Annotated in this window: 103 protein-coding genes, 1 pseudogene and 1 riboswitch (2 of these 105 running past the window's edge); of the genes and pseudogenes, 44 read left to right on the forward strand and 60 right to left on the reverse strand. The window is 59.2% G+C overall.

All coding sequences use genetic code 11. From position 1 onward, the window contains the following. The 4 genes from RGV06_RS15870 to RGV06_RS15885 all read right to left on the reverse strand — a co-directional run. Positions 1 to 562, reverse strand: the 5' portion of a protein-coding gene (locus tag RGV06_RS15870) for a M16 family metallopeptidase (RefSeq protein ID WP_322150465.1). 785 nt of this gene lie to the left of the window's left edge; the window shows 562 of its 1,347 coding nt (coding positions 1-562); the start codon lies at positions 560 to 562; its stop codon lies beyond the left edge, outside the window. A gap of 213 nt (positions 563 to 775) precedes the next feature. Continuing rightward, positions 776 to 1,375 carry a 16S rRNA (guanine(966)-N(2))-methyltransferase RsmD gene (gene rsmD, locus RGV06_RS15875; protein ID WP_019828064.1) on the reverse strand — a complete coding sequence of 200 codons (600 nt, stop codon included), beginning with the start codon at positions 1,373 to 1,375 and terminating at the stop codon, positions 776 to 778. Beyond that, positions 1,375 to 2,865: a M16 family metallopeptidase gene (locus tag RGV06_RS15880; RefSeq protein ID WP_019828063.1), complete on the reverse strand. Its 1,491-nt coding sequence runs from the start codon at positions 2,863 to 2,865 to the stop codon at positions 1,375 to 1,377. The genes rsmD and RGV06_RS15880 overlap by 1 nt, the downstream gene beginning before the upstream one ends. Next, complete coding sequence (locus RGV06_RS15885) at positions 2,858 to 4,210, reverse strand: M16 family metallopeptidase (RefSeq protein WP_019828062.1); 1,353 nt, start codon at positions 4,208 to 4,210, stop codon at positions 2,858 to 2,860. The genes RGV06_RS15880 and RGV06_RS15885 overlap by 8 nt, the downstream gene beginning before the upstream one ends. 355 nt (positions 4,211 to 4,565) lie before the next feature. Here RGV06_RS15885 and ftsY point away from each other — a divergent pair, with 355 nt between their 5' ends. From ftsY to rpoH, 4 genes are all read left to right on the forward strand, one after another. Further along, positions 4,566 to 6,056 (forward strand): signal recognition particle-docking protein FtsY, encoded by a 1,491-nt coding sequence (gene ftsY, locus RGV06_RS15890; RefSeq protein ID WP_322150468.1) that lies wholly within the window; start codon positions 4,566 to 4,568, stop codon positions 6,054 to 6,056. After that, on the forward strand, positions 6,053 to 6,724 hold the full coding sequence (ftsE, locus tag RGV06_RS15895; RefSeq protein ID WP_019828060.1) for a cell division ATP-binding protein FtsE: 672 nt from the start codon (positions 6,053 to 6,055) through the stop codon (positions 6,722 to 6,724). Before ftsY ends, ftsE begins: the two co-directional genes overlap by 4 nt. After that, on the forward strand, positions 6,721 to 7,743 hold the full coding sequence (ftsX, locus tag RGV06_RS15900; protein ID WP_019828059.1) for a permease-like cell division protein FtsX: 1,023 nt from the start codon (positions 6,721 to 6,723) through the stop codon (positions 7,741 to 7,743). Before ftsE ends, ftsX begins: the two co-directional genes overlap by 4 nt. A 113-nt stretch (positions 7,744 to 7,856) precedes the next feature. After that, the gene (gene rpoH, locus RGV06_RS15905; protein ID WP_004419731.1) at positions 7,857 to 8,711 is read left to right on the forward strand and encodes an RNA polymerase sigma factor RpoH; all 855 of its coding nucleotides are present in this window, start codon (positions 7,857 to 7,859) and stop codon (positions 8,709 to 8,711) included. 111 nt (positions 8,712 to 8,822) lie between these two features. Here rpoH and mtgA read toward each other — a convergent pair whose 3' ends face one another. Then, the gene (mtgA, locus tag RGV06_RS15910; protein WP_048352493.1) at positions 8,823 to 9,578 is read right to left on the reverse strand and encodes a monofunctional biosynthetic peptidoglycan transglycosylase; all 756 of its coding nucleotides are present in this window, start codon (positions 9,576 to 9,578) and stop codon (positions 8,823 to 8,825) included. Positions 9,579 to 9,623: 45 nt separating this feature from the next. Here mtgA and RGV06_RS15915 point away from each other — a divergent pair, with 45 nt between their 5' ends. The 4 genes from RGV06_RS15915 to trmB all read left to right on the forward strand — a co-directional run bounded on the left by RGV06_RS15915 (position 9,624) and on the right by trmB (position 11,861). After that, complete coding sequence (locus RGV06_RS15915) at positions 9,624 to 9,995, forward strand: DUF423 domain-containing protein (RefSeq protein WP_019828056.1); 372 nt, start codon at positions 9,624 to 9,626, stop codon at positions 9,993 to 9,995. An 80-nt stretch (positions 9,996 to 10,075) separates the two neighbouring features. Next, positions 10,076 to 10,276 (forward strand): sulfur carrier protein ThiS, encoded by a 201-nt coding sequence (gene thiS, locus RGV06_RS15920; protein ID WP_019828055.1) that lies wholly within the window; start codon positions 10,076 to 10,078, stop codon positions 10,274 to 10,276. 58 nt (positions 10,277 to 10,334) lie between these two features. Then, complete coding sequence (locus tag RGV06_RS15925) at positions 10,335 to 11,129, forward strand: thiazole synthase (RefSeq protein WP_019828053.1); 795 nt, start codon at positions 10,335 to 10,337, stop codon at positions 11,127 to 11,129. A 9-nt stretch (positions 11,130 to 11,138) separates the two neighbouring features. Then, a complete protein-coding gene (gene trmB, locus RGV06_RS15930; protein WP_019828051.1) occupies positions 11,139 to 11,861 on the forward strand; it encodes a tRNA (guanosine(46)-N7)-methyltransferase TrmB in 723 nt (240 codons plus the stop codon). Positions 11,862 to 11,985: 124 nt separating this feature from the next. On the opposite strand, the gene RGV06_RS15935 is transcribed toward trmB, so the two are convergent. From RGV06_RS15935 to RGV06_RS15980, 10 genes are all read right to left on the reverse strand, one after another. Continuing rightward, positions 11,986 to 12,312 carry a DUF3392 domain-containing protein gene (locus RGV06_RS15935; protein ID WP_046810379.1) on the reverse strand — a complete coding sequence of 109 codons (327 nt, stop codon included), beginning with the start codon at positions 12,310 to 12,312 and terminating at the stop codon, positions 11,986 to 11,988. 9 nt (positions 12,313 to 12,321) lie between these two features. Then, a complete protein-coding gene (hemW, locus tag RGV06_RS15940; RefSeq protein ID WP_322150473.1) occupies positions 12,322 to 13,536 on the reverse strand; it encodes a radical SAM family heme chaperone HemW in 1,215 nt (404 codons plus the stop codon). Beyond that, positions 13,533 to 14,129, reverse strand: a complete 597-nt coding sequence (rdgB, locus tag RGV06_RS15945) for an RdgB/HAM1 family non-canonical purine NTP pyrophosphatase (protein WP_198821577.1) — start codon at positions 14,127 to 14,129, stop codon at positions 13,533 to 13,535. Before rdgB ends, hemW begins: the two co-directional genes overlap by 4 nt. Then, positions 14,126 to 14,563: a DUF4426 domain-containing protein gene (locus RGV06_RS15950; protein ID WP_019828046.1), complete on the reverse strand. Its 438-nt coding sequence runs from the start codon at positions 14,561 to 14,563 to the stop codon at positions 14,126 to 14,128. Before RGV06_RS15950 ends, rdgB begins: the two co-directional genes overlap by 4 nt. 25 nt (positions 14,564 to 14,588) lie before the next feature. Further along, positions 14,589 to 15,209, reverse strand: coding sequence for a methionine biosynthesis protein MetW (gene metW, locus RGV06_RS15955; RefSeq protein ID WP_322150475.1), 621 nt, complete (start codon positions 15,207 to 15,209; stop codon positions 14,589 to 14,591). Between the two features lie 7 nt (positions 15,210 to 15,216). Continuing rightward, on the reverse strand, positions 15,217 to 16,356 hold the full coding sequence (metX, locus tag RGV06_RS15960; protein WP_046810381.1) for a homoserine O-succinyltransferase MetX: 1,140 nt from the start codon (positions 16,354 to 16,356) through the stop codon (positions 15,217 to 15,219). 199 nt (positions 16,357 to 16,555) lie between these two features. Continuing rightward, a complete protein-coding gene (locus tag RGV06_RS15965) occupies positions 16,556 to 16,846 on the reverse strand; it encodes a DUF167 domain-containing protein (protein WP_019828043.1) in 291 nt (96 codons plus the stop codon). After that, on the reverse strand, positions 16,846 to 17,433 hold the full coding sequence (locus RGV06_RS15970) for a YggT family protein (protein ID WP_019828042.1): 588 nt from the start codon (positions 17,431 to 17,433) through the stop codon (positions 16,846 to 16,848). Before RGV06_RS15970 ends, RGV06_RS15965 begins: the two co-directional genes overlap by 1 nt. A gap of 10 nt (positions 17,434 to 17,443) precedes the next feature. Beyond that, positions 17,444 to 18,262, reverse strand: a complete 819-nt coding sequence (proC, locus tag RGV06_RS15975) for a pyrroline-5-carboxylate reductase (protein ID WP_019828041.1) — start codon at positions 18,260 to 18,262, stop codon at positions 17,444 to 17,446. 33 nt (positions 18,263 to 18,295) lie between these two features. Beyond that, complete coding sequence (locus RGV06_RS15980) at positions 18,296 to 18,982, reverse strand: YggS family pyridoxal phosphate-dependent enzyme (RefSeq protein WP_019828040.1); 687 nt, start codon at positions 18,980 to 18,982, stop codon at positions 18,296 to 18,298. Between the two features lie 57 nt (positions 18,983 to 19,039). Between RGV06_RS15980 and RGV06_RS15985 the strand changes: the two genes are divergently transcribed. After that, positions 19,040 to 20,032, forward strand: a complete 993-nt coding sequence (locus RGV06_RS15985; protein WP_322150478.1) for a type IV pilus twitching motility protein PilT — start codon at positions 19,040 to 19,042, stop codon at positions 20,030 to 20,032. A 110-nt stretch (positions 20,033 to 20,142) separates the two neighbouring features. Here the strand turns inward: RGV06_RS15985 and RGV06_RS15990 are convergent, their stop codons facing one another. Then, the gene (locus RGV06_RS15990; protein WP_046810383.1) at positions 20,143 to 20,790 is read right to left on the reverse strand and encodes a C40 family peptidase; all 648 of its coding nucleotides are present in this window, start codon (positions 20,788 to 20,790) and stop codon (positions 20,143 to 20,145) included. Between the two features lie 252 nt (positions 20,791 to 21,042). Here RGV06_RS15990 and RGV06_RS15995 point away from each other — a divergent pair, with 252 nt between their 5' ends. Next, entirely contained in the window at positions 21,043 to 21,459 is a 417-nt protein-coding gene (locus RGV06_RS15995; protein WP_019828036.1) for an NINE protein, read from the forward strand. Positions 21,460 to 21,551: 92 nt separating this feature from the next. Here the strand turns inward: RGV06_RS15995 and RGV06_RS16000 are convergent, their stop codons facing one another. From RGV06_RS16000 to gshB, 7 genes are all read right to left on the reverse strand, one after another. Continuing rightward, complete coding sequence (locus RGV06_RS16000) at positions 21,552 to 22,823, reverse strand: dihydroorotase (protein WP_019828035.1); 1,272 nt, start codon at positions 22,821 to 22,823, stop codon at positions 21,552 to 21,554. Then, positions 22,820 to 23,824 (reverse strand): aspartate carbamoyltransferase catalytic subunit, encoded by a 1,005-nt coding sequence (locus RGV06_RS16005; RefSeq protein WP_019828034.1) that lies wholly within the window; start codon positions 23,822 to 23,824, stop codon positions 22,820 to 22,822. The genes RGV06_RS16000 and RGV06_RS16005 overlap by 4 nt, the downstream gene beginning before the upstream one ends. A gap of 12 nt (positions 23,825 to 23,836) precedes the next feature. Next, positions 23,837 to 24,343, reverse strand: coding sequence for a bifunctional pyr operon transcriptional regulator/uracil phosphoribosyltransferase PyrR (gene pyrR, locus RGV06_RS16010; protein ID WP_019828032.1), 507 nt, complete (start codon positions 24,341 to 24,343; stop codon positions 23,837 to 23,839). An 84-nt stretch (positions 24,344 to 24,427) separates the two neighbouring features. After that, positions 24,428 to 24,868 (reverse strand): Holliday junction resolvase RuvX, encoded by a 441-nt coding sequence (ruvX, locus tag RGV06_RS16015; protein ID WP_019828031.1) that lies wholly within the window; start codon positions 24,866 to 24,868, stop codon positions 24,428 to 24,430. After that, positions 24,868 to 25,440: a YqgE/AlgH family protein gene (locus tag RGV06_RS16020; RefSeq protein WP_019828028.1), complete on the reverse strand. Its 573-nt coding sequence runs from the start codon at positions 25,438 to 25,440 to the stop codon at positions 24,868 to 24,870. The genes ruvX and RGV06_RS16020 overlap by 1 nt, the downstream gene beginning before the upstream one ends. Before the next feature lie 162 nt (positions 25,441 to 25,602). After that, positions 25,603 to 26,502: an energy transducer TonB gene (locus RGV06_RS16025; RefSeq protein WP_322150482.1), complete on the reverse strand. Its 900-nt coding sequence runs from the start codon at positions 26,500 to 26,502 to the stop codon at positions 25,603 to 25,605. Positions 26,503 to 26,578: 76 nt separating this feature from the next. Further along, positions 26,579 to 27,532, reverse strand: a complete 954-nt coding sequence (gene gshB, locus RGV06_RS16030; protein ID WP_046810386.1) for a glutathione synthase — start codon at positions 27,530 to 27,532, stop codon at positions 26,579 to 26,581. A gap of 247 nt (positions 27,533 to 27,779) precedes the next feature. Here gshB and pilG point away from each other — a divergent pair, with 247 nt between their 5' ends. The 7 genes from pilG to trhA all read left to right on the forward strand — a co-directional run bounded on the left by pilG (position 27,780) and on the right by trhA (position 38,680). Further along, a complete protein-coding gene (gene pilG, locus RGV06_RS16035; protein ID WP_019828024.1) occupies positions 27,780 to 28,187 on the forward strand; it encodes a twitching motility response regulator PilG in 408 nt (135 codons plus the stop codon). A 42-nt stretch (positions 28,188 to 28,229) separates the two neighbouring features. Further along, entirely contained in the window at positions 28,230 to 28,607 is a 378-nt protein-coding gene (gene pilH, locus RGV06_RS16040; RefSeq protein ID WP_019828023.1) for a twitching motility response regulator PilH, read from the forward strand. Positions 28,608 to 28,617: 10 nt separating this feature from the next. Beyond that, positions 28,618 to 29,157 carry a chemotaxis protein CheW gene (locus tag RGV06_RS16045; RefSeq protein ID WP_322150485.1) on the forward strand — a complete coding sequence of 180 codons (540 nt, stop codon included), beginning with the start codon at positions 28,618 to 28,620 and terminating at the stop codon, positions 29,155 to 29,157. A 41-nt stretch (positions 29,158 to 29,198) separates the two neighbouring features. Then, the gene (locus tag RGV06_RS16050) at positions 29,199 to 31,256 is read left to right on the forward strand and encodes a methyl-accepting chemotaxis protein (RefSeq protein WP_019828020.1); all 2,058 of its coding nucleotides are present in this window, start codon (positions 29,199 to 29,201) and stop codon (positions 31,254 to 31,256) included. Positions 31,257 to 31,283: 27 nt separating this feature from the next. Further along, positions 31,284 to 37,175 carry an Hpt domain-containing protein gene (locus RGV06_RS16055; protein ID WP_322150487.1) on the forward strand — a complete coding sequence of 1,964 codons (5,892 nt, stop codon included), beginning with the start codon at positions 31,284 to 31,286 and terminating at the stop codon, positions 37,173 to 37,175. Continuing rightward, complete coding sequence (locus RGV06_RS16060; RefSeq protein WP_046810389.1) at positions 37,168 to 37,614, forward strand: chemotaxis protein CheW; 447 nt, start codon at positions 37,168 to 37,170, stop codon at positions 37,612 to 37,614. The genes RGV06_RS16055 and RGV06_RS16060 overlap by 8 nt, the downstream gene beginning before the upstream one ends. 448 nt (positions 37,615 to 38,062) lie before the next feature. Then, positions 38,063 to 38,680: a PAQR family membrane homeostasis protein TrhA gene (gene trhA, locus RGV06_RS16065; protein WP_019828014.1), complete on the forward strand. Its 618-nt coding sequence runs from the start codon at positions 38,063 to 38,065 to the stop codon at positions 38,678 to 38,680. Between the two features lies 1 nt (position 38,681). Here trhA and RGV06_RS16070 read toward each other — a convergent pair whose 3' ends face one another. Beyond that, on the reverse strand, positions 38,682 to 39,539 hold the full coding sequence (locus RGV06_RS16070; RefSeq protein WP_037032665.1) for a formate/nitrite transporter family protein: 858 nt from the start codon (positions 39,537 to 39,539) through the stop codon (positions 38,682 to 38,684). Between the two features lie 169 nt (positions 39,540 to 39,708). Continuing rightward, the gene (locus tag RGV06_RS16075; RefSeq protein WP_019828012.1) at positions 39,709 to 40,110 is read right to left on the reverse strand and encodes an acyl-CoA thioesterase; all 402 of its coding nucleotides are present in this window, start codon (positions 40,108 to 40,110) and stop codon (positions 39,709 to 39,711) included. A 183-nt stretch (positions 40,111 to 40,293) separates the two neighbouring features. After that, positions 40,294 to 40,400, forward strand: a riboswitch (S-adenosyl-L-homocysteine riboswitch). 22 nt (positions 40,401 to 40,422) lie between these two features. Between RGV06_RS16075 and ahcY the strand changes: the two genes are divergently transcribed. From ahcY to RGV06_RS16090, 3 genes are all read left to right on the forward strand, one after another. Beyond that, entirely contained in the window at positions 40,423 to 41,832 is a 1,410-nt protein-coding gene (gene ahcY, locus RGV06_RS16080) for an adenosylhomocysteinase (RefSeq protein ID WP_322150491.1), read from the forward strand. 103 nt (positions 41,833 to 41,935) lie between these two features. After that, positions 41,936 to 42,781 (forward strand): methylenetetrahydrofolate reductase [NAD(P)H], encoded by an 846-nt coding sequence (gene metF / locus RGV06_RS16085; RefSeq protein ID WP_046809475.1) that lies wholly within the window; start codon positions 41,936 to 41,938, stop codon positions 42,779 to 42,781. A gap of 359 nt (positions 42,782 to 43,140) precedes the next feature. Beyond that, positions 43,141 to 44,997 carry a DEAD/DEAH box helicase gene (locus RGV06_RS16090; protein WP_322150493.1) on the forward strand — a complete coding sequence of 619 codons (1,857 nt, stop codon included), beginning with the start codon at positions 43,141 to 43,143 and terminating at the stop codon, positions 44,995 to 44,997. A 162-nt stretch (positions 44,998 to 45,159) separates the two neighbouring features. On the opposite strand, the gene RGV06_RS16095 is transcribed toward RGV06_RS16090, so the two are convergent. Next, entirely contained in the window at positions 45,160 to 45,735 is a 576-nt protein-coding gene (locus RGV06_RS16095) for a YceI family protein (RefSeq protein WP_019828007.1), read from the reverse strand. A gap of 32 nt (positions 45,736 to 45,767) precedes the next feature. After that, complete coding sequence (locus tag RGV06_RS16100) at positions 45,768 to 46,319, reverse strand: cytochrome b (RefSeq protein WP_019828006.1); 552 nt, start codon at positions 46,317 to 46,319, stop codon at positions 45,768 to 45,770. A gap of 273 nt (positions 46,320 to 46,592) precedes the next feature. Here RGV06_RS16100 and RGV06_RS16105 point away from each other — a divergent pair, with 273 nt between their 5' ends. Continuing rightward, complete coding sequence (locus RGV06_RS16105) at positions 46,593 to 47,999, forward strand: adenosylmethionine--8-amino-7-oxononanoate transaminase (protein ID WP_019828004.1); 1,407 nt, start codon at positions 46,593 to 46,595, stop codon at positions 47,997 to 47,999. Positions 48,000 to 48,078: 79 nt separating this feature from the next. Then, on the forward strand, positions 48,079 to 48,798 hold the full coding sequence (locus RGV06_RS16110) for a 16S rRNA (uracil(1498)-N(3))-methyltransferase (protein ID WP_048352501.1): 720 nt from the start codon (positions 48,079 to 48,081) through the stop codon (positions 48,796 to 48,798). 212 nt (positions 48,799 to 49,010) lie between these two features. Here RGV06_RS16110 and RGV06_RS16115 read toward each other — a convergent pair whose 3' ends face one another. The 3 genes from RGV06_RS16115 to RGV06_RS16125 are packed head-to-tail and all read right to left on the reverse strand — an operon-like array spanning position 49,011 to position 51,551. Further along, positions 49,011 to 49,913, reverse strand: coding sequence for a transporter substrate-binding domain-containing protein (locus tag RGV06_RS16115; protein ID WP_019828001.1), 903 nt, complete (start codon positions 49,911 to 49,913; stop codon positions 49,011 to 49,013). Positions 49,914 to 49,937: 24 nt separating this feature from the next. Next, the gene (locus tag RGV06_RS16120; RefSeq protein ID WP_322150497.1) at positions 49,938 to 50,288 is read right to left on the reverse strand and encodes a RidA family protein; all 351 of its coding nucleotides are present in this window, start codon (positions 50,286 to 50,288) and stop codon (positions 49,938 to 49,940) included. Between the two features lie 30 nt (positions 50,289 to 50,318). Further along, on the reverse strand, positions 50,319 to 51,551 hold the full coding sequence (locus RGV06_RS16125; RefSeq protein WP_019827997.1) for a D-amino acid dehydrogenase: 1,233 nt from the start codon (positions 51,549 to 51,551) through the stop codon (positions 50,319 to 50,321). Between the two features lie 109 nt (positions 51,552 to 51,660). On the opposite strand from RGV06_RS16125, the gene RGV06_RS16130 reads away from it, so the two are divergent. After that, positions 51,661 to 52,572 carry a LysR family transcriptional regulator gene (locus tag RGV06_RS16130; protein WP_046809472.1) on the forward strand — a complete coding sequence of 304 codons (912 nt, stop codon included), beginning with the start codon at positions 51,661 to 51,663 and terminating at the stop codon, positions 52,570 to 52,572. Positions 52,573 to 52,653: 81 nt separating this feature from the next. Here RGV06_RS16130 and RGV06_RS16135 read toward each other — a convergent pair whose 3' ends face one another. The 3 genes from RGV06_RS16135 to RGV06_RS16145 all read right to left on the reverse strand — a co-directional run bounded on the left by RGV06_RS16135 (position 52,654) and on the right by RGV06_RS16145 (position 56,551). Beyond that, positions 52,654 to 54,645 carry a pyrroloquinoline quinone-dependent dehydrogenase gene (locus RGV06_RS16135; RefSeq protein WP_019827995.1) on the reverse strand — a complete coding sequence of 664 codons (1,992 nt, stop codon included), beginning with the start codon at positions 54,643 to 54,645 and terminating at the stop codon, positions 52,654 to 52,656. Continuing rightward, entirely contained in the window at positions 54,642 to 55,016 is a 375-nt protein-coding gene (locus tag RGV06_RS16140) for a hypothetical protein (RefSeq protein WP_019827994.1), read from the reverse strand. Before RGV06_RS16140 ends, RGV06_RS16135 begins: the two co-directional genes overlap by 4 nt. A gap of 269 nt (positions 55,017 to 55,285) precedes the next feature. Next, positions 55,286 to 56,551: a cation:proton antiporter gene (locus RGV06_RS16145; RefSeq protein ID WP_019827993.1), complete on the reverse strand. Its 1,266-nt coding sequence runs from the start codon at positions 56,549 to 56,551 to the stop codon at positions 55,286 to 55,288. Positions 56,552 to 56,737: 186 nt separating this feature from the next. Here RGV06_RS16145 and RGV06_RS16150 point away from each other — a divergent pair, with 186 nt between their 5' ends. Beyond that, positions 56,738 to 57,571, forward strand: coding sequence for a DMT family transporter (locus RGV06_RS16150; RefSeq protein ID WP_322151896.1), 834 nt, complete (start codon positions 56,738 to 56,740; stop codon positions 57,569 to 57,571). Between the two features lie 13 nt (positions 57,572 to 57,584). Continuing rightward, entirely contained in the window at positions 57,585 to 57,971 is a 387-nt protein-coding gene (locus RGV06_RS16155) for an MAPEG family protein (protein WP_019827989.1), read from the forward strand. Between the two features lie 137 nt (positions 57,972 to 58,108). Here RGV06_RS16155 and RGV06_RS16160 read toward each other — a convergent pair whose 3' ends face one another. Further along, on the reverse strand, positions 58,109 to 59,251 hold the full coding sequence (locus RGV06_RS16160) for a murein transglycosylase A (protein ID WP_048352503.1): 1,143 nt from the start codon (positions 59,249 to 59,251) through the stop codon (positions 58,109 to 58,111). A 128-nt stretch (positions 59,252 to 59,379) separates the two neighbouring features. Between RGV06_RS16160 and RGV06_RS16165 the strand changes: the two genes are divergently transcribed. Then, the gene (locus RGV06_RS16165) at positions 59,380 to 59,829 is read left to right on the forward strand and encodes a c-type cytochrome (RefSeq protein WP_019827987.1); all 450 of its coding nucleotides are present in this window, start codon (positions 59,380 to 59,382) and stop codon (positions 59,827 to 59,829) included. A 62-nt stretch (positions 59,830 to 59,891) separates the two neighbouring features. On the opposite strand, the gene RGV06_RS16170 is transcribed toward RGV06_RS16165, so the two are convergent. From RGV06_RS16170 to RGV06_RS16185, 4 genes and pseudogenes are all read right to left on the reverse strand, one after another. Continuing rightward, positions 59,892 to 60,287 (reverse strand): DUF1090 domain-containing protein, encoded by a 396-nt coding sequence (locus RGV06_RS16170; protein ID WP_019827986.1) that lies wholly within the window; start codon positions 60,285 to 60,287, stop codon positions 59,892 to 59,894. 68 nt (positions 60,288 to 60,355) lie between these two features. Then, a pseudogene (ligB, locus tag RGV06_RS16175) lies at positions 60,356 to 62,027 on the reverse strand (NAD-dependent DNA ligase LigB). Positions 62,028 to 62,215: 188 nt separating this feature from the next. Next, a complete protein-coding gene (metK, locus tag RGV06_RS16180; protein ID WP_019827984.1) occupies positions 62,216 to 63,406 on the reverse strand; it encodes a methionine adenosyltransferase in 1,191 nt (396 codons plus the stop codon). 19 nt (positions 63,407 to 63,425) lie between these two features. Beyond that, positions 63,426 to 64,421, reverse strand: a complete 996-nt coding sequence (locus RGV06_RS16185; protein ID WP_046810130.1) for an ArsR/SmtB family transcription factor — start codon at positions 64,419 to 64,421, stop codon at positions 63,426 to 63,428. Between the two features lie 261 nt (positions 64,422 to 64,682). Between RGV06_RS16185 and tkt the strand changes: the two genes are divergently transcribed. The 5 genes from tkt (at position 64,683) to fba (ending at position 70,622) form a co-directional block, all read left to right on the forward strand. After that, entirely contained in the window at positions 64,683 to 66,680 is a 1,998-nt protein-coding gene (tkt, locus tag RGV06_RS16190; RefSeq protein ID WP_019827981.1) for a transketolase, read from the forward strand. A gap of 120 nt (positions 66,681 to 66,800) precedes the next feature. Further along, on the forward strand, positions 66,801 to 67,856 hold the full coding sequence (gene epd, locus RGV06_RS16195) for an erythrose-4-phosphate dehydrogenase (RefSeq protein WP_322150503.1): 1,056 nt from the start codon (positions 66,801 to 66,803) through the stop codon (positions 67,854 to 67,856). A 26-nt stretch (positions 67,857 to 67,882) separates the two neighbouring features. After that, positions 67,883 to 69,046, forward strand: a complete 1,164-nt coding sequence (locus tag RGV06_RS16200; protein WP_019827977.1) for a phosphoglycerate kinase — start codon at positions 67,883 to 67,885, stop codon at positions 69,044 to 69,046. 32 nt (positions 69,047 to 69,078) lie between these two features. Beyond that, entirely contained in the window at positions 69,079 to 69,297 is a 219-nt protein-coding gene (locus RGV06_RS16205; RefSeq protein ID WP_019827976.1) for a hypothetical protein, read from the forward strand. A gap of 260 nt (positions 69,298 to 69,557) precedes the next feature. Further along, positions 69,558 to 70,622, forward strand: a complete 1,065-nt coding sequence (fba, locus tag RGV06_RS16210; RefSeq protein ID WP_019827974.1) for a class II fructose-bisphosphate aldolase — start codon at positions 69,558 to 69,560, stop codon at positions 70,620 to 70,622. Positions 70,623 to 70,678: 56 nt separating this feature from the next. On the opposite strand, the gene RGV06_RS16215 is transcribed toward fba, so the two are convergent. Continuing rightward, positions 70,679 to 71,071, reverse strand: a complete 393-nt coding sequence (locus tag RGV06_RS16215; protein ID WP_082113446.1) for a hypothetical protein — start codon at positions 71,069 to 71,071, stop codon at positions 70,679 to 70,681. 188 nt (positions 71,072 to 71,259) lie between these two features. Between RGV06_RS16215 and RGV06_RS16220 the strand changes: the two genes are divergently transcribed. Together RGV06_RS16220 and RGV06_RS16225 are read left to right on the forward strand one after the other, a co-directional pair. After that, positions 71,260 to 71,766, forward strand: coding sequence for a YgjP-like metallopeptidase domain-containing protein (locus tag RGV06_RS16220; RefSeq protein ID WP_019827972.1), 507 nt, complete (start codon positions 71,260 to 71,262; stop codon positions 71,764 to 71,766). A gap of 47 nt (positions 71,767 to 71,813) precedes the next feature. Next, complete coding sequence (locus RGV06_RS16225; RefSeq protein WP_019827971.1) at positions 71,814 to 72,110, forward strand: winged helix-turn-helix domain-containing protein; 297 nt, start codon at positions 71,814 to 71,816, stop codon at positions 72,108 to 72,110. Here the strand turns inward: RGV06_RS16225 and RGV06_RS16230 are convergent. The 10 genes from RGV06_RS16230 to betI form a co-directional block, all read right to left on the reverse strand. Then, entirely contained in the window at positions 72,101 to 72,562 is a 462-nt protein-coding gene (locus RGV06_RS16230) for a GNAT family N-acetyltransferase (protein ID WP_019827970.1), read from the reverse strand. The two genes, RGV06_RS16225 and RGV06_RS16230, sit on opposite strands and share 10 nt — an antisense overlap. Before the next feature lie 64 nt (positions 72,563 to 72,626). Continuing rightward, positions 72,627 to 74,801, reverse strand: a complete 2,175-nt coding sequence (gene yccS, locus RGV06_RS16235; protein WP_019827967.1) for a YccS family putative transporter — start codon at positions 74,799 to 74,801, stop codon at positions 72,627 to 72,629. Positions 74,802 to 75,026: 225 nt separating this feature from the next. Continuing rightward, a complete protein-coding gene (locus RGV06_RS16240) occupies positions 75,027 to 76,205 on the reverse strand; it encodes an NAD(P)/FAD-dependent oxidoreductase (RefSeq protein WP_019822919.1) in 1,179 nt (392 codons plus the stop codon). A gap of 154 nt (positions 76,206 to 76,359) precedes the next feature. Then, entirely contained in the window at positions 76,360 to 77,697 is a 1,338-nt protein-coding gene (dbpA, locus tag RGV06_RS16245; protein ID WP_231984215.1) for an ATP-dependent RNA helicase DbpA, read from the reverse strand. 150 nt (positions 77,698 to 77,847) lie between these two features. Further along, on the reverse strand, positions 77,848 to 79,278 hold the full coding sequence (gene mdtD / locus RGV06_RS16250) for a multidrug transporter subunit MdtD (RefSeq protein WP_019822922.1): 1,431 nt from the start codon (positions 79,276 to 79,278) through the stop codon (positions 77,848 to 77,850). 125 nt (positions 79,279 to 79,403) lie between these two features. After that, positions 79,404 to 80,741, reverse strand: coding sequence for a TldD/PmbA family protein (locus RGV06_RS16255; RefSeq protein WP_322150509.1), 1,338 nt, complete (start codon positions 80,739 to 80,741; stop codon positions 79,404 to 79,406). Continuing rightward, entirely contained in the window at positions 80,741 to 82,183 is a 1,443-nt protein-coding gene (locus RGV06_RS16260; RefSeq protein WP_322150511.1) for a TldD/PmbA family protein, read from the reverse strand. Before RGV06_RS16260 ends, RGV06_RS16255 begins: the two co-directional genes overlap by 1 nt. Before the next feature lie 258 nt (positions 82,184 to 82,441). Beyond that, entirely contained in the window at positions 82,442 to 84,145 is a 1,704-nt protein-coding gene (gene betA, locus RGV06_RS16265; protein WP_019822927.1) for a choline dehydrogenase, read from the reverse strand. Positions 84,146 to 84,268: 123 nt separating this feature from the next. Next, positions 84,269 to 85,741 (reverse strand): betaine-aldehyde dehydrogenase, encoded by a 1,473-nt coding sequence (gene betB / locus RGV06_RS16270; protein WP_019822929.1) that lies wholly within the window; start codon positions 85,739 to 85,741, stop codon positions 84,269 to 84,271. 108 nt (positions 85,742 to 85,849) lie between these two features. Next, positions 85,850 to 86,443 (reverse strand): transcriptional regulator BetI, encoded by a 594-nt coding sequence (gene betI / locus RGV06_RS16275; protein WP_019822931.1) that lies wholly within the window; start codon positions 86,441 to 86,443, stop codon positions 85,850 to 85,852. Positions 86,444 to 86,916: 473 nt separating this feature from the next. Here betI and RGV06_RS16280 point away from each other — a divergent pair, with 473 nt between their 5' ends. Continuing rightward, positions 86,917 to 88,854, forward strand: coding sequence for a BCCT family transporter (locus RGV06_RS16280; RefSeq protein ID WP_322151898.1), 1,938 nt, complete (start codon positions 86,917 to 86,919; stop codon positions 88,852 to 88,854). Between the two features lie 113 nt (positions 88,855 to 88,967). Here the strand turns inward: RGV06_RS16280 and choV are convergent, their stop codons facing one another. The 3 genes from choV to RGV06_RS16295 form a co-directional block, all read right to left on the reverse strand. Beyond that, positions 88,968 to 90,146 (reverse strand): choline ABC transporter ATP-binding protein, encoded by a 1,179-nt coding sequence (choV, locus tag RGV06_RS16285; protein WP_019822934.1) that lies wholly within the window; start codon positions 90,144 to 90,146, stop codon positions 88,968 to 88,970. After that, positions 90,143 to 90,988: a choline ABC transporter permease subunit gene (gene choW, locus RGV06_RS16290; protein WP_019822936.1), complete on the reverse strand. Its 846-nt coding sequence runs from the start codon at positions 90,986 to 90,988 to the stop codon at positions 90,143 to 90,145. Before choW ends, choV begins: the two co-directional genes overlap by 4 nt. A gap of 69 nt (positions 90,989 to 91,057) precedes the next feature. Continuing rightward, positions 91,058 to 92,005 carry a choline ABC transporter substrate-binding protein gene (locus tag RGV06_RS16295; protein WP_019822937.1) on the reverse strand — a complete coding sequence of 316 codons (948 nt, stop codon included), beginning with the start codon at positions 92,003 to 92,005 and terminating at the stop codon, positions 91,058 to 91,060. A gap of 358 nt (positions 92,006 to 92,363) precedes the next feature. Between RGV06_RS16295 and RGV06_RS16300 the strand changes: the two genes are divergently transcribed. Both RGV06_RS16300 and RGV06_RS16305 read left to right on the forward strand, forming a co-directional pair. Then, entirely contained in the window at positions 92,364 to 93,740 is a 1,377-nt protein-coding gene (locus RGV06_RS16300) for an L-serine ammonia-lyase (RefSeq protein ID WP_019822938.1), read from the forward strand. A 335-nt stretch (positions 93,741 to 94,075) separates the two neighbouring features. Further along, on the forward strand, positions 94,076 to 95,179 hold the full coding sequence (locus RGV06_RS16305; protein WP_019822940.1) for a GlxA family transcriptional regulator: 1,104 nt from the start codon (positions 94,076 to 94,078) through the stop codon (positions 95,177 to 95,179). A 99-nt stretch (positions 95,180 to 95,278) separates the two neighbouring features. Here RGV06_RS16305 and RGV06_RS16310 read toward each other — a convergent pair whose 3' ends face one another. The 5 genes from RGV06_RS16310 to choX all read right to left on the reverse strand — a co-directional run bounded on the left by RGV06_RS16310 (position 95,279) and on the right by choX (position 99,135). After that, a complete protein-coding gene (locus RGV06_RS16310; protein ID WP_019822942.1) occupies positions 95,279 to 95,536 on the reverse strand; it encodes a hypothetical protein in 258 nt (85 codons plus the stop codon). A gap of 108 nt (positions 95,537 to 95,644) precedes the next feature. Then, positions 95,645 to 96,118, reverse strand: coding sequence for a thioesterase family protein (locus RGV06_RS16315; protein ID WP_322150518.1), 474 nt, complete (start codon positions 96,116 to 96,118; stop codon positions 95,645 to 95,647). An 11-nt stretch (positions 96,119 to 96,129) separates the two neighbouring features. Next, a complete protein-coding gene (locus RGV06_RS16320; protein ID WP_198821594.1) occupies positions 96,130 to 97,095 on the reverse strand; it encodes an L-carnitine dehydrogenase in 966 nt (321 codons plus the stop codon). A 153-nt stretch (positions 97,096 to 97,248) separates the two neighbouring features. Continuing rightward, positions 97,249 to 98,136: a 3-keto-5-aminohexanoate cleavage protein gene (locus RGV06_RS16325; RefSeq protein ID WP_322150520.1), complete on the reverse strand. Its 888-nt coding sequence runs from the start codon at positions 98,134 to 98,136 to the stop codon at positions 97,249 to 97,251. Between the two features lie 72 nt (positions 98,137 to 98,208). Then, positions 98,209 to 99,135 carry a choline ABC transporter substrate-binding protein gene (gene choX / locus RGV06_RS16330; protein WP_048352307.1) on the reverse strand — a complete coding sequence of 309 codons (927 nt, stop codon included), beginning with the start codon at positions 99,133 to 99,135 and terminating at the stop codon, positions 98,209 to 98,211. 164 nt (positions 99,136 to 99,299) lie between these two features. On the opposite strand from choX, the gene RGV06_RS16335 reads away from it, so the two are divergent. Next, positions 99,300 to 100,247, forward strand: coding sequence for a GlxA family transcriptional regulator (locus RGV06_RS16335; RefSeq protein WP_019822951.1), 948 nt, complete (start codon positions 99,300 to 99,302; stop codon positions 100,245 to 100,247). Here RGV06_RS16335 and RGV06_RS16340 read toward each other — a convergent pair. Next, positions 100,237 to 100,644: a DUF3010 family protein gene (locus RGV06_RS16340; protein ID WP_019822953.1), complete on the reverse strand. Its 408-nt coding sequence runs from the start codon at positions 100,642 to 100,644 to the stop codon at positions 100,237 to 100,239. The genes RGV06_RS16335 and RGV06_RS16340 overlap by 11 nt on opposite strands. 129 nt (positions 100,645 to 100,773) lie before the next feature. Continuing rightward, positions 100,774 to 101,175 (reverse strand): lysozyme inhibitor LprI family protein, encoded by a 402-nt coding sequence (locus RGV06_RS16345; RefSeq protein WP_019822955.1) that lies wholly within the window; start codon positions 101,173 to 101,175, stop codon positions 100,774 to 100,776. Between the two features lie 228 nt (positions 101,176 to 101,403). Between RGV06_RS16345 and RGV06_RS16350 the strand changes: the two genes are divergently transcribed. The 6 genes from RGV06_RS16350 to RGV06_RS16375 all read left to right on the forward strand — a co-directional run bounded on the left by RGV06_RS16350 (position 101,404) and on the right by RGV06_RS16375 (position 109,311). After that, a complete protein-coding gene (locus tag RGV06_RS16350) occupies positions 101,404 to 102,381 on the forward strand; it encodes a dipeptidase (RefSeq protein ID WP_019822956.1) in 978 nt (325 codons plus the stop codon). A 179-nt stretch (positions 102,382 to 102,560) separates the two neighbouring features. Beyond that, a complete protein-coding gene (locus tag RGV06_RS16355) occupies positions 102,561 to 103,091 on the forward strand; it encodes a 4-vinyl reductase (protein ID WP_019822957.1) in 531 nt (176 codons plus the stop codon). A gap of 15 nt (positions 103,092 to 103,106) precedes the next feature. Continuing rightward, entirely contained in the window at positions 103,107 to 105,167 is a 2,061-nt protein-coding gene (gene dgcA / locus RGV06_RS16360) for a dimethylglycine demethylation protein DgcA (protein WP_019822959.1), read from the forward strand. Between the two features lie 134 nt (positions 105,168 to 105,301). Beyond that, positions 105,302 to 107,245: a dimethylglycine demethylation protein DgcB gene (gene dgcB / locus RGV06_RS16365; protein WP_322150526.1), complete on the forward strand. Its 1,944-nt coding sequence runs from the start codon at positions 105,302 to 105,304 to the stop codon at positions 107,243 to 107,245. Beyond that, positions 107,242 to 108,483, forward strand: coding sequence for an electron transfer flavoprotein subunit alpha/FixB family protein (locus tag RGV06_RS16370; protein WP_322150528.1), 1,242 nt, complete (start codon positions 107,242 to 107,244; stop codon positions 108,481 to 108,483). Before dgcB ends, RGV06_RS16370 begins: the two co-directional genes overlap by 4 nt. Before the next feature lie 57 nt (positions 108,484 to 108,540). Then, a complete protein-coding gene (locus tag RGV06_RS16375) occupies positions 108,541 to 109,311 on the forward strand; it encodes an electron transfer flavoprotein subunit beta (protein WP_198821610.1) in 771 nt (256 codons plus the stop codon). A 634-nt stretch (positions 109,312 to 109,945) separates the two neighbouring features. Here RGV06_RS16375 and gbcA read toward each other — a convergent pair. Next, entirely contained in the window at positions 109,946 to 111,238 is a 1,293-nt protein-coding gene (gene gbcA, locus RGV06_RS16380; RefSeq protein WP_046809220.1) for a glycine-betaine demethylase subunit GbcA, read from the reverse strand. Positions 111,239 to 111,520: 282 nt separating this feature from the next. Between gbcA and gbcB the strand changes: the two genes are divergently transcribed. Next, positions 111,521 to 112,349 carry the 5' portion of a glycine-betaine demethylase subunit GbcB gene (gene gbcB / locus RGV06_RS16385; protein ID WP_019822968.1) on the forward strand. Its footprint extends 272 nt past the window's final position, so only the first 829 of its 1,101 coding nucleotides appear in the window; the start codon lies at positions 111,521 to 111,523; its stop codon lies beyond the right edge, outside the window.

Raw genomic sequence — 112,349 nt, forward strand, 5'->3', positions numbered from 1 at the left:
CGTGCATCCACCCGATTATCGGGCTGCCGGAACCACTGGAAGGAAATGCCAAGCGCAATGGCAACTCAAGCGCCCGTTGCTGCGGATCATTGTCGACGCTTTCGCTGCGCTCGTTTTTGATGATTTCGCGTTCCCCCTCCCACTGCGCGGCGGACAGATGTGCAGTGCTCATTTGGTCTGCCATGATTTCAAGCGCGACAGCCAGCGCGTGGGGCGCCAAGGTTTGATAGAAGACGGTGGCATCATGTTGAGTGACCGCATTATCGGTGGCACCCAGGCTTTGAAATATCTGGTCTGACTGCGCCGGGCAGAGTTTGCTGCTGCCTTTGAAGACCATGTGTTCAAGGGCGTGGGATAGCCCGGATTGGCCCGCGGGCTCATAGCTTGAGCCCACTCGATACCAGAGCTGAGAGTGAACCACAGCGCTGCGGTGGTCTTCGTGCACGATGACCTTGAGGCCGTTATCCAGTGTGAATCGATGGGTCGAGGGTTCGCTGCTGGCCAAAGCCATTAGCGGTTGCAGCATGAGACCGAGTGCTACCCCGGCAAGGGAGTGTTTCATGGGGGGTGTCCTGACGATTGATCGTCAGAGCAGCCTGGGCTTGTAAGGGCAGGAGAGGGCGTTACATAGGTATGGGGTGTTTGAAGGCGCGCTTAATGCGTCGCCCGGACGGTGTAGCTGCTACCGTAAACTGCGATAGTGCCAAAGGTGTTTTGCTCCTCAAAAAGAGCGATCCCTTGGGGCTCGATCGCAGCCTGCGGTAGCGGCTACAGGTTATTGTGCGGGTGCAGCCTCACGCTGCCACAGGGCGTAGTTCACGCCCCCGGCTTTTTGCTCGCGGTGCAGGCGCCAGTTGGCAGGCAGGCTCAGTTCCGATGGGCGTACTTCGCTTTCGGTGTAAACCCAGGCCTCATCAGCCAGCCAGCCGCGTTGCTCCAACAGGTCGCAGGCAGGCTTGAGCAGGTCCTTGTTGAACGGCGGGTCGAGGAACACCACGTCGAACGTGTCAGTTGCAGTCGCGTCCAGATAACGCAGGGCGTCGGTTTGCTGCACTTCGCCGACGGTGCAACGCAGGATGCCCATGTTCTCGCGAATGTTGGAAATCGCATCGCGGTTGCTGTCCAGTGCCACGCCTTTGGCTGCGCCGCGGGACATGGCTTCAAGGAACAACGCGCCGCTGCCGGCGAATACGTCGAGTACCTTGGCGCCGCCGATGTGCGGGGCCAACCAGTTGAACAGGGTTTCACGCACGCGATCCGGTGTCGGGCGCAGGCCCTCTACATGAGGAAAGTCGAGCTTGCGGCTGCGCCATTCCCCGCCAATGATGCGTAACTGACCCGCACCTGAGTGCGATGTGTTTTTTGGCTTTGCCATTAATGCTCCGGAACCCCAAGAGGTTGCTCTGAAGGTTTATCGGTAGGAGGTGGCAGTGGTTTTTGCGGCACGGTTGGGCCGGCGGTCACTACGACCATTTTGTCGGCGCTCAGGTGCTTGTTCATGGCGGCCTTGACCTGATCGGTGGTCAGGTCCTGGGATTTCTGCATGAAGGTTTCAAGATAGTCCAAAGGCAAATCATAGAAGCCCATTGCGCCAAGTTGGCCGACGATGGCTGAGTTGCTGGCAGTGGACAGCGGGAAGCTGCCAGCCAGTTCACGCTTGGCATCGTCGAGTTCTTTTTGCGTCGGACCATTTTTCAGGTAGTCGGCCAAAATGTCTTGCACCAATTTGAGCGTACCTTCGCTCAATTCGGCACGGGTTTGCAGGTTGATCATGAACGGGCCACGAGCTTGCATCGGGCTGAAACCGGAATACACGCCGTAGGTCAGGCCGCGTTTTTCACGTACTTCAGTCATCAGGCGCGTGCCGAAACCGCCACCACCCAGGATGCTGTTGCCCAAAGCCAGTGCGGCATAGTCGGGGTCGTCACGGTCAATGCCCAGCTGAGATACGAGCAAGTGGGTCTGCTTGGACGGGAACTCGATATGGGTTGCACCAGGTTTTGGCTCGCTTGGTTGAACTGTTTTTGCAACGGAAGGGCCTTTAGGCAGCGCGGCCGAAACCTGGGCTGCGATGGCTTCGGCTTCAGCGCGAGACAGGTCGCCAACGATCGCGATAACTGCGTTGCCAGCGGTGTAGGCTTTGTTGTGGAAGGCCTTGAGCTGGTCGATTGTAATCGATGTGATGCTCTGGGCGTTGCCATCACTGGCGTGTGCATACGGGTGATCGCCGTACAGGCGCTTGAACAGCTCATCGCTGGCCAGTTTGCCGGGATTTTGCTTCTGGAATTCAAAACTGGCGAGCAACTGGTTTTTGATCCGCGCCAGGGAGTCAGCCGGGAATGTAGGCTTGCCCACCACCTCGGCGAACAAATTGAGCGCTGGAGTGCGCTTGTCCACATCGCTCAGGCTGCGCAGGGAGGCAACGGCCATGTCGCGATAAGCGCCATTGCCGAAGTCGGCCCCCAGGCCTTCAAAACCTTGAGCGATGGCGCCGACATCTTTGCCGGCCACGCCTTCGTTGAGCATGGCGTTGGTTAGCAGGGCCAGGCCGGGGGTGTTGTCGTCCTGGCTGCTGCCGGCGGCGAACGTCAGGCGCAGGTCGAACATCGGCAGTTCCCGGGCTTCGACGAACAGCACTTTGGAGCCTTCGGCGGTTTTCCAGGTTTGCACGTTCAGTGCTCGGTGGCTGGGCGCCTTGCCGTCGAGTTCGGCCAATGACTGGAGCTTTTGCTCCGTCTTGGCCTTGTCCAGCGCCTGGCTGGCAACCGATTGATCGGGATTGGCGAAAAAGTAGCCGAGTGCGCCGACCAGTACGGCGGCGCTCAGACCGAGCAGTGCGTAGCGGGGACCTTTACGCTCACTCATGGGTTTTCTCCTCGGGCAGTACATGCGCAACGCTGAGGCGCTCGCGAGTGAAATAGGTGCGGGCCGCCTGCTGGATATCAGCCGGAGTGACCTTTTGCAGATCAGCCAACTCCGAGTCCATCAGCTTCCAGGACAAGCCGACGGTTTCAAGTTGGCCAATCGAGGTGGCCTGACTGGTGATCGAGTCGCGCTCGTAGACCAGGCCGGCAATCACCTGGGCACGCACGCGCTCAAGCTCTTCAGTAGTCGGCGGGGTCTTTTTCAGGTCGTCCAGCAAGCGCCACAAGCCCGCCTCGGCCTGGGCCATGGTGACTTTTTTCTGGCTGTTGGGCATTGCCGAAAGCATGAACAGGCTGTCGCCACGGGTGAAGGCGTTGTAGCTGGACGATGCGCCGGAGACCAGTTCTTCACCGCGCTCCAGTTGAGTCGGCATGCGTGCGCTGTAGCCACCGTCCAGCAGCGCTGAAATCAGGCGCAGCGCGTTGGCGGTGATCGGGTCTTTGGCTGTCGCAATGCTTGGTACGTTAAAACCCAGCATCAAGCTTGGCAGTTGGGTCTGTACGTGGATCTTGAGCAGGCGCTCCCCGGGGGTTGGCAGCTCCAGCGGGATCTTGGCCACAGGGATCTCGCGTTTTGGAACAGGGCCGAAGTAGCGCTGGGCCAGGGCTTTGACTTCATCCGGAGTCACGTCGCCGACCACCACCAAGGTGGCGTTGTTGGGCGCATACCACTCTTCATACCATGCACGCAGCTCGCCAACGCTCATACGCTCAAGGTCCACCATCCAGCCGATGGTCGGTGTGTGGTAACCGCTGGACGGGAAGGCCATGGCGCTGAACAGCTCATAGGCTTTGCTCATGGGCTGGTCGTCGGTGCGCAGGCGGCGCTCTTCCTTGATGACCTCGATCTCGCGCTTGAACTCTTCAGGCGGCAGGCGAAGGCTGGCCATACGATCGGCCTCAAGTTCAAAGGCCACGCCCAGGCGGTCACGGGCCAGTACCTGGTAATACGCGGTGTAGTCGTCACTGGTGAAGGCGTTTTCCTGGGCGCCTAGGTCGCGCAGGATCAACGAGGCTTCACCGGGGCCGACCTTATTACTGCCCTTGAACATCATGTGCTCAAGGGCATGGGACAGACCGGTCTTGCCGGGTGTCTCGTAACTGGAACCCACTTTGTACCAAACCTGGGAAACCACGACGGGCGCACGATGGTCTTCGCGCACGATGACTTTAAGGCCATTGTCCAGGCGGAATTCGTGGGTAGGTTGCGGTTCGGCCGCCAGGGCCGAAAGCGGAAGTAAAACTGTGCTGAGCAACAGGCCAGCAGCGCGGCGGGCTAGATTCATTCGTTTTTTAACCTGTTGGGCTACCTGCTCGGCCTTAGCGTCTGCAGGTGAGGAGGTGCTAGGATACTGATCCGTTTTACTGGCGGCCACGCCTATCAGGCCATTGACGATCAGACTAAGGTTGATCGGGCAGTATAGGAGCCCGCTTGGAAGTGTGGATGGATCCCGGTAAATTTCGCTTTTTTGCCGAGTTTCCGTTCCAGACCCGAGTTAATACGAAGTGTGTGAGGTGTGCTTTACCCTCTAAACAAAGTTGCGTGCGAACAAGCTGACGAAATTACAGTCTGTTTCACACCGAATATTATTTGCCGGGGCGCCACAGTGGCGCGTCGCTACGATGAGATAGCCGTCCTCCATGTTTGGTTCCAACGACGACAAGAAGAACCCAGCTGCGGCTGGCGAGAAAAAAGGCCTGTTCGGATGGCTGCGCAGAAAGCCGCAGGAACCCGTCGTGGAACAGCCCGCGCCTGCTCCTGAAATAACCCCTGAGCCGTTGATTGAGGCCGCTCCTGTGGTCGTCGAGGCAACGCCTGAAGTGGTTGTGGTGGCTGCAACTCCAGCGGTTGAACCGGCCCCTGCGCCGACGCCATGGCCGCCGCTGCCTGTTCCTGAAGAGCCGGTTGCACTGGTTGCAGACGTGCAGGCACCGCATGTCGTGCCGCCGATCCCGGAGCCTGAAGTCGTTGTTCCCGAGCCGGTGATTGCCCCTGAACCTGTGGTCGAAGAGCCCGAGGTGGTTGAACCCATCGTTGAGCCAGAGCCAGAACCGCAACCAGAGCCTGAGCCAAAACCAGAGCCAGTTGTTGAGCCGGTCATCGTGTCCGCTCCGGCGGTTGCTGTTTCTGCTCCGGTGACAACGCCGCAGCCTGTCATTGAAGCACCTGTTCCAGCGATAGCTGTTGCAGCTGAGCCAAAAACCGGCTTCTTCGCCCGCCTTAAACAAGGTTTGTCCAAGACCAGCGCCAGCATTGGCGAAGGCATGGCCAGCCTGTTTCTGGGTAAAAAAGCCATTGATGACGACTTGCTCGAAGAGATCGAAACCCGATTGCTGACCGCCGATGTGGGCGTTGAAGCAACGTCGGTGATTATCAAAAATCTGACGCAGAAGGTTGCCCGCAAGCAACTGACCGATGCCGACGCACTGTACAAGTCGTTGCAGGACGAGCTGGCGGCCATGCTCAAACCGGTTGAGCAACCGCTGAAAATCGAATCGCAAAACAAGCCTTTTGTGATTCTGGTAGTGGGCGTCAACGGCGCGGGTAAAACCACCACCATCGGCAAGCTGGCCAAAAAGCTTCAGCTTGAAGGCAAGAAAGTCATGCTGGCTGCTGGCGATACCTTTCGCGCCGCCGCCGTCGAGCAGTTGCAGGTGTGGGGCGAGCGCAACAGTATTCCGGTGATTGCCCAGCACACTGGTGCTGATTCGGCCTCGGTGATTTTTGACGCCGTGCAGGCAGCCAAGGCCCGAGGCATCGACGTATTGATCGCTGACACCGCCGGTCGCCTGCACACCAAAGACAACCTGATGGAAGAACTCAAGAAAGTTCGCCGGGTTATCGGCAAGCTCGACGCAGACGCCCCGCACGAAGTGCTGTTGGTGCTCGATGCCGGTACAGGGCAGAACGCTATCAGCCAGACCAAGCAGTTTGATCAGACCGTTGCGCTCACAGGCCTGGCGCTGACCAAGCTGGATGGCACGGCCAAGGGCGGGGTGATTTTCGCCTTGGCCAAGCAATTCAACATTCCGATTCGTTTTATCGGTGTGGGTGAAGGCATTGATGATTTACGTGATTTTGAGTCCGAACCCTTTGTCCAGGCTCTATTTGCGGAGCGGGAGCGTCCATGATTCGTTTCGAGCAGGTCGGTAAGCGCTATCCAAATGGACACGTGGGCCTGCACGAGCTGAGCTTTCGGGTCCGTCGAGGGGAATTCCTCTTTGTGACCGGCCACTCCGGCGCAGGTAAAAGCACGCTGCTGCGCCTGCTGCTGGCGATGGAACGTCCGACCACGGGCAAGTTGCTGCTGGCCGGGCAGGACCTGGGGCAGATCAGCAACGCGCAGATTCCTTTCTTGCGTCGCCAGATCGGCGTGGTGTTCCAGAACCATCAGCTGTTGTTTGATCGTACGGTGTTCAATAACGTCGCCTTGCCGTTGCAGATCCTCGGGTTGTCCAAGCCTGAAATCGCCAAGCGGGTCGACTCAGCGCTGGAGCGTGTTGCGCTGTCGGACAAGACCGACCTGTACCCGGGTGATTTGTCCACCGGCCAGCAACAACGCGTCGGCATTGCCCGCGCCATCGTTCATCGTCCGGCTTTGCTGCTGGCCGATGAGCCCACGGGTAACCTCGATCCGCGTCTGGCGGCGGAAATCATGGGTGTATTTGAAGACATCAACCGTTTGGGCACCAGCGTACTGATCGCCAGCCATGACCTGGCACTGATCGCACGTATGCGCCACCGCATGCTGACGTTGCAGCGCGGGCGATTGATTGGCGACGGGGAGGCCGCCGTATGAGTGCGACACGCAGCTCCAAAGTGTCAGAGCGCGTAGCGCCCAAGGCTGCCGACCCGCAGCCGCCGAAGAAAAAACACGATGATGACGATGGTCCGACCTTCGCCATGTTGTTTCACGCCTGGGTTGAGGCCCATCGCGCAAGTTTGCTCGATAGCCTCAAGCGTCTGGGCAAGCAGCCCATTGGCAGCTTTTTTACCTGTCTGGTGATGGCAGTTGCCCTGAGCTTGCCCATGGGCCTGTCGTTGTTGCTTAACAACGTCGAGCGTCTGGGGGGGTCGTGGCAGCGTGCGGCGCAAATCTCTCTGTACCTGCAGATGGATGCCAGCAGCGAACAGGGTGAAAAACTCAGCGATCAGATAAAAGGTATGGCTGGGGTGGCTGACGCAGAATTTATCAGTCGCGAAAAGGCCCTTGAAGAGTTCCAGCAGCAGTCAGGGCTGGGCGAAGCGCTTAAAGAACTGCCCGATAATCCGTTGCCGGGCGTGGTGCTGGTGACCCCGGCAGAGGTCGATAAGGCCACTCTTGAAGCCCTTCGCGAACGTCTTGCGCAGCTGCCGAAGGTGCAACAGGCGCAACTTGATCTAGTCTGGGTCGAGCGGTTGGCGGCCATCCTGAAATTGGGTGATCGTTTTGTGTTTGGCTTGACGGTATTGCTGGTGTCGGCTTTGCTGCTGGTTATCGGTAATACGATTCGTTTGCATATTGAGAACCGTCGCATCGAAATCGAGGTGATCAAGCTGGTCGGTGGTACTGACAGCTATGTGCGCAGGCCATTTCTTTACATGGGTGCGCTGTACGGTTTCGGTGCGGGAGTGCTGTCCTGGGGCGTTTTGGCATTCGGTTTGAACTGGCTTAACGACGCGGTGGTGGGATTGGCCGGCTTGTACGGCAGCAATTTTGCTTTGGCGGGTGTGCCGGTAGCCGATGGTCTGTCTCTATTGCTTGGCGCGGTGTTGTTAGGGTATATCGGTGCATGGATTGCAGTAGCGCGTCACTTACGTGAGCTTTCGCCCAAGTAGTGTCTTTACACCTGTTGACCTTTTCAGCTTTTTTTGGGAACTTTTTTCTAGGTTTCCGGTCAACTTTCGCAGTGCTGAACTGCACGAGTTATGTGAGACGGAGGTTTTTTCGTATGACCACTTCTTTGCAACCTGCGTATGCGTTGGTCCCTGGTGCGAACCTTGAGGCCTATGTAAACACGGTGAACAGCATTCCACTGCTGACACCGGAGCAGGAGCGTGAACTGGCCGAGAGTCTCTACTATGAGCAGGATTTGGGGGCGGCTCGGCAGATGGTGCTCGCCCACCTGCGTTTTGTTGTACACATTGCCCGTAGTTATTCGGGCTATGGCCTGGCTCAGGCTGACCTGATCCAGGAAGGTAACGTCGGCCTGATGAAGGCGGTCAAACGCTTTAACCCTGAAATGGGCGTGCGTCTGGTGTCGTTCGCCGTGCACTGGATCAAGGCAGAGATCCACGAGTTCATTTTGCGTAACTGGCGGATCGTGAAAGTCGCGACCACCAAGGCTCAGCGCAAACTGTTCTTCAACCTGCGCAGCCAGAAAAAACGTTTGGCCTGGCTGAACAACGACGAAGTTCATCGTGTGGCTGAAAGCCTCGGCGTAGAACCTCGTGAAGTGCGGGAGATGGAAAGCCGCCTGACCGGTCATGACATGGCCTTCGACCCGGCAGCTGAAGCTGACGACGACAGTGCATTCCAGTCGCCAGCCAACTACCTGGAAGACCACCGGTACGACCCGGCGCGCCAACTGGAAGATGCTGACTGGACTGATAACTCCACCAGCAACCTGCATGAAGCGCTGGAAGTGCTGGATGACCGCAGTCGTGACATTCTGTATCAGCGCTGGCTGGCTGAAGAGAAAGCCACGCTGCACGACCTGGCACAGAAGTACAACGTGTCAGCCGAGCGGATCCGTCAGCTTGAAAAAAGCGCGATGAACAAGCTCAAACTGTCGATTGCCGCTTAACCCGGCTCGACAAAAAAACGCCCCGGTTCGCAAGAGCCGGGGCGTTTTTGTGTGTGTTGCAGTTGCGTTCATTCTACGGCACAGCCCGCTCCCACAAACTCATGTGCAGCTTCAGTCAGCCCACGGCGCCTTGCGCGAGTTGTTCAGGGTGTCGAGGTAGCTGTCCCCGCCTAACTGTCGCATTTGCTGGCGAATCCAGCCTGCACGGCGGCTCACGTAGGTGCTGGGGTGGCTGGCGCTCCAGTTCAGCGGGCTGGGCAGCACTGCCGCCAGGTAGCTGGCCTGCTGGGCTGAAAGGTTCTTGGCACTCACGCCAAAGTGATGGCGGGCTGCCGCTTCTGCGCCGAACACGCCTTCATCCCACTCTGCACTGTTGAGGTACACCTCAAGAATCCGCTGCTTGGGCCAGAGTATTTCAATCAGCCCGGTAAACCAGGCTTCCAGCCCCTTGCGTAGCCAGCTGCGACCCGACCATAAAAACAGGTTCTTCGACACTTGCTGGCTCAGTGTGCTGGCGCCGCGCAATGTGCCGCCTTGCTCGTTGTGGACCAGGGCTGCCCGGATTGCACCGAAGTCGAAACCCCAGTGCTCGGGGAATTTTTGGTCCTCGCCCGCCATGACCGCAACTTTGAGGTCATTGGAGATTTCATCCCAGGGACGCCAGCTGCGCTGCAGGTCGATGGGCTCTGCATCGAACCACGACTCGACCTTGCGCTCCACCATCAGTGCAGTGCCGGGGGGTGGCACCCAGCGAAACACCAGCACCAGTAATGCGCTGCCCACTGCGAACCAGAGCAGGGCTTTAAGAAAGCGATGAACAAGAAAACGCAGCATAGATGGCTTGGCCGAACCCGTTGAGCGGGCCATTATACAGACCCTGCGCCATTCGATGATCCTGACTGGAGTGACCCCATGCTGCGCACGTTTTTGATGCTTGCCGCTTTCTTCGGCTTTACCGGTGTTGCGCTGGGCGCGTTTGCCGCCCACGGCCTGAAAGGTCGCTTGACAGAGCAGTATCTGGCTATTTTTCATACAGGCGTGACCTATCAACTGGTCCACACCCTGGCCCTTTTCGGCGTAGCACTGCTTGCCACCCACCTTCCCGGACGCCTGGTGACCTGGGCCGGTCTCTGTTTTGCCCTCGGGATCGTGCTGTTCTCCGGCAGCCTGTACCTGTTGACCATGACCGGCATCAGCAAGCTGGGGATCATTACGCCCTTCGGTGGACTGGCATTTTTGGCCGGTTGGCTGTGTTTGGGGCTGGCCGCCTGGCGCCTGAGCTGAGCCCACAAGATGAATGGCTTGGGTCGGCCTGACTGATCGGGCTAGAATGCTGGCCCCTTAAAATGAAGGCAGCGTCGCGCATGCTCATTCAGTTGAACGGTGAATCCTTTGAACTACCGGACGGTCAGACCGTTGCGGACCTGCTGGCACTTCAGGAGCTGACCGGCCGTCGCGTTGCTGTCGAGCTTAATCTGGACATTGTCCCGCGCAGCCAGCACGCCGAGACGGTACTCAAAGCAGGCGATCAGGTTGAAGTGGTGCACGCCATCGGTGGCGGCTAGTTTTCTCCCCCGCCCTTCACGCTCGCTCCACAGTGCACACAATTAAAGAGGATTCCCGATGAGCAACGTTCGTAGCGACAAGCCTTTTACCCTGGCAGGCCGTACTTATCAGTCGCGTCTGCTGGTGGGCACGGGCAAGTACCGTGACCTTGAAGAAACCCGCCTGGCCATCGAAGCCTCGGGTGCAGAGATCGTTACCGTTGCTGTGCGCCGTACCAACATCGGTCAGAACCCGGGCGAGCCGAACCTGCTCGACGTGCTGCCGCCGGACCGCTACACCATCCTGCCTAACACCGCCGGTTGCTATGACGCGGTAGAAGCTGTGCGCACCTGTCGCCTGGCCCGTGAGCTGCTCGACGGCCACAAGCTGGTCAAGCTCGAAGTGCTGGCTGATCAGAAGACCCTGTTCCCCAACGTCATCGAAACCCTCAAGGCCGCCGAGATTCTGGTCAAGGATGGTTTTGACGTCATGGTGTACACCAGTGATGACCCAATCATTGCCCGCGAGCTTGAAGCCATGGGCTGTATTGCCGTGATGCCGCTGGCTGGCCTGATCGGTACAGGTCTGGGGATCTGCAACCCCTACAACCTGCGCATCATTCTTGAGGAAGCAAAAATTCCGGTGCTGGTCGATGCGGGTGTGGGTACTGCCTCCGACGCGACCATTGCCATGGAAATGGGTTGTGAGGCGGTGCTGATGAACTCGGCCATCGCCAACGCCCAGCACCCTATCATCATGGCCGAAGCCATGAAGCACGCCATTGTGGCGGGCCGTCTGGCGTATCTGGCCGGGCGCATGCCGAAAAAACTCTATGCCAGCGCCTCTTCGCCGCTGGATGGTCTGATCAAGTAAGAGCCACTGATGACTGAATCACTAGACACCCCAATCCCGGAAGAAGGCGAAGATCGCCAACACCGTCGCATCAAGAGTTTTGTGATGCGCGCCGGGCGCATGACCGAAGGCCAGCAACGCGGCCTCGATCAAGGCACGCCGCTTTATGTACTGCCGCTGGCTGACGCGCCGGTCGATTTTGATCAGGTTTTCGGTCGCTCCGCGCCGCGTACTCTCGAAATCGGCTTTGGCATGGGTCACTCCCTGCTGGAAATGGCTGCTGCCTCGCCTGAGCAGGACTTCATCGGGGTAGAGGTTCACCGCCCGGGTGTCGGCGCGCTGCTTAATGGCGTACTGACGCAAGGCCTGACCAACCTGCGGGTTTACGATTGCGATGCAATCGAAGTGCTGACCCGTTGCGTGGCTGACAACAGCCTTGACCGTCTGCTGCTGTTCTTCCCGGACCCTTGGCACAAGAGCCGTCACCACAAGCGCCGGATCGTGCAGGCGTCCTTCGCTGAACTGGTGCGCTCCAAGCTCAAGGTCGGTGGCGTGCTGCACATGGCTACCGATTGGGAACCGTATGCGGAATATATGCTGGAAGTGATGAACGTCGCGCCGGGCTACCGCAACCTGGCCGAGGACGGTCTGTGTGTGCCGCGTCCAGCAGAGCGGCCGGTGACCAAGTTCGAACGCCGCGGCGAACGTCTGGGTCATGGCGTGTGGGACTTGAAGTTCGAAAAGCTGGCGTAGTCGCTGCCGAAGGCTGCGAAGGGTTGCGTAGCAACCCGTTTCTTTGAAGATCCACGAGGTAAGTGCGACGGCTTCGCCGCCGATCGCAGCCTCGTGCCTCGGCAGCGACTACAGTCAGGTACGTCTACCCCCGCCGATCCGCCACAACCCCGATCAACACCAGCACTACCAACAACACCGGCGCCAGACTGTAGTTATTAAATTGACTCAGACCGCGCTCGACCCACGGTGTAGCGTAGATCAAGGCAGCGCCGCTGCCGATCAGGCAAAGCAAGGCCATCAGCGGTACGCGCAAGGCGCCCGCGATACTGCCCAGACGCTGTTCGACCCAGCCCTTGAAGTCGGCGCCAAACAGCACCAGCACGCAGCCGATCAGGGCCAGAGCGATTTCTGAAAGGTGACTGCGGCTCCAGCGCGACACGGTGGCAAGCAGGTCAAGTACCAAGTCCATTCGAGTTCCTTAAGTCAAAAAGTGCTGCAGCAAGTCGTTGAGAAACAGCTGGCCTCGGGCGGTAGCCGCCAGTCGTGACGGTTCGACCTGCAATAAGCCACTTTGTTCTGCTTCTTTGCGTCCAATGTTCAGGCTGTCGAGGGGTAGTCCGGTGCGCTGAGGGTAGAGCGCCGAGTCAACGCCATCAGTCAGACGCAAGGCGTTCATTAGAAACTCGAAGGGTAGCTCTTCGGCTGTAAGGGTTTTCTCGCCTGCTTGAAAGTTTTTAGCTGGATTCAGGTAATCCTTCGGTAGACGGGTTTTCCAGGTACGCACGATACGGCCATCGGGATGGCTCAACTTGCCGTGGGCGCCGGCGCCGATGCCGATAAAGTCGCCGAAGCTCCAGTAGTTGAGGTTGTGCCGCGCCGGCCGACCGGGCTGGGCATAAGCCGAAACTTCGTACTGGGCGTAGCCGTGTTCGGCGAGCAGCGCCTGACCGGCTTCCTGGATATCCCACAAAGTGTCGTCTTCAGGCAGGACCGGAGGCTGGTTCCAGAACACCGTGTTGGGCTCCAGTGTCAGCTGATACCACGACAGGTGCGTCGGCTTGAGTGCGATAGCCTGGCGCAGATCGCTCAGGGCGTCCTCCAGCGACTGATCGGGCAAACCGTGCATCAAGTCCAGGTTGAAGTTATCAAAGCCCGCCTGGCGCGCCATCCCGGCTGCACGCACGGCCTCGTCACCGTTGTGGATGCGGCCCAGTGCCTGCAGTTTTTCCTGCTGGAAGCTCTGGATGCCAATCGACAGGCGATTGATCCCCAACTGGCGGTACGCCACGAACTTGTCCTGCTCGAATGTACCGGGGTTGGCTTCCAGGGTGATTTCAATGTCGCTGGCAAACGGGATGCGCGCTTCAACGCCTTTGAGCAGGCGCTCTAGCGATTGCGCGCTGAACAGGCTCGGTGTGCCGCCGCCAAAGAAAATCGAGCTCAGCTCTCGGCCATAAACGGCCTGCAAGTCCTGATCGAGATCGGCCAGCAGCGCGTCGACGTATTCGTCTTCGGGCAGCACGGGGCTGGCGGTGTGGGAGTTGAAGTCGCAATACGGGCATTTGCGCACGCACCACGGAATATGGATATACAGCGACAGGGGTGGCAATTGGCTCAGCGGTGCGCGTGGCGCCTGCTGGGTAAAGCCAGCCGCGCCCAGGTAGAGCGGCTGCGGAGGTGTGTCGTGGGTCATTTCAGGCCCAAACGCTGACGCAGAAGAACCATGGCCCGGGCACGATGGCTCAGCTGGTTTTTCTCGCTCGGGCTGAGTTCGGCGCTGGAGCAGTTGCGCTCCGGTACCCAGAACAGCGGGTCATAGCCAAAACCGTGTTCGCCGCTGGCGGCAGGCAGGATGCGCCCGTGCCACAAGCCTTCGCAGATAATCGGTAGCGGATCATCGGCATGACGCACCAGCGCCAGCACGCAGACAAACTGCGCGCCGCGCTCGGCTTCAGGCACGTCCTTGAGGGCTTCAAGCAGCTTGGCGTTATTCGCCGCGTCACCTTTGCCATCGGCATAACGCGCCGAGTAGATGCCCGGTGCACCGCCCAGAAAGTCCACCGCCAGCCCCGAATCGTCGGCCAGTGCCGGCAAACCCGAGATGCGCGCCGCATTGCGGGCTTTGAGAATCGCGTTTTCAACAAACGACAAACCGGTTTCATCCGGTTCGACGTTGCTGAACTCTCCAATCGAGCGCAACTGCACCGACTCGCCGAGCATGGCCTGAAGTTCTTTGAGTTTGCCGGCGTTGTGGCTAGCCAGTACCAGTTGCGTGAGGTTCATCATTCGATTGGAGCGACCATTTGAGAAAATTGGATGGTTTCAGAGGTTGCGCCGCCCGCCTTCACATCCACCTTGAAGGAGAAGGTTTGCGGGCCGGCCACCGGGAATTGGGCCAGATAGTTGATTTCGCCGTTCTTGCCCACCTGCCGGAACGTCAGCGGTGTCGGTTTACCATCGCCACTCTGGACCGTGCCCTGAACGTTGGCTGCAATGTTTTTGCCGCCCTTGTTCAGGGTTATGTTCAGTACCGCATTGGTTTTGCTGCGGGTGACTTGAACTTCATTGGCAATTTGCGGCGTCAGGAAAGTTGACGGGAACGCGTTGTAGTACACCGTTGTGTCGCCAAACGTCTGCTGACGCTGGGCAGATGCGCCATCACTGGCCAAAGCCTGCATGCCAAAACACATTGAAAGCAGTAGTAATCCAATACGACCCATTTTCACTCTCCTTGAACTTGCTGGTTTAAACCGCGACCTGATGATCCTGAAGGCCAAGGCTGCTGACACGATAAATGCCAATCTCGCCCAACAGGTTAGGCCATATCTTGCTTGCCCACCCGTGCCGGTGTTGCTGATCGACTGCGAGGCGGTTGATCACTTGGGCTTCACGACCACGGCACAGCGCTTCGAAGTCTTCGAAGGTACAGAAGTGGATGTTCGGCGTGTTGTACCAGGTATAGGGCAGAAAGTCGGAAACCGGCATCCGTCCCTTGCTGGCCAGGTACCAACGGCAGCGCCAGTGACCGAAGTTGGGGAAGGTAATGATGCACTGACGACCGACGCGCAGCATCTCGTCGAGAATCCGGTCGGGGTAATGCACGGCTTGAAGCGCCTGAGTCATAACCACGATGTCGAAACTGTTGCTGGCGAAGTTGCCCAGGCCTTTGTCGAGGTCTTGCTCGATAACGTTGATGCCCTTGGCGACGCACTCGGCGATGTTGTCCGGGTCGTTTTCCAGGCCGTAGCCGGTGACTTGCTTGTTGTCGCGCAGCCAGCTCAGCAGTTCACCATCACCACAACCGAGGTCGAGCACGCGGCTGCCGGCGGGGATCCAGTCTTGGATGATTTCCAGGTCGGCTCTCATGGCGTTCTCACAGTTCTATTCGGTTCATGTAATTGCTGAAGGCTTGCAGGTAGCGCGGGATCGGGATCAGGAAGGCGTCATGGCCCTGCGGAGCGTCGATTTCGAGGTAGCACACGTCTTTTTTCGCGGCCATCAGTGCATCCACCAGCTCCCGCGAACGGGCCGGCGAAAAGCGCCAGTCGGTGGTGAACGACATCACGCAAAAGCGCGCCTTGGCCCCGGCAAAGGTTTTAGCCAGGTCGTCATCGAAATTGGCCGCCGGGTCGAAGTAGTCCAGCGCCTTGGTCATCAGCAGGTAGGTATTGGCGTCGAAACGCCCGGAGAACTCTTCGCCCTGATAACGCAGGTAGCTCTCGACCTGGAACTCGACGCTGTGGAAGTCGTAGTTGAGGTTTTCGTTTTTCAGGCCTCGGCCAAATTTTTCACCCATCGAGTCATCGGACAGATAAGTGATGTGCCCTACCATGCGTGCCAGCATCAGGCCGCGCTTGGGGATCACGCCTTTTTCCTGGAACGAACCGCCGTGGAACTCAGGGTCAGTGAGGATGGCCTGACGGGCGACTTCGTTGAACGCAATATTTTGCGCAGACAACTTGGGTGCTGAGGCAATCGCCAGGCAATGGCGCAGGCGATCCGGGTAACTGATGCTCCACTGCAGTGCCTGCATGCCGCCCAGGCTGCCACCGATTACGGCAGCCCACTGGTAGATCCCCAGCCGTTCGGCCAGACGAGCCTGGCTGTGGACCCAGTCTTCGACGGTCAATACCGGGAACTCGGCGCCAAACGGGCGACCGGTCTCGGGGTTGATGCTGCTGGGGCCGGTAGAGCCGTTGCAACCGCCCAGATTGTTCAGGCTGACGACGAAGAACTTGTTGGTGTCGATAGGCTTGCCGGGACCGATGCAACTGTCCCACCAGCCGGGCTTGCGATCATCGGCGCTGTGATAGCCCGCCGCATGATGGTGCCCTGACAGCGCATGACAGATCAGTACCGCATTGCTGGCGGTGGCATTGAGCTGGCCGTAGGTTTCGTAAATCAGGTCGTAGGCAGGCAGCGAGCGGCCGCAGGCTAACGCCAGGGGCTCGTTGAAGTGCGCCGTTTGCGGCACAACCAGACCAACGGAATCGGGGGGAAAGGCAGCTGGCATCGACCCTGCTCTCATTTAAATGAGGCGTAAGTCTAATGAGCGGGGGACCCAGCAGCAAGCAATGGTCTGGGCTGATTTTATGACCTGACCCAAACCTGTAGTCGCTGCCGCAGGCTGCGAAGGGGATCGTGGGCGCCCCCTGGACAACGAGTTGCTACGCAACTCTTCGCAGCCTGCGGCAGCGACTACAGGTTTTGGTTCAGGGCCTGGCCAGCCCCGGCAGGTCCGGCAGTTTTTTCGGGCCGTGCAAGCGCACCCGTTTCTGACGGTTCAGTTCGCCGCTGATCAGGCTTACCTGGCTTTTGGAGATGCCAAACGCCTTGGCCAGAAAAGCCATCAGGTGGGCATTGGCCTTACCTTCAACCGGAGGGGCGGTGAGGCGGATTTTCAGACGGTCACCGTGCAGGCCGGCAAATTCATCGCTGCTGGCCTTGGGTTGCAGGTGACAGTCGAGAATCAAGTCCTCGCCGTCCCAACGGAAGTAGCTCATCAGATCAGGCCGAACAACACGACCGGCATCCCGACGTACATCGCCAACGGCGGGATCACGTAGCTCTGGATCAATTGAATCACCATAAATGCCAGGATCGGCGAAATATCCAGGCCGCCCATGCTCGGCAGAAAGCGGCGGAACGGTGCCAGGGCAGGCTCGGTGATCTGGTTGACCAGTTCAGCGCCCGGGCTGGTGCTGCCCGGCGCAACCCACGACAGGATCACGCTGATGATCATGGCGAAGAAGAACACCTTCAAAAACAGGGCCGTCACGCCAATGATGGCCCAGAGCAGCAAGCCCAGTATGTTGAACGACATGTAGCTGAGCGTCAGTACCACGGCGAAAATCACCATCTGCACGACGATAGCCAGCACCAGCGAGGACATGTCCAGGCCGAACAGGCTTGGAATCACCCGGCGCAGAGGCTTGAGCAGAGGCTGGGTGGCCTTGACCGTGAACTGGCACAGCGGGTTGTAGAAGTTGGCGCGCACCAGTTGCAGGATGAATCGCAGCAGTACGATCAGCAGGTAGAGGCTACCCAGGGTTTGAATTACGAAAATGGCTGCGCCATTTAGTCCTGACATCATGTGCTCCTTATTGACCCAGTTGTTCGGCCATTTCGGCCGAGCGGTGCGCGGCGGCACTCAATGCTTTTTCGACTGAGGCTGCGAAGCCGTCGGCCTGGAATGATTTGATTGCAGCTTCGGTGGTCCCGGCTGGCGAGGTGACGCGGCGGCGCAGCTCAGCGGCGTCGACGTCGCTGCCCACGGCCATGTGCGCGGCGCCCAGAGCAGTCTGCTCGGCAAGCTGCTTGGCGACTTCGCGGGGCAGGCCGAGCTTGACGCCAGCATCAGTCATCGCTTCGATCAGCAAGAAGAAATACGCCGGGCCGCTGCCGGACACTGCGGTCACAGCATCGATCTGTGCTTCGGTATCAACCCACAGCGCAATGCCCACAGCGCTCAACAGTTGCTCGGCCAGTTGGCGTTGCTCGGTGCTGACGTCGGTCGTGGCGTACAATCCGCTCACGCCTTTGCCCAGCAGCGCGGGGGTGTTGGGCATGCAGCGCACCAGCGGTTGACTGCCCAGCCAGTTGAGCATGCTGGCGCAGGTAATACCGGCGGCAATCGATACCAGCAACTGGTGCGGCAGAAGGTGCGGGCGCAAGGCCTGGCACACGGCTTTCATGGCCTGTGGCTTGACCGCGATCACAATCACATCGGCGTCTTGAATGGCTTGGTCGTTATCGGCAAACAGTTCGATACCGTGCTCGGCGGCTACTTTGGCCCGGGTCTCGGCACCGGGATCGCTGGCGCGGATCTGTGCTGCATCCAGACCCTTGGCCAGCAGGCCGCCGATCAGGCTGGAAGCCATGTTGCCGGCGCCGATAAAGGCAATACGCGTTTTGCTCATAACCGATCCTTTTAATAAATGAGAGAGGCCCTTTCAGGCCTGGCCGTAGTCGCGGGCACCAAACAATGCGGTGCCAATACGCACCCAGGTGGCGCCTTGGGCAATAGCTGACTCCAGGTCGTGGCTCATGCCCATCGAAAGCGTGTCGAGCCCCATGTTCAGGCTCTCTTGCAGCGTGCGGACCGTCGCAAAGGCGGCGTCCTGCTCGGCGCGGTCTTCAGTGGGTTCCGGAATCGCCATCAAGCCGCGCAGTTTCAAGCGTGGCAGCCCGCTGATAGCGGCCGCCAGCGCAGGCAAGTCTGCCGGGTTACAGCCCGACTTACTGGCCTCGCCACTGACATTGACTTGAATGCAGATATTGAGCGGCGGCAAGTCTGCCGGGCGTTGGTCAGACAAACGCTGGGCAATCTTGAGCCGGTCCACGGAATGCACCCACGCAAAATGCTCGGCGATGTCGCGCGTCTTGTTCGATTGAATGGGGCCGATGAAGTGCCAACACAAGGGCAGGTCGGCTAATTCAACCTGTTTGGCGCGGGCTTCCTGCAGGTAGTTTTCGCCAAAGTCGCGAACCCCTGCGGCATAGGCTTCACGCAGTGCGGCGGCAGGTTTGGTCTTGCTGACAGCGAGCAGGTGAATGCTCGTTACATCACGTTGCACAGCCAGGGCAGCTGCACGAATGCGTGCCTCAACCTGCGCAATGTTGCCTGCTATCGTGGACATTCGTTTAAGCCCGCCGTTGTGAAAGTCTGCGGCATTCTACTGGAATTGGGAGGGGGGATGGATATCGCCGACCTGTTGGCGTTCAGCGTCAATCACGGGGCTTCGGACTTGCACCTGTCAGCTGGCGTGGTGCCGATGCTGCGCATTGACGGTGACATGCAGCGCTGCGATTTTCCGGTGCTGGGGGCAGATCAGGTGCGAGGGCTTGTTCACGGCATCATGAGTGAAGCACAGCGCCGCGGGTTCGAGGCGCACCTCGAAGCCGATTTTGCGTACGCCTTGCCGGAGCTGGGCCGCTTTAGGGTCAATGCTTTCGAGCAGCAGCGTGGCCCCGGGGCGGTGTTTCGGCGCATCGGCCAAGAGGTGCCCAGCCTTGAATCGTTGGGTCTGGGTGACGTATTCAGTCAGCTCTGTCATGCCCCTCACGGGCTGGTCCTGGTCACGGGGGCGACGGGTTCGGGCAAAACCACCACCCTGGCGGCAATGATTGATCACCTCAACCGCACCTGCCAACGGCACATCCTCACCCTTGAAGACCCCATCGAATTTATCCACGAGCCGCGTCAATCCCTGATCAGCCAGCGTGAGGTGTATCGCCATACCCACAGTTTTGCAGCTGCCTTGCGTTCGGCCATGCGTGAAGACCCGGATGTGATCATGCTGGGCGAGATGCGTGACCTGGACACCATAAGGCTGGCGCTGACCGCGGCCGAAACCGGGCATCTGGTGTTAGCCACATTGCACACATCGTCGGCGGCCAAGACCGTCGACCGTATGGTGGATGTGTTTCCAGGCGACGAAAAGGCGATGGTGCGGGCCATGCTTTCAGAGTCACTGCAGGCCGTGGTTTCCCAGACGCTGGTGAAAAAAATAGGCGGGGGGCGTGTGGCGGCTCACGAAATCATGTTGGCGACGCCTGCGATTCGACATCTGATTCGGGAGAACAAGGTGGCGCAGATGGTTTCAGCAATCCAGACCGGCTCAGCGGTGGGCATGCAGACGCTGGAGATGGGTCTGAACCGGCTGAGAGAGCAGGGGCTGACGCAATAACGGGGTGGGGGTGTTGTTTCTGTGGGAGCGGGCTTGCTCGCGATCCAGGCGGCGCGGTTCAGCGGGTGAACCACATCGCTCCCATCGCGAGCAAGCCCGCTCCCACAGCTTTAGCGTTGCACAACCTGCAGCGGGGTTTTCTCTTTAGGTAATACGCGCTTGGCGACCACGTAGTGGCTCTGCCAGTAAGGCTTTTTCAGCGTGTCGATAGTCACCGACTTGCCGCGACGCGGGGCGTGGATAAACCGGTCGTTGCCCAGGTAAATGGCAACGTGGTTGACCTTGCGGCTCTTGATGTTGAAAAACAGCAGGTCGCCAGGCTTCAAGTCCTTGCGTTCGACCTTTTGACCATGACCGCTGGCCATTTCGCTGGAGGTGCGAGGCAAATCGACTGCCGCAACGTCATTAAAGGCGTATTTGACCAGGCCGCTGCAGTCAAACCCTTTGCTTGGGCTGCTGCCGCCCCAACGATAAGGGGTACCCAACACGTTTACAGCGCGGCTCAGGACCGTGCTGCTTTGCTTGTTGGCGGCTGCCAGGGAAGCGGTCGCAATTTTGCCTGGGGCTTTGCGGTGGGCTTTACTGGTTGCAGGACGTGCTACGGTCTTGCTGTTAGAGGCAACGTAAGTGGCGCCCGCAGATGATTTTGCGGTGTAGCCAGTGAAGCCTGAAGGAAGATGTTGCTCACGATTGGTGGCGTGGGCGGCCAGTGGCAATAATAGGCAAATGGTTAGCCATGTCTTGAATATAGGACGCATTCGGCAGGGCTCAATGGTTGTAAACGCGAAACTTTATAACAGCTTTTTTGTCCTTTCTCAGGCCATTTGTCAGTTGGACTATGGGGTCAAATTCCGCAAACGTGGTGGCAAATTGTCACATGAGAAGGGTACAGGTCAGGTCCTACAAGGCTTTGCGCCATTTCTTGTAAGACACTTTTACCTTTTGCACGACAGTAAAAAAGTCACAAAAAACTTCACAATATTTTTCTATCAGCAGCACAGAGGGCATTTATGAGCGGCTATCGAGACGATATACAGCGCGATACTCACAGCAAAGTGCTGGGCTACCTGCTGTGGATTTTTGGTTTTCTGGGAGCGCATCGCTTCTATTACGGCAAGCCGGTGACCGGGACGATCTGGTTTTTCACCTTGGGCTTATTGGGAATTGGCTGGTTGATCGACTTGTTCCTGATCCCGAGCATGGACCGTGAAGCTGACTTGCGATTCACCTCAGGCGACACCGACTATAGCGTGGCCTGGATTCTGCTGACGTTTCTGGGGTTGTTCGGCGTACACCGCATGTACATGGGCAAATGGATCACAGGGATCATCTACCTGTTTACCGGCGGTTTGTTTCTGATCGGTATCCTGTATGACTTCTGGACCTTGAATACCCAGATCTCGATCAAGAACGCAGAGCGTCGTTAACTCACAAGCCCTGCCCCTGTGGGAGCGAGCCTGCTCGCGAATGATCTTCGCGAGCAGGCTCGCTCCCACGGCGACAGATTATGTGCAGCGCGTTAGCCTTCGTAACTGATCCGGCCATCCACCAACGTGTACCGCACGGCACTCGGCAGGCAATGGCCGAGGAACGGGCAGTTGTCGCCTTTGGAAAGCCATTTTTCACCGACCAGGGTCGAGGCCGCCGGGTCAAACAGCACCAGATCTGCAGCCGAACCCACCGCCAGTTTGCCGGCCGGCAGGCGCAGGGCCTGAGCCGGGCCTGCGCTGAGGCGAGAAAGCAGTGTCGGCAAGTCCAGCAGGCCGTCTTCTACCAGTGTCATCGCCAGCGGCAGCAAGACTTCAACACTGCTCATGCCCGGCTCGGTTGCGCCGAACGGTGCCAGTTTAGCGTCACGCTCGTGGGGCTGGTGATGGCTGGAGATGGCTTGCACCACACCCGACTTCACTGCCTCGCGCAGGCCCTCGCGGTCGGCACGGGTGCGCAACGGCGGTTGCACGTGGTAAACGCTGGAGAAATCCTCCAGGGCCTCATCCGTCAAAATAAGCTGATACAGCGCCACATCGGCGGTGACCTTGAGGCCGCGTGCCTGAGCCTGGGCGATCAGGGCTACGCCCCGTGCGCTGGTCAGTTGGCTGAAGTGGGCGCGCACGCCGCTTTGTTCAACCAGCAGCAGATCGCGGGCCAGCGCCACGGTTTCGGCGGTTTCCGGAATGCCCGGCAAGCCACGGAACGCGGCCATCGCGCCGTCGTGGGCAATACCGCCTTCGGCCAGATCACGGTCCTGGGAGTGGAAAATCACGGTCAGGTCGAAAGTGGCTGCGTATTCCAGTGCCCGGCACAGGGTGCGGGTATTGGTGAAGCTGTTAAGGCCATTGCCAAACGCCACACAGCCCGCGTCGCGCAAGGCGATCAACTCTGCAAGCTGCTCGCCCTCCAGGCCTTTGCTCAGTGCACCAATGGGGAACACTTTGCAGTTGCCGGCTTCGCGGGCGCGGTCAAGGATCAGCTCGGCTACCGCTGAGGTATCCAGGACCGGTTTGGTGTGTGGCGGGCAGCACAGGCTGGTAACGCCACCGGCTGCTGCCGCGCGGGTTTCGCTGGCAATGGTGCCTTTGCGGCTGTAACCCGGCTCGCGCAGGGCAACGTTCAGGTCAACCAGCCCCGGCGCGGCCACCAGGCCTTTGGCCTCAATGGTCTTTGTCGGGGCGAAACCGGTTGGCGCTGCGCCAATGGCAACGATCTTGCCGGCTTCCAGGTGCAGGTCAGTCACTTGATCCAGCCGGGTGGCCGGATCAATTACACGGGCGCCGAGAATGCTGAGCTTCACTGGGCGTTCTCCTGTTCGAATTGGCGCTGGGCGGTTTGCCCGCTCATGGTCATGGACAACACCGCCATGCGTACGGCAATGCCGTAGGTCACTTGATTGAGAATCACCGAGTGCGGGCCATCGGCCACGGCGGATTCGATCTCGACGCCGCGGTTGATCGGGCCCGGGTGCATCACGATGCAATCGGGCTTGGCGCCGGCCAGGCGCGCAGTGGTCAGGCCGAACAGGCGGTAGAACTCGCCTTCGCTCGGCAGCAGGCCGCCGGACATGCGCTCGCGCTGCAGGCGCAGCATGATCACCACGTCGACGTCTTTCAGGCCTTCGGTCATGTCGGTGTAGACCTTCACGCCGTATTGCTCGATGCCGATCGGCAGCAGGGTCTTGGGCGCAATCACGCGGATGTCAGGGCAACCGAGGGTCTTGAGGGCGATCATGTTTGAACGCGCCACCCGTGAGTGCAGGATGTCGCCGACGATGGCCACCGAGAGGTTTTCAAAGCCGCCCTTGTGCCGACGAATGGTCAGCATGTCGAGCATGCCCTGGGTCGGGTGCGCGTGACGGCCATCGCCGCCGTTGATGATCGCTACTTGCGGGCACACATGCTCAGCGATGAAGTGGGCAGCGCCGGAGTCGCCGTGGCGCACCACGAACATGTCCGCGGCCATGGCTTCAAGGTTGCGCAGGGTGTCGAGCAGGGTTTCGCCCTTGCTCGCCGACGAAGTCGACACGTTGAGCGTGATCACGTCAGCAGACAGACGCTGGGCGGCCATTTCAAAGGTGGTGCGGGTACGAGTGGAGTTTTCGAAGAACACGTTGCACACGGTCTTGCCGCGCAGCAACGGGACTTTTTTCACCGCTCGGGCGCCGACTTCGAGGAACGAGTCAGCGGTGTCGAGGATTTCAGTCAGCAGCTCACGGCGTAAACCGTCGAGCGACAGAAAGTGGCGCAGCTGGCCCTGATCATTGAGCTGCAGCGGGCGCTTGGCGTCTGTAGGCGTCATCGCAATGGTCTCTTAGAGGGCTAGGTCTTGAAGTTCGAGTGTCAGGGGTGCCGGGCCGGACAATTTTACTCGCTCGCTCGGCTTGAGGCACAAGGTCGCCCCCACCACGTCAGGCCGGATCGGCAGCTCCGCCGCGTCCAGGTCCAGCAGGCTGACCAGCGTCACGCTGGCCGGACGACCATAGTCGAACAACTCGTTCAGTGCCGCGCGGATGGTACGACCGCTCATCAGCACGTCGTCGATCAGCACCAGATGCTGGCCTTCGATTTCAAACGGCAGTTCAGAGGGGCGCACTTGCGGGTGCAGGCCGTTCTGGCTGAAGTCATCGCGGTAGAACGAGACATCCAGCGTACCCAGTGGAGCATCGCTGTTGAGTGCTCGCAGCAGCGCCTGGGCAACCCAGATGCCGCCAGTGCGGATACCGATAAAACGCGGTTCGGTGATGCCGCGACGGGCCAGATGAGCCTTGAGATCAAGGGCCATCTGAGAGATCAGTTCAGCGGGAACAGGCAGGATCATGGTGGCTCCTTTAAAGGCCCGCGCAGCAAAGCGTGCAGCGGCGGGCGCAAACAATGGGGCAGGTCGAGTGATTCAAGCGCCGGGTCAGTCTTGGGATTGAGCCGGGTTTTCGTCGAGCCAGCCTTGCAGCACCAGTTTGGCGGCGATGGCATCAACGGGGTTGTCGCGGTAACTGCCGCGCTGACCGCCCTGGGCCCGGCGTTCGCCCTTGGCCTCGAAGGTGGTCAGGCGTTCATCATGGGTATAGACGGGCAGATTGAAGCGGCCATTCAGACGGTTGGCAAATTTTTGCGCACGGGCGCAGAAGTCGCTTGGGGTGCCGTCCATGTTCAACGGCATGCCGACCACCATTGCGTCTGGCTGCCATTCCTTGATCAGCTTTTCAATTTCTTCCCATTTGGGAATACCATTTTCAGCTTTCAAGTTGCACAGCTCACGGGCCTGGCCGGTAATCATCTGGCCGACAGCGACGCCGATGGAGCGGGTGCCGTAATCAAAGCCCAGCAGTAAACGAAGGCCGGCCATCAGGAATGGCCTGCTTGAGTGCTTAACAAATTGAGGTTAACTCCGAGGTGTTTGGCGGCCGCGTCAAGGCGCAGCTCGCTAGGGGTTTCAAACAGGATGTCAGCGGCATACGGACAGGTGAGCCACGCGTTGTCGACCAGTTCGGCTTCCAGCTGACCCGCTTCCCAACCGGCATAGCCCAGGCAAATCAGGCTGCGATTGGGGCCGCGACCGTCAGCAATGCTGAACAGCACATCGGCTGACGTGCTGAGGGCCAGTCCGTCGTCCAGCTCGACTGTGGCGTCAAAGCTCATCCCTGTGGGGTGCAGGACAAATCCCCGATCAATCATCACCGGCCCACCGCCGTAGATCGGAACGTGCTGGCACAGGGGCGAGGAGGGTTTTTCAGGGCGCAACTGCTCAAGAATATCCGCCAGGCTGAGCTCCAGCGGGCGATTGATCACCAGGCCCATTGCGCCACTGGCCGTGTGCTCGACGATGTAGGTCAAGGTGTGGGCAAAGTTCGGGTCGGCCATGTGCGGCATGGCGATCAGGAATTGATGCTTGAGGTAAGTCGGTGCGTGGTTTTTCATGAGTCTTAGTGTGGCGCTGGCAACGTGAACTGACAAGTTTGAAGCTTAAGATTACTGGGTCTTTGTGGGAGCGGGCTTGCTCGCGATACAGGCGGCGCGGTTTAACGGTAAAACGCAGCGCTCCAATCGCGAGCAAGCCCGCTTCCACAGCTGCCCTGTGTATCAGTTGCTCGAAAGCCGGTCGCCCTGGGCAAACTTCCAGGTGCGGATGATTTCGAGCCGGTCGATGTCCGCCAGGTCGCCCGTGAACGGTGCAAAGGGGGCGGCCAGGCGCACGATGCGTTGTGCCGCCTGATCCAGTAGCGGCTGGCCCGAGGACTCAAGTACCAGCACTTCATGCAGCGAACCGTCCCGATTGATCGACACCAGCAGCCGCAGCTTGCCGTAGATTTTTTCGCGCCGAGCCTGTTCGGGGTAGTTCAAGTTGCCGATGCGCTCGATCTTCTTGCGCCAGTCCTCTTTGTACCAGGCGCCTTTGTCGCGCATGGTCGAGGCCGCGCTCATGCGGTAGATCTTCGGGCGCTTGGCATACAGCTGTTGCTCGTTGGCCAGTTCGGCCTCCAGGCTGGATATCTCGCTGGACAGCTGTGAGCTGTCGAACGTTGGAAGGCTGGCCTTGGGCGCCGCTTCGGTTTTGACCTTCTGCGGCTGGCTCGGGGCTTTTTTGGGCGTTGGCGCCACGGTGGTCACGGCTGCCTTGGGCGCGGTCTGGGTTTGCTCGGGCTTGGCGGCGGGCGGCGGGGTGACCTTTTTGACAGTGTTGTCCTGGAAAGGAGCGATTTCAGTGGTCTTGGGCACGGCTTTTTTATCCAGTGTGCCGCTACCTTGCTGATTGTCCTGCGCTAAAAAGTCCGCTTTCTCCGGGGCTTTTTCGCTTTTAAATGTGGAGAGCGTGATCTCCAGGGTTTTACTGATCTGTTTGGGTTCGGTCATGCTGAACCCCACGCCCACAATCACTGCGATATGAATCAGCGCCGCCACAAACAGGGTAAATCCAAGGCGATCGGCCGCCCGCACGCCTTTATGGCTGAGTTCGGGGGGGAGGTCGCTGGGGAGTGTCATGGCAAGAAGACCAACATCGCGGGTTTCACAGGGGGGCATGATACCGCAATGTTGGCCTATTACTGGGTGTTGCAGATCAGCGCGCGGCGAGCTTGCGCTCAATCGCATCCATCAGCAGGGCGCCGATATGGGTGCCGAATGCGTTGTCGATCTCGCGGATGCAGGTCGGGCTGGTCACGTTAATTTCGGTCAGGTGCTCACCGATGACGTCCAGACCGACAAACAGCAGGCCTTTTTCACGCAACGTCGGGCCTACCTGAGCCGCAATCCAGCGGTCCTTGTCGCTCAGCGGGCGGGCTTCGCCACGACCGCCAGCAGCCAGGTTGCCACGGGTTTCGCCAGCCGCCGGGATACGCGCCAGGCAATATGGGACAGGCTCGCCGTCGATCATCAGGATGCGTTTGTCGCCGTCCTTGATCGCCGGCAAATAGCCCTGCGCCATGATTTGCTGGGTGCCGTTGGCGGTCAGGGTTTCGAGAATCACCGACAGGTTAGGATCGCCCACGCGGTGACGGAAAATCGACGTCCCGCCCATGCCATCCAGCGGTTTGAGAATCACGTCACCGTGCAGGGCGGCGAACTCACGCAACACATCGGCGCGGCGGCTGACCACGGTGGGCGGCGTGCACTGGGTGAATTGGGTGGCGAACAGTTTTTCGTTGCAGTCGCGCAGGCTTTGCGGCTTGTTGACGATCAGTACGCCATCACGCTCGGCTTGCTCCAGCAGGTAGGTGGAGTACACGAACTCCATGTCGAAGGGCGGGTCCTTGCGCATCAGGATCACGTCCAGATCGCTCAGGGCCGTGTCGGTCTCGGCGTCCAGCTCAAACCATTTTTCAGGGTTGGCGAACACCTTCAGCGGCTTCATCCGGGCGCGCGCTTTGCCTTCATTCAGGTAAAGGTCTTGCTGTTCCATGTAGAACAGGGTCCAGCCGCGCTCCTGGGCGGCCAGCAACATGGCCAGCGAGCTGTCCTTTTTATAGGAGATGCCCGCAATGGGGTCCATGACAATCCCGACTCGAACGCTCATGGCAAATTCCTCAAATGAATAGTGGTCGCAAAGGCTCTGAAAAGTGGCGCCAGAGTGGCGCTCAGTGTGGCCCCGGTCAAGGAAAAACCACCTGCTCCAGCCTGCCTTGGGCCGTTCGATAGATTGACGGTCGTGACTGTGCTAAAAAGGCTCGCACAGTGCTTTCAGCCCTTGTCCATCAAGGAGTTGGGGTTTTAAGTCGCACAGTTGTAACAAAATGGGTCGCCGTGGCGATGGTAGAGCACATATGGAAAAGCATTCCAGCGCCTTGAAGGTGATGGTGATCGACGATTCGAAAACCATTCGCCGCACCGCCGAAACGCTGCTGAAAAACGTGGGCTGCGAGGTCATTACCGCCATCGACGGTTTCGACGCGCTGGCCAAAATTGTTGACCATCATCCGCACATCATCTTTGTCGACATCATGATGCCGCGCCTGGATGGCTATCAGACCTGCGCGCTGATCAAGAGCAACCGGGCGTTCAAGTCGACCCCCGTGATCATGCTGTCATCCAAGGACGGCCTGTTCGACAAGGCCAAGGGCCGGATTGTTGGTTCTGATCAATTTTTGACCAAGCCTTTTAGCCGCGATGAATTGCTGAGCGCAATCAAGGCCCATGTGCCAGCCTTCAACATCGTACAAAGTGCTCAATGATGCCCGGCCAGCCGGCCAACCACCTTATAAATGGGGAACACCATGGCTCGCATTCTGATCGTCGATGACTCGCCGACTGAAATGTACAAATTGACCGGCATGCTCGAAAAGCACGGCCACGTAGTGCTCAAGGCTGAAAACGGCGCTGACGGCGTTGCCTTGGCGCGTCAGGAAAAGCCCGATGTCGTGTTGATGGACATCGTGATGCCGGGCCTCAATGGCTTTCAGGCCACACGCCAGCTGACCAAGGACCCGGAAACCAGCCACATTCCGGTTATCGTTGTGACGACCAAGGATCAGGAAACCGACATGGTCTGGGCACAACGACAAGGGGCCAAGGGCTACCTCACCAAGCCGGTCGATGAAGAGCAACTGATCCTCAAGGTCAAAAAAGTCCTGGAAGAAAACCCTCCTAAATGACGGCCGCCTTATGCCTGGCTCACTGACTGCCTTCGAACTGCTGCTTGAAATTGACCAGCGCTGTCGCCAGCTGGCGGCGGGCCTGGTGCCTGCGCAAGCGCAGCTCGATACCTGGAGCGGCATCGGTTTTCGAATCAGCGAGCATTGTTTTGTGGCGCCGATGGGCGAAATTGCCGAAATCCTCCATGAGCCGCGATTCACCTTGTTGCCCGGTGTAAAGCCCTGGGTCAAGGGCGTGGCCAATCTGCGCGGTCAATTGCTGCCGATCATGGATTTGTGCGGCTTTTTCGGGGTTGAGCTGTCGCCCTTGCGCAAACAGCGACGGGTGCTGGTGCTGGAATATAAAGACGTGTTTGTCGGGTTGCAGGTGGATGAGGTGCAGGGCATGCAACACTTTGCCCATGCCGACCTCAATGCCGATACGCACGCGTTGCCTCATCCGATGTTCGCGCCTTATGTGCAGGGGCATTTTACGGGTGAACACCCTTGGTGGGTATTTAGCCCTTTTGCCCTGGCTCAGGCGCCGCAATTCTGGGCGGTGGCCGTGTGAACAGACCTCACGCTTTAAAACGGGATCTCAGGACCTGATTGATGACCACAGCCAATACCGCTAAACCAATGGAAGGGTCGCGCAGTCGTTCGCAGATCATCGTGCTTTTTATCGCCCTGATTGTGTTCATCATGCTGTTGTTCGCCAACTTTGCTTACCTCAACACCCAATCCAATTACGACAAGCAATACATCAGCCACGCAGGTGAGTTGCGGGTCCTGTCCCAGCGTATCGCCAAAAACGCCACCGAGGCCGCAGCCGGTAAAGCTGCCGCGTTCAAGTTGCTGATCGATGCGCGAAACGATTTCAGCCAGCGTTGGGGCTATCTGAAAAAAGGTGATGCGGTGACGGGTCTACCTCCCGCACCGCCAGCCGTGCACAAGGAAATGCAGGCGGTACAGCGTGACTGGGAGCTGTTGCTGAGCAACGTCAACGCCATTTTAGCCAGCGAGCAAACCGTACTGTCGCTGCATCAAGTGGCCGCGACACTGGCCGAAACCGTGCCGCAGCTGCAGGTCGAATACGAAAAAGTCGTCGAAATCCTCTTGCAGCGTGGCGCCCCGGCCAGCCAGGTGGCGCTGGCGCAGCGTCAGTCATTACTCGCCGAGCGGATTCTGGGTGCAGTGAATACGGTGTTGGCCGGCGATGAAAATGCAGATCAGGCCGCCGGTGCTTTTGGGCGTGATGCCAACCGCTTCGGGCAAGTGCTGAACGGCATGCTGGAAGGCAATGACGGGATGAGGATTACCCAGGTCGAAGACAAGGACGCCCGCGCCCGCTTGCAGGAAATTTCCGAGCTGTTCCAGTTTGTGTCCGGTTCAGTGGATGAAATCATTGAAACCTCGCCGCAGCTGTTCCACGTACGGGAAGCCGCAAACACCATTTTCAGCCTGTCACAAACCCTGCTCGATGAAGCGTCGACCCTGGCCAACGGCTTTGAAAATCTTGCCACCGGGCGCTCTCTCGACATCATTGGCGGTTACGTACTGGGCTTGCTGGCACTGGCATCTATCATCCTGATCGGGTTGGTGATGGTGCGCGAAACCAATCGCCAACTGCGTGAAACGGCTGAAAAGAACGAGCGAAACCAGAACGCGATCATGCGCTTGCTGGACGAAATTGCCGACTTGGCCGACGGTGATCTGACGGTGACGGCCTCTGTCACCGAAGATTTTACGGGGGCCATCGCCGACTCCATCAACTACTCGATCGACCAACTGCGCGAACTGGTGGCCACGATCAACCACACAGCAGGCCAGGTCGCGGCCGCCGTGCAGGAAACCCAGGCCACAGCCATGCAGCTGGCCGAGGCCTCTGAGCATCAGGCCCAACAAATTGCCGAGGCTTCGGGAGCCATCCAGCAAATGGCCCACTCCATCGATCAGGTGTCGGCCAACGCGTCGGAGTCTTCTGCGGTGGCGGAGCGCTCCGTGGCGATTGCCAACAAGGGCAATGAAGTGGTGCACAACACCATTCATGGCATGGACAACATTCGCGATCAGATTCAGGACACTGCCAAGCGGATCAAGCGCTTGGGCGAGTCTTCCCAGGAAATCGGCGACATTGTCAGCCTGATTGATGACATTGCCGATCAAACCAACATTCTGGCGTTGAACGCGGCCATTCAGGCCTCGATGGCGGGTGACGCCGGTCGCGGGTTTGCCGTGGTCGCCGACGAAGTACAGCGTCTGGCCGAACGTTCCTCGGCGGCTACACGGCAAATCGAAACCCTGGTGCGGGCCATTCAGGCCGACACCAATGAGGCGGTGATTTCCATGGAGCAAACCACCACCGAGGTGGTGCGGGGTGCCCGTCTGGCCCACGACGCCGGTGTGGCGCTGGAGGAGATCGAAGGCGTGTCGCAAAACCTGGCGGACCTGATTCAAAGCATTTCCAACGCCGCACAGCAGCAGACCACGTCGGCAGCGCAGATTTCACTGACCATGAACGTCATTCAGCAAATCACCAACCAGACTTCGTCTGGGTCCACTGCGACCGCCGACAGCATCGGTAATCTGGCCAAAATGGCCAGTCAGCTGCGGCGCTCGGTATCCGGCTTCACATTGCCCGCACCGCCAAAAGACCTTGGGCCACAGTAATGCGCTGCAATTCTGAATGGAGTCGTTATGGTTGACCGGCACGACTATGTGGCTCTTGAGTGGGTCAAAGGCGAAATTGCTCATACACTGAAACAGGCCCGAGTGGCACTGGATGCCTACGCGCAACAGCCTGCCGCCGACACGCTGGAGCAGTGTCTGGCCTGTATCCATCAGGTGCATGGCAGCTTGCTGATGGTCGAATTCTACGGCGCAGCCTTGCTGGCTGAAGAGATGGAGCAACTGGTTGTTGCCTTGCGAGAGGGCCGCGTCAGCCAGCTTGAGGAAGCCCTGCGGTTACTGCAGCAAGCGTTCAGCCAATTGCCGTTGTACCTGGACCGTGTGCACAGCGCCCGACGCGATTGGCCATTGGTGGTGTTGCCATTGCTCAATGACTTGCGCAGCGCCCGTGGCGAAGCCCTGCTCTCGGAAACCAGCCTGTTCAGCCCGCCCTTGCAGGTATTGCCCCCACTGGACCAGACCGCCCTGGCCCGTTTGCTCCCGGCTGACTTGCCCCGTGAGCTGCGGATTCTGCGGCATACCCTGCAGACCGCGTTTCTGGGTTTGCGCCGTGGGGAGGCCGTGCAGGCCAATCTGGAAATAATGGCTGGCGTGTTCGCGCGGCTTCAAAGCCTGTGCCTGGGGTCGCCTCTCAACGCATTGTGGAAAATAGCCGCAGCCCTGGTCGACGGCATGCTTAAAGGCCGCGTGCCCAACAGCCCGGCTCTGCGCAGCCTGCTTAAAAAGTCTGACAAGGAGCTCAAGCGCCTGCTGGAGCAGGGCATCGAGGCCATTAACCAGCCTGCGCCCGAAGAGCTGCTCACCAGCCTGCTGTTTTACATCGCCAAGGCCGAGCACCCGACTTCGAAAATGCTCGCCTTGAAGAACCATTACGAACTGGACCAGGCCATGCCCGATGCGGCGATGGTCGATGAGGAGCGCGCGCGATTGGCGGGCCCTGACCGCGACGCGATGCGCTCTGTGGTCGCGGCCTTGTGCGAAGAGCTGGTGCGGGTCAAGGAACGCCTCGATCTGTTTGTGCGCAGCGACCGCTTGCACGTCTCGGAGCTGAGCAGCCTGATGGCACCGTTGCGTCAGATCGCCGATACCCTGGCGGTGCTGGGGTTTGGTCAGCCGCGAAAAGTCATCATCGACCAACTGGCGGTGATGCAGAGCCTGGCCCAGGGCCAGCGCGAGCCTACCGATGCGGTGTTGATGGATGTCGCGTCGGCCCTGCTTTACGTCGAAGCCACCTTGGCTGGCATGGTCGGCAGCGTTGAGCCTTCGCAGCGCGAAGAAAGCCGTTTGCCCACGACCGACTTGATGCAGATCCATCAGTTGGTGATCAAGGAGGCGCGCATCGGCCTTGAGGACGTCAAGGATCTGATCACTGACTACCTGACGGCAGGCCACGACCGCGTGCACCTGGAGCCACTGCCCGCATTGCTGACACAAATTCGTGGCGCGCTGGCGATGATCCCTCTGAGCCGCGCAGCCAGCCTGCTGCAAGCCTGCCATGACTATCTGTGCGAGCGTCTGCTGCAGGGCCCGGACACGCCCACCGAGCAGCAACTGGATCATCTGGCAGAAGCACTGACCAGCATCGAGTATTACCTCGAACGTCTGGCCCAAGACCCGGGTGCAGCGGGTGAACGGGTGCTGGATTGGGCCCAAAGCAGCCTGGCCAGGCTGGGTTATGTCCCGGCTGTATCCCCCGCTCCTTCGCTCGATGACGTGCCCGGCCCGGCAGAACAACAGCAGATGCCGGATCTGCAGGCACAAAGCCTGGCCGACGTGCTGGCGAGTCCGCTGTCTGCGCTCAATCCGCCTGCCCGGCACATGCCCGCCAGTTTGCTGCCACCGCCGGTTGATGAAGAACCGCTGGATGAAGAATTGCTGGAAGTCTTTCTGGAAGAGACCGACGAAGTACTGATCACCCTGCACGATTGTTTGCCGCAATGGGTCGCCAATCCGGCGGACAGCGCCGCACTGGCTGAACTGCGGCGCGGCTTTCACACCCTCAAGGGCAGCGGGCGTATGGTGCGTGCGCTGGTGCTGGCGGAGTTGGCGTGGGCGGTCGAAAACCTGCTCAATCGGGTCATTGAGCGCAGCGTGGCACCGTCCCAGGAGATCTATCAACTGCTCGAAGACGTGCTGGTGATGCTGCCCGAGTTGATCCAGGCGTTTGCCGAGCAAAGCCAGCGTCAGCGTGAAGATGTCGACCAACTGGCCGTTCGGGCACAGCGCCTGGCCAAAGGTGGGCCGCAGCCGCTATTGATCGCGCAGGACACCAGCCATTTCGACCCGCAGCTGCTGGACATCTTCCGACAGGAAGCGCAAACCCACCTTGAGCGTCTTGATCGTTTTCTGGATCGGGCCCAAGAGCAAATGCCGCTGTATGCCAGCGACGATTTACAACTGGCCATGCACACCCTTAAAGGCAGCGCGCACATGGCGGGCGTGGTGCACATGGCCGAACTGGCTGCACCACTCGATCATCTAGTCCGTGAATACAAGGCCCATCATCTTGCCCTTGGGCAGGATGAAATCGAGCTGTTGAGGGAGGCCGACGTCTTGATGCATCGCGGCCTCAAGCAGCTTGATAGCGACCCGCTGGCCGACATCAAGGGCGCCCGCTCACTGATCGAGCGCACCGAGCGCCTGATAGCCACCCGCCTTGAGACCCTGCTCAATACGCCCACCAGCAGTTGGGTGACCCAGCGCGACCCGCAACGGATTACCGAGTTTCTGGGCGAGAGCATGGACATTCTGTTTGATGCCGAAGACCTGCTTAAAAACTGGCATCAGAACCCCCAGCAGCGCGAGGGGCTCGATACCCTGTTGGACCAACTGACGGGCCTGGCCCAGGCCGCACACGTGCTTGACCTGCAGCCCATTGATGCATTGTGCGAAGCCTTGCTCGACCTGTATGGGGCTGTTGAAGAAAGCAGCCTGGCGGCCAGTGAACGGTTCTTCGAGGCGGCCGATGATGCTCAGGAAGGGCTGATCAACATGCTTGATCAACTGGCGGCGGGGCAGGAAATCATCCCGCAACCGGAGCTGATCCAGACCTTGCATGCGCTGCTGCACGAAGGGTTGGCGCCTGATGCTACGGGGCTGATACGCCGTGATGGCGGCCAGACGCTGGACATCACCGAGCTGGGTGCCGCCACCGAGCAGTTGGGCGCGGGGCAGGACGATGATGTCGACGAGGAAATTGTCGAAATCTTTCTCGAAGAGGCGGTGGATATTCTCGACAGTGTCGGGCAGGCCTTGCAGCGCTGGCTGAGCGCCCCCGACAGCCTGGCGTCCCTGACGTCCTTGCAGCGCGACTTGCACACCCTCAAGGGCGGGGCGCGCATGGCCGGGATCGAGCCCATTGCCGATCTGGCCCATGAGCTGGAGCACTTGTACGAAGGCCTGCTGGACCGGCGCCTGAGTGAAAGCCCGGCGTTGCGCCGCTTGCTTGAGCGCAGTCATGAACAACTGGCGCAGCTGCTTGAGCAGCTCAAGCACAAGCAGCCGTTGAGCGAGTCTTATGAACTGATCGAAGCTATTCGCGGATTTCGTCTTTACAGCCATTCGCCTGTGGAGCCGAACAACACCGAAGCCGAGCCCAATGTCGCACTGAACACGGGCGACCCTGAGTTGCAGGATATTTTCCTCGATGAAGCTTTCGACATCCTTGAAAGCTCGGGCACGGCGTTGTCGCGATGGCAAGCCGACCCCCAGAACCACCTTGAAGTCGAAAACCTGCTGCGTGACCTGCACACCCTCAAGGGCGGCGCGCGGATGGTTGAGGTCGCTGCCATTGGCGACTTTGCCCACGAACTAGAGACTCTCTTCGAAGATATTTCAGTGGGCTTGCTGGCACCCAATGCCGAGTTGTTTGTATTGCTTGAACGTTGCCATGACCAGTTGGCGCAAATGTTTGATGCGTTGCGCAGTGGCCAGCCGCTGCCTTCGGCCCAGGCCCTGATGGAGAAAATCCGCAGGATTGAACGCAACACCCGGCAGGAAGCCCCCGCAGCGACCAAACCGGAGCCTGTGGCGCCGCCATTGCCCGAAGGTGAGCGCACGGGGCTGGACACCCTCAAGGTGCCAGCAGAGCTGCTGGAAGACCTGGTCAACCTGGCGGGCGAAGCCTCGACCATTCGCGGGCGCGTTGAGCAGCAGGTCAACGATGGCCAGATCGCCCTCAACGAAATGCAGACCACCCTTGAGCGGATGCAGGACCAACTGCGTCGTCTCGACAGCGAAACCCAGGGCCGTCTGCACAGTCGCTCCCACACCGAAGCCGATGGCGTGGCTTACGACGAATTTGACCCGCTGGAGATGGACCGCCATTCCCTGCTGCAGCAACTGTCCCGCGCGTTGTTTGAATCGGCCTCGGACTTGCTCGACCTCAAGGCCACCCTGGCGGCGCGTTATCAGGACGCCCACGGCTTGTTGCAAAAACAGGCGCGGGTAAACACCCAATTACAGGAAGGCCTGATGGGCACCCGTATGGTGCCGTTCGAGCGCGTATTGCCACGCCTTAAGCGGGTCGTGCGTCAGGTGGCCAGTGAGCTGGGCAAGCAGGTCGAATTCAGTGTGATCAACGCTGAAGCCGAAATTGACCGCAACGTGCTTGAGCGCATGGTTGCGCCGTTGGAGCACATGTTGCGCAACGCGGTGGACCACGGCCTTGAACCTGCAGACATCCGTCACGCCAGCGGCAAGCCGGAGCAGGGGTTGATCAGTCTGGAGCTGTCGTACGAAGGTGGCGACGTGGTGTTCGACATGCATGACGATGGTGCCGGTGTACCGCTTGAAGCCGTGCGCCGTAAAGCCATTTTGCGGGGCCTGCTGGACCCGCAGGTGACGATCAGCGACCGCGAGGTGTTGCAGTTCATCCTGCAGCCGGGTTTCTCCACCGCAGAAAAAATCACTCAGATCTCCGGGCGCGGCGTCGGTATGGACGTGGTCCACGAAGAAGTGCGCCAGTTGGGCGGCAGCATGACCATCGACTCGGTCGCCGGGCAGGGCGTGCACTTTCAGATCCGCCTGCCCTTCAGTGTCTCGCTCAACCGGGCGCTGATGGTGCAATGCGCCGACGAGCAGTACGCCATTGCGCTCGACACTGTCGAAGGCATCGTGCGGGTCATGCCCAATGAGCTGGAGGGGTATTACCAGCTCAACCCGCCGTTGTACCACTACGGTGGGCAAACCTACGAGTTGCGTTACCTGGGCGAGCTGCTGCAAACCGTGGGCAAGCCCAAGCTTGTGGGCGAAAGCCATTCGTTGCCGGTGCTGCTGGTGCATTGCCAGGATCAGCGCGTGGCGTTGCAGGTCGACGCGCTGGATGGCTCACGAGAAATCGTGGTCAAAAGCCTCGGCCCGCAATTTACCGGGGTGCAGGGGTTGTCGGGTGCGACCATTCTGGGAGATGGCCGGGTAGTGCTGATCCTCGATCTGCTGGCCTATATTCGCGCCCACCAGGCGCGTCAGCCGTTGCAGCGGGCGCATCACGAAGCGGTCGGCGCGCTGGAATTCACCCCCGCCGTGCGTCCGACGCTGGTGCTGGTGGTGGACGATTCGGTCACCGTGCGCAAAGTCACCAGTCGGCTGCTGGAGCGCAACGGCATGAACGTTATCACCGCCAAGGATGGGGTCGATGCCATGAGCGTACTTGAAGAGCACATCCCCGACCTGATGCTGCTGGACATCGAGATGCCGCGCATGGACGGCTTTGAAGTTGCCACCCGCGTGCGCAACGACCCGCGCCTCAAGGACCTGCCGATCATCATGATCACCTCGCGCACCGGGCAAAAACACCAGAACCGTGCGATGGCTATTGGCGTCAACGACTACCTGGGCAAACCGTATCAAGAGTCGGTGTTGCTGGAACGCATCACCTACTGGAGCAAGTTTCATGCTTGATCATCGAGTGGGTAGCCTGACCGGCTTGCTGCTGCCGCTGGCCGACCGCTACCTGCTGTTGCCCAACGTCGCCATTGCCGAGCTGATTGGCTGGCAGCGCGGCGACCCCAGCAGCGACTCACCACCCTGGCACCTGCGCCAGATCACCTGGCGCGACCACGAATTGCCCTTGATCAGCTTTGAAGCCGCCTGCGGCAATCCCATTGTGATTGGTGATCGAGCTCGTATCGTCGTTCTCAACACGCTGGGCGGCGACCCTCATCTGAAATTCATCGCCATGGTGGTGCAAGGCATTCCGCGCTCTTATCGCCTCGACAGCCAACTGAGCTTTGTCGACGTACCGCTCAGCCCGCTGGAGCGTGCGGCGGTGCAAGTGGGGGACCATGTGGCGAAAATCCCGGACTTGCTGGCGCTGGAGAAATTGGTGCGCGGGGAATAACGCCTGTAGATACTCTATTGCCAACCGGCCTGTTTAGAGAAATGTGCTTCGCTAAACAGGTCGGCCTGTAGGCCGCCTCGGCGGGCCGTTGATCTTGTTTTTGCACTGGTTTTTGATCTGCCTGCCCACGGAGCGGGACCGGAGTGAGGGACACCTGAGCGCAGCGAGGGCCGTACGCTGGGGCAAGGCCCAGTCTCGGAAACGTCGGGCAAGGGAAAGGGATCGCTCTTATAAAATCCGCTTTTATGGGGCACATTTGCCCGTGATTCAAACACTGCGGTCTGCCATTCAAAGCGCAGTGAGGCCATCGCGAGCAGGCTCGCTCCCACAGAGGCTGAGCAAGGCTGGTTTTCGACGATCGCCGCATTGCCCTTTAACTTCGCAACCTTGACCCTTATCTAGTAACCGGGTGACACAGTCGCACTGTCAGTTCTTGAGGATGTTGCACATGTATCACGGTGAAAAGCTCAACGCCTGGACCCATCTGGTGGGTGCGGTTGCGGCAGCAGTGGGCAGTATCTGGTTGTTGGTAATGGCGTGCCTCGATGGCAGCCCGCAAAAGATTGTGAGTGTGGCGATTTATGGTGTCACGCTGGTGTTGTTGTACAGCGTATCCACCGTGTACCACAGCGTGCGCGGGCGCTCAAAGGTGATCATGCAGAAGTTCGATCACCTCTCCATTTACCTGTTGATCGCGGGCAGTTACACGCCGTTTTGCCTGGTCACGCTGCACGGGCCGTGGGGCTGGTCGCTGTTCGGGATTGTGTGGAGCATGGCGGTGATCGGCATGTTGCAGGAGATCAAGCCACGCTCCGAGGCGCGCATCCTGTCTATCGTGATTTACGCGGTGATGGGCTGGATTGTGCTGGTGGCCGTCAAGCCGTTACTCGCGGCGCTGGGCACCGCGGGCTTTATTTGGCTGGCCACGGGCGGAGTGATGTACACCGTGGGGATTATCTTTTTTGCCCTGGATCATCGTCTGCGCCATGCCCACGGCATTTGGCACCTGTTCGTGATTGCCGGCAGCCTGCTGCATTTTGTGGCCATCGCGCATTACGTGATCTGACTCAGGGCCGCTGAGCGTCTGGCGTGGGTTTTTTGGTGTCGCTGCGCACCTGCGCATGGCTGATCAGGGCAAAGATAAAGCTGCCTCCGATGATATTGCCGGCCAGGGTCGGGCCGGCGAAGATCACCCAGAAGTCCTTCCAGGGCAGTTCGCCGGCGAACACCAGATACGACACTTCAGCCGTACCAACCACAATGTGGGTGAAATCGCCCAAGGCCATCAGGTACGTGATGAGGATGATGATCCACATCTTTGCGCTTTCCATGGACGGGATCATCCAGACCATGGTGGCGATCATCCACCCCGAAATGATGCCCTTGGCAAACATCTGACTCGCGTCGTTCTCCATGACCTTGCGGCCAATTTCAAGAAAGGCCTTGTCGGTTTGGGTGTCGAAAATCGGCAGGTGCAACATGACGTAGGCCACCAGCAGAGTGCCTATCAGATTGCCGACCAGTACCACTGACCACAATCGCAACAGGCGGCCGAAATTGTTCAGCGTGGGTTTGCTCATGATCGGCAGTACGGCGGTGAGGGTGTTTTCGGTGAATAGTTGCTGGCGGGAGAGGATGACCGCTAAAAAACCTGCGCAGTAGCCGAAACTGGCGATGACCTTGAAGGCTTCGCCGCTGGGCAGTCGAGAGTTGAGCAAACCCATGGCCATAAGCGACAGGCCCATGGTGAGCCCGGCAGCCAGGGCCGACCAAAACAATGCAGCGATGCTGCGCTCCAGTTCCTGATCGCCCTGCAAACGAATGATTTCGTGCAAAACGGCAGCGCGTGGTGGCTGGTTTTTGGTGACGTCGTGCTCTTCTTCAGCCGACAGGTTGGGGGTCTTGCCGGATTTTTTCGTGTCCATGAGCTTCATGACCGTTGCGTGTTTAAAGATACGACACGCATGGACTGTAGCTGTTCACTCAAAACCTGTAGTCGCTGCCGAAGGCTGCGATGGGGCCGATGGGCCTCCAATTAAACGGGTTGCTGCGCAACCCTACGCAGCCTGCGGCAGCGACTACACAGGTCAGGCATCACGCCTGCTCGTCATCCTGAAACTGGTCTTTGACGTATCGGATCTCGGTGCGTCCGTGGGGTGCCGGCAGGCCGTCCTCGCCCAGGTTGACGAAGACCATCTTGTCGACCGTCAGGATGCTTTTGCGAGTGATCTTGTTACGCACTTCGCAAGTCAGGGTGATGGAGGTACGTCCGAATTCAGTGGCGGTGATGCCCAGCTCGATGATGTCGCCCTGGCGTGAGGCACTGACAAAGTTGATTTCGGAGATGTATTTGGTGACCACGCGCTGGTTGCCCAGTTGGACGATGGCGTAAATCGCGGCTTCTTCATCGATCCAGCGCAGCAGGCTGCCACCGAACAGGGTGCCGTTGGGATTGAGGTCTTCGGGTTTAACCCATTTACGGGTGTGAAAATTCATATTCGCTCCTGACCGTCTTGCCTTAGATGCCGGCCATGATGTCAGACCACGGCACTTAGCTCTATTAACCTTGGACTATGGTCTCGATAGGGTCAAAGAAAAAGCCTTGGGATCACTTGTCCGGATGGCTATAATAGCCCCCGCTTCAAAACGGTCATTTCTACCCAGTACCGTTCCCGCCACCTGTCCGAGGGGCGCTGCAGCAGGTTCAACCTGTCAGGCTCGGATGGGGCGTTGTTTGTTCAGGGTCCCCTGTTCAGGCACTAAACGCACAACGGCGCCCATTCGCGATTAAACGAATGGAGGCTCTTGATGAGCGCTGTAAACACGCCTGCAGGTTTTACCGACTATAAAGTCGCTGATATGTCCCTTGCCCAATGGGGCCGTCGCGAAACGTTCATCGCCGAGTCCGAAATGCCAGCCCTGATGGGTCTGCGCCGCCGTTATGCAGCAGAACAACCGCTCATGGGCGCGAAGATTCTGGGCTGCATTCACATGACTATCCAGACTGCCGTACTGATCGAAACCCTGGTTGCCCTGGGTGCCGAAGTTCGTTGGTCCTCGTGCAACATCTTCTCGACTCAGGATCAGGCTGCCGCCGCTATCGCTGCTGCCGGTATCCCAGTGTTTGCCTGGAAAGGCGAGACTGAAGAAGAGTACGAGTGGTGCCTTGAGCAAACCATCCTCAAAGATGGCGAGCCTTGGGATGCCAACATGATCCTCGACGACGGCGGCGACCTGACCGAGCTGCTGCACAAGAAATACCCGGCCATGCTGAAAAAGATCCACGGCGTGACTGAAGAAACCACTACCGGTGTACACCGTCTGCTGGACATGCTGGCCAAAGGCGAGCTGATGATCCCTGCGATCAACGTGAACGACTCGGTCACCAAAAGCAAAAACGACAACAAGTACGGCTGCCGTCACAGCCTGAACGATGCCATCAAGCGTGGTACTGACCACCTGCTGTCCGGCAAGCAAGCGCTGGTCATCGGCTACGGTGACGTGGGCAAGGGTTCGGCCCAGTCCCTGCGTCAGGAAGGCATGATCGTAAAAGTGTCGGAAATCGACCCGATCTGCGCCATGCAAGCGTGCATGGACGGCTACGAAGTGGTTTCGCCGTTCATCAACGGCCAGAACGACGGCACTGCTGCCAGCATCGACGCTGCGCTGCTGGGCAAGATCGACCTGATCGTGACCACCACCGGTAACGTCAACGTGTGCGACAAAAACATGCTGGCTGCGCTGAAAAAACGCGCCGTAGTGTGCAACATTGGTCACTTCGACAACGAAATCGACACTGCTTTCATGCGCAAGAACTGGGCATGGGAAGAAGTGAAGCCACAGGTTCACAAGGTTCACCGTACTGGCCTGGGCGAATTCGACCCACAGAACGATGACTACCTGATCCTGCTGGCCGAAGGTCGTCTGGTTAACCTGGGCAACGCCACAGGTCACCCAAGCCGCATCATGGACGGCTCGTTCGCCAACCAGGTTCTGGCCCAGATCTTCCTGTTCGCCCAGAAGTACGCTGACCTGCCTGCCGAGCTGCAAGCCGAGCGTCTGACTGTAGAAGTTCTGCCGAAGAAGCTGGACGAAGAAGTGGCCCTGGAAATGGTTCGCGGCTTCGGTGGCGTTGTAACGCAACTGACCAAGACTCAGGCCGACTACATCGGCGTGACCGTCGAAGGCCCGTTCAAGCCAGACGCTTACCGCTACTGATTAAAAAAGGCGGTCAGGCTTGCACTGACCGCCTTTTTTTTGTGTGAAAGTTCAGCGTCAGGGGGCGTTATAAACCCCCCTTCGCGTACGCAAGGGTATTCCCATGTCTCAAGACCGTCGTTTCAGCTTCGAGTTCTTCCCGACCAAGACCGATGCTGGACATGAAAAGCTGATGAATACGGCTCGCCAACTGGCGACCTATAACCCGGATTTTTTCTCCTGCACCTACGGTGCCGGTGGCTCGACCCGCGACCGCACGATCAATACCGTGCTGCAGCTGGAGAGCGAAGTAAAAGTGCCTGCTGCACCGCACTTGTCGTGCGTGGGTGACAGCAAGGCCGATTTGCGTGGCCTGTTGGCCCAGTACAAGGCAGCGGGCATCAAGCGTATTGTTGCACTGCGTGGCGACCTGCCTTCGGGTATGGGGATGGCCAGTGGTGAACTGCGTTACGCCAATGACCTGGTGAGCTTCATTCGTGAAGAAACCGGTGATCACTTCCACATCGAAGTGGCCGCGTACCCGGAAATGCACCCACAAGCGCGCAATTTCGAAGACGATATCAACAATTTCGTGCGCAAGGCCCATGCGGGTGCTGACAGTGCGATCACCCAGTACTTCTTCAATGCCGACAGCTACTTCCGCTTTGTCGAGCGTGTTGAAGCTGCAGGCGTGATGATCCCTGTTGTGCCGGGCATTATGCCGATCACCAACTACAGCAAGCTGGCTCGATTCTCTGACGCTTGTGGCGCAGAAATCCCACGCTGGATTCGCAAGCAACTTGAAGCCTACGGCGACGACACGCAGAGCATCCAGGCGTTTGGCGAGCAGGTGATCAGCGAAATGTGCGAGCGCCTGCTGGATGGCGGCGCCCCGGGGTTGCACTTCTATACCCTGAACCAGGCTGATCCTAGCCTGGCGATCTGGAACAACCTGAAGCTGCCGCGCTGATCCACCATTGTGGGAGCGGGCTTGCTCGCGATGCATACGACGCGATCCCTTGAAAGACCGCAGCGATACCATCGCGAGCAAGCCCGCCCCCACGCGGGTTTAAAACCGTTCAGCAGCATGAAATCGGCGCGCCGTGATTGCTCTGTTATACTCCGGGCTTTCCGCCAGGCTTACGCCCGGCCGCTCGTCCTTGTACAAGCCACTCAACCCCGCTACTGCGCAGCTCTTGCCCGCGCGAGCGGTGCGCATGAGCCTTGTGGACTGGAGCAGGACCGGACGGGATTGCGTCATCTTAAACGCCATTCACGCCAGGCAAGACTATCCCTTTGGGCCAAGCCCTAACTAGAACAGGATTTCTCATGTCCTTTGCTTCCCTCGGTCTCTCCGAGGCTTTAGTCCGCGCCATTGAAGCTGCGGGCTATACCGAGCCTACTCCGGTGCAACAGCGGGCCATCCCCGCCGTGTTGCAAGGTCGCGACCTGATGGTTGCGGCTCAGACAGGTACTGGTAAAACCGGCGGCTTCGCTCTTCCGATCCTGGAAAAGCTGTTTCCCAATGGCCACCCGGACAAATCCCAGCGCCACGGCCCACGCCAACCACGCGTGCTGGTCCTGACTCCTACCCGCGAACTCGCCGCCCAGGTGCACGAGAGCTTCAAGCTCTATGCCCGCGACCTGAAGTTCGTCAGTGCTTGCGTGTTCGGCGGTGTGGGTACCAACCCTCAGGTCCAGGCTCTGGCCCGCGGTGTTGACGTACTGGTTGCTTGCCCGGGTCGGTTGCTCGACCTGGCCGGTCAAGGCAGTGTTGACCTGTCCCACGTTGAAATACTGGTGCTCGACGAAGCCGACCGCATGCTCGACATGGGCTTCGTCCATGACGTGAAAAAAGTCCTCGCGCGTCTGCCGTCCAAGCGTCAAAACCTGCTGTTTTCGGCGACGTTCTCCAAGGACATCACCGATCTGGCCGGCAAGCTGCTGCGTAACCCGGAACGTATCGAAGTTACGCCACCCAACACCACGGTCGAGCGTATCGAACAGCGCGTTTTCCGTCTGCCTGCCACCCACAAGCGTGCTTTGCTGGCGCACTTGATCACTGCAGGCGCCTGGGAACAGGTTCTGGTCTTTACCCGTACCAAGCACGGTGCAAACCGTTTGGCCGAGTACCTGGACAAGCACGGCCTCAGCGCTGTGGCCATCCACGGTAACAAGAGCCAGAACGCACGAACCAAAGCCCTGGCCGACTTCAAAGCCGGTGCCGTTCGTATTCTGGTAGCGACCGATATCGCCGCTCGCGGCCTGGATATCGATCAGTTGCCACACGTGGTCAACTTCGAACTGCCAAACGTCGATGAAGATTACGTTCACCGTATCGGCCGTACTGGCCGTGCCGGTCGTTCGGGTGAAGCGATCTCGCTGGTTGCTCCGGACGAAGAAAAACTGCTGAAAAGCATCGAGCGCATGACCCGCCAGAAAATCGCTGATGGCGATCTGATGGGGTTTGACTCCAGCAGCGTCGAGGCCGAAAAACCTGAAGTCCGCGAGCGTCCGGATGTACGTAACCCGCGCAACACGCCGCGCGGTCCACGTGGCGACGGTCCGGGTAACCCGGGCGGTGGCGGCGGTCGTAAAGACAAAGGCAAGGAAAAGAGCAAAGAGAAGCCGGCTGCTGCTGCTCGTGGCGAACGCCCAGCTCGTGAGCAAAAGCCACGCGAAGCTCAGCCTGCCCGTGAACAGCGTCAGCCAGCCCCTCGTTCAGACGCCAATCGTGCGCCGGACGAGTTCCGTGATGACGATGTGGATAACTTTGGTAACCGCGCTGATTACGTCAGCCCGTACCAGAACAAAAACAACCAGAGCCGTGGTCGTCGTCCGGGCGCTCCTGCAGCGGGCACTGGTTCGGGTGCAGCACCTGCCGCGCGTACCGGTGGCCGTCAAAACGCCCCGCGTACCGGCACCGGCGCGAGCACTGGCACCCCGCCAGCCAAGCGCAGCGGCCCACGCAGCGGCGCTCCACGTGACGGTCAGGCCCGTCGCGAAAACCGTCCGGCCCGTGACGATGCCCGTCAAGAGCCAGCGGTTAAAGGTCCACGGGAGAATCAGCCGAAGATCATGCACAAAGAGTCGAAAAGCGATCGCTTCCCGACGCCTGAGCAGCTCGATCAACTGCCGAACCGCCCTCGTGGCGAGAAGCCGGCACTGCTGACTCGCAACCGCTAAACACTGTGAGAGCGGGATTGCTCGCGATGGCAGCAACGCGGTCTATTGGTTAGAACGCGTTACCAGTCTCGCTGGCGAGCCAGCTTCCACAGATAAGAAGCGCAAAAAAACGCCCCGGCTTTCGCAAGCCGGGGCGTTTTTTTTAGCCGTGTAAAAGCGCTATTACTTAGCCTTCACGCCTTCCAGCGAGATGTCCAGGGTCAGCGTCTGATCCTTGCCTGGAGATTTAATGCCGAAGTCGTTCAGGTTCACAGTGGTGGTCGCGTTAAAGCCAGCGCGTTCGCCACCCCATGGATCCTTGCCTTCGCCGTTGAACGTTGCCTTGAACGTTACTGGCTTGGTCACGCCGTGCAGGGTCAGGTCGCCCGTCACGTCAGCTGTCTTGTCGCCAGTCGGGACAACTTTGGTCGACTTGAATGTCGCTTCCGGGTACTTGCTCACGTCCAGGAAGTCTTTGCTGGCGATGTGCTTGTCACGTTCTGCGTGGTTGGAGAACAGGCTGGCGGTTTTCAGGGTGACATCAATTTTGCTGTCGGCAGGCTTGGCTGCATCCCACGAGAACGTACCGCTCCAGTCCTTGAAAGTACCGTGAATGAAGCTGAAGCCCAGGTGGCTGACTTTCCAGTCGATAAAGGCGTGCTGGCCTTCCTTGTCGATGGTGTAGTCAGCAGCCATGGCCTGACCTGCGGTCAGCAGTGCAGTACCGAGAGCGAGCGCAGCGAGGGTCTTTTTCAACATGCTTTCTTTTCCTTTTGAGTTGAGGTCGAGCATCAGGCTTTGCGTCCCAGCATACGAGTCAGGGTCGCATCACGATCAATAAAATGGTGTTTCAAGGCTACTAGACCATGAAGACCTGCAAAAATCACCACGGTCCACGCCAGGTATAAATGCACGACACCCGCCACATCGGCCTGGTCGGGCAGGTTGGAAATCAGTGCAGGTACTTCAAACAGCCCGAAGACCGGGATGCCCACGCCTTCTGAGGTAGAAATCAGATAGCCCGCGATCATCACGGCAAACAGGCTCACGTACAAAAACCCGTGACCGAGCTTAGCGCCGATACGCGTTGCCCGACTGTAACTGGCCAGTGCCGGTGGGGCCGGGCTGATCCAGATCCATAGGACACGCAGCACCATCACGGCGAGAAGTGTCAGACCAATGCTTTTATGCAGGTCGGGTGCCTCTTTACGCCATGGGCTGTAGTAATCCAGACCGACCATCCATAAACCCAGGGCGAACAGTCCGAACACCACCAACGCAACAGACCAGTGCATGAAAATGCTCACCGCACCATATCGGGAAGAAGAGTTACGTAGCTGCATTGCCAACATCCTGTAGGAACTTGGATCTAAGACTAATGGTTTACCTATCGATTGAAAGCGCATTTTTTAGCTGCAAGGTATCGATAAATACGATGTGTAGCCTGTGGGGCAATAGTTAAGCAAACGTTAACAATATTTAGTGTTGTTCTTGTGTGTCTGCAAGCGTCTTAGCGTTGCATGAATTTGTAATAGGTTGTGACGCGCCTGCGGATTGCATAGGCTTGCGCGATTGTTTACCCGCACATGTCGGGAACCAGCGCCAGGAGAGTGGAAATGGGCCTGAATAATCAGTGGATGCAGCGCGACCTTGCCGTGTTATGGCATCCCTGCACCCAAATGAAGGATCACGAGCAACTGCCGTTGATCCCGATCAAGCGCGGCGAAGGCGTGTGGCTCGAAGATTTCGAAGGCAAGCGTTACCTGGATGCGGTGAGTTCCTGGTGGGTCAACGTGTTTGGCCACTGCAATCCGCGTATCAACCAGCGCATCAAGGATCAGGTCGACCAGCTGGAGCACGTGATCCTTGCCGGTTTCAGCCATCAGCCAGTGATAGAGCTGTCCGAACGCCTGGTGAAAATGACGCCAGAAGGGCTGACCCGTTGTTTCTACGCCGACAACGGTTCGTCGTGTATCGAAGTTGCGCTGAAGATGAGCTTTCACTACTGGCTCAATCGCGAACAGCCGAACAAAAAACGTTTCGTGACCCTGACCAACAGCTACCACGGCGAAACCATGGCGGCGATGTCGGTGGGCGACGTGCCGTTGTTCACCGAAACCTATAAGGCATTGCTGCTGGACACCATCAAGGTGCCTAGCCCCGATTGCTACCTGCGCCCTGAGGGCGTGAGCTGGGAAGAACATTCGCGCACGATGTTTCTGGCTATGGAGCAGACGCTGGCCGAGCACCACGACACGGTTGCGGCGGTGATCGTTGAGCCACTGATTCAGGGCGCGGGCGGTATGCGCATGTACCACCCGGTATACCTCACGCTGCTGCGCGAGGCCTGTGACCGCTACGGTGTACACCTGATCCTCGATGAGATCGCCGTGGGCTTTGGTCGCACCGGGACGATGTTTGCGTGTGAGCAGGCAGGTATCACTCCGGACTTTCTGTGCTTGTCCAAGGCACTAACCGGTGGCTATTTGCCGTTGGCTGCCTGCGTCACCACGGACGAGGTGTACAGCGCGTTCTATGACGACTACCCGACCTTGCGTGCCTTTCTGCATTCCCACAGCTACACGGGCAATCCACTGGCCTGCGCAGCGGCTTTGGCGACGTTGGATATCTTCGAAGAAGACAACGTGATCGAGAACAACAAAGCCCTGGCTCAACGCATGGCCAGCGCGACGGCGCATCTGGTTGACCATCCCCATGTCTCGGAAGTACGTCAGACCGGTATGGTGCTGGCCATTGAAATGGTCCAGGACAAAGCCAGCAAAGCGGCTTACCCGTGGCAGGAACGTCGAGGCCTGAAAGTCTTTCAGCACGCACTGGAGCGTGGCGCGCTGTTGCGTCCACTGGGCAGCGTGGTGTATTTCTTGCCGCCTTACGTCATCACCCCGGAGCAGATCGACTTTTTGGCCGAAGTGGCCAGCGAAGGCATCGATATTGCGACCCGCAACGATATCAGTGTGGCCGTGCCGTCGAACTTTCATCCGGACTTCCGCGACCCGGGCTAAACCGGGCCGTACTTATATCTACTGTGGGAGCGAGCCTGCTCGCTCCCACAGTCAGTAGTTGAACTTTCAGAGAATTTACATGAGATTGTCCCGCTTCTTTATCGACGCTCCCTTGAGCCTTGGTGAGCATGAGTTGCCTGAGGCCCAGGCGCATTACATTGGCCGCGTGCTGCGCATGGCCGAGGGCGATGCCCTGCAAGTGTTCGACGGCTCGGGCCAGGAGTTTTCAGGGCGCTTGCTGGAAGTTGGCAAAAAACGCGTGCGCGTGCTGCTGGACGAAACCTTTGCGGGGCAAGTCGAATCACCCTTGGCCATCCATCTCGGCCAGGGCTTGTCCCGTGGCGAGCGCATGGACTGGGCGATTCAAAAGGCCACCGAGCTGGGGGTGACTGAAATCACGCCGATCATGAGCGAGCGCTGCGAAGTGCGGCTCAAGGACGAGCGCGCCGACAAGCGCCTGGCCCACTGGCGGCAAGTGGCGATCAGTGCTTGTGAGCAATGCGGTCGTTCACGGGTACCGGTGATTCATCCCCCGATGATGCTCGGCGACTGGATCAAAACCACCGAAGCGGATTTGAAGCTGGTATTGCACCCGGTGTCAGAACCCTTGGCCAGCCACGAGAAACCTACGCGCCTGGCGTTCTTGATCGGCCCGGAAGGCGGCCTGACCGACAACGAAATCGACCTGGCCCAAGCCGCCGGCTACCAGCCTGCACGCCTTGGCCCACGAGTACTGCGCACCGAAACCGCCCCGGTTGTAGCCCTCGCTGTGGCGCAGCAGTTGTGGGGTGATTTCTAAGTCAGCCTCAGCCCTTTTTTGCTTTTGTGGGAGCGGGCTTGCTCGCGATTGGATCGACGCGGTTATCCAGATAAACCGCGGCGCCTGCATCGCGAGCAAGCCCGCTCCCACAGAGGGATGTGTTAAAGCAGCACGCGCCTGAGTGCAGCAGGCGCGTCTTGGGACAGCTGGTTTGAAGGTGAGGGTGTAACGGAAGACTTTTTTTGACGCCCTTACTCCACCGGATCACTTACAGGCTTGGCGATGATTTGTTTCAGCTCGGCGGTCATCGGGAACTCAAGGTTCAGGCCGTTGGGCGGGATCGGCTGTTCGAACCAGCGCTGGTAAATGCTGGTGATCTCACCGGACTGATACAAGTCAGCCAGTGTCTTGTTCACCACCGCCAGTAACTGCGGATCGTCCTTGCGCACCATGCAGCTGTAGATTTCCCGGGATTGCTCATCCCCTACAACCACCCATTTGTGCGGATCACGGGCCTTGGCGCGTTCGCCGTAAAGCAGCGCGTCGTCCATGTAAAACGCTACGGCACGGCCGGTTTCAAGCATCTTGAAGGCTTCGCCGTGGTCTTTGGCGCTGATTACGTTCATGCCCATCTTGTGGTCGGCGCTGTAGCTTTTGATAAAGCGCTCGTTGGTGGTGCCCGCCGTGGTGACGACGTTCTTGTCGCGCAAGTCATCGAAGCCTTTGATGCCGCTGTCTTTAGCGGTCAGCAACTGGCCTTTGACGTAGATAAACCCATACGAAAACGCCACCTGCTTTTGTCGCTCGGCGGTCACACCGGTTGAGCCGCATTCCAGGTCCACGGTGCCGTTCTGCACCAGCGGGATTCGGGTTTGCGAGGTCACCAGGTTGTATTTGACCTTCAGCGGTTTATCGCCCACTTGTTGCTGGATACGTTCGACGATTTTGTTCGCCAACTCCACCGAATAGCCCATCGGTTTGCCGCTGTTATCCCCTACATAAGAAAACGGTACCGACGCATCGCGATAACCCAGGGTAATACTGCCGGAGTCGGCGATTTTCTTTAGGGTGCCCTGCAAGGGCGTCTCATTGGCTTGCACGGTATGGCTGATCAACAGGCCCAGCGTGCAACTGATCAAGGTAAGTTTTTTCATGTTGTTGTTTTCCCTTAAAACAGATTAATGACGAACAGCAATCACGCTTATTTCCACCAACACCTGAGGTCGCGCCAGTTCGGCTTGCAAGGTGGTGCGGGTGGGCACCTTGCCTGCCGATAGCCAGGCTGACCACACAGCATTCATGGCGGCAAAGTCGCGCTGAATGTTTTGCAGGTAAATAGTCGCGTTAAGGATGTGATCCTTGTCGCTGCCGGTTTCGGCCAGCAAAGCGTCGATTTTGCTCAAAACCTCTTGAGTCTGCGCCGTGATGTCCTCGCTTTGCGTGGGCACTTGTCCGGACAGAAATACCAGTGCCTCGAACGTCGCGGCGGCGCTCAAACGGTCATTGCTGTTGATGCGGTGGATCGTCATCAGGCTTTCCTTCTGGTTGGGGTGCCGCACTCAGGCAGCCAGGCCTTGCAGGTCAATGGACGTCTTGCGTTGTGCAATCAGCTCGCTCAGCAAACGCCCGCTGCCACAGGCCAGGGTGAAGCCCAGTGCGCCGTGGCCCAGGTTTAGCCACAGGTTGCGATAGCCGCTGGCGCCCAGGATGGGCACGCCACTGGGGGTTGCAGGACGCATGCCGGCCCACTCGATCGCGTCGGCATAGTTTCCCGCCTCCGGGAAAGTACTGCTTGCCAGCTGGCGCATTTGCGCCAGGCGTTGCGGGTCCGGCGAGGGGTCGAAACCGACAATGTCGACCATCGCGGCAATGCGCAGTTGTTCGCCGATGCGGGCATAAACAATTTTGCGGTCGTAATCGGTGATGCTTACGTGCGGTGCTTTTTGCGGGTCAGCCAGTGCCAGCGTGAGGCTGTAGCCCTTGAGAGGGTACAGCGGCAGGCTCAGCCCCGGCAGGCGCAGGGCCGGGCTGTTGTGCCCCGCTGCGAGCACAAGCTGATCCACTTCCAGCACCTCGTCGCCCATTTCCACCGCCTTTACTTCACCGTTGGCGTGACGAAGACGGGTGACGGTTTTACCCAGCATGAACGTGCAGCGGCCACTGGCTTTTAAGCGGGCGACCAGTTGTTGGCAGAACGCGTGGCAGTCACCGACCTCTTCGCTCGGGGTGTAGATTCCACCCACAAATGCCGAGCCCTGCAGGCCGGGCTCCAGGCTGGCGCATTCGCTGGCTGACAGCGCGTGTTGAAATGAACTGTGGATAACTTTTTTGCGGGCTTTGTCGAAATTGGCGCGCTCACGAAACGCTACCAGTTTGCCGTTGCGCTGCCAGGCGAAACCGTCCAGCTGATCCTCTTCGCGCCATTGCTGCAAAGTGGCCTGGCTAAGCAATGCCAGGCGCAATAAATGCGCGCCATTGCGCTGGTTCACCGAACCCCGGCACGCCGCAATAAACGATGCCAGCCAGCGCCATTGGGCCGGGTCCATGCGTGGGCGCAGCTTGAGTGGCGAGTCACCGCGCAGCATCCACCCTACCGCTTGCAAGGGCACCCCGGCGTCGGCCAGCGGTGCGACATAGCGATAGGAAAGCTGGCCGCCATTGGCAAAGCTGGTCTGGCTGCCCAGGGTTGGCTGGGCCTCGATCACGCTGACTTCAAAGCCGTCACGCACCAATGCATACGCCGTTGCCAGCCCGATAACGCCCCCGCCGATGATGCAAACTCGCTTTGCCATGTCAGTCCTTAGCCCGCTGTTGAACAGGCTTCAGGTTAGGGGCAGGTGACAGGTGGCGAACAATGAATAAAGATGGTCCTCCCATAAACAAAGGTTATGGACTGCTGCCATGCGCTTGCGTCATATCGAAGTGTTTCAGGCGATTCGTCAAACCGGATCTGTGAGTGCCGCGGCGCAACTGCTGCATGTCTCGCAGCCTGCGGTGAGCAAGGTGCTGCAACACGCTGAACAGCGGTTGGGGTTCCCCCTGTTTTTACGGGTGCGCGGCAAATTGCAGCCCACCCCCGAGGCGCTGTTGCTGGAGCGCGAAGTCGACAAGGTGACCGAGAGCCTGCAAGGCGTGCAGCGTCTGGCTGAAAGCCTGCGCCGGGAGCCGGGGCATCGTTTGCGTATCGGCAGCACGCCGGCGTTGGCGTTGTCGCTTTTGCCGCCAGTGATCAGCGAGTGGACCCGTCGTTATCCCGACATCAACTGTGAGCTGGCCAGCGCCCATAGCCGTGAGCTGGTGCAAAACCTGTTGATGCGCGAACTGGACGTGGCCCTGACTTTCAAGCTCCCCGATCATCCGGGGCTCAAGGCTCGGGCGTTGGCCCACGGTGTGCTGGTAGCGCTGGCCCCGCGAGGTTACTGGGCGGATGAAAGCGAAGGCGTACCGCTGGCGCTGGATGAGTTGGCGGATGCGCCGCTGATCGGGCTGAGCAGTGCCGATCCGCTGTTTGCCCGTCTGGACAGCTACCTGCAAGCCGTAGAGCCGCCGCCACGCATCAGCATCGCGGTACAGACCTATTCGCTGGCGCGGGCGATGGTGGAGTCGGGTGCGGGGTTGGCGGTGATTGATCCGTTTACGGCGTTGGGCGCTTCGCGGGCGAGCACCTTGGTCCGGCCATTGAGCCCGGCGCTGCCGATAACGCTGTACGCGTTGACCCGAGCGGACGAAGCCCCGGCGCATACGCTGGAAGGGTTGCTGCAACTGTTCGCTGAGCGTGCCAGCGAGCAGTTGCAGCGGTTGGCGGGTGGCTAACGGCATTTAAAAATTGTGGGAGCGAGCCTGCTCGCGAAGATCATTCGCGAGCAGGCTCGCTCCCACGGTTGAAGTCATGCTTTATTTGGGCAGTGCGTACACCACCACCTGATCCCCCACCTGATCTTTCATGATCGAGTTGCCGCCCGCCACAAACGCCACATATTGCCGGCCTTTGTATTCATACACGGCGGGGTTGGCAACTGCGGGTGCCATGACAATGTCCGACCACAGTTCCTTGCCGTCCTCCAGCGCATAGGCACGAACCTTGGCATCCATCGAGGCGCCAATAAACACCACGCCACCTGCGGTCACTGCCGGGCCACCAATGGTCGGTGAGCCCATGTCTTCAGGCATGTACCAACCCCACTGCTGGACGGCGCCCATCGGACGACGCCATTTCACGTCACCGGTGCGCATGTCGATTGCCACGATTTCACCGAAAGGCGGTGCCCAGCACGGCATGCCTGCCCAGTTCTGCGCGTTGAGCAGGCTCATGCCATAAGGTGCGCCGATCTGTGGGTAGAAGCCGTTTTCGTTGCCTGCAGTTTTGGGCTGTTTATCGTATGAAGCGCGGTCCCACAGCTTGATCATCTGCACGATGTGCGAGGTGTTCACAATGGCGACCTGGCTCACCGGGTCAAACGCTACACCGCCCCATTGCACGCCACCGGCACTGTCCGGATAGGCCAGTACGCCGTTGCCTTTGGTGCTGGGTGGCGAGTACATGCCGTTGTATTCCAGGCCGTCCCACATTTTCGTGCACTGACCAAAACCGACAATGTCGGCGATTTTCCAGATCGCCGGTTTTTTGGATTGATCCATCAACGGGGCAGGCTTGGTGGGGAACGGTTGGGTGGGCGAGTAGACCTCCCCGGCGGCATCACCCTGAGGTACCGGGCGCTCTTCAATCGGCCATACGTCCTCGCCTGTCCGGCGGTCAACGGTGAACAAAAAGCCCATCTTGGTCGCTTGCACCAAGGCCGCCACAGGCTTGCCATCGACAGTGATGTCCATCAGCGTCGGAGCTGAGTTGATGTCGTAGTCCCATATGTCGTGGTGAACCCATTGACGAGACCACACGACCTTGCCGGTATTGATATCCAGTGCGGTGGTGGAAGTGCCCAGCGGAATCGGTTTAGTCCGGTTACCGCCCCAGTAGTTGGGTGAAGGCGAGGACACGGGGATGTAGAGCAAGCCCAGCGCCGGGTCATAAGACATCGCGGTCCAGATGTTGGCGGTACCGGTTTTGCCTGCTTCTTCTTCCGGAATTGGCTTGAATTCCCACTCCAGTTCGCCCGTGCGGGCATTGAGGGCAAACAGCGAGCCTGGGGACTCGACCTCATATTCCCAGTCTTTACCGGCCCAGCCCACGATCAGCTTGTCACCGATGACAGTGGGTGGCTGCAGCTGCGACAGCGGCCATTTCGCATTCATGGTGTTCCATTGGTTGACGTCCACCACCCCGTTTTTGCCGAAGCCTTCGCACGGCTTGCCGGTGTCGGCATCCACCGCATAGAGCTGGGCAGTCATGTTGCCCAGGTACACCATTTTTTGGCAGGCCACACCCTGTTGCGGGGCTTTTTCTTGCCAGTAGGCCACGCCTCGTGATTTCAGTGCAGGCTGGGTTTCGGCGACCAGTTGCGACTTGGTGTCATAGGTCCACTTCTCTTTGCCGGTCTCGGGCTCAAGAGCGATGATCCGGTAAAAAGGCGTGCCGACGTACAGCGTGTCATTGGCAAAAATAGGTGTGGCAGACCATACCGATGGCGGGATTTTGCCCGTCCCGGTAGACATGTCACCCGTGAAGTACTCCCAGACTTTGGTGAGCTTGCCGACGTTGTCCTTGTTGATTTGAGTCAGCGGCGAGTATTTTTGCGAACTCAGTTGCCCGTGGAAGCTGTCCCATTCCTTGCCGCTCGGGATCGGAATTTTTGCGTCCTCGGCAGAGATGTTGGACGGCGCCAGCAAAGGCGGTGGAACGGTGTAGGTGTCTTGCGCGTGAACGCTGGAAACACCCGCCAGCAAGCACAACGCCGGTGCTGTCAAAAACTGTCTTTTGATCCCGCTCATATCGCGCTCCTTGTTGGCTTGCCGGCAAAGGTTTCAATGACAACACCCACGGCGTAGATCGCCAGAACGGCTGCTGTCCACCAACCGTGCAGAAGGCACGCGGCAAAAATTGTCCCGATGACACCCACCCACGCTAAAAAGAGGACGAAGTTACGCAGGCCTCCAGCCTTGGCTTGAGCCAGCACCACCCCCAGAATAAACAGTACAAACTCGGCAAGCATCGCTGTCATTGCGCCCCCGGAATCGGTCACGCCGGACAAGGGGGTGAAGAATCGCCAGGCCGTAATGGCCAGGGCAATCAATGCCGTGATGATCATGATGTTGGCGCCTAGATGGCGCCTGGGTGGTGCGTAGGCAGCAGAAGTGCTCATCCCGTTCTCCTTTTCGTGTCATGCCTTAAGGCCTCAGGAACGTGAGTGTAGCCAAGGCGTGGAAAAACACCGGGATGCTGCGCTAAGCACCGATCCGTAGCAGTTGCTGAAGGCTGCGTTCGAGTGCGAAGCAGTCGTAAAACCTGAGCGCCCGGTTTACCTGAAAGACCGTGCAACCTGAGCTTGCGACGACTTCGTCGCCGGACGCAGCCTACGGCAGCTGCTACGGAGTCTGTACGCCCCAAACGGCTTCGTTGGGGCTAACAGTTTTAATGGGCTTGGCTGCCTTCAGCCTCCACCGGGGCATCCTTGGTCACATGGCGGACCAGTTTGCCAATGGTCAAGCCCTGGAACAGGATTGAGGAGAGCACCACGATGTAGGTGATACTCAGGATCAGATCACGCTCCGGGCCCAGCGGTAATGCCAGGGCCAGCGCCACCGAAACACCGCCGCGCAGGCCGCCCCATGTCAGGATGCGGATGGTGCCGCGTGGCACGGTGCGCCAGCGGCGCAGCAGGACAATGGCCGGGGCCACGGTCAAAAGGCGTGAAAGCAAAATGGCTACGGCCAGAACGCTGGCCGCCAGCAAATGCAGCCACGAGAAGGGCAGAAGCAACAGTTCCATGCCTATCAGCGCGAACAGCAGCGCATTAAGCATGTCATCCAGCAACTCCCAAAAACCGTCCATGTAGCGACGGGTCATCTCGTTCATGGCCTTGTTGCGGCCCAGATTACCGATGATCAGACCGGCGACCACCATCGCGATCGGCGCCGACACATGCAGCTCACTGGCCATGGCAGAGCCACCTATCACCAGTGCCAGGGTCAGCATCACTTCGATCTGATATTGCTCGATGCTCTTGATCATCCGGTACACCAGATAACCGATCAAACCACCGAACACCACGCCACCGATGGCTTCGTGAACAAACAGCATGGCCGTGGCACTCAGGCTCGGGGTTTCACCCAGTTGCACGATGCCGAGCAACACGGTGAATACCACAACAGCGGTGCCGTCATTGAACAGCGACTCGCCCACAATGGTGGTTTTCAGCGGCTTGGAGGCGTTGGCGGTACGCAGTACACCCAGCACGGCAATCGGATCGGTGGGGGAGATGAGTGCGCCGAACAACAGGCAGTACAGGAAGCTGATATGCCAGCCGAACAGGGCGAAAATCCAGTACGCCAGGCTACCGATCACGGTGGTAGCGATCAGGACACCGACGGTCGCCAGCAGGCCAATCGGCCAGCGATAGCTGCGCACATCATTGATATTGACGTGCAGGGCGCCTGCAAACAGCAGGAACGACAGCATCCAGTTCATCAGCAGATCGCCAAAGTCGATCTGGCCGATGAGCTCCTGCACGCGTTCTTCGAGGCCCGGGTAGCCGATAAAGCTCAAGCCTTGCAGTAGCAACGAAAACATAAGGGCGGTGACCATCACGCCAATCGTCGGCGGCAGACCGATAAAGCGGAAGTTCACGTAAGTCAGTAGTGAGGTCAGGCAGATAAACGCAGCAACAAGCTCAAGCATCCGGGATCCTGTGGTGGCGAGAGTGAATGGAAACCCGATCAGTTCGGGCTATGTTTGGATGCAGGCGCGGGCGTCAGGGGCACATCCCCGGGGTGTGGCAAATGGGCGCGACGTGCGAGGTCATTGACCACGCAGTTGCACTGAGGTTGCATGTGCGCTCGGGCCACTCACAACAAGGAGTCTGCGGTGCTGGCAACGGTGTTGGTGTTGGTCGCGGCGGTGTTGCACGCGATCTGGAATACCCTGATCAAGTTCAGCGGTGAGCGTTTGCTGGTCATCGCCTGTATGGACACAGTTGCGTTAGTGGTCGTGGCAGCACTGGTGGGCTTTGCGTCATGGCCACCGCAGGAAATCTGGCCGTGGATTTTGGCCTCGGTGTTATTCGAACTGGTTTATCGGGTGCTGCTGATTCGCGCCTATCGGGTGGGAGATCTGGGGTTGGTGTATCCGCTGATGCGCGGGCTCTCGCCATTGGTGGTGCTGGCGTTGACCCTGACCTTTGCAGGGGAAGTGCTTACGGGTCAGCAAATTATCGGCATTTTACTGATTCCGTGCGGTATGGCTTGCCTGCTGTGGCAGGGTGGCGGCGGTGATCGTCTGCCATGGTCGATGCTACCGGTGGTGGCACTGATCGGTCTGTGTATCGGCAGCTATACCTTTCTGGACGGTCAGGCGATCCGGCGTTGGCCCCATCCTCTGGATTATCTGGTGTGGGTCACGCTGCTCAGTGCCTGGCCGTTTCCGCTGCTGGCGATGACCCGCAAGCGTGCCGCGTTTACGCTGTTCTGGCGTACTCAGTGGCGGTTGGGGGTAGCGGTGGGGGTTTGCGTGCTGGCCAGCTATGCGCTGGTGCTGTGGGCCATGCATTTGGGTTCTATTGCCGAGGCGGCGGCGTTGCGCGAAGTCAGTGTGATTCTGGTGGTGTTGTTTGGCATGCGTTACCTCAAAGAACCTTTTGGCGGACCCAGGCTCTTAGCCTGTGGGTTGGTGCTGATCGGCATGCTCGTGATGAAACTCTAAAAAGGAAATTCCAATGACGGTTGCTTTCTGGTGTGTGCTTATTGCCTTCTGTTTGACGTATGTGTGTACCGCTTTTGCCAAGTTCAGTGATGGCAAGTTCGGCCCCAAGCAAAACCATGATCCACGTACGTATCTCGACAATCTTCAAGGTTTTGCCAAGCGTGCCCACAGCGCCCAGCTAAACAGCTTCGAAGTGACCCCGGCTTTTGCTGCCGCGGTGATCATTGCCGACATCGTAGGTAACGCCCAGCCCGTGACCATTGATGTGCTGGCGGTGCTGTTTATCACCAGCCGCCTGCTGTACATCATTTGCTACCTGGCCGACTGGGCGATCCTGCGCTCCATCGTGTGGTTCATCGGCATGGGACTGGTGGTCAGCTTCTTTTTTGTGTCGATGTAAACGCAAGCCAATAACGAATGTGTGGGAGCGGGCTTGCTCGCGATGCAGGCGATCCGGTCTGCCTGATGCACTGCGGTGATGCCATCGCGAGCAAGCCCGCTCCCACAAAGGTTTGGTTTCATTGCATGCAGGTGGTTTTACTGCGGCAATGCCGCGCCTTTAGGCCATAGCAGCCAGATATTGCCCTTCTGCTTCATGTCGCCCGCAATCAGCCCGGCTTCAGGGCCGGTGCCCACGAAGAAGTCGGCACGCACTTCGCCAGCAATGGCGCCGCCGGTGTCCTGGGCGGCCACCGGACGTACGATGGGCTGGCCATCTGCCTGGGTGGTCGACAACCACAGCAGGCTGCCCAGCGGGATCACCTTGCGGTCCACCGCCACGCTATAGCCAGCCGTTAGCGGCACGTTCAGCGAGCCGCGCGGCCCTTCGTTGCTGTCCGGGTTCTGGGTGAAAAACACGTAGCTCGGGTTGCTGGCCAGCATCTCGTGGACCCGTTGCGGGTTAGCCATGGCCCAGGCGTGAATGGTGCCCATGGTCACGTCTTCTTTTTTCAGTTCGCCCTGTTCAACCAGCCAGCGACCAATCGGTTTGTACGGGTGGCCGTTCTGGTCGGCATAACCGATACGCAGCTGGCGGCCATTGTCGAGTTGAACCCGGCCAGAGCCCTGGATTTGCAGAAACTGCAAATCCATCGGGTCGGTCAGCCACGCCAGTACCGGTGCTTGCAGACCTTTGCTGTTAATGGTCTCTGCGGTGTCGTAAGGCTTGAGCACACGGCCCTCAAGGCGCCCGCGCAGGCGTTTGCCTTTGAGCTCGGGGTAGATGCTGTCCAGATTGACCACGATCAAGTCCGCCGGGACGCCATAAATAGGCACATTGGCGGCCTGGGTAGGCTTGAGGCTGCCAGGGTAGACCGGTTCGTAGTAACCGGTGATCAGGCCGTCGCTGCTGCCTTCGGCCGAGCGCAGGCTGTACACGTCGAGGTGGGTTTGCAGGAAGCTGCTGATCTCGGCCACGCTCGGGCTGGCAGGCAAGGCGGCTGCATCGCTGCAAACGGGGCCCCAGTTGGCGTCCGCCTTGAGTCGGGTACAAGCGCTGCGCCATGAAGCAAACCCGCTTTGCAGGTCGCTGCCCGTCACTTCAGGCAAAGCGCTCCAGTCAGCCTTGCTGTAGGTCGTGTGGGGTTCAGGCTTGGGGGTGTCCTTGTCGGTGCCGTTACATCCGGCCAGCAACATGACGACGGGCAAGGCCCAGGCCAGAGGCTTGAAAAGTGTGTTCATGGGCAAAATTCCTTCAAGGTTTGCCGAGGTCGGATGACCGTCAGGCAATCCTTGTATTCAATAGGGGTATTGGTCTTTGCAGGTGACGCGAGGATACTGGCGACCGATTTCCGTGACCTGAAGCGACCATGACTTTTAAACGATTGACTGTTGTAGTGCTGGCCTGCCTGACGTTGTCTGCGTGTGGCGGGGTGGATCCCGATTCGCCGTTGGGCCAGCGTAAAGCGATTTTCAAGCAAATGCTAAAAACCAGCGAAGACCTGGGGGGCATGTTGCGAGGTCGGATTCCGTTCGACGGTCCGCGCTTTACCGAAGGTGCTATCAAGCTGGATGCTTTGGCTCACGAGCCTTGGAAGCATTTCCCGCAGGTGAAGGAGTCCGATCTAACCAGTGCTACCGATGATGTCTGGCAAAAGCAGGAACGATTTCAACAACTGGCGCGCCAGTTGGAAGCCGCTACGGGCGAGCTGGTTGTTGCCAGCCAGGTACAACCCTACAAAGCCAGTCACCTGACGCCAGCAGTGCAGAAAGTCGAAGACACCTGCAGTGCGTGCCACAAGGAATTCAGGAATCACTGACGATCAAAAGCCCCTCACCCTCTCCCAGAGAGAGAGGGTTGGGGTGAGGGTGCTTTGGCGTATTACTTATCCAGCTGATCCAGCGCTTCTTGCAGTTCCTTGCGCGATTCGGCCAGCTTGTTTTTACGCTTGTCGATTTTTTCCGGATCGCCTTTCTTCATGGCTTTGTCCAGATCAGCCTGGCGCTTGCTGACTTCGTGCTTGGCTTCCAGCACCTTGTTTTCGCGCTCCTTGCGCAGGCCTGCGTCAGTGCAGTGCTCGGTAACTTCACTCAGGGCTTTTTCCAGGCCAGCAACCTGATTGCTGTTGCCGTGGGCACGAGCCTGCTCAAGTTGCAGGGTGATGGCTTGTTTCTTGGCAGCGCAACCGGTGAGTTCCGGTGCTGCATCAGCGGCCATCAACGGGGCAGCCAGCAGGCCGCAAACAGTAAACAGGGCGAGCGGTGAAAGTAATTTCATAAATAGCTCCATGACAAAAGATGACAATAAAAATCCAGAAAACCGAAGTGCTGCAATGGCTGGGGTCGCTAGTCAAAACCGGCAATCCCGGCAGCACGTAAAACTTCGCTTAAAACCTGTACGTTCGGATCACGAAAAAACGCGCTCAATTGTGTAGCACGCCGGGCGCCAATGCCAGGATGTGCCTGCCAGTCCTGAGGGCTGCGTGCGATCAGTGCTTGCCACGACTGCCCCAAAGGCGCGCCACCTGTGGGGGGCAAGCCCAGTGCTTTTACCCAGCGCTCGAACGATTGGCGCCGTGCGCCGTACAAACTGTCGAGCAAGCGCTCGCTGCTGCGTTCGCCGAAGCCGGCAATGTTAGCAAGCTGTGCGGCATCCAGGGTCAACCAATCGAGCAAGTTGTGTATTCGTCCGCTCTGGACCAGCCGGTTCCAGGTTCCTGGCCCGACAAATGGCAGTGCTAATGCCTTTTTGCTGCTTAGCCATACCAAGCGCGCCAAAAACTGGCTTTCGCACCCGGGGGTCGGTTGCCAGCAGCTCAGGGCGTGGTAGTTATCGGGGTTGGGGACCTGTATTTCAATGCGTTCGCTGGCGCGTGACACCACGCTGTCCAGGCGTGGAATGGTCATGCCCGCCAGGCTGATGGCGACCTGATCACCGGCTCGTATATCCAGGGTTTGCCAGCGTTGCAGGGAGCCGGCACTAATGCGTTTGATCCGGCGGTCGTCGAGGCGCACCGGGGTCAGTTCCAGCATCGGCGTGATACGTCCGGTACGGCCGATGTTGAACGTGACCTTTCGCACCTCGCTCACTGCCTGGGCATGAGGGTATTTCCAGGCGGCCGCCCAGTTCGGCGGTTTGGGTTGCCAGCGTTCGGCAGCCGGGCGCTGGCTTTGGCGTAGCACTACACCGTCGCTGGCAAAGGGCAATGCTGCGTTGTACCAGTGCTCGCGCCACTGCCGGGCGTGTTCGAAATGCTCGATTGGCTGGCTGTAGGTCTGGCTGTCGGTAAACCCCAGGGCGCTCAGTTGGCTGAGCCGCTCGACTTGAGATGCTGGCCCCTGGCCCCTGGGGCCAGTCCCAGACAAACAGGCCGATCCCTCGACCCTGCTCCGGGCTCATCCGGTTACGTGCCATAAGCCCGGCAACGGTGCTGCGGGCATTAACGCTGCCCTCCTTGGCCTGCACGTGACCTTGCAGGCGCCAATACAGCTCGCCTTGCAGCACGGTATCCAGCGGTTGCGGCAACTTCAGGGGAATGGAGGGGATGAGGCGGGCCGAATGGGTCCAGTCCTGTCCCTGCCGGCCATCGCCCCGGCTGATGACATGGATAAGTTGGCCTTGTTGATAGACCAGCGTTACGGCTACACCGTCGACCTTGGGCTGGATCCATAAGCCCTGGCGGCCTTCGATCCATTGTATTACCGCCTTTTCATCGGCCAGCTTGGCCAGGCCGGTTTGCACCACCGGGTGCGGCACCGGGCCGCTGGACGTGCGTAGCGGGTTATCCGCAGGTGCATCGGGAAAGCAGCGCTGCCAGTGATCAAGACGGTTACGCGACTGGTCGTAGGCTGCGTCGCTGACCTGGGAAATACCCAGGCGATGGTAGCTGTCGTCCCAGCGGTTGAGCTGTTGTTTCAGGGCCTGATAGTCAGCCTCGACAGGGCAGGTATCGGCCTGGGCATTAATGGTCAGAAGGGCGAGCGCAAGCCCGCTGAAAATACGTAGTGTGGCCAGCATCGTGAGCGTCCTTGCCCGGGGTGGACGCTTAAGGCTAGTGGAGGATTTTCGAGGCGCGACCCAGGAGGTTTGCCGGGCATTTCCAGAGGCACCTCTTGCGGCGGGACAAGGCTTTCCCCCGTTGATCCGGGTGCATAAAAAAGCCCCGAACAGTCACCTGTCCGGGGCTTTTGGTGCAGCCGTTTTACTTACAAACCAGCGGCAGCGCGCAGCTCTTCAGCGCGGTCGGTACGCTCCCACGTGAAGGTGGTGAAGGTATCGTCGCCAACAGTCTTGGTCTGCGGCGTGCGACCGAAATGGCCGTAGGCTGCAGTTTCCTGATACATCGGGTGCAGCAGGTCAAGCATGGTGGTGATGGCGTATGGACGCAGGTCGAATACGTCACGTACCAGCTTGACGATTTTCTCGTCGGAGATTTTGCCAGTGCCAAAGGTGTTCAACGAAATCGAAGTCGGTTGAGCGACGCCGATAGCGTAGGAAACCTGGATCTCGCAGCGCTCAGCCAGGCCGGCCGCCACGATGTTTTTGGCCACGTAACGACCTGCATAAGCAGCCGAACGGTCAACCTTGGATGGATCTTTGCCCGAAAACGCGCCGCCGCCGTGACGGGCCATGCCGCCGTACGTGTCGACGATGATCTTGCGACCGGTCAGGCCGCAGTCGCCCACCGGGCCACCGATGATGAACTGGCCGGTCGGGTTGATGTGGAACTGGGTGTCCTTGTGCAGCAACTCGGCTGGCAGCACGTGCTTGACGATCAGTTCCATCACGCCTTCGCGCAGGTCGGTGTACGACACTTCAGGGTTGTGCTGAGTCGACAGTACGATGGCGTCGATGGCTACAACCTTGCCGCCTTCGTAGCGGCACGTCACCTGGGACTTGGCGTCCGGACGCAACCAGGGCAGCAGGCCGGATTTACGGGCCTGGGCCTGACGCTGAACCAACTGGTGCGAGAAGGTGATCGGTGCTGGCATCAGCACGTCGGTCTCGTTGCTGGCGTAGCCGAACATCAGGCCCTGATCGCCTGCACCCTGATCTTCAGGCTTGGCACGGTCAACACCCTGGTTAATGTCAGGGGACTGCTTGCCGATGATGTTCATCACACCGCAGGTAGCACCGTCGAAGCCGACGTCGGAGCTGGTGTAGCCGATGTCGGTGATCACATCACGAACGATCTGTTCCAAGTCAACCCAGGCCGAAGTGGTGACTTCGCCCGCGATGATTGCTACGCCGGTTTTCACCAGAGTCTCGCACGCCACACGGGCGAACTTGTCTTCAGCAATGATGGCGTCCAGCACCGCGTCAGAAATCTGGTCGGCGATTTTGTCCGGATGCCCTTCAGACACGGACTCGGAGGTGAAAAGGGAGTATTCGCTCATCTCGACGGTTTCCTAATATTTACCGATGGTGAGTGTCGCCAGTTGGCCGCTGAAAGTGGCGGACCTGAAGCTGGAAACCATTACGTAAGCCTACATAGAGGCTTTCCCCGGGAACGAGTCCCGCAGCGGTGGCCCAATGGGCCAGATCATCTTGTTCAAAACCCAGCCATAAATCACCGCAAGCCTCGCGTGCCCACGCCTGATTATGGCTGCACAACTCTGTTATCAGCAGGCTGCCGCCCGGCTGCAGCAAGGTTGCCAGTTGCTGAAGTGCTTCGGCCGGTGCGGCGAAATGGTGCAGGACCATATTCACGACAACGCAGTCGGCTTGCAGCTGTGCATCGTGTAACGCGTCGGCCAGGATCAGGCTGACGTTGTTCAGTGACTCGCGTTCACAGAGCTGGCGGGCCAGCCCAAGCATGACCGGGCTGTTGTCCAGCGCCGTGACCTGATGGAAGCGGCGAGCCAGGTCGGGCAAGAAACTGCCATCACCGGGGCCGACTTCCAGGGCCGTGGCCGCTGGGCGGAAGCTCAGTTTGTCGAGCAGCGTCAAAACGCTGTCCCGGTATTGCGGCAAGCCGGCGATCAAATCCTGTTGAGCGCGAAACTTCTCGGCTACGCGTGAGAAAAAGTCCTGACTGGCGGCTGCACGTTGTGCATGTACTGCGCTGATTCGCGCTTGTACATCGACGGGCAAGGTCAGGTTGTCGACCTCTTCCAGCAGTGCAGCGTGCAATTTTCCGCCAGGTTGCTCCGTGTGGGGCAGGGCACGGCGATAAAAAATCGCATTGCCTTCGCGCCGTGTTGCAACCAGCCTGGCTTGAGACAGCACCTTGAGGTGGTGACTCATGCCGGATTGGCCGGTGGCAAAAATCTGCGTCAGCTCCAGCACACCAAACGAATCGTTGGCCAACGCACGCAGCACGTTGAGTCGCAGCGGGTCGCCTCCAGCCTTGCACAAGGCAGAGAGCTCGTCGCTATCGTCATGGCGGATTGAAGGCGCGCGTAAGTTCATGGGGCCGCAGTCTAGTTACCCCGTTCAGCCCCCGCAAGTTCAATATCGAAAAGTTTTGATATTGGTCGATAAGTGGCGCGTTTGTCGGATGGTGTGTGCTTATTAACGAAACGAAATGTCCGATCCTTAACAGGTTGAACGGTTAAGCACAGGAAAAACGCCTCTTGCGACTATCTGTCATTGCCCCGAGGGCGTTGCCTGAGGGAAAATGCTCGCCTTTTTTCCGTTTCGATTTAACTTTCAATACCCAGGAGAACAGCGATGCCCAGCCGTCGTGAGCGTGCCAACGCCATTCGTGCACTCAGCATGGATGCCGTGCAAAAAGCCAACAGCGGCCATCCAGGTGCCCCTATGGGTATGGCGGATATCGCCGAAGTACTGTGGCGCGATTATCTGAAGCACAACCCGAGCAACCCTTCGTTCGCTGACCGTGACCGCTTCGTGCTGTCCAACGGCCACGGTTCGATGCTGATCTACTCGTTGCTGCACCTGACCGGCTATGACCTGTCGATCGACGACCTGAAAAACTTCCGCCAACTGCACAGCCGTACCCCGGGCCACCCGGAGCTGGGCTACACGCCGGGCGTTGAAACCACCACTGGCCCGTTGGGTCAGGGCCTGGCCAACGCTGTGGGCTTTGCCCTGGCAGAAAAAGTCATGGGCGCGCAGTTCAACCGTCCTGGCCACAACGTTGTTGATCACCACACCTACGTGTTCCTGGGTGATGGCTGCATGATGGAAGGCATTTCCCACGAAGTTGGCTCGCTGGCCGGCACTCTGGGTCTGAGCAAGCTGATTGCGTTCTACGATGACAACGGCATCTCTATCGATGGTGAAGTTGAAGGCTGGTTCACCGACGACACGCCAAAGCGTTTTGAAGCCTACAACTGGCAAGTGATCCGCAACGTTGACGGTCACGACCCGGAAGAAATCAAGACCGCGATCGAAACCGCACGCAAAAGCGACCAGCCAACGCTGATCTGCTGCAAAACCACCATCGGTTTCGGCTCGCCGAACAAGCAGGGCAAGGAAGATTGCCACGGTGCTCCACTGGGCAACGACGAAATCGCCCTGACTCGCCAGGCCTTGAACTGGACCCACGGTCCATTTGAAATCCCGGCTGATATCTACGCCGAATGGGATGCCAAGCAAGCCGGTGCTGCAGCTGAGTCCGAGTGGGACAAGCGCTTCGCTGCCTATGCGGCCGAGTTCCCTGAGCTGGCTGGCGAGTTGTCCCGTCGCCTGAGCGGCAAACTGCCAGCTGACTTCGATGCCAAGGCTGCGGCCTACATCGCTGAAGTCGCAGCCAAAGGCGAAACCATCGCCAGCCGTAAAGCCAGCCAAAACGCCCTGAACGCTTTTGGCCCTCTGCTGCCAGAACTGCTGGGCGGCTCCGCTGACCTGGCCGGTTCCAACCTGACTATCTGGAAAGGCTGCAAAGGTGTTTCGGCTGAAGACGCCAGCGGTAACTACGTGTACTACGGCGTACGCGAGTTCGGCATGAGCGCCATCATGAACGGCGTTGCCCTGCACGGCGGCCTGGTGCCTTACGGCGCGACCTTCCTGATGTTTATGGAATACGCCCGCAACGCCATCCGCATGTCGGCCCTGATGAAGCAGCGCGTGATCTATGTGTTCACCCATGACTCCATCGGTCTGGGCGAAGACGGCCCGACGCACCAGCCGATCGAGCAACTGACCAGCCTGCGTACCACGCCGAACCTGGACACCTGGCGCCCAGCCGATGCGGTGGAATCCGCAGCGGCCTGGAAGTTCGCCCTGGAGCGCAACGACGGCCCGTCCGCGTTGATCTTCTCGCGTCAGAACCTGAACCACCAAACCCGTGATGCTGGCCAGATTGCCGACATCAACCGTGGTGGTTACGTGCTCAAGGACTGTGCAGGCGAGCCTGAACTGATCCTGATCTCGGCCGGTTCCGAAGTGGGCCTGGCCGTTCAGGCTTACGAAGAACTGACCAAGCAAGGCCGCAAAGTACGTGTTGTATCGATGCCATGCACCAGCGTGTACGAAGCTCAAGATGCAGGCTACAAGCAGTCGGTCCTGCCGCTGCAGGTTAGCGCCCGTATCGCGATCGAAGCGTCCCACGCGGACTACTGGTACAAGTACGTGGGCCTGGAAGGCCGCGTCATCGGCATGACCACCTACGGCGAGTCGGCGCCTGCGCCTGCCTTGTTCGAAGAGTTCGGTTTCACCCTGGAAAACATCCTGGGTCAGGCTGAAGAGTTGCTGGAAGACTAAGTAACAAAGTGGCTGCCCTATTCGCGAGCAGGCTCGCTCCCACTGGGACTATGTAGATCCCTGTGGGAGGGAGCCTGCTCGCGAAAGTGTGAAGGATTCACCTTGGTAATCGAGAACCCCATGCCTCAACCGCGTCCTTACAAAGTTGCACTCAATGGCTACGGCCGGATTGGTCGTTGCGTCTTGCGTGCGTTGTTGGAGCGAGGAGCGAATGCCGGGTTTGAAATTGTTGCACTCAATGATTTGGCCGACATGGCCAGTCTCGAATATTTGACGCGCTTCGACTCCACTCATGGCCGGTTCCCCGGCGAGATACGGATCGAAGGCGACTGCCTGCATATCAATGGCGACTGCGTGAAAGTGTTCCGCAGTGCCACCCCCGAAGGGATCGACTGGGCTGCCTTGGGTGTTGACCTGGTGCTGGAATGTTCCGGCGTCTATAACACCCGCGCCGACGGCCAGCGCTTCCTGGATGCTGGGGCTCCCCGCGTGCTGTTTTCGCAGCCGATGGCCAGTGACGCAGATGTCGACGCTACCATCGTCTACGGTGTTAACCAGCACAGCCTGACCGGCGAAGAGCGACTGGTGTCCAACGCCTCCTGCACGACCAACTGCGGCGTGCCGCTCCTGCGTTTGCTGGATGAGGCGTTGGGTCTTGAGTACGTATCGATCACTACCATTCACTCGGCGATGAACGATCAGCCGGTGATTGATGCCTACCACCACGAAGATTTGCGTCGGACGCGCTCAGCGTTTCAGTCGGTCATTCCGGTGTCTACCGGCCTGGCTAAAGGTATTGAACGTCTGTTGCCGGAACTTGCCGGCCGAATTCAAGCCAAAGCGGTGCGGGTACCGACTTTGAATGTGTCGTGCCTGGATATCACCTTGACCACGGCACGGGACACGGATGCCGCGCACGTTAACCGAATACTGCGCGAGGCTGCCACCAGCGGCCCGCTCAAAGGCTTGTTGGCCTACACCGAGTTGCCCCACGCCAGCTGTGATTTCAACCATGACCCGCATTCGGCCATTGTCGATGCCAGCCAGACCCGCGTTTCCGGCCCCCGGCTGGTGAACCTGCTGGCCTGGTTCGACAACGAATGGGGTTTTGCCAATCGAATGATCGATGTGGCAGAGCACTATTTGTACGTTACTCACCCAAAACCCGCTCTCTAACATTAGAAACTCAGGAACTGCGACCCATGACCGTGTTGAAGATGACCGACCTCGATCTGCAAGGTAAGCGCGTACTGATCCGCGAAGACCTCAACGTCCCAGTCAAGGACGGTGTAGTCACCAGCGATGCGCGCATCCTTGCTTCGCTGCCGACCATCAAGCTGGCGTTGGAAAAAGGCGCAGCGGTTATGGTCTGCTCGCACCTGGGACGTCCGACTGAAGGCGAGTTCTCGGCTGAAAACAGCCTCAAGCCAGTAGCGGATTACTTGAGCAAGGCCCTGGGCCGCGAAGTGCCGTTGGTCAGCGACTACCTCAATGGCGTCGACGTTAAAGCGGGCGACATCGTGTTGTTCGAAAACGTGCGCTTCAACAAGGGCGAGAAGAAAAACGCCGACGAGCTGGCCCAGCAATACGCCGCCCTGTGCGACGTGTTTGTGATGGACGCGTTCGGTACCGCTCACCGCGCCGAGGGCTCGACCCACGGCGTGGCCAAGTTTGCCAAGGTTGCGGCTGCTGGCCCGTTGCTGGCTGCCGAGCTGGACGCACTGGGCAAGGCGCTGGGCGCCCCGGCCAAGCCGATGGCGGCTATTGTTGCCGGCTCCAAGGTCTCGACCAAGCTTGAAGTGCTCAACAGCCTGAGCCAGATCTGCGACCTGCTGATCGTGGGTGGCGGTATCGCCAATACTTTCCTGGCAGCTGCCGGTCACCCGGTAGGCAAATCGCTGTACGAGCCTGATCTGCTGGACACCGCTCGCGCTATCGCTGCCAAGGTCAATGTGCCTCTGCCGACTGATGTGGTCGTGGCCAAGGAGTTCGCTGAAAGTGCTGCTGCAACCGTCAAGCTGATCGCTGATGTGGCTGCCGACGACATGATTCTGGATATCGGCCCGCAAACCGCCGCGCATTTCGCCGAGCTGCTGAAGTCGTCAAAGACTATCCTGTGGAACGGCCCGGTGGGTGTGTTCGAGTTTGACCAGTTCGGGAATGGCACCAAAGTGCTGGCCCAGGCCATTGCTGACAGCGCGGCGTTCTCGATTGCGGGTGGCGGCGACACGCTGGCGGCTATCGACAAGTACGGTATTGCCGATCAGATTTCCTACATCTCCACCGGCGGTGGTGCATTCCTTGAATTCGTCGAAGGCAAGGTACTGCCTGCCGTCGAAATTCTGGAAAGCCGCGCCAAAGCCTGAAGGTGTTTCAGGCCCTGAAAGGAAGCATGGACATGGTCAAGTTGTTACCGCTGTTGATGATCGTGGGCTTTTTGGCCGGTTGCGCCAGTTCGGGCAAGCCGACGCCCGAGGCTGCAACCCCTGAAGAGAGTGGTTGCTACCAGGCAGACTGGCAGGCGCAAAGCGTTCCACTGGTCAATAAACGCTCAGGTCCTGAAGCACTGGAAAAATACGAGTCGCCCAAGGCTTCACAAGAGCGTGGGTGCCCTTGATTTGATATGCGGTCTACTGGTGGGAGCGAGCCTGCTCGCGAAGACTTAAGCGCGATGAGGCACATATACCGAATTGCCTGCATCGCGAGCAGGCTCGCTCCCACCTTTAGGTCGAGCAGTTATAGCTGGAGCTGTATCGTTTCAGCTAAATCGGATTGGCAGAATGGGGCACAACCCCCGATCTGCAATAACTTGAATAGCAGCCGCCGCTACGGCAGGCTTGCACGATTAACGACCCTTGTCCGGGAGAGACACTCACAATGGCACTTATCAGCATGCGCCAGATGTTGGACCACGCCGCCGAATTCGGCTACGGCGTTCCAGCCTTCAACGTAAACAACCTTGAGCAGATGCGCGCCATTATGGAAGCCGCTGACAAGACCGACTCCCCGGTGATCGTTCAGGCTTCGGCCGGTGCGCGCAAGTACGCAGGTGCTCCATTCCTGCGTCACCTGATCCTGGCTGCAATCGAAGAATTCCCGCATATCCCGGTGTGCATGCACCAGGACCACGGCACCAGCCCTGACGTGTGCCAGCGCTCGATCCAACTGGGCTTCAGCTCGGTCATGATGGACGGCTCGCTGGGCGAAGACGGCAAAACCCCAACCGACTACGACTACAACGTTCGCGTTACTCAGCAAACCGTAGCGCTGGCGCACGCTTGCGGTGTATCGGTAGAAGGCGAGCTGGGTTGCCTGGGTTCGCTTGAAACCGGCATGGCTGGCGAAGAAGACGGCATCGGCGCAGAAGGCATTCTGGATCACAGTCAGATGCTGACTGACCCGGAAGAAGCGGCTGACTTCGTCAAGCGCACTCAGGTGGATGCCCTGGCCATTGCCATCGGTACTTCCCACGGCGCTTACAAGTTCACCAAGCCACCTACTGGCGACGTGCTGGCGATCGACCGTATCAAAGAGATCCACAAGCGTATCCCGAACACTCACCTGGTGATGCACGGCTCGTCCTCTGTTCCTCAAGAGTGGCTGGCGATCATCAACGAGTTCGGTGGCGACATCAAAGAAACCTACGGTGTGCCGGTTGAAGAAATCGTTGAAGGCATCAAGCACGGCGTGCGCAAGGTCAACATCGACACCGACCTGCGCCTGGCATCGACTGGTGCCATGCGTCGCCTGATGGCGACCAACCCGAGCGAATTCGACCCGCGCAAGTTCTTCGGCGCAACCGTAACGGCCATGCGTGACGTGTGTATCGCTCGTTACGAAGCCTTCGGTACTGCCGGTAACGCTTCGCGGATCAAACCGATCTCCCTGGAAGCCATGTACCAGCGTTACCTCAAAGGTGAGCTGAACGCCAAGGTCAACTAAGACCGGCGCGTACAAAAAAGCCCGCAGCGATGCGGGCTTTTTTGTGGGCGCGATGTTCATGCGGATCGGTGGATATGCTCCGGATCGACGCCATTTGCCCTGAGCAGCGCATCTACCAGCGAGCGGGACATTTCGACCGAGTGCACCAGGGACCACACCAGTCCGCGCTCTATTCCGCTGGCCAGCGCAGTGATTTCATCCGACACCTCTTCTGCGCTCTTGAGCATGAGCGAGACATGGGACAAGGCCTCTACCGCCCGAACATCAGGCAGCACGCCAAAGGGAGATCGAGGGCCGGTCTTGTGTGCCAGAGTAGGTTTGAGGCTGTCGAGGGAGACTGGCGGAGCCTGGAGCAGAACGTCGAGAATGCGCCGGGTAGCGTCATCGTGCTGATGATCATCGCGTTCTACGCGCGCGGGTTTTGGATCGTCGTGCGTCGTCTTTTTCATGTCGGTTCCACGGGGATCATCGGCGACTGGTGAAGATAGCCCTGCGACTTTCCGGGCTGCAAGCTGCGCTTGTGGGCATCAGGTTTTCTCGGAAGCGTCTGGCTTATTACAGTGTAAAAGTCTGACATGGGCGCCTTGAGGGTGAATTCGCTACACTGACGCACTTTTACGCTGTGCGTTGACGCCCCATGACCGTTCTCAAGTACCTCCAGGCCTACCCCCAGAACTTGCAAGAGCAAGTGCGCCAATTGATTGAACGCGATCAGTTGGGCAGCTACCTGAGTGAACGCTACCCGCAGCGTCATGCGGTGCAAAGTGACAAGGCGCTGTACACCTACGCGCTGGAACTCAAGCAGGAATACCTGCGCAACGCGCCGTCCTTCGACAAGGTGCTGTTTGATAACAAGCTCGACCTGACGCACCGTGCGCTGGGTTTGCATACCGCTATCTCGCGGGTTCAGGGCGGCAAGCTCAAGGCCAAAAAAGAATTGCGCGTAGCGTCGTTGTTCAAGGAGGCGGCGCCCGAATTCCTGAAGATGATCGTGGTTCACGAACTGGCGCATCTCAAGGAGTCAGACCACAACAAGGCTTTTTACAAACTGTGCGAGCACATGCTGCCGGGTTATCACCAGTTGGAGTTTGACCTGCGGGTGTACCTGACGTGGCGTGACTTGGCAGGAAAACCCCAACCCTGAACCCGTTCCCACAGAAAGCCAGCAATCATCCGCATCAGGAGTTCTGAATGGAAGTCAGCAAAACCAAAAGCAGCTTTTACCGGCGCTTGTACGTGGCCTGGTTAATCGATAGCCAGATTGCCAGCAGTGTGCCCGCTCTGACCGAGGTAACCGGCATGCCGCGCCGTACCGCGCAGGACACCATCGCGGCGCTGGCTGATCTGGATATCGTCTGTGAGTTCGAACAACAGGATGGCGCCCGCAACCATGCGGGGCGCTATCAGATTCACAGTTGGGGCCCAGTCGATAAAACCTGGATCGGTGAGCATCTGGTGCAGATCAAACAGGTGCTGGGTTATCCCTGAGGCGTGAGGCGCATGCCGATGTGCGGGATGTCATCTTCAAGATAGATTTCGCCTTCGGCGCGAAACCCGTGTTGCTCATAAAACGGCTGCAAGTGCGCCTGGGCGGACAAGAACACGGGCTGCCCCGACCAGTAATCTTCAATGCTTTCCAGGGCCTTCTCGATCAGGGTATGCCCCAGCTTTTGTCCGCGACCTTCAGGGGCAATGATCACGCGGCCAATCACGACGTCGCCGCCCTGGGATTCAGGGTCGAGCAGGCGCGCATATGCCACCAGCTGATCGTCCTGCCAACCCATCAGGTGCAACGTATCCCCGGTCAGGTCTTGCCCGTCGACGTCCTGATAGGCGCATTTCTGCTCGGCAACAAATACCTTTGAGCGTAATTCCAGAATGGCGTAGAGCTGTTCTTTGCCAAGGTCGTTGTGATGTTTGCAGAGCCAGTCAGTGGTCACGGTCTTGTCCTTGTTGGAGAGGTGATTAGCCGATAGTAGGCGTGATGCTGACTGGCGCCAAGTTCTAAGGTGCCTTGACCAAATGCGCCGCCAGGGTGCGCAACGGTCCGAGTTGACGGCAAATCAGCGCCAGCTGGGTTTGCACCAAACGCTGGTTCTCATCGATCTCGTCAGGCATCTGCTCAAGCTCGCTGGCCAGTGCCTCTTCATCATCACTCTGTACCGCCACCGCCTGCTTGGAAGCCAGGCCCTGTGCAATCTGGTCGATGCTGTCGGCAATCCTGCGTCCGGCCCCCTCGATCAACTGTTCGCGTACTTCCCCGGGCAACTCGGTGTCGCGGTGGGCGCCCAGGCCTGACAAATAACTGAGCAAGGTGTGCGACAGCACCAAAAAGCGGAAACCCATGTCGGCATCCTTACGGAAATGCCCAGGCTCCATCAGCATGTTGGCCAGCGTGGTCGACAGCGCCGCATCGGCGTTGTGGGCGTTACGGCGAGCGAGTCGATAGGCCAGATTGTCGCTTTTACCTTGTGCGTATTGCTGCATGATCTGGCGCAAATACTGGCTGTTGCAGCTTAGGGTATTGGCCAGCACCTGATTCAGGCGACGGCCCTGCCAGTCAGGCAAGAACAGGAACACCGCGGCAGCCGCAATCACGCTGCCCACCAAGGTATCGAACAGTCGTGGCAGGAACAGCCCGTAACCGTCGCCCACCTGGTTGAAGCAAAACAGGATCATCAGGGTGATGGCGGCTGTGCTCAAGGTGTAGCGCGTGGTGCGGTTGATAAAGAACACCACCCCGGCCACCACGGCAAACATCGACTGCACCAGAGGGTTGGGGAACAGATCGAACAGCGCCCAGCCTACGGCCAGACCGATGGCCGTGCCGATGATGCGCTGGCTGAACTTGCGTCGGGTGGCGCCGTAGCTCGGCTGGCATACGAACAGCGTGGTGAGGATGATCCAGTAACCCTGGCTCGGGTGAATCCAGTGCACCATCGCAAAACCGATGCTCAGGGCCAAAGGCAAGCGCAAGGCGTGGCGAAAGATCAGCGACGTGGGTGTGAGGTGCTGACGCAGGCGCGACCAGACATCCTTGAGGTTGCGTGGCGAGCGGTCCAGCAAGCTGCTGTCGGTGGCATCCGCGAGGGTGTCGGGGTTGCTTGCGTCGCTCAACAAACGGTCGAGAGTCCCCAGGTTGGCAGCCAGCGCCCGCAGTGAACGCAGCAGCCCGCGCCAGGCCGGGTTGCTCTGAATACGCAAGTGCTCGAGGGAAGCGTGCAGGTCGCTCAGGGCCTCGGCAAAGCTGTCGTCATAGACAAACGGCTGGCGCAGCTTGATCGACTCCGACAGGCGCTGGCAGGCCACGCCTTGCTGGCGCAGCAGGCGTTGGCAACGAAACATCACGTCACTGTGGAAAAAGGCGTCGGCCAGGGCGTTGTAGGGGTAGTGCGAGGAGCTGGCGCGCTCGTGGATGTCCTGTGCCAGGAAGTACAGCTTGAGGTAGCGGCTGAGCTTGGAACCCGGTCGGGAGTTGCCGACCCGGTGCAGAATGATTTCTTTGGCAGTGTTCAGCGCGGCCACCACTCGACCGTTTTGTCGCGCCAGCTCCAGTCGGCCTGCTTCGACATCCAGCTTGCGGATAGGCTCGAACAGCGAGGACTTTATCTTCAGGTACAGGCCCAGCTCCCAGAACAACCGCGCCAGGCTTTGCTGCACCGGCTGGTTGGAAAACAGCGCCTGCCACAGGACCGACAGCATCCCGTACCAGGCCGCCCCCGCCACCAGCAGCAAGGGCTCGTGCCAGAAATTGGTGACTTCGCCACCACGCTGGTCGACGCCAATCATGGTGTACACGGCCAGAATCAGCGTGGCCGAAGCAATCGCCCCGTAGCGCTCGCCCAGCGCCCCGAGCATGGTCAAGCCGAAGCTCGCCAGCGCAAGCGCGCAGACCATCAACCAGGGATAGGGGAAGAGTAGTTCGACACTGAGCGCCGAGGCGGTGAAGCACACCAGCGTTACCAGTAAAGCGTTGAGCCGGCCTTGCCAACTGTCATCGGTCTCCGACAGCGCGCTGGCGATAATCCCCAAAAACAACGGGATCAGCAGCGACATTTCATCCTGATACCAGCAGAAAGCCATGCTGCCGGTCAGGGCGACAAACACCCGGACGCTGTAACTGAACTTGTCCAGTGCCCACAAGCGGCGCAGGGAATGCTGAAAGCTTTTCGATGACATGGAGGGGCGGTGCCTGGCTCGTGATTCGCTAACTTGAGCCAGATAAGACGACAGCGCAATGGCACTGTCACATCGAACACAAAATATTTTTAAAGCAGGCCCTGTAGCCGCTGCCGCAGGAAAACTTTAACCGTGGGAGCGAGCCTGCTCGCGAAGGTCGTTCGCGAGCAGGCTCGCTCCCACAAGAGCGGATTGACCGGCAAAAGAGTATCTACAGGGGGCAGGTCAGACGTACTGCGCCGCCGCATACCCCGAAGCCCATGCCCACTGAAAGTTGAAGCCACCCAGGTGGCCGCTCACATCCAGCACTTCGCCCACAAAGTACAAGCCGGAGCTTTTCAGCGATTCCATGGTCTTGGAGGACACTTCACGGGTATCGACCCCGCCCAGGGTCACTTCAGCGGTGCGGTAGCCTTCGGTGCCAGCCGGTATCACTTTCCAGTTCGCCAGTTTGTCAGCCACGAGCGCCAGTTCACCCGGGGTGTACTGCTTCATGGGCTTGGACTCGAACCAGTGCTCGGCCAGCAGGTTGGCCATCTTCTTGGTGAAAATTTCACCGAGCAAAGTTTTCAGTTCGCTGTTGGGGCGCTCTGCCTGTTGGGTCTGCAACCAGCTCAGCGCATCGAGGTCGGGTAGCAGGTTGATTTCAACCGTGTCGCCCGTATTCCAGAACGACGAAATCTGCAAAATCGCCGGTCCGCTCAAGCCCCGATGAGTAAACAGGATATTTTCCCGAAAGCTCTGATCGTTGCAGCTCACCAGGCAGTCGACTGACGTGCCTGAGAGTTCGGTGCAGATCTCTTTGAGCTGGTCGGTGATGGTGAATGGCACCAGGCCTGCCCGGGTGGCCAGCAAAGTGTGACCAAACTGTTTGGCGATTTGATAGCCAAAGCCGGTGGCGCCGAGAGTCGGGATCGACAGCCCGCCGGTAGCGACCACCAGCGACTGGCAGTCAATCGGGCCCAGCGTCGTGTTGAGGCTGTAGCCGTTGTCGGTTTTTTCGATCTGCTCAACCGAGGTGTCCAGGTGCAGGCTGACGCCTGCTTGCTGGCACTCTTGCAGAAGCATTTCGAGAATGTCACTGGATTTGTTATCGCAGAACAGTTGGCCGAGTTTCTTCTCGTGATACGGCACGCCGTGTTTGGCGACCATCTCGATAAAGTCCCACTGGGTGTAGCGGGCCAGGGCCGACTTGCAGAAGTGCGGGTTCTGCGACAGGAAATTGTTGGGTTCGGTGTACATGTTGGTGAAGTTGCAGCGGCCACCGCCCGACATCAGGATCTTTTTGCCCGCCTTGTTGGCGTGGTCGATGAGCATGACCTTGCGCCCACGGCCGGCTGCCGTCAGCGCGCACATCAAACCTGCGGCGCCAGCGCCAATAATCACAACGTCGGTAGAGCGCAAAGCGGTGTCCTCACAAAATTTATAGTCAATCCAAACCTAATGTGGGAGCGGGCTTGCTCGCGATTGCAGCACCCCGGTGATTCAGCTGAACCGAGTTGTTTGCATCGCGGGCAAGCCCGCTCCCACATGTGATCGCCAGTGTTCAGGCGATCGCTTACAAAACCCGAACGCGCAATACGCGGCCTTTGATTTTGCCTTCGCTCAAGCGCTGGGCAGCCTGTTTGGCCACGGTGCGGTCAACGGCCACGTAGGCCTGGAAGTCAAAGATCGCGATCTTGCCAACTTGGGCGCCGGGGATGCCCGCGTCGCCCGTCAGTGCACCCAGAATGTCGCCCGGACGAACCTTGTCTTTACGACCGGCACCGATCACCAGTGTGCTCATGGCCGGCAGCAACGGTGCGCCGCCCTGGGAGGTCAGGGTATCCAGAGTTTCCCAGTTCAACGGAGCTTTTTGCAGCAGCTCGATGGCTTGGGCGCGGTGGGCTTCGGACGGAGCAACCAGGCTGATCGCAACCCCTTTTTCACCCGCACGACCGGTACGGCCAACACGGTGAATGTGGATTTCCGAATCACGGGCCAACTCAACGTTGAGCACCATGTCCAGTGCGTCGATGTCCAGACCACGGGCCGCTACGTCGGTGGCAACCAGTACTGAAGTCGAGCGGTTGGCAAACATCGCCAGCACCTGGTCACGGTCGCGCTGTTCCAGGTCGCCATGCAGGCCAACAGCCGAAATGCCTTTGGACGTCAGATGGTCAACGGTTTCTTGAACCTGCTGCTTGGTGAAGCAGAACGCGACGCACGATTGCGGGCGGAAATGGCCCAGAACCTTGGTCACAGCGCTCATGCGCTCTTCAGGCGAGATTTCGTAGAAACGCTGCTCGATCTGGCTATCAGTGTGCAGCGCCTCGGCTTTTACTTGCTGAGGGTTGCGCATGAACTTGGACGACAGTTGCTTGATACCGGCCGGGTAGGTGGCCGAGAACAGCAGGGTCTGGCGACGCTCAGGGGTTTTGACAATGATGTCTTCGATGGCGTCATAGAAGCCCATGTCCAGCATGCGGTCAGCTTCGTCCAGTACCAGGGTGTTCAAACCATCCAGTACCAGCGAGCCTTTGCGCAAATGCTGCTGAATACGGCCAGGTGTGCCGACGATGATGTGCGCGCCGTGCTCCAGCGAACCGATTTGCGGGCCGAACGACACGCCGCCACACAGGGTCAGCACTTTGATGTTGTCTTCAGCGCGGGCCAGACGGCGAATTTCCTTGGCAACCTGGTCAGCCAGTTCGCGGGTCGGGCAGATCACGAGGGCCTGGCAGCCGAAGAAGCGCGGGTTGATCGGGTTCAGCAGGCCGATGCCGAAGGCGGCTGTCTTGCCGCTGCCGGTCTTCGCCTGAGCGATCAGATCCATGCCTTTGAGGATCACCGGCAAGCTCTGCGCCTGAATCGGCGTCATCTGGGCATAACCGAGGGAGTCGAGGTTAGCCAGCATGGCGGCGGACAGAGGCAGAGTGTTAAAAGCGGTGGCAATGGTGGTCACGAGACTGGCCTGCAAAACAAAATGTCGCGCAGTGTACCAGTCCCATAGCATTTGCCTGAACATTCTGGACGAGATGTCATCCAGTTCTGGTTAAAAAGTCACTTAATGTTCCAGCTCGTGCTCCGAATTGGCCTTGGGTTTACGTCCGTCTTGTGGTGACAATTGCAGGAAAATCGCCGCTGCCAGCATCGCCATGATACCGACTGTCAGGAAGGTCAGCTGGAAGGCACCGAGTACGGTATCCACTCCGTCGCTGCCGCCATCTCCTGTGAAACCGCCGAGCAACGCCCCGGCGCAGGCCACGCCCAGGCTCAAGGACAATTGCGCAACCACCGACAGCAAACTGTTGCCGCTGCTGGCGCTGGCGTCATCGAGGTCGATCAGGGTGACGGTATTCATTGCGGTGAATTGCAATGAGTTGATGGCCCCCAAAACGGCCAGCATGGCCAGCAACAGCGGGTAAGGCGTGTGTTCGGTGACCAGGCCCATGCTGGCCAGCATCAGGCCCAGGGCAAAGGTGTTGACCGTGAGTACCGTGCGATAACCTGCGCGTTCGATCAGAGGGCGGGCTATCCACTTGGCCAGCATGGCGGCTGCGGCCAGTGGCAGCATGCTCATCCCGGCTTGTGACGGCGAGTAGCCCAGCGCCACTTGCAGCAGCAGGGGCACCAGAAACGGCAGGGCTCCGCTGCCCAGGCGGGCAAACAGGTTGCCCAGAATCCCCACTGCAAAGGTTTTGGTTTTAAACAGCACCGGCGAGAACAGCGGGTTGCTGATATTGCCCGCCCGTAACCAGTAAGCGGCCAGGCACGCCATGCCGGCGAACAGCAGCAACATCACGCGCAAGTGCGGCATGTGCAACTCGCCCAGCCCCTCCATCGCAATGGTGATGAAAATCATCGCGGCGCCAAACAGCACAAAACCCAGGCCGTCGAAGCGGGTGCGTTCGCTGCCGCGCAAGTCTGGAATGAAGTGCCATACCGCCCAGCACCCGAGCATGCCCACCGGCAGGTTGATCAGAAAAATCCAGTGCCAGCTCAGGTACTGCACCATCCAGCCGCCCATGGTGGGACCGATCAGCGGACCGAGCAGGCCGGGGATGGTGATAAACCCCATGATCCGTACCAATTCCGAGCGTGGGTAAGCCTTGAGCACCACCAGCCGTCCGATGGGCAGCATCAACGCCCCGCCCAGTCCCTGGACGATCCGTGCGCCAATCAATTCGTTGAGGGTGTTGGACAACGCGCAGAGCAACGAGCCGAAGCTAAATAGCAGGATGGCGCTGAAGAAGATTTTCTTGGTCCCGAAGCGGTCGGCGATCCAGCCCGAAGCAGGAATCAGCAGGGCGACGGTAAGCATGTAGGCAACGATCACGCCTTGCATGCGCAGCGGGTTTTCTTTCAGATCGCTGGCCATGTCGGGCAGGGCAGTGTTGAGAATGGTGCCGTCGAGCGACTGCATGAAAAACGCGATGGCCACAACCCACGGCAACCAGCGCAGGGTTTCAGGACTCAGAACCGGGCGTACGGGCATAAGACCTCTTTTTTATGATGAGCATTTTTTGTAGTCGCTGCCGAAGGCTGCGAAGGGTTGCTCAGCAACCCGTTTTCCGAGAACCCCGCGAACCTTCTCGCAGCCTTCGGCAGCGACTACAGGTATTACAACGTCAATGTCAGCTTCTTGACCAACGCACCCGGCAGCAGATTCGACGCAGTCTGGCGCTGGTCGTAGGTGCTGGCCGACAGCAACAACTCACGATCTGCCGTCAGTGCCTCCAACTGCGAACCCAGCAGACTATAGACGCTGTCATCAAAACGCATGGTGTTGACCGGGGCCTTTATCTCGCCGTTTTCGACCCAGAAAGTGGCAAAGCGGGTCATGCCGGTCAGGCGTGCGGCCGGTTGGTCCGAGTAGTTCAAGTACCACAGGTTGCTGATGTACAACCCGGTGCCCAATTGCTTGAGAATATCGGCCTGTTCCAGCGTACCCGCCGCCATCGCCAGTGCACTCGGTGCTTCGCCCTCCGGCGCGCCGTTGACCTCAAGGCCATATTCGGCGGCACTGCGCGACCCCACCAGTTGCTGGTTGGCCTTACCGTGCTTGACCAGGGACAAGTCCTGGCGCGGATACCCATCGCCGGAAAACGCCGGGCTCAGTGACTGACTGACCTGCTCGTCAAAAGACACCAGGGGGCTCAGGTGCGCATCACCGCCGTACAGCCGCTGCAATGGGCTGGATTTACTGGCCAGCGCCTGAGCCGAAAAGCCGCCCCAGCACAGCATGCTCATGACCTCTTCCAACGCTGCCGGGGCCAGGTAGGCCCGGTACTCACCGGGTGCCAGGGCATGCAGCGGACGATCCAGAAAGCTCAGTTGCTCACGGGCCAGTTGCATGCGCTGGGCGAAACGCTCGCTGTCCCAGTCGGCCCCGGCGTAGCTGGCTTTTACCGCTTGGCCGTTGCTGTGAAACAGGCTCCAGTCGAAGTTGAAACTGTTGGCCTGATGCCAGCCAAACGCACCTTCGGAGCTGGCGTAGCCGTAGCTGATCGGGCCGCAGGCATAAAACCCCACAAGGTCGACACCCGACGAAGCGCTGCGGATTTCTTCGAGTACCCGGGCGGTGTCCGGCAGTGGCTGGTCCTGCACGTTATGGCTGTGCCAAGGCTGTGGGTTCAGCAATAAATAAGGGTCTGCGGGCAACAACGGCAAGGTGTCACGCAACTGCTGCAAGGCTTCGGTCAGGCGCTGCTTGTCGACATCCAGCTCGCCGGCCAGGGTGAGGCTGATGTCCCCGTGGCGGCCGTCGTTGATCAGTTTCAGGCTCAGGTTGGCTTGTTGCACAAGCCCGGCCTGGCGCACCTTACCCTTGTTGAAACGAATAAATTCCGAGGCTTCGGCGTTATAGCCCAGGGTGAACCGCTCTGGCGGGCGAATCGCATTGCCCAGCCATTCAACCAACCCCTTGAACTGCTCGGCCTGACTCAATGGGGTACTCATCAGGCATCGCCTCCAAACACATCAATTTGATTGAACACACACGCGGGTGACGCATGCCCTACGCGGATCACCTGATTGGGTTCGCCCTTGCCGCAGTTCGGCGTGCCCAGCACCTTGAAGGTACTGGCGTCGCCCACGGCGCTGAGATTGCGCCAGAACTGATCGGAAATACCGCGGTAGTTGGGGTTTTTCACCACGCCCTTGAGTTCACCGTTCTCGATCAACTGGCCCCATTCGCAACCGAACTGGAACTTGTTGCGGGCATCGTCAATGGACCAGGAGCGGTTGGTAGCCATCAGGATACCGTTTTCGATACCGCCAACCAGTTGGGCCATTGACTGGTCACCAGGCTCGATATTGAGGTTAGCCATGCGGTCAATCGGCGGGCGGTTCCAGCCGCAGGCGCGGCTGTTGGCCACGCCTTCAAGGCCCGAACGAAATTGCGACAGCGCGCCGCCCAATGGCCGCAACAGCAAGCCTTCGCGGATCAGGAACTCCTTGTGCGCGGGGGTGCCATCGTCATCGAAACTGTAGCTGGCCAGCTGTTCCGGAATATCGGGGTCGAAGGTCACATTCAGCAGTTTTGAGCCGTATTGCAGGCTGCCAAAGTCGCTGGCCTTGACGAAGCTGGTGCCTGCGTAATTGCGTTCGTCGCCCAGAATGCGGTCCAGCTCCAGCGGGTGGCCGATGGATTCGTGAATTTGCAGGATCATCTGGTCGGGCATCAGCAACAGATCGCGTTTGCCGATCGGGGCATTGGGTGCCATCAGCAATTGCAGGGCCTGGTCGGCGACCTTGGGCGCGGCACCGATCAACCCGCAGCGGCTGATCACGTCGGCGCCGCCTTGCTGACCGAAGTTTTCGCGGCCCAGGCTGCGGGTCTGGCTGTCGTTGCCGTCATAGGCGGTGACGCTCATCCCCGGGTAGACAAAACGCTGCGCCCGGCGCAGCTCGGCGCCTGCGCTGTTGAGGTAGATCTGCTCGACGTGATTGAGGCCCAGCGAAACGTCCCAGCTGACCAGCCGCTCGTCCTTGGGTACGGCAGCCGATTCTGCGCCCAGCAACTCAAAGCAGTCGTTGAGTGACGGAAATGCTTGATCGAGGTGGGGCGAGAAGTAGTCAGCGCGCTCGTGGGACACCGGCTCCTGGCTCAGGTCGAGCAGGGCGTAGGCAGCAATCAGGTGTGCCTGGGCTTCGGCACGGTCCAGGGCCGCCTGCAAACCCGCTTGCGACAGGTCATTGGTGGCGGCATAGGCTTCAACACCTTTGAGCCGTACCGTGAGCATCGCGCCCTGGTCGTGATTGAATGAAGGAGGTTCTGCGACGTTCTTGCGTACCGACAGGTATTGCCCGGACTCGCGCACATAGCGTAGCGAAAAGAACTCTGCCCGGGTGTGCAACGCGCTAAAGCGTTGCTTGAGCTGAGGGTAAAAATCGAACATGCACTGACCTCCGAAAAACGGGAAACGTATCGAGGTTTGAAATTAGAGAGCGAAACGAGGCGACAGAGTAGGCCTGCGTTGAGGCCGGGGGCAAGCGGGGGGGGATGAATCAAAGACCGTAGCAGCTGCCTAAGGCTGCGTCCGGCGGCGTAGCCGTCGTAAAGTCAGAGTTCACGGTGTATCAGATAAACCGTGAACTCTGATTTTACGATCGCTACGCAATCGGACGTAGCCTGCGGCAACTGCTAGGCCAGCGGTTTACTGCGCGGTACGGCTGACTTCACGCAGCGGCTTGCCGCGAACCGGCGCATCGCCTGCTACGTAGTAGTCGGCAGTGCTGCGCGGCAGTGGCTGGCGGCCACGGATCTTGTCGGCGATTTTCTCGGCAATCATGATCGTTGGCGCGTTCAGGTTGCCGGTAGTGATCAGCGGCATGATCGAAGCATCGACCACACGCAGCCCCTGCATCCCGTGTACACGGCCTTCGGCGTCTACTACAGCCATCTCGTCGGTGCCCATTTTGCACGAGCAGGACGGGTGGAAAGCGGTCTCGGCGTGTTCGCGGATAAAGGTATCCAGCTCTTCGTCGGTCTGCTTGTCGATGCCCGGGCTGATTTCGCGCCCGCGGAACGCATCCAGAGCAGGCTGTTGCATGATTTCGCGGGTCAGGCGGATGCCGTCACGGAATTCCTGCCAGTCTTGCTCGGCGGCCATGTAGTTGAACAGGATGCTCGGGTACTCGCGCGGGTCCTTGGACTTCACGTTGATCCGGCCACGGCTCGGCGAGCGCATGGAACCCATATGGGCCTGGAAACCGTGCTCTTTCACGCCATTGCTGCCGTTGTAGTTAATCGCTACCGGCAGGAAGTGGTACTGAATGTTCGGCCACTCGAATTCTTCGCGGGTACGGATAAAACCACCGGCTTCGAACTGGTTGCTGGCGCCAATGCCTTTACCCAGGAACAGCCATTCGGCACCGATAGCTGGCTGGTTGTACCAGAGCAGCGACGGGTAGAGCGAAACGGGTTGGGTGCACGCGTACTGCAGGTACAGTTCAAGGTGATCCTGCAGGTTCTGGCCAACGCCCGGCAGGTCGTGAACCACAGGAATGTCGAGGCTGTTGAGCAGCTCGGCCGGGCCGACGCCCGAGCGTTGCAGCACGGTTGGCGAGCCAATGGCGCCGCTGCACAGCAGCACTTCTTTGCGTGCGGTGGCCTGGATGCGAGTGTCGCTGTCGCCGACCATGTAGGTAACGCCCACGGCGCGTTTGCCTTCAAAGACGATCTTGTCGGTCAGGGCGTGGGTCACGATGGTCAACGTCGAGCGCTGCTTGGCCGTGTCCAGGTAGCCGCGTGCGGTGCTGGCGCGACGGCCGTTCGGCGTCACGGTGCGGTCCATCGGGCCAAAACCTTCCTGCTGATAGCCGTTCAGGTCTTCGGTACGCGGGTAGCCGGCTTGTACGCCTGCTTCAACCATGGCGTGGAACAACACGTTGTTCCCGGCTTTTGGCGTGGTCACGCTGACCGGACCATCGCCACCGTGGTAGTCGTTGGCACCGATGTCGCGGGTTTCGGCTTTACGAAAGTACGGCAGGCAGTTCAGGTAATCCCAGTCTTCGAGGCCTGGCAGTTTTGCCCAGCCGTCGTAGTCCATCGCGTTACCGCGGATGTAGCACATGCCGTTGATCAGGGACGAACCGCCCAGGCCCTTGCCACGGCCACATTCCATGCGACGATTGTCCATGTGTGGCTCTGGATCGGTTTCGAAGGCCCAGTTGTAGCGACGGCCCTGCAGCGGGAATGCCAGGGCGGCAGGCATCTGGGTACGGAAATCGAGACGGTAGTCCGGGCCGCCAGCTTCAAGCAGCAGCACGGTGACGCCTTGGTCTTCAGTCAGACGGGTCGCCAGGGTGTTACCGGCAGAGCCGGCACCAATGATGATGTAATCGAATTCTTGGGACATAAAATGCACCCTCTTTGAAGTTGTGGCAGAGCGAGTGGGAGCGGGCCTGCCCGCGATTGCATCAGCGCGGTGCAACGGGTGCACCGCGTCGCCTGCATCGCGAGCAGGCTCGCTCCCACAGGGTTAGAACACCGAAACGTAGTCGCCCAGCTCTACCTGTACCGATTTGACCTGGGTGTACTGTGCAAGCGAGCTGATGCCGTTTTCACGACCGATGCCCGATTGCTTGTAACCGCCTACCGGCATTTTTGCGTCGGACTCGCCCCAAGCGTTGATCCAGCAAATACCTGCTTCCAGTTGGTGAATCACGCGGTGGGCGCGGTTCAGGTCCTTGGTCACGACGCCAGCAGCCAGGCCGAACTCGGTGTCGTTGGCGCGGCGGATCACTTCTTCTTCGGTGTCGTAGGTGAGGATGCTCATCACCGGGCCAAAGATTTCTTCTTTGACGATGGTCATCTCGTCGGTGCAGTCGGTGAACACGGTGGGTGCCACGAATGCGCCCTTGGCCAGATCGCCTTGGGTCAGACGTTCGCCGCCGCACAGTACGCGGGCGCCTTCTTCTTTACCCTTGGCAATGTAGCCCAGCACACTTTCCATGTGAGCAAAGCTGACCAGCGGGCCGAAGTTGGTGTTTTCGTCTTCCGGATTGCCGATGCGGATGCGCGCAACGCGTTCCAGAATCTTGGCTTCAAACGCCGACTTCAGTGCAGTAGGGATAAACACGCGAGTGCCGTTGGTGCACACCTGACCCGAGCTGTAGAAGTTGGCCATCATCGCGGTATCTGCGGCGCGGTCCAGGTCGGCGTCGTCGAAAATGATCAGGGGCGACTTGCCGCCCAGTTCCATGGTCACGTCTTTCAAAGACGAGCTGGTGGCGCTGGCGGTGACTTTCTTGCCGGTGTCGGTGCCGCCGGTGAACGAGATTTTTTCGATGCGCGGGTGCTCGGTCAGCCAGGTACCGACTTCACGGCCACTGCCGGTCAGCACGTTGAACACGCCATCCGGCAGGCCCGCCTGGGTGAAGATCTCGGCCAGCTTGAGGGTCGTCAGGGAGGTGACTTCGCTTGGCTTGAAGATCATCGCGTTACCGGCAGCCAGTGCAGGCGCGGCTTTCCACAGGGCGATCTGGATTGGGTAGTTCCACGCGCCGATACCGGCCACAACGCCCAGCGGCTCGCGGCGGGTGTAAACGAAAGAGGTGGTGCGCAGCGGGATTTGCTCGCCTTCAATGGCGGGTGCAAGGCCTGCGTAGTATTCGAGTACATCGGCACCGGTCACGATGTCGACGTAACGGGTTTCGGAGTACGACTTGCCGGTGTCCAGGGTTTCCAGGGCGGCCAGTTCATCGTTGCGCTCGCGCAGGATTTCCACGGCGCGACGCAGGATGCGCGAACGCTCCATGGACGTCATGGCGGCCCAGATTTTCTGGCCCTTTTCAGCGCTGACAACCGCGCGCTCGACGTCTTCTTTGGTTGCGCGTTGCACTTGAGCGAGGACTTCGCCGTTAGCCGGGTTGATGGCATCGAAAGTAGCGTCGCTACCGGCGTCGGTGTAGCCGCCGTCGATGTAGAGTTTTTGCAGTTCGAAACGGGCCATAAAATCCTCGCAAGTGCATAAGTGGTTGGCGTTGATCGTGAGTCGGGTGCCATCTGATTGGGGCAACTCAAACTCATGACAGTTCAGGGGTTAAGCATTTATTGAGGCCTAACTCACCTGTTTCGCCAGTTGTAGATCCATGTATTCGTAGCAGATGCGTTGTGCCTGTTCGGTGTCGAACGCGTCTCCCGACAGGGCACCCCGCAACCATAGTCCATCGATGAGAGCTGCCAGGCCCCGTGCTGCATTGCGGGCCTGGGCCTGCGGCATTACGCGGCGAAACTGGCAGCACAGATTGGAGTACAAGCGGTGGTCGTTGATCCGCTGCAATCTGTGCAACGACGGCTGGTGCATGCTGGCGGCCCAGAAGGCCAGCCAGGTTTTCATTGCCGGGCCACTGACCTGGCTGGCGTCAAAGTTGCCTTCAACAATCACCTGCAGATGAGCCCGTGGGCTGTCATCGCTTAACGCCAGGCGGCGCTCGGTGACGTTGTCGATCAAGACGTTCATCAAGTACCGCATGGTGGCGGCAATCAGACCGTTCTTGTCTTTGAAGTAGTGACTGATGATGCCGTTCGACACACCGGCCAGACGGGCAATCAGCGCAATGCTGGCATCTGCCATCCCGACCTGATCGACAGCCGTCAACGTGGCTTCGATCAACTGCTGGCGGCGTATGGGTTGCATACCGACCTTGGGCATTTCGCAAATCTCCTTGGGCCGGCGAGCAGTGCATAAGCATCACTGAACGACAGCCAGTCTATTTTGTTTTGATTGAACGTTCAATCAACAAAGAATAAGCTCTGCGACAAATCGTCGCGATTTATGTCGTTTCCCTACGCATGAATGGCGCAAAACGACACGGTAAAAGCTCCGAAACCCTTGTGGGAGCGAGCCTGCTCGCGAAGGCTGTCAGCGATACGCACTCTAACGGAATAGGCGCGGTGCCCTTGATGCCTTCGCGAGCGGGCTCGCTCCCACAGACGGCATCTGTCTGGGCGGGTCCGGTTTTTTAGCGGTGTCTTTATATCACTCGACCGTTGGTCGTAATCCAACCCTTTGGTCGAGTGGTGCGTTGCCTTAAGTCCTTGTCTCGCACTGCCTGGAGCACCCGTGCAATGAGTTCTGCCTCTCTTATAAAGACCCCGCCGCAAAAGGTGACGGTCAATGGTTGGGTGTTTTACACCTCCACTGCCTTGATATTGTTGTTGACTGCCATTTTGATCATTGCCCCCGAAGAAGCGGGTCGTATCCTGGGTGTTGCCCAGGAATGGCTGTCGCGCAGCTTCGGTTGGTACTACATGGTGGTGATCGCCGCTTACCTGATTTTTGTGGTCGGTCTGGCGTTTTCGTCCTACGGCAAGCTGAAGCTGGGGACCAAGCAAGACACCCCGGATTTCAGCTATGGCGCCTGGGCCGGGATGCTGTTCTCGTCCGGGATCGGTATTTCCTTGCTGTATTTCGGCGCTTCCGAGCCGCTGGATCATTATTTCAACCCGCCTGAAGGCGTGTCGGGCAGCCATGAAGCCGCGCGTCAGGCGTTGCAACTGACCTTCCTGCACTGGGGCCTGCACGGCTGGGCGATTTACGCGCTGGTCGGCCTGGCCGTGGCGTATTTTGCCTACCGTCACAACCAGCCGCTGGCGCTGCGTTCGGCGCTGTATCCGTTGATGGGCGAGCGTTGGGTCAAAGGTGCTGCAGGCCATGCGGTGGACGGCTTCGGCATGTTCGTGACCCTGCTGGGGCTGGTGACCAACCTGGGCATTGGCTCGATGCAGGTGTCGTCCGGGCTTGAGAACCTGTTCGGCATGGAGCACAGCAATACCAATTTGCTGATCGTGATCATCGTGATGAGTACTGTCGCGACCATCGCCGCTGTGTCTGGCGTTGAAAACGGCATCCGCCGCTTGTCCAACCTGAACATCGTGCTGTTCAGCGGCTTGCTGATTTTCGTGTTGTTGTTCGGCCCCACCCTGCACCTGCTCAACGGCTTGGTGCAAAACACCGGTGACTACCTCAACGGTATTGTCATGAAAACCTTCGACCTGTACGTGTACGAAGGCGACAGCAAGAAAACCGAGGGCTGGCTGGGTCTGTGGACCTTGTTCTATTGGGCCTGGTGGATTTCCTGGGCGCCATTCGTCGGCATGTTTATCGCCCGTATTTCCCGTGGTCGCACCGTGCGTGAACTGGTCGCGGGCGTGCTGTTGATTCCTTTGGGCTTCACGCTGGCCTGGCTGTCTATCTTCGGTAACTCGGCACTGGATCTGGTGGTTAACCACGGCGCGGTGGAGTTGGGGAAAACGGCGCTTGAGCAGCCGTCGATGGCCATTTACCAGCTGCTTGAGCATTACCCGGCATCGAAAATCGTGATCGGCGTATCGATCTTTGTGGGCTTTGTGCTGTTCCTGACTCCGGCGGATTCCGGTGCGGTGATGATGGCTAATCTGTCGTGCAAAGGCGGCGATGTGGATGAAGATGCGCCGCACTGGCTGCGGATCTTCTGGTCCGCTGTGATCACCCTTGTGACCATCGGCCTGCTGTTCGCCGGTAACTTTGCCGCGATGCAAACCATGGTGGTACTGGCCGGCCTGCCATTTTCGGTGGTACTGATCCTGTTTATGTTTGGCCTGCACAAGGCCATGCGTCAGGACACTCAGATGGAACAGGAACAGGCTGAACTGGCTGCCCGAGGCCGTCGTGGTTTCAGCGAGCGTTTGACGGCACAAGACCTGCAACCGACCCAGGCGGTGGTGCAGCGCTTTATGGACAAACACGTGACTCCAGCACTGGAAGACGCGGCGGTTCAACTGCGCAGTCAGGGCCTGGACGTGCAAACCCTGCTGGGCAGTGCCAAGCGTTGCATGGGTGTACGGGTGGAGATGGAAGAAGGCAACCCGTTTGTCTACGAAGTCAGCCTGGATGGCTATCTGGCGGCACCGAGCGAGTCTGAACAGGATGAAGTGCGCAGTCGTTACTACCGGGCTGAGGTGTATTTGCACAACGGCAACCAGGATTACGACCTGATGGGCTTCACCCAAGAGCAGATCAGTCGTGACGTGCTCGATCAGTTTGAAAGCCATCGCCAACTCCTTGGCAGGGTGTATAGCTAAAAACAGTTGATAACCTCCTGTGGGAGCGAGCCTGCTCGCGAGGCTCTCGAGAGCGCTGCGTTGTTAAAGCCCTTCGCGAGCAGGCTCGCTCCCACAGTGTTTGTGTTTGCACGTCACCCCAGATTCTTGCCCAACAGCGCGTGATACAGCTCGGTATCGCCCAGTATTCCCACGACCTTCTGGTTATCGTGCAGCACCAGTTTGTTGCCCGTCTGGTAGCGGATTTGCAGCGCGTCGCGCATGCCAATTCCCGAATCAACCAGCGTCGGCCCACGGCCCAAACCTTCCACCGCCTGCCCTCTGCTCCAGCGTTGCAGTTCCACGGCTCCGGCTCCCTGGCGCACACCTTTGATGGTGTTGCCCTCCGCCAGATCAATCCACGAATCATCCCCCGGATCGATGCACACCGAGCCGTTGACGCGTTTGCAGTTGTCCAGCGTGCGCATCAGGCTGCGTCCGCAGAGCACGTTCAGAGGGTTGGTGTGCGCGACGAAAGTACGCACATAGTCGTCGGCAGGGTTGAGTACGATCTCTTCAGGTTTGCTGTACTGCACGATCTTGCCGTCTTTCATGATCGCAATGCGGCTACCCAGCTTGAGCGCTTCATCGAGGTCATGGCTAACAAACACAATGGTCTTGTTCAGCTTGTGCTGCAGCTCCAGCAGTTCATCTTGCAAGCCCTGGCGGATCAAAGGGTCGAGGGCGGAAAAGGGTTCGTCCATCAGCAGAATATCGGCATCCATCGCCAACGCTCGCGCCAGACCCACCCGTTGCTGCATGCCGCCGCTCAACTCATCGGGTTTTTTGTTGCGCCATTGGGTCAGACCCACCAGCTCCAGCTTTTCATCCACCAGGGTACGTCGTTCTTTCTCGGGCCGGCCCTGCATCTCCAGGCCGAAGCTGATGTTTTCGCGCACCGTCAGCCAGGGCATCAGGGCGAACTTTTGAAACACCATGGCGATGCGTTTGGTGCGCATCATTTTCAGTTCGGCGGGGGTGCATGAAGCGATGTCGATCTGTTTGCCTTCGTGCTCCACATACAACTGACCACGGCTGACCGTATTGAGGCCGTTGATACAGCGCAACAGGCTGGACTTGCCCGAGCCGGACAAGCCCATCAGCACGCAGATTTCGCCTTTGTCGATGTCCAGGCTGGCTTTTTCGACGCCGACAATCTGCCCGGTTTTTTTCAGGATCTGATCCCGCGTCAGGCCTTGATCCAGCAGGCTGAGCGCCTCACGCGGGTCTTTGGCGAAGATAACGTCAACGTTATCGAAACGAATAATACTCATGCGTCGGCTCCTGTCTTGGCTTCCGGCTGTTTGCAGATCCGGTCGAGCATGATTGCCAACAGCACAATGGCCAGCCCTGCTTCAAAGCCCAGGGCAATGTCAGCGGTATTGAGTGCGTTGACCACCGGCTTGCCCAGACCGTCGGCACCTACCAGGGCGGCGATGACCACCATCGACAGTGACAGCATGATGCATTGGGTAATCCCGGCGGCGATGCTCGGCATGGCGTGGGGCAGCTCAATGCGCGTGAGCAACTGGCGACGCGAGCAACCAAACGCCTTGCCGGCATCGAGCAGTTCATGGGGCACGTCACGTATGCCCAGATACGTGAGGCGGATGGGCGCCGCAATCGCAAACACCACGGTGGAGATCAGCCCCGGCACCACGCCCAGGCCAAACAGGGTCAGGGTCGGGATCAGGTAAACGAAGGTAGGCACGGTCTGCATCAAGTCCAGTACCGGGCGCATGAAGGTATAAACCATCGGCTTGTGCGCGGCGAGAATCCCTAGCGGCACACCGATGATTACGCACACAAAGGTGGCAAACAGCACCTGGGCCAGGGTTTCCATTGTTTCTTGCCAGTACCCCAGGTTCAGGATCAGCAGAAACGACATCGCTACAAAAACGGTGAGCCCCCATTTGCGCTGAATAAAATGAGCAAACAGGGCGATCAGGCCAATGAACACAAAAGGGTTGAACCAGGTCAGCGCAAACGTCACGCCGTGGATCATCGTTTCAAGTGTCAGCGCAATGGCATCGAAGGTGCTGGCGCCGTTTTGGGTCAGCCAGTCGACGAAGCTTGCGATGTACTCGCCCAGAGGAATTTTTTGATCAATCAGCATGGTAGTGAACGTCCGCATGCAGGGGAATTGAAACGGAGCCAGACGGGGTGGGCCGTCTGGCGCCCGCGATTACTTCGCGAGGCTGGCTTGAACGGCTGCAAGACCCGGTTTGCCATCTATCGTGGTGACACCTGCGAGCCAGGTTTCGAGCACTTGCGGGTTCTGTTTGAGCCAGGCCCGGGCGGCCACGTCCGGTTTGATCTTGTCGTCCAGGACCTTGCCCATCAGGGTGCTTTCCATGTCGAGGGTGAACACAAGATTCTTCAGCAACTGACCGACGTTGGTGCATTCCTCGCTGTAGCCCTTGCGTGTGTTGGTATAGATGGTCGCCTGACCGTAGTTGGGGCCGAAGAAATCATCGCCGCCGGTGAGGTACTTCATCTTGAAACGTGTGTTCATTGGATGCGGTTCCCATCCCAGAAACACCACATCAGTGCCACGGCGCTGAGCGCGATCTACCTGCGACAACATCCCGGCCTCGCTGGATTCCACGACCTTGAAGCCCGCGTCTTTCAAGCCGAACGCATTCTTGTCGATCATGGTCTGGATCATGCGATTGCCATCGTTGCCCGGCTCGATGCCATAGATCTTGCCGTCCAGCTCCTTCTTGAATTTTGGCAGGTCGGAGAAGTCCTTCAGACCCTTGTCATAGAGCGCCTGAGGGACGGCGAGGGTGTATTTGGCGTTCTCCAGGTTGGCCCGCACGGTTTCGACGGTGCCCGCTTCGCGGTAGGCCTTGATGTCGTTCTCCATGGTCGGCATCCAGTTGCCCAAAAACACGTCCATGTTCTTGCCATCGGCCAGCGACTTGTACGTGACTGGCACTGAAATCATGGTGGTTTTGGTTTTGTAACCGAGGGCCTTGAGGACTTCGCTGGTGACGGCGGTGGTGACAGTGATGTCGGTCCAGCCGACATCCGAGAAGTTGACCGTACTGCACTGATCCGGTTCTGCCGCCTGGGCGCAGACATGCAGACTCAGCAATGCAGCCAACAACAACGATGAGGAATGTTTCATGGAACAACTCCTGTGTGTCTGGGATGCGGTTTTCGATCGAAAGCCGCACGTATCAGTTGCGGTTGGGTGATGCCCGGCAGCGGTGTTGCCGACGCATCTTGCAATCGAGTCAGGACTGATCATGTAACAGCGAAAATCAAACGCCTACAGGGGGAGTCGCATCCAGTACAGGCAGGGTCGTATCTGATACTTGAGAGGTCGTATATAGACGTTTCATGAGTAAAAACTGCTTCTTTCATGCCTCTGCACCGTATAAAAACGTCGGGGGCGCTGGCAGGCAAAGGTGAGTCGTAGCTGGACGTTTTTGCAGATCGCAAACCCCCCATGATGCAAGCACACACCCTTAAGGTTCGTGCTCATGGCTATCAGCGTGTTTGACCTGTTCAAGATCGGTATCGGTCCATCAAGCTCCCACACTGTAGGCCCTATGCGGGCTGCGGCGCTGTTTGTGAAGGGGTTGCGCGAACGGGGTCAGTTGCAACAGGTACGCCGCATTGAAGTGCAGCTCTATGGTTCGCTGTCGGCTACCGGCATTGGTCACGGCAGTGACAACGCAGTGATCATGGGCCTGATGGGTGAGTGGCCCGATGCAATCGATCCGGCGCAGATAGGCCCGCGCATCACCGAACTTCATCAACGCCAGACGCTGCTGCTGGACGGGTACGTGCCGATCCCGTTTGTCTGGTCGCAAGACATGCGCCTGATCGACGAAAACCTGCCGTTCCATCCCAACGCCATGACCCTGGTCGCTGAAACCGAAACCGGTGAGCTGCACCGCGATACCTATTACTCGGTAGGCGGCGGTTTTGTGGTGGACGCTGCGCAAGCGGCAAGCGGTGTTCTGGACATGGACCGCACCGAACTGCCTTACGATTTCAACTCCGCCGTTGAGTTGCTCGATTTGTGCCGCACACACCATCTGAGTGTGGCGGCCTTGATGATGGCCAACGAGCGCACGTGGCGAAGTGAAGATGAAATTCGCTGTGGCCTGATCACACTGTGGCGCGCCATGCAGGACTGCGTTGAACAAGGCTTGAAACATGAAGGCATCTTGCCCGGCGGCCTGAATGTGCGTCGCCGCGCCGCCCGTCTGCACCGGAGTTTGCAGGAACTGGGCAAGCCCAATGTGATCGGTTCAACCCTTAGCGCCATGGAGTGGGTCAACCTGTTTGCACTGGCGGTCAACGAAGAAAATGCGGCGGGCGGGCGCATGGTGACCGCACCGACCAACGGTGCGGCAGGGATCATCCCCGCGGTGCTGCACTACTTTATGAAGTTCAGCGATGAAGTCAGCGAAGCCCATGTCGTCGACTACCTGCTGAGCGCGGCCGCAATCGGCATTCTGTGCAAAAAGAACGCGTCGATTTCCGGGGCGGAGGTGGGGTGTCAGGGCGAAGTCGGATCGGCCTGCGCGATGGCGGCGGCGGGGCTGGCGCAAATCCTCGGGGCGAGCCCCGAACAACTGTGCAACGCGGCTGAAATTGGCTTGGAGCACAACCTGGGTTTGACCTGCGACCCGGTGGGCGGGCTGGTACAAGTGCCGTGCATCGAGCGCAACGCCATTGCGGCGGTCAAGGCGATCAACGCGGCGCAAATGGCCTTGAGGGGGGACGGCCAGCACTTTATCTCCCTGGACCGCGTGATCCGGACCATGCGCGACACCGGGGCCGACATGCATGACAAATACAAGGAAACCTCACGGGGTGGCCTGGCTGTCAGTGCGGTGGAATGCTGATCCGTAGCAGATGAGCGCTTTTTCAGCGCACGCCGACCTCTTTTGGCGCACTCGTACTTTTCGTGACATTTGATTGCGGCCCTGTTTCTGCCCTCTTCCCACAAGTGATACCAATGTGCTCAACAGCGCAGGATCACGTCCTTGCAGACCTGTTCGCGCGGTGTTTTGGCACGAGCTGCCTAGACACTTTGCGACGTCGTTTTCAGGCTTTATTGAATAGCCATTCAAGTTTAGGCATGGCATTTGCGTTGTCATTTAAAAGCCCCGTTTAACGAGGGTAAAAACAAGAGCCTGCGCCTGGGGCCATCACCCGCTTTGTGTGAGGAGATACCGCGATGACGTCGTTCAACTCCGGGGTCCAACCCCAGAACCGTACGCCTCAATCCATCGGCTTTCTGCTGCTGGACAATTTCACGCTCATTTCCCTGGCTTCCGCGATAGAACCCTTGCGCATGGCCAACCAGTTGTCGGGGCGTGAGTTGTATCGCTGGAGCACCCTCAGCGCCGATGGCAGTCAGGTTTGGGCCAGTGATGGTCTGCAAGTGACTCCCGACGCAAGCATGCACAAGGCACCGGCGCTGGACATGGTGATCGTGTGTGGCGGTATCGGCATTCAACGCACCGTGACTCGCGAGCATGTGTCATGGCTACAAAGCCAGGCGCGCCAGTCGCGTCGTCTGGGGGCCGTTTGTACCGGCAGCTGGGCATTGGCGTACGCGGGTTTGCTCGATGGTTTTGATTGCAGCGTGCATTGGGAGTGTCTGGCCTCCATGCAGGAAGCCTTTCCGCGGGTTGCCATGAGCACACGCTTGTTTACCCTCGATCGCAGCCGCTTCACCAGCTCGGGCGGCACGGCACCGCTGGACATGATGCTGCACCTGATCAGCCGTGACCATGGTCGCGAACTGTCGGCAGCCATCTCGGAAATGTTTGTATACGAGCGTATTCGCAACGAACAGGATCACCAGCGCGTGCCGCTCAAGCACATGCTCGGCACCAATCAGCCCAAGTTGCAGGAAATTGTCGCGCTGATGGAAGCCAACCTCGAAGAGCCTATCGATCTGGATGAGCTGGCGGTGTACGTCACCGTCTCGCGGCGCCAGCTGGAGCGCTTGTTCCAGAAGTACCTGCACTGCTCACCGTCGCGCTACTACCTTAAATTGCGGCTGGTGCGAGCGCGGCAACTGCTCAAGCAAACACCGATGTCGATTATTGAAGTGGCGGCTGTCTGCGGCTTTGTGTCCACGCCGCACTTCTCCAAGTGCTACCGCGAATACTTCGGCATTCCGCCACGGGACGAGCGCGTGGGTTCCAACACAGCGCAGCAGACCACCCTTGTGCAGATCCCGCAGTCACTGTTGCTGACCCCGCTGGCCGGGCCGATGTCCGCCTTGAATCAGGCGCGCAACGAATCGACGTTTGCCAGTGTGAGGTTGTAGCAAGCTGTTGTGGGAGCGGGCTTGCTCGCGATACAGGCACTGCGGTTCAACAGACAGACCGCATTTTCTGCATCGCGAGCAAGCCCGCTTCCATACGACTCAGTGCAATTGCTTTTGCTTGAACGCCATCAGCCCCGGCAGCAGCTGCTGATCAATGGCCTGGCGTACCGCCGGCAAAATCGTGGCGCTGCCGGTGTAGAGTTTTTCGACCATGCCCTTCAAGGCGCGGGCGTTGGTTTCGTTCAGCCCGCATACCGCTGCCGTGCACGCCTGTTCGGCATTGCCCGACACCTCGAACCCCAAGGCACGCAGTTGGCCCAGCAGGTCCTGCTCATCAATCAAATCCGCGTGCATCATGATTTTTGTCCTTTATGAGGCGCGATTGAAGTTTGATTCTGGTAGGGCTTTGGCCAGTGGGCAAGGGTGGTTTGGCGATATGTCTGATATGCCTAAGAACAGGTCGTTTTAAGGCACGGGCAAGGCAATTACCCGCCCCACATGCTCTGGTCTCGGGAGATCACGCTGCTGGTCCTCGATGGCCTGCAGCAAGGCCAGCGAGTGTTCGCCAAACGGCGCTGAGCGCGGGCCCGCCAGGTCGACGTGCAGCAGCATCTGCTCATTGCCCGCCAAGGCTCGCTCATCACCGACCCGGTGCAGGCTGTGATAGACATGCAGGCGTTTCTTGTCGTAGCCGATCAGTTGGGTGCGTACTTCAACATGGGCGCCAAGCTTCACCTCGTGCAGGTAATTAAGATGCACCTCCAGGGTGAACAGTGAATGACCGCTGGTTTCTCGGTTCTGGCTGTCGAGCCCCAGGCGGTCCATCAGCGCATCGGTGGCGTAGCTGAAAATCAGCAGGTAAAACGCGTCGCGCAAGTGGCCGTTGTAATCGACCCATTCTTCAAGAATGGGGGTGCTGTAGGTGGTGAGGGTGGGCATGGGAACCTCGGTCAATCGTTGATGGCGATGCCATGTTTGAGTTTGGTCGCGTTAACCGCTTCCATCACGGCCAGCAGGCAGTCATCACGATAGCTTTCCAGCGCGCCAATGCTGTGGCTGCCCAGTTGCTCAGTCGTGCCTTCGACCACATCGTCGATCAGTTTGTCGCTCAGTGCCGGTGCGGGCAAATACGTCCAGGGCAGTTGCAGGGCCGGGCCGAACTGGTTCATGAAATGCCGCATTCCGGCATCGCCACCGGCCAGGGTATAGGTCAAGAAGGTGCCCATGAACGACCAGCGCAAACCCGCGCCAAAGCGTATGGCGTCGTCAATTTCACCGGTGGTGGCCACCCCGTCATTGACCAGATGCAACGCCTCGCGCCACAAGGCTTCGAGTAGACGGTCGGCAATAAAGCCGGGGACTTCCTTGCGCACATGCAGGGGGCGCATGCCCAGGGATTGATAGACCTTGATCGCCGCCTGAATGGCCTCGGGAGCTGTTTTTTGCCCGCCCACCACTTCGACCAGGGGCAGCAGGTAAACCGGGTTGAACGGATGGCCGACAACACACCGCTGCGGGTGGGTGGAGGTTTCGTAGAACTCGCTGGGCAGCAGGCCCGACGTGCTGGAGCCGATCAAGGCATCGGGTTTGGCGGCGGCGCTGATTTTGCGGTGCAGTTCGAGTTTCAGATCGAGTCGCTCGGGGGCGCTTTCCTGAATGAAATCGGCGTCGCGCACGCACTCTTCAATGGTACTGACAAACCGCAGTCGGTCCTGGGATGCACCTTCAGCGAGGCCGCTTTTTACCAGGGCTGGCCAGGCTTTGGCGACGCGTTTGCGCAGGGCTGCTTCGGCGCCGGGGGCCGGGTCCCAGGCCACCACGTCCAGCCCGTGGCCGAGGGCGCGTGCAACCCAGCCGCTGCCGATGACACCGCTGCCCAAGGCAGCGAAGGTTTTGATGTCGGTGATAAAGGTCATGGTCTGTTCCTGGATAAAAACAAGGTGATGCCGTGGGAGCGAGCTTGCTCGCGAAGGCCCCAAGGGCGCCGCGATAACTCAGTTAACAGGCGGTATCGTTGACGACCTTCGCGAGCAGGCTCGCTCCCACAAGCAATGGTGCTTCGTAGCTGCTCAGCGGCGCTCTTTAAGGCCCATCTTCACCCGGCCTTCTGCCGGGCTCAGCACGCGGGCGCCAAGGCGGCTGAGGATCTCGGCGGCGCGTTCCACCAGTTGGCCGTTGGTGGCCAGCACCCCGCGGTCCAGCCACAAGTTGTCTTCGAGCCCAACCCGCACGTTGCCGCCCAGCAGCACCGCTTGCGCGGCCATCGGCATTTGCATGCGGCCAATCCCGAAACCGGCCCACACCGCATTGGCGGGCAGGTTGTCGACCATGGCTTTCATGCTGGTGGTGTCCGCCGGCGCGCCCCACGGGATACCCAGGCACAGCTGGAACAGCGGGTCATCGAGCAAACCTTCCTTGATCATCTGCTTGGCGAACCACAGATGGCCGGTGTCGAAAATTTCCAGTTCGGCTTTCACCCCCAGTTCCTGGATACGCTTGGCGCCCGCCCGCAGCTGTGCCGGGGTGGACACATAAATCGTGTCGCCGTCGCCAAAGTTCAGGGTCCCGCAGTCCAGGGTGCAGATCTCCGGCAGCAGCTCCTCAACGTGAGCCAGGCGGGTCAGTGGCCCGACCAGATCAGTGTTGGGGCCAAACTCCATGGGGTTCTCGCCGGGGCCAATATGCAAGTCACCGCCCATCCCGGCGGTGAGGTTGACGATGATGTCGATGTCCGCCTCGCGGATGCGCTCCATCAGTTCGCGGTAAAGCGCCACGTCGCGGCTGAACTGCCCGGTTTTTGGATCGCGCACATGGCAATGCACCACCGTGGCGCCGGCCTTGGCCGCTTCTACAGCCGCCTCGGCAATTTGTTTGGGCGTAACTGGCACTAAAGGGCTGCGCCCGCTAGTGTCGCCGGCACCGGTGAGTGCGCAGGTGATGATGACGTCGTGGTTCATGGGGCATTTCCTTAAGGCGTAGAGCACCACAACGCAGCCATTGCGGGCTGCGCGGGCGGGCTCGGTGTTGAATTATTTAGCGCTGAGTTTCAGGTGTTCGGCCGCGGGTTTGCCATCCACGGTGGTGACGCCCTCAAGCCAGCGCTGCAGGTCTTGAGGATGGTCCTTGAGCCATTGGCGGGCCGAGACTTGAGCATCCTTATGGTCCAGCAGCGGCTGCATCATGCGGCTCTCGTCTTCGGCGCTGAAGGTCAGATTGTTGAGTAAACGGCTGACGTTGGGGCAACGGCTGGCGTAGTCCGGGGTGGTGACGGTCCATACCGTGGCCAGGCCCTCGTCAGGGCCCAGAGCATCTTCGCTGCCGGTCAGGTAGGTCATTTTTTGATTGATGTTCATCGGGTGCGGGGTCCAGCCGAAAAATACAATCGGCTCGTTGCGATTCACCGCGCGGGTTACCGCCGAGAGCATCCCGGCTTCACTGGACTCCACTAGCTGGAACTTGCCCAGACCGAACTGGTTTTTCTCGATCATGGCCTTGATTTGGGTATTGGCGCCGGAGCCCGGTTCGATTCCGTAAATCTTGCCACCCAGTTCTTTCTCGAATTTGGCAATGTCGGCAAAGCGTTTGAGCCCCTTGTCGGCCATGTAGGTCGGCACGGCGAGCATGGCCTTGGCATCTTTAAGGCTCGGCTCGGCCAGTACCTTGACCTGTTTGGCATCCACAAACGGAGCAATGCTCTGGTTCATGATGGGGTTCCAGTAACCCAGAAACATGTCCAGCCGGTTATCACGCATGCCGGCGAAGATGATTTGTTGTGAGGCGCTGGTTTGCTTGGTTTTATAGCCGAGACCGTCGAGCAGGGTTTGCGCCATGGCGCTGGTGGCGATCACGTCGGTCCAATTGACCACGCCCATGCGTACGTTTTTGCACGATGCATCTTCGGTAGCCAGTACGTAGGGGCTCAGTACCAACAGGCAACAGCTGATCAGTCGTTTCATGGGTGGGGCCTCGGCAGGTTGTTATTGGGGGATCGGCGTCTTTGTGCGCCGTGATGCCAAGGTACGCAGGCGGCGTGCTGCGCAACCGCACTGGGGCGACGTGGTTTTGCACTGCAGCGACCTGACTGTGTTTCAATCCGCTGAACCGATTTGCGAGCGTCCCTATGGCCCAGGATTTTTACTTCCTTCTGCTGCCCGGCTTTTCCTCCATGGGCTTTATTTCGGCCATCGAGCCGCTGCGGGTGGCCAACCGTTTTCGGGGCGAGCTGTATCGCTGGCATGTATTAAGCCCGGACGGCGGCGCAGTACCGGCGAGCAACGGCATGTCGGTGAATGCCGAAGGGGGGCTGGAGGGAATTAAAGCGGGCGCGACCTTGTTGGTGGTGGCCGGGTTTGATCCGCTGGCCCATGTCAGTCCGGCCCTCATTCAATGGCTGCGCCGACTGGATGCCGACGGGGTCAATGTGGGCGGGATCGACACCGGCAGTTTTGTGTTGGCCGAGGCGGGCTTGCTTGATGGCTACCGTTTGACCTTGCACTGGGAAGCGCTGGACGCCTTCAAGGAATCATGGCCTCAGTTGCAGGTCACTCAGGAGCTGTTTGAAATCGATCGCCGGCGGATCACCTGTGCGGGGGGCACGGCTTCAATTGACATGATGCTGGACCTGATCGGCCAGGCGCACGGCGCGGAATTGGCGATCCAGGTATCGGAACAGTTCGTGCTCGGGCGCATCCGGCCCCGCAAAGACCATCAGCGCATGCAGGTCGCCACGCGTTATGGCATCCACAATAAAAAACTGGTGCAGGTCATTGGCGAGATGGAACAACACAGCGAACCGCCCCTGAGCACCTCGCAACTGGCGCTTGGCATCAACGTGACCCGGCGCCAACTGGAGCGCCTGTTCCGTTTGCACCTGAACGACACCCCGCGCAACTTCTACCTGGGCCTGCGCCTGGAAAAAGCCCGGCAACTGCTGCGCCAGACCGACATGAGCGTGCTCGACATCAGCATTGCGTGCGGTTTTGAATCACCGTCGTATTTCACTCGCAGCTATCGGGTGCGGTTTGCCTGTGCGCCGAGGCAGGACCGGATTGCCGGTATTACTTCTTGAGCAACGCCGCACACGCTGCCTTGAACGCTTCATGCTGATACTTGTTCAGCGAGGCGGGCAGATCGAAGGCGTGCTTTTTGTATTGGGCGTTGAGGGTTTGCGGGGATAGCAGTTGCACCTCGCAATCGTCCAGCAACTGGATAAGACCTTCAATCTTGAACGTGATCGGGCCACCGGCGAACTCACCCTTTTTGCTGCGTTTTTTGATCACGATCCGGGTGATGGTGTTGACCTTAACAAAGGCTGCAATCTGCGCCGCGAAGGCTTTGACGCTGGAGGCGTCTTCATCGTCGTCCAGGGCGATTTTCTTGGTGGCATTGGCCACATGCTCAAGGTCCTGGTTCGCGAGGGCAAAAATAGCTTCGCTGCCTTTAATTTCGATACCGCAAATAGTCATAAAAACCTGATCGATAAGTTGAAACTGTTCTTGTGGGAGCGGGCTTGCTCGCGATGCAAGCGACCCGATCTTCAGGTTGGACCGCGGTGATGCTATCGCGAGCAAGCCCGCTCCCACACCCGGAAGGGGTCAATCCTGCCCGATCGATTCCAGAAATTCCGAACGGTCGTCGCTGATGCGGGCCATGCAGTCGTTTTGGGCGATGTTGAACGTTTCGGTGCCGGCCGTGGCCGGGAACACGGCGATCGCGCAATCGGCGTCTCGTTGGTGCAGCCACAGCGCCTGGGCAGTCTTGATCTTACTGAGGATGTTATTGAGCTGAGTCGCATTGCTGCCGTACAGCGTCGTCATCCGTTGCTGCAGGGCTTCATAGTTTTCGGCCAGCAATTGCTCGGCGGCATTCTTGCTGTAGGCCGAGCACGCCAGCGTTTGCTGGTCGTTTTCTACCGCGTCGCACGGGTTGTAGTCGGCATCATCGGCCGCATAGGCGCCGCTGGTGATCAACGCCAAGGCCAGGAGGATCGATTTCATTGCGGCTTCCTAATCCATAGTTGGGGCGGATTCTGGCTTAAGCGTCAGCTAAAGAACAGTCACGCAGCATAGGCCATGACATTGGCGTTGCGCGCTTTGTCGTGGATTGACGCTTTCGGCAATTGCGCTGTCGCTTTTGCACCCGGCTGGTTTTGACCCCCGGCCTATGCTGGCCCCAAAGCGCCGGCAGACGATTCGGCGCAACAAACGCCAATAAGGGGACGCCTGATGAGCCCAGCCGAGTTGCACGCCGACAGCATCGTTATCGACGGGCTGATCATTGCCAAATGGAACCGCGAACTGTTCGAAGATATGCGCAAAGGTGGTCTCACTGCCGCCAACTGCACCGTTTCGGTATGGGAGGGCTTTCAGGCCACGATCAACAACATCGTCGCCAGCCAGACCCTGATTCGCGACAACAGCGATCTGGTCATCCCGGTCAAAACCACCGCCGACATACGCCGCGCCAAGGAACAGGGCAAAACCGGAATCATCTTCGGCTTCCAGAATGCCCATGCGTTTGAAGACCAGTTGGGCTACATCGAGATCTTCAAGCAGCTCGGGGTTGGCGTGGTACAGATGTGCTACAACACCCAGAACCTGGTGGGCACCGGCTGCTACGAGCGCGATGGCGGGCTTTCGGGTTTTGGTCGCGAAGTGGTGGCTGAAATGAACCGCGTCGGGGTCATGTGCGACCTGTCCCACGTAGGCTCGAAAACCTCGGAAGAGGTGATTCTGGAATCGAAAAAACCGGTCTGCTACTCCCATTGCCTGCCGTCCGGCCTCAAAGAACATCCGCGCAACAAATCCGATGCTGAACTCAAGTTCATTGCCGACCATGGCGGTTTTGTCGGCGTGACCATGTTCGCGCCGTTTCTGGCCAAGGGTATCGATTCGACCATCGACGACTATGCCGAAGCGATCGAGTACACGATGAATATCGTCGGTGAAGACTCGATCGGCATTGGCACCGATTTTACCCAGGGCCATGGTCAGGACTTCTTCGAAATGCTGACCCACGACAAGGGCTATGCACGCCGTCTGACCAGCTTCGGCAAGATCATCAACCCGCTGGGCATCCGCACCGTGGGCGAGTTCCCCAACCTTACCGAAACCTTGCTCAAACGCGGTCACAGCGAGCGTGTGGTGCGCAAGATCATGGGCGAGAACTGGGTCAACGTCCTTAAGGATGTTTGGGGCGAATAAGCGCTCCGCCAGTTTTGCGTAGCAGCTGCCGAAGGCTGCGTCCGGCTGCGAAGCAGTCGTAAACCCGTACTGCACATTTTGCCTGTAAGAGCGCGGCGTCTGGTTTTACGACCGCTTCGCGCTCGGACGCAGCCTTCGGCAGCTGCTACGGGACTCAATCATTTTTTGGAGCTGTATCCATGGCTAAAATCGCCCCGCAACTGCCCATCGAAGTCGACAGCGAAACCGGCGTCTGGACCTCCGACGCCCTGCCGATGCTCTACGTGCCACGGCACTTTTTCGTCAACAACCACATGGGTATCGAAGAAGTCCTGGGGGCCGAAGCCTACGCCGAAATTCTCTACAAAGCGGGCTATAAATCCGCCTGGCACTGGTGCGAAAAAGAAGCCGAATGCCACGGCATCGAAGGTGTCGCCGTATTCGAGCACTACATGAAACGCCTGTCGCAACGCGGCTGGGGCCTGTTCACCATCCAGGACATCGACCTCGATAAAGGCACCGCTACCATCAAGCTTGAACACTCCTGTTTCGTCTACGTGTACGGCAAGGTCGGGCGCAAGGTCGACTACATGTTCACTGGCTGGTTTGCCGGTGCCATGGACCAGATTCTGCAAGCGCGCGGCAGTGATATCCGCACCGTGGCCGAACAGGTCTATAGCGGATCGGAAGAAGGCCACGACCACGGCCTGTTTATCGTCAAGCCGTTGTAAGTCGAGGATCGGGATATGGCGTTCGAAGCAATGTTTGAGCCGATTCAAATCGGCAAACTGACCATCCGCAACCGTGTGCTCAGCACCGCTCACGCCGAGGTCTATGCCACCGATGGCGGCATGACCACCGAGCGTTATGTGCAGTACTACGAAGAAAAAGCCAAGGGAGGTATCGGCCTGGCGATTTGCGGCGGCTCATCGGTGGTAGCCATCGACAGCCCGCAAGAATGGTGGAGTTCGGTCAACCTGAGCACCGACCGCATTATCCCGCACTTCCAGAACCTGGCCGACGCCATGCACAAGCATGGCGCCAAGATCATGATCCAGATAACCCACATGGGCCGCCGCTCGCGCTGGGACGGTTTCAACTGGCCTACCCTGATGTCGCCTTCCGGCGTACGGGAGCCGGTACATCGCGCGACCTGTAAAACCATCGAGCCTGAAGAGATCTGGCGCGTGATCGGCAACTACGCCAGCGCCGCTGGCCGAGCCAAAAAGGGCGGGCTGGACGGAGTTGAACTGTCGGCCGTGCACCAGCACATGATCGATCAGTTCTGGAGCCCGCGCGTCAACAAACGCACCGATGAATGGGGCGGCAGCTTTGAAAATCGCATGCGCTTTGGCCTCGAAGTGCTCAAGGCGGTACGTGCCGAAGTCGGCCCGGATTTCTGCGTGGGCATACGTCTGTGCGGTGACGAATTCCACCCCGATGGCCTGAGCCACGAGGACATGAAGCAGATCGCCAAGTACTACGATGACACCGGCATGCTCGACTTTATCGGTGTGGTCGGCTCGGGTTGCGACACCCACAACACCCTGGCCAACGTCATCCCCAACATGAGCTACCCGCCGGAGCCGTTCTTGCACTTGGCTGCGGGGATCAAGGAAGTGGTCAAAGCGCCTGTGCTGCATGCGCAAAACATCAAGGACCCGAATCAGGCGACCCGAATTCTGGAAGGTGGCTACGTCGATATGGTGGGCATGACCCGCGCCCATATTGCCGACCCGCACCTGATCGCCAAAATCAAAATGGGTCAGGTGGACCAGATCAAGCAATGTGTGGGCGCCAACTACTGCATCGACCGTCAGTATCAAGGCCTGGACGTGCTGTGCATTCAAAACGCGGCCACGTCCCGGGAATACATGGGTGTGCCCCACATCATCGAAAAATCCACCGGGGTTAAACGCAAGGTGGTGATCGTCGGCGCAGGCCCGGCCGGTATGGAAGCCGCGCGAGTGGCTGCCGAACGCGGGCATGACGTGACCCTGTTCGAGAAAAAAGAGGCCATCGGCGGGCAGATCACCACGGCATCCAAGGCTCCTCAGCGTGACCAGATGGCGGGCATCACGCGCTGGTTTCAGCTGGAACTGGCGCGCCTGAAGGTTGACCTGCGCCTGGGCACGGCGGCCGATGCCGCAACCATTCTCGACTTGCGCCCTGACATCGTGGTGCTGGCCGTGGGCGGGCATCCATTTGTGGAGCAGAACGAACACTGGGGTGCTGCCGAAGGGCTGGTGGTGAGCAGTTGGGATGTGCTCGACGGCAAGGTCGAACCGGGCAAGAACGTACTGGTGTACGACACCATTTGCGAGTTCACCGGCATGTCGGTGGCTGACTTCATGGCGGACAAGGGAGCCCAGGTCGAGATCGTCACCGACGACACCAAACCCGGTGTGGCGATTGGCGGAACGTCATTCCCCACCTACTACCGCAGCCTGTACCCCAAGGAAGTGATCATGACCGGGGACATGATGCTGGAGAAGGTCTACCGCGAAGGTGACAAGCTGATTGCCGTGCTGGAGAACGAATACACCGGGGCCAAGGAAGAGCGCGTGGTGGATCAGGTGGTGATCGAAAACGGTGTGCGCCCGGACGAAGAGCTGTACTACGGGCTCAAACCGGATTCGCGCAACAAGGGTCAGATCGACGTCGAAGCCTTGTTCGCGATCAAGCCGCAGCCATGCCTGAGCGAAGCGGGGGACGGCTACTTGCTGTTCCGCATCGGTGACTGCGTGGCCCAGCGCAACGTGCATGCAGCGATCTATGACGCGCTGCGGTTGTGCAAGGATTTCTGATCCGATACCGAACCAATGTGGGAGCGGGCTTGCTCGCGAAAACAATCACGCGGTGTGTGAGATGCACCGTGTTGCCTGAATCGCGAGCAAGCCCGCTCCCACACTAGACCTGTGCGGTCTTTGGGAGCTTCACCATGCTGACAATCGTTCTCCCCATTCTGTTGTTCGCGGCACTGGTCCTCGCCTTGATCGGCGCCATCCGTCGAATGAACATGTGGCGCCGTGGCCGCCCGGCCAAGGTCGATTTGCTGGGTGGCCTGCTGGCCATGCCCAAGCGTTACATGGTCGATCTGCATCACGTGGTCGCTCGCGACAAATACATGGCCAACACTCACGTCGCCACCGCCGGAGGCTTTGTACTGGCGGCGGTGCTGGCGATTCTGGTGCACGGTCTGGGGCTGCATAACCGCATCCTGGGTTATGCCTTGCTGTTCGCCACGGCGCTGATGTTTGTCGGCGCGCTCTTTGTGTTCAAACGTCGCCTCAACCCGCCGTCGCGCTTGTCCAAAGGCCCGTGGATGCGCCTGCCCAAAAGCCTGCTGGCGTTCTCCGTGAGCTTTTTTATCCTCACCTTGCCGGTGGCCGGTTTGTTGCCCGAAGGCTTTGGCGGCTGGGTGCTGGCGGCGATACTGGCCGTTGGTGTGCTGTGGGGCGTGTCGGAACTGTTCTTCGGCATGACCTGGGGCGGCCCGATGAAACACGCCTTCGCCGGAGCCCTGCATCTGGCCTGGCATCGCCGGGCCGAGCGTTTCGGCGGTGGTCGTTCCACAGGTTTGAAACCCCTGGACCTGAATGACCGCGCCGCGCCGTTGGGGGTGGAAAAACCCGAGGACTTCACCTGGAACCAGTTGCTCGGTTTCGACGCCTGCGTGCAATGCGGCAAGTGCGAAGCTGCGTGCCCGGCGTTTGCCGCCGGTCAACCGCTCAACCCCAAGAAGCTGATTCAAGACATGGTGGTTGGTCTGGCAGGTGGCACCGATGCACACTTTGCTGGCAGCCCGTACCCCGGCAAACCGATTGGTGAACACGGCGGTAATCCGCATCAACCCATCGTCAACGGTCTGGTCGATGCGGACACGCTGTGGTCGTGCACCACTTGCCGGGCCTGTGTCGAAGAGTGCCCGATGATGATCGAGCACGTGGATGCCATCGTCGACATGCGCCGTTTCCTGACCCTGGAAAAAGGTGCGACGCCGAACAACGGTGCTCAGGTGCTGGATAACCTGATTGCCACCGACAACCCTGGCGGTTTTGCCCCGGGTGGGCGGATGAACTGGGCAGCGGATTTGAATCTCGACCTGATGCGCGACAAGCCTTCGGTGGATGTGCTGTTCTGGGTCGGTGACGGCGCTTTCGACATGCGCAACCAGCGCACCTTGCGTGCCTTCGTCAAAGTGCTCAAGGCCGCGCAGGTCAACTTTGCCGTGCTGGGGCTGGAAGAACGGGACAGCGGCGACGTGGCCCGGCGCTTGGGTGATGAGGCGACGTTCCAGGCCTTGGCCACGCGAAATATCCAGACGCTGGCGCAGTACCGCTTCACGCGCATCGTCACCTGCGACCCCCACAGTTTTCATGTGCTGAAAAACGAATACGGCGCCTTTGGCGGTGACTATCTTGTGCAGCATCACAGCACTTACATGGCCGAGCTGATCGATGCAGGTCTACTCAACCTGGCCGCCGACACAGGGGGCAGCGTGACCTATCACGACCCGTGCTACCTGGGCCGCTACAACGGCGAATACGAAGCACCGCGTGCGGTGCTGCGAGCGCTGGGTATTGAAGTCAAAGAGATGCAGCGCTCGGGCTTTCGCTCCCGTTGCTGCGGCGGTGGTGGCGGCGCTCCGATTACCGACATCCCGGGCAAACAGCGGATTCCCGACATGCGCATGGACGACATCCGGGAGACCGGCGCCGAGCGCGTGGCGGTGGGTTGCCCGCAATGCACCGTCATGCTCGAAGGCGTGGTTGAGCCACGCCCGCTGATCAAAGACATTGCCGAGCTGGTGGCCGACGCCCTGATTGAAGATGCGCCGTCCACCAGATCGACCCGGCGCGAAGCCCCGGAGGTGATCGCATGAGTGACATTATCCGCCGCGACCCACGCGCCGAGTGGATCGCCCGCAACCGGCTGCACCCATTGCACGCCGCCATGCAACCTCACCAGCTGAGCTGGATGGGGCCTAACGGCGTACTTCGCAAAAACGTACATGGGGTGGGTTTCATCGGCCCCAACGGCATCAAGCGCATCGACCGCAGTGGCGTGCAGCAGGGAGGTTCGAGCAAGCGTGCGGCCAGTACCCAGGAGCAACGGGTGCTGCATCAAGTGCCAGCGCCGGCGTTTTATATCGGCGTGGTACCGGACATGGTCGGTGGGCGCCTGAGCAGTCATGACCGCGACCTGTTGGGCCTGGCCCAGCAGTTGGCGGGTAGCGACGGCGCAGTGTTGGCGGTGGTGTTTGGCGAATCAAAAGAAACCGCCTTTGCCACGGCTGGCGTGGATCGGCTGCTTCTGCTCGACAGTGAAGGTTATGCACCGGAGCAGCAGGTACTGGGGTTGCGGGCTGTGGATAACCAGTTTGCACCCAGGCATTGGTTGTTGCCTGACAGCCGCAGCGGCGGGGCGGAGTTGGGTCGGCGCTTTGCCGCAAGCCTGGGCGAACGCCCGGCCACGCGGGTGTGGCAAGTCAAGGACGGGGCTTGTGTGGGACGCGCTGGCGCGGGCTTGCAAGACGTAGCGCAGCCATTGCCGCGCTTGATCCTGGCCGCCGCCGAGTGCGCCGAACCGGTCAGCGAAACCCGTCACGAGGCCTTGGAGGTGCAGTTATCCACAGCGATTGCGAGCTGCCTGCCACGGATTGAAGATTTGGGCGCGGTGGCGGTCGATCCGGCTGCGATACCCATGGCCGAAGCCGAATTTATCCTCAGTGGCGGTAACGGGATTAAAGACTGGGGACTTTTCCACAAGGCTGCCGTTGCCCTGGGGGCCACTGAAGGCGCTTCCCGTGTGGCGGTGGATGATGGCTTTATGGCCAGGGAGCGTCAGGTCGGTGCCAGTGGGGTTTGGGTCACGGCACGGGTCTACGTGGCGGTCGGTATCAGCGGTGCAATTCAACATCTACAAGGGATTGGCGCCTGCGACAAAGTGGTGGCGATCAACCTGGACCCCGGTTGCGACATGATCAAGCGCGCTGACCTGTCGGTGATTGGCGATGGTACGGCCGTACTTGAGGCATTGATTGTGGCTGTGGATAACTGGCGCAACGCATCTTCTGGGGGCGCGGGCTTGCTCGCGAATCAGGCGACCCGGTCTGCCTGATACACCGAGGCGATCCTGCGCAGGCAGCCCGCCCCCACATTGTCTGGAGATTTATTGATGAGCATCGCCACCGTTGCACTGGTTTCAATCGGCGCCCACCCGGCCTCAGGCCGCGCCCGCCGCGCCGAGCAGGACGCCCGCGCTGTCGAACTGGGCCTGGAGCTGGCTGGGGATAACTTGCATGTGCTGCACGCTGGCAATCCCCACGAGCCCGCCCTGCGCGCCTATCTGGGCATGGGGCTGGACGAGTTGCACGTGCTGGAGCAACCGGACGGCGCCGATGTGGTGCCGGTATTGCGCGATTACATTCGTGAAGCGGGGGTACAGCTGGTGCTGACCGGCAGCCAGGCTGAAACCGGCGAAGGTTCTGGCATGTTGCCATACCTGTTGGCCGAGCAACTGGGCTGGCCGCTGCTGGTGGGTGTGGCGCAGATCGAATCTATCCACAGCGGTGTGGCGCAGGTGCTGCAAGCCTTGCCTCGAGGGCAGCGGCGTCGTTTGCAAGTACGGCTGCCGTTTGTGATTACTGTGGATAACGCCGCCCCGAAGGCCCGGCAAAGCGCTTATGGCCCCGCGACCCGGGGTCTGGTCAACGCGGATGTCGTTGAAGTCACGGTGGATGAGTTATCCACAACGGGTGTGCTGCAACCTGCCAAACCACGACCCAAACGCTTGAAAGTGATCAAGGCCAAAAGTGCTGCCGACCGCATGAAAGCAGCTACAGCCAAGGCCGCTGGCGGCTCGGGGCAAGTACTCAAGGGTGTGAGTGCCGAAGAGGGTGCCCAGGCTATTTTGAAGCTGCTGATTGAAGAAGGCGTCGTGCGCTGATACTTGCCCACAAAGTCTGTTAGCGCTTATGTGGATAAGTTGTTTGCTGTCCGCTAAGGCCTATATAAACCGTGGCTTACAGGCTTCTGATCAAAAAACATCCAATTCAGTGCTTTAACCACCGTCCAACCTTAAAACCCTTGAATAATCGGTGCCTTAAGGGGTTTTCCACAGTGAAACGAGGCGGTGCATAAGTTGCGCACAATCTCTGTTGGTGGATATGTGGATAAGGTGTTCGCGGCTGGCTACAGACCACGTGTTTCGTGGCTTACAGTGCGCTGTACAAAAAACGATCAATTGGTCATTCGAGGATAACTTGTCCACTTCCCCACAATTGCTGTGGGTGTGCCTGTGGACAAGATGTTGGTGAAGGGCTGTGGGCCATAGCGCACAAGGGCTGTAGCCTTCTGTTCAAAAAATAGCCAATACGCAACTCTGTAGATACTCTGTTGTAGGTCAAGCCCTACTGTGGGAGCGAGCCTGCTCGCGAACGACCTTCGCGAGCAGGCTCGCTCCCACAGTTGCCGTTGTCCTGTAGCCGCTGCCGCAGGCTGCGATCGAGCCCGCAGGCCTCGCACCTTAAACAGCGAAGGTCCTTCGGCTCTTAACGCAACCTCCGGCAGCGGCTACAGGATCATTGGGCCACCACCCCTTTAAGGTACGCCGCTGGCGCCGCCCCCAGATTGTTCAGCAGCCGCTCGCTGTACCAGTCAATAAAGTTCACCACGCCAAACTCGTAGGTCTTGGAGTACGGCCCCGGCTGGTAGGCGATTGAGTTGATGCCGCGCTGGTTTTCTTCTGCCAGTTTGCGGTCCTGATTGTTGGTGGCGTCCCACACATTGCGCATGCGTTCCACGTCGTAGTCCACGCCTTCCACCGCGTCCTTGTGCACCAGCCATTTGGTGGTCACGACGGTTTCTTGCGCGCTGATCGGCCACACCGTGAACACGATGATGTGATCGCCCATGCAGTGGTTCCACGAGTGCGGTAAGTGCAGGATGCGCATTGAGCCCAGGTCCGGGTTTTTGATCCGTCCCATGAGTTTTGCACAGCCTTGCTTGCCATCCAGGGTCATGGACACGGTGCCCTTGAGCAGCGGCATGCGCACGATTCGGTTACGCAGGCCGAAACTGGCGTGTGCATAAGGGATCTTCTCGGCGTCCCAGGCTGCTGCCGAAGCGGCTACGTGATCCTTGAATGCCTGATCGGCCCGTGGATCGGTAACGTCGTCCCATTCCAGCAGGGTCTTGAGCAACTCGGGGTGCGACGCGTTGCAGTGATAACACTCGCGGTTGTTTTCGAGCACCAGCTTCCAGTTGGCTTTTTCCACCAAGGTGGTGTGAATCGCCACCTTGGTGTTTTCCATGTCGTAGGGTTCCATGTAGTGGTTGAGCGTGGTCAGGAACTCGTCGATGGCCGGCGGGTTCTCGGCCAGGCTGATAAAGATGTAACCGCCTGCGGTTTTGACGTTTACCGGCTTGAGGCCGTATTGCTTCATATCAAAGTCGGCGCCCATCTCGGTGCCGGCAAACAGCAGGCGTCCGTCCAGCTCGTAGGTCCACTGGTGGTAATGGCACACCAGCTTGGCGACCTTGCCCTTTTCACTGGTACACAGCCGCGAGCCACGGTGGCGGCATACGTTATGAAAGGCATGCACCTGACCTTCGGCGCCGCGAATCACGATGATCGGGTTTTTGCCCACTTGCAGGGTCAGGAAGTTGCCCTTGGCCGGGATTTCACAGGTCATGCCTGCAATCAGCCACTCCTTCTGGAAGATCTCCTGCATATCGATTTCGAACAGGCGCTCGTCGTTATAGAAGGGCTGCGGCAACGAAAAGGTTCGTTCGCGGTTCTGCAACATCTCGGCGGTGGCCTTGCGTGCGGGTTCCAGTGGATCGCCCAGGCTCAGGTTTGCGGTGACGTCCATCGTTGTAATCCTCATGGCCATCGTAGGTGGCCTAAAAGTGGCTGATCAGGGGTGCGACGCAAGGCAAAGCATTTGATGTGGTGAGTGGCGCTGAGTGTGCGTTCGAAGTGCGCAGATGCCATATCTGCGGGCGACATGGCCAAATCTGTTTCCGACGCGCGAGCGCCTGTTTTCAGGGGCTGGTCGCCATAAGCATGTGAATGTCGCGAATAGATAAATGGCCGTCTCGGGGCATGCGCAGAATCGCCAGCAAGAGGCCGGTTGTCGGCCGTGGAGAAACCCATGTCCAACAGCTTTCTGAATCCGGTAACTACCCAGACCTGGGCCAACGGTCGACACATCGTGCGATGCGTCAAAGTGATTCAGGAAACCTGGGACGTACGCACCTTCTGTTTTATGGCCGACCAGCCGATTCTGTTCTTTTTCAAGCCGGGGCAGTTCGTGACTCTGGAGCTGGAAATCGACGGTGACCCGGTGATGCGCTCGTACACCATCTCCAGCTCGCCCTCGGTGCCTTACAGCTTTTCGGTGACCATCAAGCGCGTGCCGGGCGGGCGGGTGTCCAACTGGCTGCACGACAACCTGCAGGAAGGCCAGGAGCTGGCGGTACACGGACCGGTCGGGCTGTTTAACGCCATCGATGCACCGAGCCCCAAGGTGCTGTACCTGAGCGGCGGCGTCGGGATCACCCCGGTGATGTCGATGGCGCGCTGGTTTTACGACACCAACGCCAATGTCGACATGGTGTTTATCCACAGCGCCCGCTCGCCCAAAGACATCATTTACCACCGCGAGCTGGAGCACATGGCTTCGCGCATCGACAACTTCAGCCTGCACCTGATCTGTGAAAAACACGGGCTGGGTGAACCGTGGGCCGGCTATCGCGGTTATTTGAATCACAAAATGCTTGAGCTGATGGCGCCCGACTTTATGGAGCGCGAGGTGTTTTGCTGCGGACCTACGCCTTATATGAACGCGGTCAAGCGCCTGCTGGAGAGCAACGGCTTTGATATGAGCCGTTATCACGAGGAGTCTTTTGGCGCGACCCCGCCCGAAGCCCGGGCCGATGCGGTGGAGCAAGCCGAACAGGCGGCCGAGGCACCGGAGCTGG

The sequence above is a fragment of the Pseudomonas sp. CCI3.1 genome (assembly GCF_034313985.1).
In the GTDB taxonomy this organism is placed as follows: Bacteria; Pseudomonadota; Gammaproteobacteria; order Pseudomonadales; family Pseudomonadaceae; genus Aquipseudomonas; species Aquipseudomonas psychrophila.

What these genes read in the sequence shown, in the direction of transcription:
- RGV06_RS16160 (WP_048352503.1), bottom strand. Translation starts at nt 59,251, where the DNA reads ATGAACACACTTTTCAAGCCTCTGGCCTGGGCCTTGCCCGTCGTCATG.
- RGV06_RS16185 (WP_046810130.1), bottom strand. Translation starts at nt 64,421, where the DNA reads ATGAACTTACGCGCGCCTTCAATCCGCCATGACGATAGCGACGAGCTC.
- RGV06_RS16375 (WP_198821610.1), top strand. Translation starts at nt 108,541, where the DNA reads ATGAGCATCGCCACCGTTGCACTGGTTTCAATCGGCGCCCACCCGGCC.
- proC (WP_019828041.1), bottom strand. Translation starts at nt 18,262, where the DNA reads ATGAGCAAAACGCGTATTGCCTTTATCGGCGCCGGCAACATGGCTTCC.
- RGV06_RS16005 (WP_019828034.1), bottom strand. Translation starts at nt 23,824, where the DNA reads ATGACGCCTACAGACGCCAAGCGCCCGCTGCAGCTCAATGATCAGGGC.
- RGV06_RS16305 (WP_019822940.1), top strand. Translation starts at nt 94,076, where the DNA reads ATGACGTCGTTCAACTCCGGGGTCCAACCCCAGAACCGTACGCCTCAA.
- RGV06_RS15995 (WP_019828036.1), top strand. Translation starts at nt 21,043, where the DNA reads ATGAGCGGCTATCGAGACGATATACAGCGCGATACTCACAGCAAAGTG.
- ftsY (WP_322150468.1), top strand. Translation starts at nt 4,566, where the DNA reads ATGTTTGGTTCCAACGACGACAAGAAGAACCCAGCTGCGGCTGGCGAG.
- RGV06_RS16350 (WP_019822956.1), top strand. Translation starts at nt 101,404, where the DNA reads ATGAGCCCAGCCGAGTTGCACGCCGACAGCATCGTTATCGACGGGCTG.
- epd (WP_322150503.1), top strand. Translation starts at nt 66,801, where the DNA reads ATGCCTCAACCGCGTCCTTACAAAGTTGCACTCAATGGCTACGGCCGG.
- gbcA (WP_046809220.1), bottom strand. Translation starts at nt 111,238, where the DNA reads ATGGACGTCACCGCAAACCTGAGCCTGGGCGATCCACTGGAACCCGCA.
- RGV06_RS16215 (WP_082113446.1), bottom strand. Translation starts at nt 71,071, where the DNA reads ATGAAAAAGACGACGCACGACGATCCAAAACCCGCGCGCGTAGAACGC.
- RGV06_RS16325 (WP_322150520.1), bottom strand. Translation starts at nt 98,136, where the DNA reads ATGAACCACGACGTCATCATCACCTGCGCACTCACCGGTGCCGGCGAC.
- pilG (WP_019828024.1), top strand. Translation starts at nt 27,780, where the DNA reads ATGGAAAAGCATTCCAGCGCCTTGAAGGTGATGGTGATCGACGATTCG.
- RGV06_RS15935 (WP_046810379.1), bottom strand. Translation starts at nt 12,312, where the DNA reads ATGGACTTGGTACTTGACCTGCTTGCCACCGTGTCGCGCTGGAGCCGC.
- RGV06_RS16120 (WP_322150497.1), bottom strand. Translation starts at nt 50,288, where the DNA reads ATGACGATCCACCGCATCAACAGCAATGACCGTTTGAGCGCCGCCGCG.
- RGV06_RS16315 (WP_322150518.1), bottom strand. Translation starts at nt 96,118, where the DNA reads ATGCCCACCCTCACCACCTACAGCACCCCCATTCTTGAAGAATGGGTC.
- RGV06_RS16170 (WP_019827986.1), bottom strand. Translation starts at nt 60,287, where the DNA reads ATGAAATTACTTTCACCGCTCGCCCTGTTTACTGTTTGCGGCCTGCTG.
- RGV06_RS16300 (WP_019822938.1), top strand. Translation starts at nt 92,364, where the DNA reads ATGGCTATCAGCGTGTTTGACCTGTTCAAGATCGGTATCGGTCCATCA.
- RGV06_RS15925 (WP_019828053.1), top strand. Translation starts at nt 10,335, where the DNA reads ATGAGCAACGTTCGTAGCGACAAGCCTTTTACCCTGGCAGGCCGTACT.
- dbpA (WP_231984215.1), bottom strand. Translation starts at nt 77,697, where the DNA reads ATGCTGGCTAACCTCGACTCCCTCGGTTATGCCCAGATGACGCCGATT.
- trhA (WP_019828014.1), top strand. Translation starts at nt 38,063, where the DNA reads ATGTATCACGGTGAAAAGCTCAACGCCTGGACCCATCTGGTGGGTGCG.
- gshB (WP_046810386.1), bottom strand. Translation starts at nt 27,532, where the DNA reads ATGAGCGTTCGAGTCGGGATTGTCATGGACCCCATTGCGGGCATCTCC.
- dgcA (WP_019822959.1), top strand. Translation starts at nt 103,107, where the DNA reads ATGGCGTTCGAAGCAATGTTTGAGCCGATTCAAATCGGCAAACTGACC.
- RGV06_RS16310 (WP_019822942.1), bottom strand. Translation starts at nt 95,536, where the DNA reads ATGATGCACGCGGATTTGATTGATGAGCAGGACCTGCTGGGCCAACTG.
- metF (WP_046809475.1), top strand. Translation starts at nt 41,936, where the DNA reads ATGTCTCAAGACCGTCGTTTCAGCTTCGAGTTCTTCCCGACCAAGACC.
- RGV06_RS16340 (WP_019822953.1), bottom strand. Translation starts at nt 100,644, where the DNA reads ATGACTATTTGCGGTATCGAAATTAAAGGCAGCGAAGCTATTTTTGCC.
- RGV06_RS15880 (WP_019828063.1), bottom strand. Translation starts at nt 2,865, where the DNA reads ATGAGTGAGCGTAAAGGTCCCCGCTACGCACTGCTCGGTCTGAGCGCC.
- betI (WP_019822931.1), bottom strand. Translation starts at nt 86,443, where the DNA reads ATGCCCAAGGTCGGTATGCAACCCATACGCCGCCAGCAGTTGATCGAA.
- RGV06_RS16025 (WP_322150482.1), bottom strand. Translation starts at nt 26,502, where the DNA reads ATGACACTCCCCAGCGACCTCCCCCCCGAACTCAGCCATAAAGGCGTG.
- RGV06_RS16020 (WP_019828028.1), bottom strand. Translation starts at nt 25,440, where the DNA reads ATGAAAAACCACGCACCGACTTACCTCAAGCATCAATTCCTGATCGCC.
- RGV06_RS16320 (WP_198821594.1), bottom strand. Translation starts at nt 97,095, where the DNA reads ATGACCTTTATCACCGACATCAAAACCTTCGCTGCCTTGGGCAGCGGT.
- choV (WP_019822934.1), bottom strand. Translation starts at nt 90,146, where the DNA reads ATGAGTATTATTCGTTTCGATAACGTTGACGTTATCTTCGCCAAAGAC.
- RGV06_RS16295 (WP_019822937.1), bottom strand. Translation starts at nt 92,005, where the DNA reads ATGAAACATTCCTCATCGTTGTTGTTGGCTGCATTGCTGAGTCTGCAT.
- thiS (WP_019828055.1), top strand. Translation starts at nt 10,076, where the DNA reads ATGCTCATTCAGTTGAACGGTGAATCCTTTGAACTACCGGACGGTCAG.
- RGV06_RS16345 (WP_019822955.1), bottom strand. Translation starts at nt 101,175, where the DNA reads ATGAAATCGATCCTCCTGGCCTTGGCGTTGATCACCAGCGGCGCCTAT.
- RGV06_RS15915 (WP_019828056.1), top strand. Translation starts at nt 9,624, where the DNA reads ATGCTGCGCACGTTTTTGATGCTTGCCGCTTTCTTCGGCTTTACCGGT.
- metX (WP_046810381.1), bottom strand. Translation starts at nt 16,356, where the DNA reads ATGCCAGCTGCCTTTCCCCCCGATTCCGTTGGTCTGGTTGTGCCGCAA.
- rpoH (WP_004419731.1), top strand. Translation starts at nt 7,857, where the DNA reads ATGACCACTTCTTTGCAACCTGCGTATGCGTTGGTCCCTGGTGCGAAC.
- RGV06_RS16205 (WP_019827976.1), top strand. Translation starts at nt 69,079, where the DNA reads ATGGTCAAGTTGTTACCGCTGTTGATGATCGTGGGCTTTTTGGCCGGT.
- RGV06_RS16200 (WP_019827977.1), top strand. Translation starts at nt 67,883, where the DNA reads ATGACCGTGTTGAAGATGACCGACCTCGATCTGCAAGGTAAGCGCGTA.
- RGV06_RS16355 (WP_019822957.1), top strand. Translation starts at nt 102,561, where the DNA reads ATGGCTAAAATCGCCCCGCAACTGCCCATCGAAGTCGACAGCGAAACC.
- rsmD (WP_019828064.1), bottom strand. Translation starts at nt 1,375, where the DNA reads ATGGCAAAGCCAAAAAACACATCGCACTCAGGTGCGGGTCAGTTACGC.
- RGV06_RS16140 (WP_019827994.1), bottom strand. Translation starts at nt 55,016, where the DNA reads ATGAGCACTTCTGCTGCCTACGCACCACCCAGGCGCCATCTAGGCGCC.
- betA (WP_019822927.1), bottom strand. Translation starts at nt 84,145, where the DNA reads ATGTCCCAAGAATTCGATTACATCATCATTGGTGCCGGCTCTGCCGGT.
- RGV06_RS16110 (WP_048352501.1), top strand. Translation starts at nt 48,079, where the DNA reads ATGAGATTGTCCCGCTTCTTTATCGACGCTCCCTTGAGCCTTGGTGAG.
- RGV06_RS15965 (WP_019828043.1), bottom strand. Translation starts at nt 16,846, where the DNA reads ATGAGCTACTTCCGTTGGGACGGCGAGGACTTGATTCTCGACTGTCAC.
- metW (WP_322150475.1), bottom strand. Translation starts at nt 15,209, where the DNA reads ATGAGAGCCGACCTGGAAATCATCCAAGACTGGATCCCCGCCGGCAGC.
- mtgA (WP_048352493.1), bottom strand. Translation starts at nt 9,578, where the DNA reads ATGGCCCGCTCAACGGGTTCGGCCAAGCCATCTATGCTGCGTTTTCTT.
- ahcY (WP_322150491.1), top strand. Translation starts at nt 40,423, where the DNA reads ATGAGCGCTGTAAACACGCCTGCAGGTTTTACCGACTATAAAGTCGCT.
- ftsX (WP_019828059.1), top strand. Translation starts at nt 6,721, where the DNA reads ATGAGTGCGACACGCAGCTCCAAAGTGTCAGAGCGCGTAGCGCCCAAG.
- RGV06_RS16095 (WP_019828007.1), bottom strand. Translation starts at nt 45,735, where the DNA reads ATGTTGAAAAAGACCCTCGCTGCGCTCGCTCTCGGTACTGCACTGCTG.
- yccS (WP_019827967.1), bottom strand. Translation starts at nt 74,801, where the DNA reads ATGTCATCGAAAAGCTTTCAGCATTCCCTGCGCCGCTTGTGGGCACTG.
- RGV06_RS16100 (WP_019828006.1), bottom strand. Translation starts at nt 46,319, where the DNA reads ATGCAGCTACGTAACTCTTCTTCCCGATATGGTGCGGTGAGCATTTTC.
- RGV06_RS16255 (WP_322150509.1), bottom strand. Translation starts at nt 80,741, where the DNA reads ATGAGTACCCCATTGAGTCAGGCCGAGCAGTTCAAGGGGTTGGTTGAA.
- RGV06_RS16060 (WP_046810389.1), top strand. Translation starts at nt 37,168, where the DNA reads ATGCTTGATCATCGAGTGGGTAGCCTGACCGGCTTGCTGCTGCCGCTG.
- RGV06_RS16260 (WP_322150511.1), bottom strand. Translation starts at nt 82,183, where the DNA reads ATGTTCGATTTTTACCCTCAGCTCAAGCAACGCTTTAGCGCGTTGCAC.
- RGV06_RS15980 (WP_019828040.1), bottom strand. Translation starts at nt 18,982, where the DNA reads ATGTCCACGATAGCAGGCAACATTGCGCAGGTTGAGGCACGCATTCGT.
- ftsE (WP_019828060.1), top strand. Translation starts at nt 6,053, where the DNA reads ATGATTCGTTTCGAGCAGGTCGGTAAGCGCTATCCAAATGGACACGTG.
- betB (WP_019822929.1), bottom strand. Translation starts at nt 85,741, where the DNA reads ATGGCCCGTTTCGAACTGCAAAAACTCTACATCGACGGCGGCTACACC.
- RGV06_RS16070 (WP_037032665.1), bottom strand. Translation starts at nt 39,539, where the DNA reads ATGGACACGAAAAAATCCGGCAAGACCCCCAACCTGTCGGCTGAAGAA.
- RGV06_RS16125 (WP_019827997.1), bottom strand. Translation starts at nt 51,551, where the DNA reads ATGGCAAAGCGAGTTTGCATCATCGGCGGGGGCGTTATCGGGCTGGCA.
- RGV06_RS15990 (WP_046810383.1), bottom strand. Translation starts at nt 20,790, where the DNA reads ATGCGTCCTATATTCAAGACATGGCTAACCATTTGCCTATTATTGCCA.
- RGV06_RS16165 (WP_019827987.1), top strand. Translation starts at nt 59,380, where the DNA reads ATGACTTTTAAACGATTGACTGTTGTAGTGCTGGCCTGCCTGACGTTG.
- RGV06_RS16130 (WP_046809472.1), top strand. Translation starts at nt 51,661, where the DNA reads ATGCGCTTGCGTCATATCGAAGTGTTTCAGGCGATTCGTCAAACCGGA.
- RGV06_RS15885 (WP_019828062.1), bottom strand. Translation starts at nt 4,210, where the DNA reads ATGAATCTAGCCCGCCGCGCTGCTGGCCTGTTGCTCAGCACAGTTTTA.
- choX (WP_048352307.1), bottom strand. Translation starts at nt 99,135, where the DNA reads ATGAAACGACTGATCAGCTGTTGCCTGTTGGTACTGAGCCCCTACGTA.
- rdgB (WP_198821577.1), bottom strand. Translation starts at nt 14,129, where the DNA reads ATGATGAACCTCACGCAACTGGTACTGGCTAGCCACAACGCCGGCAAA.
- choW (WP_019822936.1), bottom strand. Translation starts at nt 90,988, where the DNA reads ATGCTGATTGATCAAAAAATTCCTCTGGGCGAGTACATCGCAAGCTTC.
- dgcB (WP_322150526.1), top strand. Translation starts at nt 105,302, where the DNA reads ATGCTGACAATCGTTCTCCCCATTCTGTTGTTCGCGGCACTGGTCCTC.
- tkt (WP_019827981.1), top strand. Translation starts at nt 64,683, where the DNA reads ATGCCCAGCCGTCGTGAGCGTGCCAACGCCATTCGTGCACTCAGCATG.
- RGV06_RS16055 (WP_322150487.1), top strand. Translation starts at nt 31,284, where the DNA reads ATGGTTGACCGGCACGACTATGTGGCTCTTGAGTGGGTCAAAGGCGAA.
- RGV06_RS16045 (WP_322150485.1), top strand. Translation starts at nt 28,618, where the DNA reads ATGCCTGGCTCACTGACTGCCTTCGAACTGCTGCTTGAAATTGACCAG.
- RGV06_RS16050 (WP_019828020.1), top strand. Translation starts at nt 29,199, where the DNA reads ATGACCACAGCCAATACCGCTAAACCAATGGAAGGGTCGCGCAGTCGT.
- RGV06_RS16220 (WP_019827972.1), top strand. Translation starts at nt 71,260, where the DNA reads ATGACCGTTCTCAAGTACCTCCAGGCCTACCCCCAGAACTTGCAAGAG.
- ruvX (WP_019828031.1), bottom strand. Translation starts at nt 24,868, where the DNA reads ATGGCCGGCCTTCGTTTACTGCTGGGCTTTGATTACGGCACCCGCTCC.
- RGV06_RS15970 (WP_019828042.1), bottom strand. Translation starts at nt 17,433, where the DNA reads ATGTCAGGACTAAATGGCGCAGCCATTTTCGTAATTCAAACCCTGGGT.
- mdtD (WP_019822922.1), bottom strand. Translation starts at nt 79,278, where the DNA reads ATGCCCGTACGCCCGGTTCTGAGTCCTGAAACCCTGCGCTGGTTGCCG.
- RGV06_RS16335 (WP_019822951.1), top strand. Translation starts at nt 99,300, where the DNA reads ATGGCCCAGGATTTTTACTTCCTTCTGCTGCCCGGCTTTTCCTCCATG.
- RGV06_RS16135 (WP_019827995.1), bottom strand. Translation starts at nt 54,645, where the DNA reads ATGAGCGGGATCAAAAGACAGTTTTTGACAGCACCGGCGTTGTGCTTG.
- pyrR (WP_019828032.1), bottom strand. Translation starts at nt 24,343, where the DNA reads ATGATCCTGCCTGTTCCCGCTGAACTGATCTCTCAGATGGCCCTTGAT.
- trmB (WP_019828051.1), top strand. Translation starts at nt 11,139, where the DNA reads ATGACTGAATCACTAGACACCCCAATCCCGGAAGAAGGCGAAGATCGC.
- RGV06_RS15950 (WP_019828046.1), bottom strand. Translation starts at nt 14,563, where the DNA reads ATGGGTCGTATTGGATTACTACTGCTTTCAATGTGTTTTGGCATGCAG.
- RGV06_RS16145 (WP_019827993.1), bottom strand. Translation starts at nt 56,551, where the DNA reads ATGCTTGAGCTTGTTGCTGCGTTTATCTGCCTGACCTCACTACTGACT.
- RGV06_RS16225 (WP_019827971.1), top strand. Translation starts at nt 71,814, where the DNA reads ATGGAAGTCAGCAAAACCAAAAGCAGCTTTTACCGGCGCTTGTACGTG.
- RGV06_RS16075 (WP_019828012.1), bottom strand. Translation starts at nt 40,110, where the DNA reads ATGAATTTTCACACCCGTAAATGGGTTAAACCCGAAGACCTCAATCCC.
- hemW (WP_322150473.1), bottom strand. Translation starts at nt 13,536, where the DNA reads ATGACCCACGACACACCTCCGCAGCCGCTCTACCTGGGCGCGGCTGGC.
- pilH (WP_019828023.1), top strand. Translation starts at nt 28,230, where the DNA reads ATGGCTCGCATTCTGATCGTCGATGACTCGCCGACTGAAATGTACAAA.
- RGV06_RS16090 (WP_322150493.1), top strand. Translation starts at nt 43,141, where the DNA reads ATGTCCTTTGCTTCCCTCGGTCTCTCCGAGGCTTTAGTCCGCGCCATT.
- RGV06_RS16370 (WP_322150528.1), top strand. Translation starts at nt 107,242, where the DNA reads ATGAGTGACATTATCCGCCGCGACCCACGCGCCGAGTGGATCGCCCGC.
- RGV06_RS16115 (WP_019828001.1), bottom strand. Translation starts at nt 49,913, where the DNA reads ATGAAAAAACTTACCTTGATCAGTTGCACGCTGGGCCTGTTGATCAGC.
- RGV06_RS16155 (WP_019827989.1), top strand. Translation starts at nt 57,585, where the DNA reads ATGACGGTTGCTTTCTGGTGTGTGCTTATTGCCTTCTGTTTGACGTAT.
- RGV06_RS16105 (WP_019828004.1), top strand. Translation starts at nt 46,593, where the DNA reads ATGGGCCTGAATAATCAGTGGATGCAGCGCGACCTTGCCGTGTTATGG.
- RGV06_RS15985 (WP_322150478.1), top strand. Translation starts at nt 19,040, where the DNA reads ATGGATATCGCCGACCTGTTGGCGTTCAGCGTCAATCACGGGGCTTCG.
- fba (WP_019827974.1), top strand. Translation starts at nt 69,558, where the DNA reads ATGGCACTTATCAGCATGCGCCAGATGTTGGACCACGCCGCCGAATTC.
- metK (WP_019827984.1), bottom strand. Translation starts at nt 63,406, where the DNA reads ATGAGCGAATACTCCCTTTTCACCTCCGAGTCCGTGTCTGAAGGGCAT.